Annotated in this window: 116 protein-coding genes and 1 riboswitch (2 of these 117 cut by a window edge); of the genes, 50 read left to right on the forward strand and 66 right to left on the reverse strand. The window is 59.3% G+C overall.

Features of this window, described 5'->3' with window-relative positions; all coding sequences use genetic code 11:
* The 5 genes from ahcY to G411_RS0107925 all read right to left on the reverse strand — a co-directional run.
* On the reverse strand, window positions 1–174 hold the start of the coding sequence (ahcY, locus tag G411_RS0107905) for an adenosylhomocysteinase (protein WP_022958647.1). The gene continues 1,221 nt to the left of window position 1, outside the view; the window shows 174 of its 1,395 coding nt (coding positions 1–174); its start codon is at window positions 172–174; the stop codon falls past the left edge of the window.
* 38 nt (window positions 175–212) lie between these two features.
* Window positions 213–1,421 carry a methionine adenosyltransferase gene (gene metK / locus G411_RS0107910; protein WP_022958648.1) on the reverse strand — a complete coding sequence of 403 codons (1,209 nt, stop codon included), beginning with the start codon at window positions 1,419–1,421 and terminating at the stop codon, window positions 213–215.
* 45 nt (window positions 1,422–1,466) lie between these two features.
* Window positions 1,467–2,495 (reverse strand): ArsR/SmtB family transcription factor, encoded by a 1,029-nt coding sequence (locus tag G411_RS0107915; protein WP_245542373.1) that lies wholly within the window; start codon window positions 2,493–2,495, stop codon window positions 1,467–1,469.
* A gap of 66 nt (window positions 2,496–2,561) precedes the next feature.
* Window positions 2,562–3,662 carry a fatty acid desaturase family protein gene (locus tag G411_RS0107920; RefSeq protein ID WP_022958651.1) on the reverse strand — a complete coding sequence of 367 codons (1,101 nt, stop codon included), beginning with the start codon at window positions 3,660–3,662 and terminating at the stop codon, window positions 2,562–2,564.
* Window positions 3,663–3,672: 10 nt separating this feature from the next.
* Entirely contained in the window at window positions 3,673–4,794 is a 1,122-nt protein-coding gene (locus tag G411_RS0107925; RefSeq protein WP_022958652.1) for a flavin reductase family protein, read from the reverse strand.
* 155 nt (window positions 4,795–4,949) lie between these two features.
* Here G411_RS0107925 and fabR point away from each other — a divergent pair, with 155 nt between their 5' ends.
* Window positions 4,950–5,612, forward strand: coding sequence for an HTH-type transcriptional repressor FabR (gene fabR / locus G411_RS0107930; RefSeq protein ID WP_022958653.1), 663 nt, complete (start codon window positions 4,950–4,952; stop codon window positions 5,610–5,612).
* Window positions 5,613–5,664: 52 nt separating this feature from the next.
* On the opposite strand, the gene G411_RS19775 is transcribed toward fabR, so the two are convergent.
* Entirely contained in the window at window positions 5,665–7,026 is a 1,362-nt protein-coding gene (locus G411_RS19775) for a cytochrome P450 (protein WP_022958654.1), read from the reverse strand.
* Window positions 7,027–7,181: 155 nt separating this feature from the next.
* Between G411_RS19775 and G411_RS21390 the strand changes: the two genes are divergently transcribed.
* Window positions 7,182–7,775: a TetR/AcrR family transcriptional regulator gene (locus tag G411_RS21390; RefSeq protein WP_022958655.1), complete on the forward strand. Its 594-nt coding sequence runs from the start codon at window positions 7,182–7,184 to the stop codon at window positions 7,773–7,775.
* Window positions 7,776–7,793: 18 nt separating this feature from the next.
* On the opposite strand, the gene G411_RS0107945 is transcribed toward G411_RS21390, so the two are convergent.
* Window positions 7,794–8,669, reverse strand: a complete 876-nt coding sequence (locus G411_RS0107945) for a TIGR03619 family F420-dependent LLM class oxidoreductase (protein WP_028968261.1) — start codon at window positions 8,667–8,669, stop codon at window positions 7,794–7,796.
* 245 nt (window positions 8,670–8,914) lie between these two features.
* Here G411_RS0107945 and G411_RS21395 point away from each other — a divergent pair, with 245 nt between their 5' ends.
* On the forward strand, window positions 8,915–9,619 hold the full coding sequence (locus tag G411_RS21395; protein ID WP_022958657.1) for a TetR/AcrR family transcriptional regulator: 705 nt from the start codon (window positions 8,915–8,917) through the stop codon (window positions 9,617–9,619).
* A gap of 2 nt (window positions 9,620–9,621) precedes the next feature.
* Window positions 9,622–10,605: a ribonuclease Z gene (locus G411_RS0107955; RefSeq protein ID WP_022958658.1), complete on the forward strand. Its 984-nt coding sequence runs from the start codon at window positions 9,622–9,624 to the stop codon at window positions 10,603–10,605.
* On the opposite strand, the gene G411_RS0107960 is transcribed toward G411_RS0107955, so the two are convergent.
* Window positions 10,602–11,393 carry an SDR family NAD(P)-dependent oxidoreductase gene (locus G411_RS0107960; protein WP_022958659.1) on the reverse strand — a complete coding sequence of 264 codons (792 nt, stop codon included), beginning with the start codon at window positions 11,391–11,393 and terminating at the stop codon, window positions 10,602–10,604. The genes G411_RS0107955 and G411_RS0107960 overlap by 4 nt on opposite strands.
* 110 nt (window positions 11,394–11,503) lie before the next feature.
* Here G411_RS0107960 and G411_RS0107965 point away from each other — a divergent pair, with 110 nt between their 5' ends.
* Window positions 11,504–11,896 carry a hypothetical protein gene (locus tag G411_RS0107965; protein ID WP_022958660.1) on the forward strand — a complete coding sequence of 131 codons (393 nt, stop codon included), beginning with the start codon at window positions 11,504–11,506 and terminating at the stop codon, window positions 11,894–11,896.
* Here the strand turns inward: G411_RS0107965 and G411_RS0107970 are convergent.
* Window positions 11,837–12,382, reverse strand: coding sequence for a hypothetical protein (locus G411_RS0107970; RefSeq protein ID WP_022958661.1), 546 nt, complete (start codon window positions 12,380–12,382; stop codon window positions 11,837–11,839). The two genes, G411_RS0107965 and G411_RS0107970, sit on opposite strands and share 60 nt — an antisense overlap.
* A 33-nt stretch (window positions 12,383–12,415) precedes the next feature.
* Window positions 12,416–12,955, reverse strand: coding sequence for a DUF924 family protein (locus G411_RS0107975; RefSeq protein WP_022958662.1), 540 nt, complete (start codon window positions 12,953–12,955; stop codon window positions 12,416–12,418).
* Window positions 12,956–13,087: 132 nt separating this feature from the next.
* On the opposite strand from G411_RS0107975, the gene G411_RS0107980 reads away from it, so the two are divergent.
* From G411_RS0107980 to dxs, 3 genes are all read left to right on the forward strand, one after another.
* Window positions 13,088–13,306, forward strand: coding sequence for an exodeoxyribonuclease VII small subunit (locus G411_RS0107980; protein WP_022958663.1), 219 nt, complete (start codon window positions 13,088–13,090; stop codon window positions 13,304–13,306).
* Window positions 13,303–14,220 carry a polyprenyl synthetase family protein gene (locus G411_RS0107985; RefSeq protein ID WP_022958664.1) on the forward strand — a complete coding sequence of 306 codons (918 nt, stop codon included), beginning with the start codon at window positions 13,303–13,305 and terminating at the stop codon, window positions 14,218–14,220. Before G411_RS0107980 ends, G411_RS0107985 begins: the two co-directional genes overlap by 4 nt.
* An 85-nt stretch (window positions 14,221–14,305) precedes the next feature.
* Window positions 14,306–16,219, forward strand: coding sequence for a 1-deoxy-D-xylulose-5-phosphate synthase (gene dxs, locus G411_RS0107990; RefSeq protein ID WP_022958665.1), 1,914 nt, complete (start codon window positions 14,306–14,308; stop codon window positions 16,217–16,219).
* Here the strand turns inward: dxs and G411_RS0107995 are convergent.
* The 4 genes from G411_RS0107995 to G411_RS0108010 form a co-directional block, all read right to left on the reverse strand.
* The gene (locus G411_RS0107995) at window positions 16,188–17,273 is read right to left on the reverse strand and encodes an ELM1/GtrOC1 family putative glycosyltransferase (RefSeq protein WP_022958666.1); all 1,086 of its coding nucleotides are present in this window, start codon (window positions 17,271–17,273) and stop codon (window positions 16,188–16,190) included. The two genes, dxs and G411_RS0107995, sit on opposite strands and share 32 nt — an antisense overlap.
* A gap of 110 nt (window positions 17,274–17,383) precedes the next feature.
* Entirely contained in the window at window positions 17,384–17,974 is a 591-nt protein-coding gene (gene ribA, locus G411_RS0108000) for a GTP cyclohydrolase II (protein ID WP_374963100.1), read from the reverse strand.
* Between the two features lie 75 nt (window positions 17,975–18,049).
* Complete coding sequence (locus G411_RS0108005; RefSeq protein WP_022958668.1) at window positions 18,050–18,685, reverse strand: retropepsin-like aspartic protease family protein; 636 nt, start codon at window positions 18,683–18,685, stop codon at window positions 18,050–18,052.
* A gap of 75 nt (window positions 18,686–18,760) precedes the next feature.
* A complete protein-coding gene (locus G411_RS0108010; protein ID WP_022958669.1) occupies window positions 18,761–19,675 on the reverse strand; it encodes a LysR substrate-binding domain-containing protein in 915 nt (304 codons plus the stop codon).
* Window positions 19,676–19,769: 94 nt separating this feature from the next.
* Between G411_RS0108010 and G411_RS0108015 the strand changes: the two genes are divergently transcribed.
* Entirely contained in the window at window positions 19,770–20,630 is an 861-nt protein-coding gene (locus G411_RS0108015; protein WP_022958670.1) for a sterol desaturase family protein, read from the forward strand.
* On the opposite strand, the gene thiD is transcribed toward G411_RS0108015, so the two are convergent.
* The 14 genes from thiD to nrdR form a co-directional block, all read right to left on the reverse strand.
* Window positions 20,631–22,103 carry a bifunctional hydroxymethylpyrimidine kinase/phosphomethylpyrimidine kinase gene (gene thiD, locus G411_RS0108020; protein WP_022958671.1) on the reverse strand — a complete coding sequence of 491 codons (1,473 nt, stop codon included), beginning with the start codon at window positions 22,101–22,103 and terminating at the stop codon, window positions 20,631–20,633.
* A 24-nt stretch (window positions 22,104–22,127) separates the two neighbouring features.
* Window positions 22,128–22,934, reverse strand: coding sequence for a thiazole synthase (locus G411_RS0108025; protein WP_414711774.1), 807 nt, complete (start codon window positions 22,932–22,934; stop codon window positions 22,128–22,130).
* Entirely contained in the window at window positions 22,931–23,134 is a 204-nt protein-coding gene (thiS, locus tag G411_RS0108030; RefSeq protein WP_022958673.1) for a sulfur carrier protein ThiS, read from the reverse strand. The genes G411_RS0108025 and thiS overlap by 4 nt, the downstream gene beginning before the upstream one ends.
* On the reverse strand, window positions 23,134–24,225 hold the full coding sequence (gene thiO / locus G411_RS0108035) for a glycine oxidase ThiO (protein ID WP_022958674.1): 1,092 nt from the start codon (window positions 24,223–24,225) through the stop codon (window positions 23,134–23,136). Before thiO ends, thiS begins: the two co-directional genes overlap by 1 nt.
* A 37-nt stretch (window positions 24,226–24,262) precedes the next feature.
* Complete coding sequence (thiC, locus tag G411_RS0108040; RefSeq protein WP_022958675.1) at window positions 24,263–26,149, reverse strand: phosphomethylpyrimidine synthase ThiC; 1,887 nt, start codon at window positions 26,147–26,149, stop codon at window positions 24,263–24,265.
* Window positions 26,150–26,230: 81 nt separating this feature from the next.
* Window positions 26,231–26,329: riboswitch (TPP riboswitch) on the reverse strand.
* Window positions 26,330–26,424: 95 nt separating this feature from the next.
* Window positions 26,425–27,606 carry a formate-dependent phosphoribosylglycinamide formyltransferase gene (purT, locus tag G411_RS0108045; RefSeq protein ID WP_022958676.1) on the reverse strand — a complete coding sequence of 394 codons (1,182 nt, stop codon included), beginning with the start codon at window positions 27,604–27,606 and terminating at the stop codon, window positions 26,425–26,427.
* Between the two features lie 55 nt (window positions 27,607–27,661).
* Window positions 27,662–28,135 (reverse strand): phosphatidylglycerophosphatase A family protein, encoded by a 474-nt coding sequence (locus G411_RS0108050; RefSeq protein ID WP_022958677.1) that lies wholly within the window; start codon window positions 28,133–28,135, stop codon window positions 27,662–27,664.
* Between the two features lie 6 nt (window positions 28,136–28,141).
* Entirely contained in the window at window positions 28,142–29,101 is a 960-nt protein-coding gene (thiL, locus tag G411_RS0108055; RefSeq protein ID WP_022958678.1) for a thiamine-phosphate kinase, read from the reverse strand.
* A gap of 6 nt (window positions 29,102–29,107) precedes the next feature.
* Window positions 29,108–29,596 (reverse strand): transcription antitermination factor NusB, encoded by a 489-nt coding sequence (gene nusB, locus G411_RS0108060; protein WP_022958679.1) that lies wholly within the window; start codon window positions 29,594–29,596, stop codon window positions 29,108–29,110.
* 68 nt (window positions 29,597–29,664) lie between these two features.
* A complete protein-coding gene (ribH, locus tag G411_RS0108065; RefSeq protein WP_022958680.1) occupies window positions 29,665–30,126 on the reverse strand; it encodes a 6,7-dimethyl-8-ribityllumazine synthase in 462 nt (153 codons plus the stop codon).
* Between the two features lie 68 nt (window positions 30,127–30,194).
* Entirely contained in the window at window positions 30,195–31,319 is a 1,125-nt protein-coding gene (gene ribBA, locus G411_RS0108070) for a bifunctional 3,4-dihydroxy-2-butanone-4-phosphate synthase/GTP cyclohydrolase II (protein ID WP_022958681.1), read from the reverse strand.
* Window position 31,320: 1 nt separating this feature from the next.
* Window positions 31,321–31,983 carry a riboflavin synthase gene (locus tag G411_RS0108075; RefSeq protein WP_022958682.1) on the reverse strand — a complete coding sequence of 221 codons (663 nt, stop codon included), beginning with the start codon at window positions 31,981–31,983 and terminating at the stop codon, window positions 31,321–31,323.
* An 8-nt stretch (window positions 31,984–31,991) separates the two neighbouring features.
* On the reverse strand, window positions 31,992–33,107 hold the full coding sequence (gene ribD / locus G411_RS0108080) for a bifunctional diaminohydroxyphosphoribosylaminopyrimidine deaminase/5-amino-6-(5-phosphoribosylamino)uracil reductase RibD (RefSeq protein ID WP_022958683.1): 1,116 nt from the start codon (window positions 33,105–33,107) through the stop codon (window positions 31,992–31,994).
* An 11-nt stretch (window positions 33,108–33,118) separates the two neighbouring features.
* On the reverse strand, window positions 33,119–33,601 hold the full coding sequence (gene nrdR, locus G411_RS0108085; protein WP_022958684.1) for a transcriptional regulator NrdR: 483 nt from the start codon (window positions 33,599–33,601) through the stop codon (window positions 33,119–33,121).
* A 185-nt stretch (window positions 33,602–33,786) separates the two neighbouring features.
* Between nrdR and G411_RS21400 the strand changes: the two genes are divergently transcribed.
* From G411_RS21400 to G411_RS0108120, 7 genes are read left to right on the forward strand one after another with little or no spacing between them, the layout of a single operon-like run.
* Window positions 33,787–35,073 carry a transglycosylase SLT domain-containing protein gene (locus tag G411_RS21400; protein ID WP_022958685.1) on the forward strand — a complete coding sequence of 429 codons (1,287 nt, stop codon included), beginning with the start codon at window positions 33,787–33,789 and terminating at the stop codon, window positions 35,071–35,073.
* 2 nt (window positions 35,074–35,075) lie between these two features.
* Entirely contained in the window at window positions 35,076–35,828 is a 753-nt protein-coding gene (locus tag G411_RS0108095) for an ETEC_3214 domain-containing protein (RefSeq protein WP_022958686.1), read from the forward strand.
* A 30-nt stretch (window positions 35,829–35,858) separates the two neighbouring features.
* Entirely contained in the window at window positions 35,859–37,376 is a 1,518-nt protein-coding gene (locus tag G411_RS0108100) for a COG3014 family protein (protein ID WP_022958687.1), read from the forward strand.
* A gap of 8 nt (window positions 37,377–37,384) precedes the next feature.
* Entirely contained in the window at window positions 37,385–37,981 is a 597-nt protein-coding gene (locus tag G411_RS0108105; protein ID WP_022958688.1) for a penicillin-binding protein activator LpoB, read from the forward strand.
* Window positions 37,978–38,976, forward strand: coding sequence for an LPP20 family lipoprotein (locus G411_RS0108110; RefSeq protein WP_022958689.1), 999 nt, complete (start codon window positions 37,978–37,980; stop codon window positions 38,974–38,976). The genes G411_RS0108105 and G411_RS0108110 overlap by 4 nt, the downstream gene beginning before the upstream one ends.
* Before the next feature lie 32 nt (window positions 38,977–39,008).
* Complete coding sequence (locus tag G411_RS0108115) at window positions 39,009–40,031, forward strand: hypothetical protein (RefSeq protein WP_022958690.1); 1,023 nt, start codon at window positions 39,009–39,011, stop codon at window positions 40,029–40,031.
* Between the two features lie 12 nt (window positions 40,032–40,043).
* Window positions 40,044–42,284, forward strand: a complete 2,241-nt coding sequence (locus G411_RS0108120; RefSeq protein WP_022958691.1) for a PKD domain-containing protein — start codon at window positions 40,044–40,046, stop codon at window positions 42,282–42,284.
* Between the two features lie 97 nt (window positions 42,285–42,381).
* On the opposite strand, the gene G411_RS0108125 is transcribed toward G411_RS0108120, so the two are convergent.
* The 3 genes from G411_RS0108125 to cyaY all read right to left on the reverse strand — a co-directional run bounded on the left by G411_RS0108125 (window position 42,382) and on the right by cyaY (window position 44,865).
* Window positions 42,382–42,954: an LPP20 family lipoprotein gene (locus tag G411_RS0108125; protein ID WP_022958692.1), complete on the reverse strand. Its 573-nt coding sequence runs from the start codon at window positions 42,952–42,954 to the stop codon at window positions 42,382–42,384.
* Window positions 42,955–43,179: 225 nt separating this feature from the next.
* Window positions 43,180–44,442: a serine hydroxymethyltransferase gene (gene glyA, locus G411_RS0108130; RefSeq protein ID WP_022958693.1), complete on the reverse strand. Its 1,263-nt coding sequence runs from the start codon at window positions 44,440–44,442 to the stop codon at window positions 43,180–43,182.
* A 105-nt stretch (window positions 44,443–44,547) separates the two neighbouring features.
* Window positions 44,548–44,865, reverse strand: coding sequence for an iron donor protein CyaY (gene cyaY, locus G411_RS0108135; protein WP_022958694.1), 318 nt, complete (start codon window positions 44,863–44,865; stop codon window positions 44,548–44,550).
* A 126-nt stretch (window positions 44,866–44,991) separates the two neighbouring features.
* Here cyaY and lptM point away from each other — a divergent pair, with 126 nt between their 5' ends.
* From lptM to G411_RS0108155, 4 genes are all read left to right on the forward strand, one after another.
* Window positions 44,992–45,150, forward strand: a complete 159-nt coding sequence (lptM, locus tag G411_RS22250) for an LPS translocon maturation chaperone LptM (protein WP_022958695.1) — start codon at window positions 44,992–44,994, stop codon at window positions 45,148–45,150.
* 9 nt (window positions 45,151–45,159) lie between these two features.
* Entirely contained in the window at window positions 45,160–46,410 is a 1,251-nt protein-coding gene (gene lysA, locus G411_RS0108145; RefSeq protein ID WP_022958696.1) for a diaminopimelate decarboxylase, read from the forward strand.
* Window positions 46,411–46,500: 90 nt separating this feature from the next.
* A complete protein-coding gene (gene dapF, locus G411_RS0108150; RefSeq protein ID WP_022958697.1) occupies window positions 46,501–47,331 on the forward strand; it encodes a diaminopimelate epimerase in 831 nt (276 codons plus the stop codon).
* A gap of 32 nt (window positions 47,332–47,363) precedes the next feature.
* Window positions 47,364–48,071 (forward strand): DUF484 family protein, encoded by a 708-nt coding sequence (locus G411_RS0108155; protein ID WP_022958698.1) that lies wholly within the window; start codon window positions 47,364–47,366, stop codon window positions 48,069–48,071.
* Window positions 48,072–48,086: 15 nt separating this feature from the next.
* Here G411_RS0108155 and ftsX read toward each other — a convergent pair whose 3' ends face one another.
* Genes ftsX through ftsY form a run of 3 tightly spaced genes read right to left on the reverse strand, consistent with a single transcriptional unit; the run spans window position 48,087 to window position 50,918 of the window.
* Complete coding sequence (ftsX, locus tag G411_RS0108160; RefSeq protein ID WP_022958699.1) at window positions 48,087–49,136, reverse strand: permease-like cell division protein FtsX; 1,050 nt, start codon at window positions 49,134–49,136, stop codon at window positions 48,087–48,089.
* Entirely contained in the window at window positions 49,123–49,803 is a 681-nt protein-coding gene (gene ftsE, locus G411_RS0108165; RefSeq protein WP_022958700.1) for a cell division ATP-binding protein FtsE, read from the reverse strand. Before ftsE ends, ftsX begins: the two co-directional genes overlap by 14 nt.
* Window positions 49,800–50,918: a signal recognition particle-docking protein FtsY gene (gene ftsY, locus G411_RS0108170; protein ID WP_022958701.1), complete on the reverse strand. Its 1,119-nt coding sequence runs from the start codon at window positions 50,916–50,918 to the stop codon at window positions 49,800–49,802. Before ftsY ends, ftsE begins: the two co-directional genes overlap by 4 nt.
* Window positions 50,919–51,020: 102 nt before the next feature.
* Between ftsY and rsmD the strand changes: the two genes are divergently transcribed.
* Window positions 51,021–51,623 (forward strand): 16S rRNA (guanine(966)-N(2))-methyltransferase RsmD, encoded by a 603-nt coding sequence (gene rsmD / locus G411_RS0108175; protein WP_022958702.1) that lies wholly within the window; start codon window positions 51,021–51,023, stop codon window positions 51,621–51,623.
* Here the strand turns inward: rsmD and G411_RS0108180 are convergent.
* The 6 genes from G411_RS0108180 to moaA all read right to left on the reverse strand — a co-directional run bounded on the left by G411_RS0108180 (window position 51,620) and on the right by moaA (window position 57,733).
* The gene (locus G411_RS0108180; RefSeq protein WP_022958703.1) at window positions 51,620–53,080 is read right to left on the reverse strand and encodes a TrkH family potassium uptake protein; all 1,461 of its coding nucleotides are present in this window, start codon (window positions 53,078–53,080) and stop codon (window positions 51,620–51,622) included. The two genes, rsmD and G411_RS0108180, sit on opposite strands and share 4 nt — an antisense overlap.
* A gap of 10 nt (window positions 53,081–53,090) precedes the next feature.
* A complete protein-coding gene (locus tag G411_RS19795) occupies window positions 53,091–53,756 on the reverse strand; it encodes a DUF502 domain-containing protein (protein ID WP_022958704.1) in 666 nt (221 codons plus the stop codon).
* A 116-nt stretch (window positions 53,757–53,872) separates the two neighbouring features.
* Window positions 53,873–55,237, reverse strand: a complete 1,365-nt coding sequence (locus G411_RS19800) for a VWA domain-containing protein (RefSeq protein WP_022958705.1) — start codon at window positions 55,235–55,237, stop codon at window positions 53,873–53,875.
* Between the two features lie 5 nt (window positions 55,238–55,242).
* Window positions 55,243–56,172: an AAA family ATPase gene (locus G411_RS0108195; protein ID WP_022958706.1), complete on the reverse strand. Its 930-nt coding sequence runs from the start codon at window positions 56,170–56,172 to the stop codon at window positions 55,243–55,245.
* A gap of 22 nt (window positions 56,173–56,194) precedes the next feature.
* Complete coding sequence (locus G411_RS0108200; RefSeq protein ID WP_022958707.1) at window positions 56,195–56,704, reverse strand: cupin domain-containing protein; 510 nt, start codon at window positions 56,702–56,704, stop codon at window positions 56,195–56,197.
* Window positions 56,705–57,733 carry a GTP 3',8-cyclase MoaA gene (moaA, locus tag G411_RS0108205; RefSeq protein WP_245542374.1) on the reverse strand — a complete coding sequence of 343 codons (1,029 nt, stop codon included), beginning with the start codon at window positions 57,731–57,733 and terminating at the stop codon, window positions 56,705–56,707. It abuts the gene before it with no gap.
* Window positions 57,734–57,798: 65 nt separating this feature from the next.
* On the opposite strand from moaA, the gene G411_RS0108210 reads away from it, so the two are divergent.
* From G411_RS0108210 to G411_RS0108220, 3 genes are all read left to right on the forward strand, one after another.
* Complete coding sequence (locus G411_RS0108210) at window positions 57,799–58,350, forward strand: hypothetical protein (protein WP_022958709.1); 552 nt, start codon at window positions 57,799–57,801, stop codon at window positions 58,348–58,350.
* A gap of 173 nt (window positions 58,351–58,523) precedes the next feature.
* Window positions 58,524–59,531: a Rieske 2Fe-2S domain-containing protein gene (locus G411_RS0108215; protein WP_028968269.1), complete on the forward strand. Its 1,008-nt coding sequence runs from the start codon at window positions 58,524–58,526 to the stop codon at window positions 59,529–59,531.
* Between the two features lie 118 nt (window positions 59,532–59,649).
* Window positions 59,650–59,988, forward strand: coding sequence for a hypothetical protein (locus G411_RS0108220; protein WP_022958711.1), 339 nt, complete (start codon window positions 59,650–59,652; stop codon window positions 59,986–59,988).
* Here G411_RS0108220 and murI read toward each other — a convergent pair.
* A complete protein-coding gene (murI, locus tag G411_RS19810) occupies window positions 59,975–60,781 on the reverse strand; it encodes a glutamate racemase (RefSeq protein WP_022958712.1) in 807 nt (268 codons plus the stop codon). The two genes, G411_RS0108220 and murI, sit on opposite strands and share 14 nt — an antisense overlap.
* 12 nt (window positions 60,782–60,793) lie before the next feature.
* Window positions 60,794–61,273: a peroxiredoxin gene (locus tag G411_RS0108230; RefSeq protein ID WP_022958713.1), complete on the reverse strand. Its 480-nt coding sequence runs from the start codon at window positions 61,271–61,273 to the stop codon at window positions 60,794–60,796.
* Between the two features lie 172 nt (window positions 61,274–61,445).
* On the opposite strand from G411_RS0108230, the gene G411_RS0108235 reads away from it, so the two are divergent.
* The 6 genes from G411_RS0108235 to G411_RS0108260 all read left to right on the forward strand — a co-directional run bounded on the left by G411_RS0108235 (window position 61,446) and on the right by G411_RS0108260 (window position 65,274).
* A complete protein-coding gene (locus G411_RS0108235) occupies window positions 61,446–61,850 on the forward strand; it encodes an Hsp20/alpha crystallin family protein (RefSeq protein WP_022958714.1) in 405 nt (134 codons plus the stop codon).
* Between the two features lie 89 nt (window positions 61,851–61,939).
* Complete coding sequence (locus G411_RS0108240; protein ID WP_028968270.1) at window positions 61,940–62,719, forward strand: adenosylcobinamide-GDP ribazoletransferase; 780 nt, start codon at window positions 61,940–61,942, stop codon at window positions 62,717–62,719.
* Window positions 62,720–62,847: 128 nt separating this feature from the next.
* On the forward strand, window positions 62,848–63,384 hold the full coding sequence (locus G411_RS0108245) for a glycine zipper 2TM domain-containing protein (RefSeq protein ID WP_022958716.1): 537 nt from the start codon (window positions 62,848–62,850) through the stop codon (window positions 63,382–63,384).
* A 53-nt stretch (window positions 63,385–63,437) separates the two neighbouring features.
* Window positions 63,438–63,830, forward strand: a complete 393-nt coding sequence (locus G411_RS0108250; protein WP_022958717.1) for a PA2779 family protein — start codon at window positions 63,438–63,440, stop codon at window positions 63,828–63,830.
* Between the two features lie 8 nt (window positions 63,831–63,838).
* Entirely contained in the window at window positions 63,839–64,819 is a 981-nt protein-coding gene (locus G411_RS19815) for a PA2778 family cysteine peptidase (protein ID WP_022958718.1), read from the forward strand.
* Window positions 64,820–64,869: 50 nt separating this feature from the next.
* On the forward strand, window positions 64,870–65,274 hold the full coding sequence (locus G411_RS0108260) for a GFA family protein (protein ID WP_022958719.1): 405 nt from the start codon (window positions 64,870–64,872) through the stop codon (window positions 65,272–65,274).
* Window positions 65,275–65,324: 50 nt separating this feature from the next.
* Here the strand turns inward: G411_RS0108260 and G411_RS0108265 are convergent, their stop codons facing one another.
* The 3 genes from G411_RS0108265 to argH form a co-directional block, all read right to left on the reverse strand.
* Window positions 65,325–68,429, reverse strand: a complete 3,105-nt coding sequence (locus G411_RS0108265; RefSeq protein ID WP_022958720.1) for an efflux RND transporter permease subunit — start codon at window positions 68,427–68,429, stop codon at window positions 65,325–65,327.
* A 3-nt stretch (window positions 68,430–68,432) separates the two neighbouring features.
* Entirely contained in the window at window positions 68,433–69,467 is a 1,035-nt protein-coding gene (locus tag G411_RS19820) for an efflux RND transporter periplasmic adaptor subunit (RefSeq protein ID WP_022958721.1), read from the reverse strand.
* A gap of 102 nt (window positions 69,468–69,569) precedes the next feature.
* Window positions 69,570–70,967 carry an argininosuccinate lyase gene (gene argH, locus G411_RS0108275; protein WP_028968271.1) on the reverse strand — a complete coding sequence of 466 codons (1,398 nt, stop codon included), beginning with the start codon at window positions 70,965–70,967 and terminating at the stop codon, window positions 69,570–69,572.
* Between the two features lie 167 nt (window positions 70,968–71,134).
* Between argH and G411_RS0108280 the strand changes: the two genes are divergently transcribed.
* From G411_RS0108280 to G411_RS0108305, 6 genes are all read left to right on the forward strand, one after another.
* Window positions 71,135–72,721 (forward strand): hypothetical protein, encoded by a 1,587-nt coding sequence (locus tag G411_RS0108280; protein ID WP_022958723.1) that lies wholly within the window; start codon window positions 71,135–71,137, stop codon window positions 72,719–72,721.
* 81 nt (window positions 72,722–72,802) lie between these two features.
* Window positions 72,803–73,747 carry a hydroxymethylbilane synthase gene (hemC, locus tag G411_RS0108285; protein ID WP_022958724.1) on the forward strand — a complete coding sequence of 315 codons (945 nt, stop codon included), beginning with the start codon at window positions 72,803–72,805 and terminating at the stop codon, window positions 73,745–73,747.
* The gene (locus G411_RS19825) at window positions 73,731–74,549 is read left to right on the forward strand and encodes a uroporphyrinogen-III synthase (RefSeq protein WP_022958725.1); all 819 of its coding nucleotides are present in this window, start codon (window positions 73,731–73,733) and stop codon (window positions 74,547–74,549) included. Before hemC ends, G411_RS19825 begins: the two co-directional genes overlap by 17 nt.
* A complete protein-coding gene (locus G411_RS0108295) occupies window positions 74,533–75,609 on the forward strand; it encodes a uroporphyrinogen-III C-methyltransferase (protein WP_022958726.1) in 1,077 nt (358 codons plus the stop codon). Before G411_RS19825 ends, G411_RS0108295 begins: the two co-directional genes overlap by 17 nt.
* Window positions 75,606–76,805 carry a heme biosynthesis HemY N-terminal domain-containing protein gene (locus G411_RS0108300; protein WP_022958727.1) on the forward strand — a complete coding sequence of 400 codons (1,200 nt, stop codon included), beginning with the start codon at window positions 75,606–75,608 and terminating at the stop codon, window positions 76,803–76,805. The genes G411_RS0108295 and G411_RS0108300 overlap by 4 nt, the downstream gene beginning before the upstream one ends.
* Before the next feature lie 14 nt (window positions 76,806–76,819).
* The gene (locus G411_RS0108305) at window positions 76,820–77,140 is read left to right on the forward strand and encodes a tetratricopeptide repeat protein (protein WP_022958728.1); all 321 of its coding nucleotides are present in this window, start codon (window positions 76,820–76,822) and stop codon (window positions 77,138–77,140) included.
* Between the two features lie 12 nt (window positions 77,141–77,152).
* On the opposite strand, the gene G411_RS0108310 is transcribed toward G411_RS0108305, so the two are convergent.
* Window positions 77,153–79,435 (reverse strand): penicillin acylase family protein, encoded by a 2,283-nt coding sequence (locus G411_RS0108310; protein WP_022958729.1) that lies wholly within the window; start codon window positions 79,433–79,435, stop codon window positions 77,153–77,155.
* Window positions 79,436–79,646: 211 nt separating this feature from the next.
* On the opposite strand from G411_RS0108310, the gene G411_RS21855 reads away from it, so the two are divergent.
* Together G411_RS21855 and G411_RS19835 are read left to right on the forward strand one after the other, a co-directional pair.
* A complete protein-coding gene (locus tag G411_RS21855; RefSeq protein ID WP_022958730.1) occupies window positions 79,647–79,805 on the forward strand; it encodes a YqaE/Pmp3 family membrane protein in 159 nt (52 codons plus the stop codon).
* Window positions 79,802–80,173: a DUF4112 domain-containing protein gene (locus G411_RS19835; protein ID WP_022958731.1), complete on the forward strand. Its 372-nt coding sequence runs from the start codon at window positions 79,802–79,804 to the stop codon at window positions 80,171–80,173. The genes G411_RS21855 and G411_RS19835 overlap by 4 nt, the downstream gene beginning before the upstream one ends.
* Window positions 80,174–80,243: 70 nt before the next feature.
* Here G411_RS19835 and ahpF read toward each other — a convergent pair whose 3' ends face one another.
* Entirely contained in the window at window positions 80,244–81,821 is a 1,578-nt protein-coding gene (gene ahpF / locus G411_RS0108325) for an alkyl hydroperoxide reductase subunit F (RefSeq protein WP_022958732.1), read from the reverse strand.
* An 87-nt stretch (window positions 81,822–81,908) separates the two neighbouring features.
* Window positions 81,909–82,478, reverse strand: coding sequence for an alkyl hydroperoxide reductase subunit C (ahpC, locus tag G411_RS0108330; protein ID WP_022958733.1), 570 nt, complete (start codon window positions 82,476–82,478; stop codon window positions 81,909–81,911).
* Window positions 82,479–82,629: 151 nt separating this feature from the next.
* On the opposite strand from ahpC, the gene oxyR reads away from it, so the two are divergent.
* Window positions 82,630–83,538, forward strand: coding sequence for a DNA-binding transcriptional regulator OxyR (gene oxyR, locus G411_RS0108335; RefSeq protein ID WP_022958734.1), 909 nt, complete (start codon window positions 82,630–82,632; stop codon window positions 83,536–83,538).
* 82 nt (window positions 83,539–83,620) lie between these two features.
* Here the strand turns inward: oxyR and G411_RS0108340 are convergent, their stop codons facing one another.
* Entirely contained in the window at window positions 83,621–84,526 is a 906-nt protein-coding gene (locus tag G411_RS0108340; protein ID WP_022958735.1) for a Dyp-type peroxidase, read from the reverse strand.
* 142 nt (window positions 84,527–84,668) lie between these two features.
* Between G411_RS0108340 and gshA the strand changes: the two genes are divergently transcribed.
* Genes gshA through G411_RS0108365 form a run of 5 tightly spaced genes read left to right on the forward strand, consistent with a single transcriptional unit; the run spans window position 84,669 to window position 88,441 of the window.
* Window positions 84,669–86,222 carry a glutamate--cysteine ligase gene (gshA, locus tag G411_RS0108345; RefSeq protein ID WP_028968272.1) on the forward strand — a complete coding sequence of 518 codons (1,554 nt, stop codon included), beginning with the start codon at window positions 84,669–84,671 and terminating at the stop codon, window positions 86,220–86,222.
* Window positions 86,219–86,839 carry an acyl carrier protein phosphodiesterase gene (locus tag G411_RS19840; protein ID WP_022958737.1) on the forward strand — a complete coding sequence of 207 codons (621 nt, stop codon included), beginning with the start codon at window positions 86,219–86,221 and terminating at the stop codon, window positions 86,837–86,839. The genes gshA and G411_RS19840 overlap by 4 nt, the downstream gene beginning before the upstream one ends.
* Window positions 86,840–86,889: 50 nt before the next feature.
* Complete coding sequence (locus G411_RS0108355) at window positions 86,890–87,384, forward strand: disulfide bond formation protein B (RefSeq protein WP_022958738.1); 495 nt, start codon at window positions 86,890–86,892, stop codon at window positions 87,382–87,384.
* Entirely contained in the window at window positions 87,384–87,737 is a 354-nt protein-coding gene (locus G411_RS0108360) for a CidA/LrgA family protein (protein WP_022958739.1), read from the forward strand. The genes G411_RS0108355 and G411_RS0108360 overlap by 1 nt, the downstream gene beginning before the upstream one ends.
* Before the next feature lie 2 nt (window positions 87,738–87,739).
* Window positions 87,740–88,441, forward strand: a complete 702-nt coding sequence (locus G411_RS0108365) for an LrgB family protein (protein ID WP_028968273.1) — start codon at window positions 87,740–87,742, stop codon at window positions 88,439–88,441.
* A 31-nt stretch (window positions 88,442–88,472) separates the two neighbouring features.
* Here G411_RS0108365 and G411_RS0108370 read toward each other — a convergent pair whose 3' ends face one another.
* The 4 genes from G411_RS0108370 to G411_RS0108385 all read right to left on the reverse strand — a co-directional run bounded on the left by G411_RS0108370 (window position 88,473) and on the right by G411_RS0108385 (window position 92,674).
* The gene (locus G411_RS0108370; protein ID WP_022958741.1) at window positions 88,473–90,794 is read right to left on the reverse strand and encodes a Tex family protein; all 2,322 of its coding nucleotides are present in this window, start codon (window positions 90,792–90,794) and stop codon (window positions 88,473–88,475) included.
* A 66-nt stretch (window positions 90,795–90,860) separates the two neighbouring features.
* Window positions 90,861–91,499: a TetR/AcrR family transcriptional regulator gene (locus G411_RS0108375; protein WP_022958742.1), complete on the reverse strand. Its 639-nt coding sequence runs from the start codon at window positions 91,497–91,499 to the stop codon at window positions 90,861–90,863.
* A gap of 89 nt (window positions 91,500–91,588) precedes the next feature.
* Window positions 91,589–92,071, reverse strand: a complete 483-nt coding sequence (locus tag G411_RS0108380; RefSeq protein ID WP_022958743.1) for a phasin family protein — start codon at window positions 92,069–92,071, stop codon at window positions 91,589–91,591.
* Between the two features lie 150 nt (window positions 92,072–92,221).
* Window positions 92,222–92,674, reverse strand: coding sequence for a hypothetical protein (locus G411_RS0108385; protein WP_022958744.1), 453 nt, complete (start codon window positions 92,672–92,674; stop codon window positions 92,222–92,224).
* Between the two features lie 258 nt (window positions 92,675–92,932).
* Here G411_RS0108385 and G411_RS0108390 point away from each other — a divergent pair, with 258 nt between their 5' ends.
* Window positions 92,933–93,724 carry an alpha/beta hydrolase gene (locus G411_RS0108390; RefSeq protein ID WP_022958745.1) on the forward strand — a complete coding sequence of 264 codons (792 nt, stop codon included), beginning with the start codon at window positions 92,933–92,935 and terminating at the stop codon, window positions 93,722–93,724.
* Window positions 93,725–93,801: 77 nt separating this feature from the next.
* On the opposite strand, the gene G411_RS0108395 is transcribed toward G411_RS0108390, so the two are convergent.
* The 9 genes from G411_RS0108395 to G411_RS0108435 all read right to left on the reverse strand — a co-directional run bounded on the left by G411_RS0108395 (window position 93,802) and on the right by G411_RS0108435 (window position 101,271).
* Window positions 93,802–95,352, reverse strand: coding sequence for a phosphoenolpyruvate carboxykinase (locus G411_RS0108395; RefSeq protein WP_022958746.1), 1,551 nt, complete (start codon window positions 95,350–95,352; stop codon window positions 93,802–93,804).
* A 172-nt stretch (window positions 95,353–95,524) separates the two neighbouring features.
* On the reverse strand, window positions 95,525–96,376 hold the full coding sequence (hslO, locus tag G411_RS0108400; RefSeq protein ID WP_022958747.1) for an Hsp33 family molecular chaperone HslO: 852 nt from the start codon (window positions 96,374–96,376) through the stop codon (window positions 95,525–95,527).
* Window positions 96,377–96,381: 5 nt separating this feature from the next.
* On the reverse strand, window positions 96,382–96,780 hold the full coding sequence (gene hslR / locus G411_RS0108405; RefSeq protein ID WP_022958748.1) for a ribosome-associated heat shock protein Hsp15: 399 nt from the start codon (window positions 96,778–96,780) through the stop codon (window positions 96,382–96,384).
* A gap of 2 nt (window positions 96,781–96,782) precedes the next feature.
* Window positions 96,783–97,448 (reverse strand): GMP/IMP nucleotidase, encoded by a 666-nt coding sequence (gene yrfG / locus G411_RS0108410; RefSeq protein WP_022958749.1) that lies wholly within the window; start codon window positions 97,446–97,448, stop codon window positions 96,783–96,785.
* Window positions 97,449–97,487: 39 nt separating this feature from the next.
* Complete coding sequence (locus G411_RS0108415; RefSeq protein WP_022958750.1) at window positions 97,488–97,667, reverse strand: hypothetical protein; 180 nt, start codon at window positions 97,665–97,667, stop codon at window positions 97,488–97,490.
* Between the two features lie 236 nt (window positions 97,668–97,903).
* Window positions 97,904–98,101: a hypothetical protein gene (locus G411_RS0108420; RefSeq protein ID WP_022958751.1), complete on the reverse strand. Its 198-nt coding sequence runs from the start codon at window positions 98,099–98,101 to the stop codon at window positions 97,904–97,906.
* A 101-nt stretch (window positions 98,102–98,202) separates the two neighbouring features.
* Window positions 98,203–99,426, reverse strand: a complete 1,224-nt coding sequence (locus tag G411_RS0108425) for an acyl-CoA dehydrogenase family protein (protein ID WP_022958752.1) — start codon at window positions 99,424–99,426, stop codon at window positions 98,203–98,205.
* A 12-nt stretch (window positions 99,427–99,438) separates the two neighbouring features.
* Complete coding sequence (locus G411_RS0108430; protein WP_022958753.1) at window positions 99,439–100,533, reverse strand: acyl-CoA dehydrogenase family protein; 1,095 nt, start codon at window positions 100,531–100,533, stop codon at window positions 99,439–99,441.
* Window positions 100,534–100,692: 159 nt separating this feature from the next.
* On the reverse strand, window positions 100,693–101,271 hold the full coding sequence (locus G411_RS0108435) for a TetR/AcrR family transcriptional regulator (RefSeq protein WP_022958754.1): 579 nt from the start codon (window positions 101,269–101,271) through the stop codon (window positions 100,693–100,695).
* 267 nt (window positions 101,272–101,538) lie between these two features.
* Here G411_RS0108435 and G411_RS0108440 point away from each other — a divergent pair, with 267 nt between their 5' ends.
* Window positions 101,539–102,636 (forward strand): ketoacyl-ACP synthase III, encoded by a 1,098-nt coding sequence (locus tag G411_RS0108440; RefSeq protein WP_022958755.1) that lies wholly within the window; start codon window positions 101,539–101,541, stop codon window positions 102,634–102,636.
* Window positions 102,637–102,646: 10 nt separating this feature from the next.
* Here G411_RS0108440 and G411_RS0108445 read toward each other — a convergent pair whose 3' ends face one another.
* From G411_RS0108445 to G411_RS0108460, 4 genes are read right to left on the reverse strand one after another with little or no spacing between them, the layout of a single operon-like run.
* Window positions 102,647–103,603, reverse strand: a complete 957-nt coding sequence (locus tag G411_RS0108445) for an NAD(P)/FAD-dependent oxidoreductase (protein WP_022958756.1) — start codon at window positions 103,601–103,603, stop codon at window positions 102,647–102,649.
* Entirely contained in the window at window positions 103,600–104,841 is a 1,242-nt protein-coding gene (locus G411_RS0108450) for an SAM-dependent methyltransferase (protein ID WP_022958757.1), read from the reverse strand. The genes G411_RS0108445 and G411_RS0108450 overlap by 4 nt, the downstream gene beginning before the upstream one ends.
* 31 nt (window positions 104,842–104,872) lie before the next feature.
* A complete protein-coding gene (locus G411_RS0108455; protein ID WP_022958758.1) occupies window positions 104,873–105,655 on the reverse strand; it encodes a DUF1365 domain-containing protein in 783 nt (260 codons plus the stop codon).
* Complete coding sequence (locus tag G411_RS0108460; protein WP_022958759.1) at window positions 105,652–106,989, reverse strand: NAD(P)/FAD-dependent oxidoreductase; 1,338 nt, start codon at window positions 106,987–106,989, stop codon at window positions 105,652–105,654. Before G411_RS0108460 ends, G411_RS0108455 begins: the two co-directional genes overlap by 4 nt.
* A gap of 101 nt (window positions 106,990–107,090) precedes the next feature.
* Here G411_RS0108460 and G411_RS0108465 point away from each other — a divergent pair, with 101 nt between their 5' ends.
* The 4 genes from G411_RS0108465 to G411_RS0108480 all read left to right on the forward strand — a co-directional run.
* Window positions 107,091–108,365: an MFS transporter gene (locus G411_RS0108465; RefSeq protein WP_169530642.1), complete on the forward strand. Its 1,275-nt coding sequence runs from the start codon at window positions 107,091–107,093 to the stop codon at window positions 108,363–108,365.
* Window positions 108,358–108,894, forward strand: a complete 537-nt coding sequence (locus tag G411_RS0108470; RefSeq protein ID WP_022958761.1) for a chalcone isomerase family protein — start codon at window positions 108,358–108,360, stop codon at window positions 108,892–108,894. The genes G411_RS0108465 and G411_RS0108470 overlap by 8 nt, the downstream gene beginning before the upstream one ends.
* Before the next feature lie 118 nt (window positions 108,895–109,012).
* Window positions 109,013–111,487: a TonB-dependent receptor gene (locus G411_RS0108475; RefSeq protein ID WP_022958762.1), complete on the forward strand. Its 2,475-nt coding sequence runs from the start codon at window positions 109,013–109,015 to the stop codon at window positions 111,485–111,487.
* A gap of 133 nt (window positions 111,488–111,620) precedes the next feature.
* Window positions 111,621–112,951, forward strand: partial view of an acyl-CoA dehydrogenase gene (locus tag G411_RS0108480; RefSeq protein WP_022958763.1) — the 5' portion only. 1,099 nt of this gene lie beyond the right edge of the window; 1,331 of the gene's 2,430 nt are visible here — the first part of the coding sequence; its start codon is at window positions 111,621–111,623; its stop codon lies beyond the right edge, outside the window.

Consider the following 112,951-nt stretch of genomic DNA (forward strand, 5'->3'; position numbering starts at 1 on the left):
CAGAATTTTCGCACCAGCCAGCGGCTTGCTGTCACCGTACTTTTCACGCAGCGACATCAGCGCAGGCATTTCGCCTTCAGCGATGCTCAGTTCTTTGCGGCCCCAAGCGGCCAGTGAGATATCAGCCACTTTATAGTCGCTGAAGTTTTCCACGGCAGTTACCGTTGCAGTCATGATCAATTCCTCATCGTTGTCGAATTGGGCGGGCGCTTCTACACCGCCGCTTTCAGCGCGTCGGCGCGATCGGTTTTTTCCCAGCTAAACGCCGTGCTGGTCTCGCTGCGCACTTCGCCGTTTTCTTTCCACTCGTAGGTGTGCTCGTAGGGCTCGCGACCAAAGTGACCGTAGGCCGCAGTCGGCTGATACATCGGGTGCGCCAGGTCGAGCATGTTGGTAATGCCGTAGGGGCGCAGGTCGAAGACTTCGCGCACGGCGGCAACCAGCTTCTCATCGCTGACTTTGCCGGTGCCGAAGGTATTGATGGAAATCGAGGTCGGCTCTGCCACACCGATGGCGTAGCTCACCTGAATTTCACAGCGGTCAGCCAGGCCGGCGGCGACGATATTCTTCGCCACATATCGACCGGCATAGGCTGCGCTGCGATCCACCTTTGAGGGGTCCTTGCCCGAGAACGCACCGCCACCGTGACGCGCCATGCCGCCGTAGGTATCCACGATAATCTTACGGCCGGTCAGGCCACAGTCGCCCACCGGCCCACCGATGACAAACTTGCCAGTCGGGTTGATGTGAAACTGGGTGCCCGCGTGCAGCAACTCGGCGGGCAGCACGTGCTTGATGATTTCCTCACGCACCGCTTCCTGCAGGTCGCTTTGACTGATGTCCGGGTTGTGCTGGGTAGATAGCACCACTGCATCGACCGCGACCGGCTTGCCGTTTTCGTAGCGCAAGGTCACCTGGCTTTTGGCATCCGGGCGCAACCACGGCAGCACACCGTTTTTACGCAGGTAGGCCTGACGCTCCACCAAGCGGTGAGAGTAGAACAGCGGCGCAGGCATCAGCGTATCGGTTTCGTTGGTCGCGTAGCCGAACATCAGGCCCTGGTCACCGGCGCCCTGATCTTCGGGACGCGCGCGATCAACGCCCTGATTGATGTCCACCGACTGCTTGCCGATGGCATTCAGTACCGCGCAGCTGGCGCCGTCAAAACCCACGTCCGAGCTGTTGTAGCCGATGCCGGTAATCACGTCTCGAATAATGTCTTCGAGGTCGACATAACAGGAGGTGGTCACTTCACCGGCAACAATCGCCATGCCGGTTTTCACCAGCGTTTCCACCGCCACGCGCGCGTGCTTGTCGCGGGCCAGAATCGCATCGAGAACCGCATCAGAAACCTGATCGGCCATTTTGTCCGGGTGGCCTTCCGAGACCGACTCGGAGGTAAACAGACTGTATTCCGACATGAAGTGTCTTCCTCATCATTGTGGCCGATAGGGCCTGTTTGCTTATTAGCCGTCCGACTTCAAAAACTGCCGAACCTGTACGCGAAAACCGTTCAACTGGGCCAGATACACCGACGGCCCTTCTTCCAAGCCACTGCCAGTGGCCCACTCATTCAATTCTTCCGGCGCGATACCCAGCCACAGATCACCGCAGGCTTCCCGCGCCCAGTTCTGGTCGTGGGGGCAAAGCTCCGCCACACAAAACACCCCGCCAGGACGCAGCAGGCGCTGCGCATCGCGGAAAATATCCGCGGGTGACGGCACGTGGTGCAGCACCATGTTCGCCACCACACAATCTGCTGTCGCGCTCGGCAACGCCGCGCTGCGGCTGTCGCCTAACAAGCAGCGCACATTATCCAGTGACTGCCCGGCAACATACGCCTGCGCTTTGGCCAGCATCGCCTCGCTGTTATCCAGCGCAATCACCTGGCGGTAGCGCGGCGCCAACTCAGCCAGAAACGCCCCTTCACCGGGACCGATCTCAATGGCCAGCTCACCGCCCTCAGGCTGAGCGGCGCGCAGCATTTCCGCTGCACTGGGGCCATACACCCCAAAGGCCACCATCTGCTCCTGCTGCTCACCAAACTCCCCGGCATGCTCGGCAAAAAACGCGCGGGAGCGCTCGGCGCGCTCAGCAACAACCTCGGCAAGCCGCTGCTGCTGCCCGGCATCCAGACGGAGCTGCTCGGCGGCATTGAGCACAGCAGTATGCAGCTCGCGCAGCGCGGCCGTTTCGGCCTGCCAGTTGCGGCGGTAAAACAGGCTGTTGCCCTCGCGGCGACGAACCACCAAACCAGCCGCTGCCAAAATTTTCAGGTGATGGCTCATACCGGACTGACGGACATCCAGGATCTGACACAGCTCCTGCACGCTATAGGCATCGCGACTTAATACCCGCAATACCTGCAGGCGCAGCATATCGCCACCCGCCTTGCACAACTGCAACACCATGGCGCTGATATCGCCCCCCGAAGGGGGACGCGAGGGAGATTCTGAGGAATCTGCGGGCGTCATCGAGCAAGAGCTGGCTTCCATGGCGCCGCAGTGTAACAGCCTTTCAGGCTATATCAAAATATTTTGATATAGATTACAGCCTTGTCATTAACGGGCAATCAACGCCGCTCTCGGCGCGGGTGCCGACGGCATCGAATGACGGAGAATACGCCACACCACCTGCCCAAACTGGCGGGGTAGCGAGCCGGTATTATAGTGCTGGCCATAACGTCGGCAGATCTCCTGCACGTCGAGGGAAAGCCCCTGGTAGCGGTGCGCAGGCACGGTGGGGAACAAGTGGTGCTCAATCTGATGACTCAGGTTACCGGACAGGATATGGAACCACTTGCCGCCGCGCAGATTGGAGGAACCCCGCAGTTGACGCAAATACCAGTGCCCGCGACTCTCACCATCCAGCACGGAGCGATGAAACACCTCGGCATCGGTGGTGAAATGGCCGCAGAAAATAATGGTGAAGGTCCAGAGGTTGCGAATCAGGTTCGCAACCAGGTTACCGCTCAGCACGGTAAGAAAGAACGGCCCTGCCAACAAAGGAAAAAACAGGTAATCCTTGAGCAGCAGGCGGCGGCTTTTCCGCCACACCGGACGAAACTCACGGCGAATTTGCGCCCAGCTTTTGCGGCCATTCAGCAGCTTGCCCAACTGCAACTCCTGAATGGCGACCCCCCACTGAAACAATAGCGCCAACAGGGCGGCGAAAAGTGGCTGAAGAATAAAAGCCGGATGCCAGCGCTGCTCTGGGAACAGGCGCAACAGGCCATAACCCACGTCATCGTCGACACCTTTGATATTGGTGTAGGTGTGGTGCTTGTAGTTGTGGCTTTCGCGCCAGTTATCGCTGGTGCCCACCGTATCCCACTCGTAACTGGCACCACTGAGCGCAGGATCATTCATGAAATCGTACTGGCCGTGCATAACATTGTGGCCGATTTCCATATTCTCCAGAATTTTGGAGATACCCAATAACAGGGTTCCCAGCAACCATGCCGGCGGAAAAATGCCCGCAAACAAGAGGCCGCGACCGGCAAACTCCAGATATTGCTGCACGCGAATAATCCGACGGATATAGCGCGCATCGCGCTCTCCCACAGCAGCAATGGCCTGTTGCTGAAGCGCATCCAGCTCGGCTCCAAAAGCCGCCAGCTCTTCGGGACTCAATGCCCGGCTTTTACTTTTACTCTGACTCATCTCACTGCCCTCACAGATCCAGCTCAAGGTCGCTGTTCGCCCGACTCACACATAAGCGGACGGCACCCTGGCCTCGCAACGCTGCACCGCTAAGTTCGTTCACACTTTCGCCGCCGCGCTGCTGGCAACTGCAGCTGTTACAAATTCCCATTCGACAACCGTGCTCTGGCGACAAACCGGCGTCCTCTATCTGCTCCAGCAGCGATTGACGACTCGATACCCGCAGGGTTTTGCCGCTGCGCCGCAGCACCAGCTCGTAGAATTGCTCGTCGGTCTCATCGTCGATGGTCGCAAACGATGGCGTAAAGGCTTCAGCACGGAATTCCTTGCCGACACCTCCCAGCAGCTCACGCGCCGCTGTGACAAAAGCGCCACCACCACAGGCAACGATCGACGCAGCGGGATACGCCCCTGCCAGCCGCGCCGCCAACGCCGCATCCAGCCGCCCGCGCTCCGCATCCTCGCGCCCTTCGGTGGCGTTACAAAAGCGGCTGACCCGAAGCCCGGCATGCTCCGCCTGCAGGCGGTTCAGCTCTTCGGTGAAGCAAAAGCGGTCGGGCTGTTTCTCCCAATACAGTAACTCTCCCTGCAAAGAGCGCCCCGACGCTGCCATCGAGGCAAGCAGGTTGTAGATCGCCGTGATACCACTGCCGGCCGCCAACATCAGCAGCGGGCGCGTCGCGTCGCTCACCAGCCCGGTCGCCAAGTCGCCGTAGGGCTGACTCAACTCCAGCACATCACCGACCTGCACGTGATCGTGGAGAAAATTACTCACCAAGCCTCCGGGCTCTCGCCGCACGGTCAAGCAAATATCACGGCCACTGGCCAGCCGGGACAGACTGTAGCTGCGACAGTGACGGCGGCCAGCGATATCCGCACTCACGGTGAGGTGCTGACCGGCAGACACCTGGCCCAGGTTGCGGTTGGGGCGCAGTGTTAAGGTCAGCGTATCGGCGGCCTCCCACTGCGCAGCCACCACTCTGGCAAAGACCCGGCGCCAGGCAGCAGTGCTCCCCAGCTCACGAGACCAGAAGTCGTACTGCCCCTCCGTCATAAGCGCGGCGACGAGCCCACCCAACACGGGTTTGCGCGCAATCAGGCCCTCTGCGGAGGATAAAAACGGCGATGTCATAGGCCACCTCAACTGGTGATTTTTCGATCAATATACACCTGTATTTATAAGTGTCAATACAAGTGTATATTCATGTGTATATTTACCTGTATATACGAACGTTTCCGAAGTCCCTAAACTAGGCTGACATTCACAGCCAGCAACACGTGGAAACGATGAGTATTCGGGCAAGACGAAGCACCAAGAAAGCGGACAGCGGCCGCCAGCGCCGGCAGGTGACAGAACAGGATTTAATGGATGCCGCCGTGCGGCTGCTGGGCGATCACCGCAGCGTATCCACCCTGAGTCTCAGGGAAATTGCCCGCGAGGCGGGGATCGCACCCAATAGCTTCTACCGTTATTTTCGCGACGTCGATGAGCTGACCGTCGCCCTGATCGATCAGGCCGGGCGAGCACTGCGAGGCATTATTCGAGAGGCCCGCCAGCGACTGTCCATGGAGCGCAGTGCTATTCGCACGTCGGTGGAAGCGTTTATGGAGCAGCTTGATGCCGACGAGAAATACCTTCAGGTATTACTGCGGGAAATGTCGACGGGATCAGATGCCTTCCGGGAGGCCGTGGAAAATGAACTCACTTATTTTGAGGATGAGTTGCGCGATGAACTGGAACGCATGGAGAAGCTGACCGGCCACGCGACCTACGAACCCGCGCTGACCGCCAAGGCCATTACCCGCCTGGTGGTGGCCATGGGTGCCAACGCAGCCAACCTTCCAAAAGAATCACGCGCCGCGCTTATCGACCAGACCGTCGTGATGATCCGCATGATTATGGAAGGCTCCCAGTCATTGGCCAAAAAGCACCGGCGATCAGCAAAGTAACGCCCATAAAAAAGGGGCCGAGAGGCCCCAAGAAATCAAAAGACTGTCGTCTTTAGATGCGCTTAAGAACAATGGGCAGGTCGTCCGCTGGCTTGGGCAGGGGAACGGTCTGCATGCTGTCGCTGTAACCGTCTGCCAGACGGAATTCGTAACGGCGCAGGAACTGGTGCAGGAAGTTCTTCACCTGCATCAGCGCAAAGTGCATACCGATACATTTGTGAGCACCGCCGCCGAAACCGACAAAACTGAAGGTATGACGCTTGTGCTCGTTGCGCGGCTCCAGCCAGCGATCAAGATCAAACTTCAGCGGATTATCCCAGTACTCTTCCATGCGGTGAGTATGCTGCGGGGTCATAAACAGAATCGTGTTTGCCGGAATGCGGTAGCCGCCCAGCTCACACTCATTGATAGTGCGGCGCTGCATCATCATTACCGACGGATGCAGACGCAGTGCTTCTTTCGCGGCAATTTCTGCCAGCGGCATTTTCTCCAGATCTTCGTACTCAAGAAACTCTTTATCGATCGCCATCGCTTCGTCACGCAGGCGCTGCTGAGCCTCTTGATCCTGACCCAGATAGTAGAGCAGGTGGCTGAGTGCACTGGTGGTCGTGTCGTGCGCCGCAAACAGCAGGAAGCTCATGTGGGCGGTAATATCTTCGTGGCTGAAGAACTCACCGTCTTCCGTTTTTTCCTTGGTGAAGTAACTGAAGGTATCGGTACCGTTACCCGCACGGCGCTCGTCAATCAGGCTATAGAAGAAGGACTTCAGCTGGCGCTCACCCTTTTTCGCTTTGTAGTGCAGCGTGCCGGGAATTTCCTTCTTGATGATCCCCATCATGCCATTGGCAACATCGGTAAAGGTCTGATTCATCGACTGGGCGCGCTCGTCGCCTTTATCCAGACCGACGAAGATCGTTGCCGCGACGTCCAGCAGGTTCTGCTTGATCGCCGGGAAGAATAGCATCTCCTCGTTCTTACCCCAGCTTTCAACAGCCTCGGCAATCATTGGCCCCATGGTGTCGATGTAGCCTTTCATCGCATCGTTTTTAAATGCGGTCTGCATCATCCGACGCTGGAAGCGGTGCTCGTCGTGATCACGCAGCAGCAAAGCGCCTTTGTAATAACGACCCAGCGAGCCCATGTAACCCATCTCTGCCGAGAAGTTTTTATCCTTGTCCAGATACACTTCTTTGTAGAGATCGGGGCCAACCAGCAATACGCCCTTGAATCCCGCCAGACCAAAGCGCGAGACATTACCAAACTCGCGGTACTGCTTATCAATAGTGCCGTACAGGTCTTTTACGAGCGCAAAAGTATGTCCAATGATCGGCATACCAAATGAGCCGGGGATGTGTTGCAGATCCGTGCAATCCGGAGCCTGTTTGTAATCGGTGTTTACAGCGGTGCTTGCCATGGCGTCATGCCCTCCGAAGGGGGTCGTTATCAATTTATTGGTGCCCATCATAGAAGGGCTTATGATACATATCAAGCGTTCGATATGAATTATATTTCATCTTAAGGTATAGTTGGCAGCGCAAATTTGTACGCACTGAAAGGAACTGGCAAACCGTGAGAAAAGTTGACCACGACAGCCGTCGTGAAGAAGTGGCTGGCGCCGCCGCCAGACTGATCGCGGAAAAAGGTCTGGAAGCCCTGACGACGCGGGCCCTCGCCAAATCCTTGGGGTGCTCGATTGGCGTCCTCTCTCACTACTTCAGCAGCAAAGAAGAGATCGTTATCGCCGCCTTCCGCTGGGCGGACCAGCGCATCGACCTGCGCATGCAGGAAGCCATTGCCACCGACAACCCCGGTCTGGACAGCTTTTTTCCGGTCATCAAAGCCGGCCTGCCACTGGACGAGGAATCCGACCTGGAGTGGCGCGTTCGCCTGAATTTGCACAGCTTTGCACTGACCCACGAAGACAGCTTCTTTGCTCAGCGGGAGAAGGATCAGCATTTCAGCGGCCTGATGCTGGAGATGATCGCCAGCATGCAGAAGCAGGGAAAACTGCGGGATGACCTGAGCGCGGAAGACATTACGCATATCGCCTTCGACCTTGTCATCGGCATGGCTAAAAACCTGCTGATGCTGCCGCTCGAAGAACGCGAAACGCGCGCCGCCTACTTATTCAGAATGATCGAACAGCTGCGCCCCCCCTGCTGAGCGGCGCAGCTTTCTCGTTTAGCGACTCTTATTGATCACTTCGTCGGCATACCACGTCATCATGCCGATTTTTTCTTCCACAGTTTTGGTATCGGGCTCCGAGGCGTACACGTCGCGGAATGCCACCAGCACCTCATCCACGCCAATATCCTCAAGCCGCTTGATTCCGTCGGCACTGTAGGCTTCTGCCGTCATGGCCTGGAATTCAAAGGGCAGGTGATCGCGGCCGTACTCCACGCGGAACTCGTTAATCTGGTCGATCATGGCCTTGATTGAGTCCAGATCGCCACCGGCGGCAATCCAGCCATCTCCCAGACGCGCGGCGCGGCGCAGAGCAGGCTTGGAATGACCACCGACCAGAATGGGCGGACGCACACTGGGTGGCGGGCAGATTTTCACTTCGGGCACATCGAAGATCTCGCCCTTGTAGCCAAAATACTCGCCGCTCATCAGCCCGTTGATGATTTCAATCATCTCGTCCATACGCTTGCCGCGGCGCTCCCAAGGTACATTTGTCACCTCGAAGTCCTCGGCCCAGGGACTGATACCGACACCGTAACCAAAACGGTTATTGGTCAGTACCGCCAGCGTTGACAGGGTTTTGGCGATCAAGACCGGCTCGTGTACGGCCAGTTTATGCACCGAGGTCGTAAAGCGGATTTTCTCGGTTTGTGCGGCCAGATGGGCCGTCAGCAGAAACGGCTCCATAAACGGAACACCGTCCAGAAACTCACGGCTGCCGTCGCTGTTGTAAGGGTATTTGGAACTGGCCTCTTTGGGGTAACAGATGCTGTCAGGCATAGTAACGGTGTCAAAACCCAGTTTTTCGGCTTCGACGCTCAGCGGCACATACTGCTCCACGGGGCACATACTGTGGTGGTAGGCAAACTTCATGCAGATTTCCTTCTTGGCATTATTTTCCAGGATTCGCGCCGCGGCACCGCACGGCCAGTCGAGCACTACTATAGATCGGCAGGTAACGGCTCGATAACCTCCGAACGGATGACTTTACGCAGTCCAGCCGTCTTTGGAGCAAGCGTCACTATCGGCCAAAGCTGCGCCAGCATCGGCGCCAAGCCCGCGAAATAAAAGGAATTTCTTGCTAAGCTTCAGACAAGTGACCACACCACAGAAAAAGGATGATGACCCTGAGCGCCGCCAAAGACACTCGCAGCCACCGCACCCGCGACAGCATTGTCCGCGCGGCGGAAACCCTGTTCGCCGAACAGGGTATCGACGGCGTGTCGCTGAACACCATCACCCGCGCCGCCGGTCAGGCCAATCGCAACGCGGTGCAATACCACTTCGGGAATAAAGATGGTCTGCTCCAGGCGATCTTCGACAAACACGGCCCGGCACTGGCGGAGCGTCGCGCCAAACTGATCGACGAGCTGCTCAAGCAGGGGATGCCAGCCGCGCGCCTGATTGCCACCGCCATTGTGGAGCCACTGCTGGAGAAACTGGACGATGCCGACGGCGGCGAAGCCTACCTGCATATCAGCGCCGAGCTGATTGCCAGCAATACCCTGGGCTACGCCCTGCCGGAAAAACATTCCCTGCAGCTTACCCGCGAGACCAAGCTGGCTAATCTCACAGCCCAGGAGCTTACCCAACTGCCGCCAGAGATCGCTCAGCACCGTATTCTGCTCATCAATGTGCTGGGGTTTCACGGCATTTCCGACCATGCCCGGGTCCGCCACAACGGCACTTACGACCCACTGATTCGCGACACTGATTTTATGGCCAGCAACCTGATCGACAGTATGGTTGCCATTCTCGAGGCACCGCCATCATCGAGAAGCCTGGATATTCTTGCCCGCCGCCGGGCACCGAGGGAGGGCTGATCGTGCGCGTGACCTTTCTGGGCACCAGTGCCGGCACCCCGACCCGACAGCGCAATGTCACGGGCCTGGCGATGGCGATCGATGACGCCCGCGACTGGTACCTGTTCGATTGCGGCGAAGCCACCCAGCACCAGTTACAGCGCACCCGCTACACCACCGCCAGACTGCGCGCCGTTTTCATCACCCACGTGCACGGCGACCATTGCTACGGTCTGCCGGGGCTGATTGCCAGTGCCAATATGAGTGGCCGCAAGACACCGCTCACGATCTGCGCCCCCGATGGCATCGAACAATTTATCCGGGCGACGTTTCTGCACACCGACATCCGCGAGCTGCGCTTTCCCCTGCATTTTGTCCGCAGCGACTTGCCAGATTTCAGCTACGATGACGGTCAGCTGCACGTCAGTGCGCACCCGCTGTCGCACCGGGTACCCTGCTTTGCCTACCGCGCGGAAGAGCAGCCGCCCCGACACCTGCTGGAGGCCGAACTGGATGAAGCGGGCTTGCCCAGAGGCCCGCAGTGGAATCGACTGCAACGGGGTGAAGATGTGGTATCGGAGTCTGGCGAGCTGTTCCGTAGCCATGATTTCAGCCGCCCGGCCTGGCCGCCGCGCAGCATTATTGTGGGCGGCGACAACGACCAACCCGAACTCCTGCACGATGCGATGTGCCGCAGCGATGTGATGATTCACGAAGCGACCTTCAGCGAAGAAGTACTGGCCAAAGTCGGCCCCAAATACATGCACAGTACCGCCGCGATGGTTGCCAAAGCCGCCAGCGAGGCCGGACTTCGCCAGCTCATTCTGACTCACTTCAGCCAGCGCTACCGCCTCAAGGGTGGCGACCATGTCGAGCACAGCATTGATGACTTGATCCGCGAAGCCCGCAGCTATTACGAGGGCAACTTATACATGGCGGAAGACCTGCACAGCTACCAACTGGACCGCGACCGCCAATTGTATCGGCTCGATGAGCCCGGGCATTAAAGCCCCGTTGACGACAGTGCATCCAGCGCCGCCAGTTGACGCTCCAGCTCATCACGCACCCATTGGCGATTGGATGCGCCGGGGATAAACAGCGCCGGCGGGCGCTCCAGTTCCAGCGCCGCCAGACTAGCCGCCGCCACTTCTTCCGAGGTCTGCCAGAATTCCTCCGGCACCGTGCTCTTATCAAATTCACCCAACGCTTCCCGGTAGTGGAAGTCGCTGTGGGTGTAGCCCGGACACAGGCACTGCACCACGATTCCGGCACTGCGCTCTTCCTTCGCAAGGCATTGGCTAAATGCAGAGAGGAATGCCTTGCTGCCGCCATACACTGCCGCGCCCTTCATCGGAATCAAGCCCGCCAGCGAGGCAACATTGACGATCCGCCCCCGCCCCAGCTCTGTCATATAAGGCAGTGCCGCCCGGCACAGGGCCACCGTGGCGGTGCAATGCAGGTCGACCATTTTCTGCTCCAGGTCGAGATCGCTGTGCTTCAAATTACTGTGTGTAGCAAAACCCGCATTGTTGATCAGGATGCTGACAGGACCCTTTTGACGAATGGCTTCCAGCACTTCAGCCACGGCCAGTGGCTGTGTCAGATCCAGAGCCAGAGTGTGGATATCGCAGCCCGATGGCCGCAGCTCGGCCGCGACCGTCGCCAGCTTGTCGGCATCGCGGCCGACCAGAATCATCGCCTTGCAGCGCGGCGCCAACTGCTCGGCAAACGCGCGACCGATGCCGGCGGAGGCGCCGGTGATCAATGCAATATCGGAATTTTTATTTGCTGCCATAGTCCATCTCGTATCCACTGTATTCGGGGGAACAAATTCTGCCCGTATGCAGCGCCAAGGGAAAGCCGAAGCGACGATTCCCAGGCCACGACGCGACAACGGAGACCATCATGCGATCATATTTACTGAGCTATGCGGCAGGGAATGTCGGCGGATTACTGAACAGCCTGGCGCTTTGGCTGGTAGGCAGCTACGGTCTGACCGCCGCACTCGGCGTGAGTATCGGCCCCTCACTCTCACCCGAATGGCTCTACCCAAGACTGGTCTGGGGCGGCTTGTGGGGCCTGCTGTTCGCAATGCCCCTGTTCGCCCAACACTGGCTGCGCAGAGCCCTGCTGTTGAGCCTGCTGCCCAGCGCTGTGCAACTGTTTATCGTCTTTCCCTATCACTCGCCTTACGGTCAGGCGGGACTGGCACTGGGCACACTCACCCCGCTGGTGGTGTTACTCGCTAACGCCGTCTGGGGCGTCGGCACTGCCCTCACCCTGCGACTGAGCCGCTAGCGCCTCGTAGGCGGCTTCCCCCCGCGCCGCCACAATGGCGTCGCGGTTCTGCAACATCAACAGTGACCAGGCCACAGACTCCAGCCGCTGGCGCTCGGCCTCAGGCACACCCGCCAGCACAAACAGCTGCCGCTGAGGGCTCTTGGCCTTTGCCAGCACAGTGATGCCGACAAACTGCTTTGCCACCCCGATATCGTCCAGATCTGGCACCCGCAGGCGAACATCGCTCAACTGCGGTTGCAGCTTCTCCACCGCGTCGGTAAACAGCGCGCGCAACACACCGCTGACCGCATCGCGCCCGGCCAGACGATTTTGCAGGGAAATCGACGGCATGCGGGTTTTGCTGCCCACCGCCGTGTGGAAGGCGCCTTCATACTGGTGCTCACCACATAGCCATTCCGGCGCCGACGCCCGTTCGCTGTCGGGAAAATCACAAGCCCAGGCCGCAGGAGCCAGCAGCAGGAGAGGAATCAACAGTCGCAACATAATCGGGCCTTATCGTTTGTAAAAGTATGCACTCTAAAATGAGGAGCCGGGCCGGCGCAAAAATTCTTGCTCTTCCGGCGTGGAGTGCCGCCCCAATACCGCGTTGCGGTGAGGGTATCGGCCAAAGCGTTCGATAATTTCCGCATGGCGGCGGGCAAAGTCCATATTCGTGGGCTTTCCCAAGCGCTCGAACAAACGCAGAGACTCGCGCTGAATCCGCGGTGACTCGCTGTGCATAAACGGCATGTACAGAAACACTTGCTGATCGCCGCTTAGCGAATCATCCACGCCACCCGCAATGGCTTCCTGCGCCAGCACCAGCGCCGCCGCATCGCAGGCAAAGGCGCGTGCATCATCGCGGTACAGGTTTCGGGAAAACTGATCAAGCACCAGAATCTCCGCCAGTCGCCCCTCAGGAGAACACCGCCAGCCGTATAGCTCTCCAGCCGCGCCAGCCCGATGGCACTCGGCAAATTGCCGACGAATCTGCGCATCGACATCGTCGCTGCGACCAAACCAGTCGCCCGGCTCCAAGGTATCAAACCAGAACGTCAGTACCTGTGCGGCATCCATGTTCCCTCTCCCGGCAGTAGCACGCTCCCAGCATAATCGATTGTTGCCCCCAGGCCCACGAAGCGTGGGCAGCGGCGCACAGACACTGGTAAAATACTCCGCTTTACGTACTCAGCCATCCTGGAGAACACCATGGCCAAGGCCAAAGCCCCGAATTTCGAGTCTGCACTCAGTGAGCTGGAGCAACTGGTTCACGTCATGGAATCGGGCGAGCTCAGTCTGGAAGACTCCCTCAAAGCCTTTGAGAAAGGCATGCAGCTCAGCCTCGATTGCCAGAAGGCACTGGCGGATGCCGAGCTGAAAGTGCAGGAGCTGACCGCGCAGGATACCCACCCGGACAGCGACGAATGAGCAACAGCTTCAGCGATTACCTGCAGCGCAGCCAGCAGCGTCTGCAAGCGGCACTGCCCGGCAGGTTGGGCCACAGTGGCAGTGAGTTCAGCGATGCGGAGGCCAGCGCGGTACTCCACCGCCTGTTTGAGGCCAGCGAATACAGCCTGATGAACGGCGGCAAGCGAGTCCGGGCGACGCTGGTCTACGCGACCGCCGCCGCGCTCAGCGAAAGCAGCAACGACGCGGTGCTGGATGACTGCGCCTGCGCACTGGAAATGATCCACGCCTATTCACTGGTGCACGACGACCTGCCCGCCATGGACGACGACGACCTGCGCCGAGGCAAGCCCACTTGCCATATCGCTTACGACGAAGCCACTGCCATTCTGGTGGGCGATGGCCTGCAAAGCCGTGCCTTTGAGTTGTTGGCAGACCTGGATCTGCCCGCCGAGCGCAATCTCGCCATGGTTAAACTACTGGCAGCCGCCAGCGGACCGCGCGGCATGGTTGGTGGCCAGGCCATTGATCTGGCCAACGTCAATCGCCAACTCGATCTGAGCACCCTGCAAACCATGCACCAACTGAAAACCGGCGCATTGATCCGCGCCGCCGTCGGCCTCGGTGCTTTAGCCGGTGGTGCCAGTGCGGCACAGCGCCAGCAGCTCGATGACTACGGACGCGCCATCGGCCTGGCTTTTCAGGTGCAGGACGACATTCTCGATATTGAGAGCAATACCGAGGTGCTGGGCAAAACGCAGGGGGCGGACCAATCGCTGAACAAGCCCACCTTCCCCGCCCTGCTGGGCATGGACGGTGCCAAGCGCCTGGCCCGCGAACTGCACGACGATGCCATCTCCGCACTGGGCGGCTTTGGTCCGACGGCAGAACCACTGCGACAACTGGCGGCGTATATCATTGAGCGCGAGCACTAATCGGCATTTCTACACACGCTGCGCCGTGTCGCTGCAGGGCAATTGGTTTACAATTGCGGCCTTTGCGCCGTCAGGTTAGAGATTCATGTTTCGGAAAATTCCCACGCAACGGCCGTCGACCCCACTGCTCGACGGCATCGCCGACCCCGACGATCTGCGCGGACTGGACGAGCATCAGCTACCCCAGCTGGCGACAGAGCTGCGTGAATTTCTGCTGTACTCGGTCGGCCAGACCGGCGGCCACTTCGGCGCAGGCCTCGGCGTTGTTGAGCTGACCGTCGCCCTGCACTACATCTACAACACCCCCGACGACCGGCTGGTGTGGGATGTGGGCCACCAGTGTTACCCCCACAAAATTCTCACCGGTCGTCGCGAGCGTATGCTGAGTATGCGCAAGGCTGGCGGGCTGGCAGGCTTCCCGAAACGCGAGGAAAGCCCTTACGACACCTTTGGCGTCGGCCATTCCAGCACCAGCATCAGCGCCGCGCTGGGGATGGCGATCGCCGCCCGCCAGCAGGGTATCGACCGCCGCACCGTCGCAGTCATCGGCGATGGTGCGATGACTGCGGGCATGGCTTTTGAAGCCATCACCCACGCCAGCCATACCGGCGCCAATATGCTGGTGGTACTCAACGACAATCAAATGTCGATCTCCAAAAACACCGGCGGACTGAACACCTACTTCTCCAAAATCTGGGCGTCAAAAACCTACAACCAGTTGCGCAGCGGCGGTAAGTCGGTACTGCAGAAATTTCCCGGCCCGGCCAAGGAAATCGCCTCGCGCCTGGAAGAATACATGAAGGGCATGGTCTCCCCCGCCACCCTGTTCGAGGAGCTGGGCTTTAACTATATCGGCCCCATCGACGGCCACGACCTCGATGTACTGGTCCCTACTCTGCGCAATCTGCGTGAGCTTGACGGCCCGCAAATGCTGCACATCATGACGCAGAAAGGAAAGGGCTTTGCCCCGGCTGAACAGGACCCGGTGGGCTTCCACGCGATTTCCAAAATCGAGCCCGACGATGCCGGCAACAAGCCTGCGCCGGTAAAGAAAGGCCCCAAGTATCAGGATATTTTCGGTCAGTGGCTGTGCGATGAAGCCAGCGGCTGCGACAAGCTGGTCGCCATTACCCCCGCCATGTGCGAAGGCTCAGGCATGGTGGAATACGCCCGGCGTTTTGAAGACCGTTTTTACGATGTCGCCATTGCCGAGCAGCACGCACTGACGCTGGCAGCCGGCATGGCCTGCGATGGCCTCAAGCCCGTGGTCGCGATTTACTCCACTTTTTTGCAGCGTGCCTACGATCAGCTTATTCACGACATTGCCCTGCAGAATCTGGACGTGACCTTCGGCATCGACCGGGCGGGACTGGTCGGCGAAGACGGGCCCACCCACGCCGGGGCCTTCGACCTCAGTTTCCTGCGCTGCATTCCCAATATGGTGATCATGGCTCCGGCCGACGAAGACGAGACCCGTCAGTTGCTGCACACCGCCTATCACTACCCCGGTCCGGCAGCCGTTCGCTACCCGCGCGGCACCGGCCCCGGCGTGGACATTCAAGCGAAAATGCACTGTCTTCCCATCGGCAAGGGCCGCCAACTGCGCAGCGGTCAATCGGTGGCGATCGTCAACTTTGGCACCCTGTTGAGCGCCGCCAGCGAAGCCGCGCAGGCACTGAATGCCACGCTGGCAGATATGCGTTTTGTAAAGCCGCTGGATACCGCATTGCTCGACGAGCTGGCCGCCAATCATGATCTGATTGTTACGCTGGAAGAGAATGTGATCGCAGGCGGTGCCGGTAGCGCAGTCACGGAATACCTGAACAGCCGCGACATTGACCTGCCCGTGCTGCAACTGGGGCTGCCCGATCGCTTTGTCGATCACGGCAAACACGGGGTACTGCTCAGCGAAGTGGGGCTGGACGCCAACGGTATTGAACACAGCATCCGCAACCGCATGACGGCGCTCAAGCTGTTACCAGATTCGGCGGCAAGCTGATCGACTCCCTCGTTGCTGGCGGCGCGCTGATCGCCGTCAGCGCACAAATCTGCTGATAAATCGCCTCGAGGTGCTGCCGATAGCTGCGCAGCGGCGGTATGTCTGTTGGCTGATAGTCCACCAGCTCACCGATAGACAGGCGCTCGATCAAGCGCTGATCGGCGAGGCAGCTCACTACCCTCAGGTGAGTACCGCTCACAACGGCCCGCGCCGGGCGCAAACTGACCACAGGCTTCCCCATCGCCACCGCTTCGGAAAGCATACTCAAGCTGTCTTCCGTGCAAAACAGTCGCTCACCGGCACCGAGGAAAGCATCGGCTGAGGGACTGTCCGGGCCCCGGTAATAAATACTGGCGAAGCAATTTTCCTCATTCAATCCATGGCGCAGAATCTCCGCCGCCCCCGCAGAGCGCCGGGAGGTACTCAGCAACCAGCGAATACCGTAGCGCCGGCTGAGCTGAGCCATCGCCACCACCAATGCACGCCAGTCGTCATCGCTGTAGCGGTAACCGCTGCCGGGACCGCCAACCAGCATTGTCCACAGCGGCGCCGGGGATTGCTCCCACAAGAGGTTGCCCAGTCGCTCACAGTGACTGCGCTCAGTTTTGCACAGCGCGACCTGACTGCCGATATTTCGACGCTGCCAGTCGGCGCTTCGTGCCCGGTCGACAAAGGCGGTGAGATTGACCGACACACTGTCGGCAGGCAGACCATAACAGTTACCCACCACCAGATTTGGGCAGTCCAGCAGACGGCTGAGGGCGACATTAAGCGCCAGCACATTGCCGCCGAAGGAGATAATCAGATCGGGCACCTCATCGGGCAATGCCTCGCGGCGATACGCCAGTGGCAGACAGCGCAACAGTGCCGCCCCGGCACGCGCCGCAAGGAAGCGAAGCGCGTGATTCGCCAGTTTGAGTTTGGGCTTCGCCTGAATAGCCCTCATCTCGCAGGGACGCTGGCTGCGTTGCTGGATCAGACGGGCAACGCCCAAAGCCTGGGAATAATGGCCGGGCTTGCCGTCGTGGAGGACCCACAGTCGTAAGACAGACATAGGCAGACATTCTTTTGTTGAAAACAGAATGTGCCCAGTGTGGAAGGAGGTAGTGACAGGCGGGTCACAGCGTCGTGACAATCCGATGACCCGCGTAACCGTCGAGCAACTTAAAAGAGGTGGCCCAGCTTGCCGGATTTGGTTGCCAGATACTTGGCATTGTGGGGGTTCTGACCGGTTTGCAGCGGTAGACGCTCTACCACATCGACCCCTTGGTCAGTGAGCGCATTCACTTTGCGCGGGTTGTTGGTCATCAGACGCACTTTGTGGATATTAAGCTGCTCACACATCGGCTTGAGCAGGCTGTAGTCCCGCATGTCCGCGCCAAAGCCCAGTTGCTCATTGGCCTCGACGGTATCGGCGCCTTCATCTTGCAATTTATACGCACGGATTTTGTTCATCAGGCCGATGCCCCGACCTTCCTGACGCAGATAGAAAATCGCACCACGCCCTTCTTCCGCCACTTTCTGAATCGCCGCCTGCAACTGTGCGCCGCAGTCGCAACGCATGCTGAACAGGGCATCACCGGTCAGACACTCGGAGTGAATACGCGCCAGCACCGGCTGACCGTCGCCAATATCCCCGAGGCTAAGTACCACGTGCTCTTTGCCGGTTTCTGCGTCCTCAAAACCGTGAATATCAAACACCCCCCAGGGTGTGGGGAGCTTGGAGGACTCTATATAGCGGACCGCCACTGGCATCTCCAGAAAATTTTCGGTGGCGCATTTTATCAGCGCGAAGCCGATCAGGCGAGCCGCAATGTGGGCAGGCCCCAATCAGTGGGCGGTCAGGGTGAGAATATTGCCTTTTTCCTGCATATCAACGTGTTCGAGAAAGCTCATGCCAAGCAGAATGACATGGGGATAATCCCCCTCGACCACCACCGCTGCCACGTGGTGGCGCTCGATGCTGCCTACCGCGAGCTTGGGCAGGGTCACCGCAAAACCCCGACTCATCCCCGAAGCCGTGGCAACACTAACCACCGGGGCATCATCGTAGCGGATACCCAGCTGACGGGCGTGCAAGGTACTCATCGCCACCGATGTGGCACCCGTATCGACAACCGCTTCCGCACTGCGGCCATTCACTTCAAGGCGGGTGCGGTATTCCCGCTTGCTGTTGCGCTGCAATACCACTTCCTGCGTTTCCGCCTCGGCGTAATGGGTGCCAATGCGCTTATTTAGCGTCAGGCGGCGCGTTTCGCCCTGGTAGCGAACCACTGCAGAGCGCGAATCGGCGGAAATCACTGTCGCCCCGCGGGGATGCGTCGCGCCCTCGCGCAGCAGCTTTTGCTCCCCATCGATATCCAGCAGCACTGCCCCCTTGAACAGCCCCCGCACAACCAGCGCTTCTGCGACGCTGAAACTGCTTGTCATCGCCAGCAACAGCAGCAGTGCCGTATGTTTGATCATTGCTCATCCTCGCCACTGGCAGCCCTGCGACCAGCCCATTGTTTCATGGCATCTAACCCCAGCTTCGCGCCCGCATCAAGTCAGCAGCCGGGCCTGCGTCCTTAGCAACTCAATAAACCAGCGGTGTCCGGCATCCCCTGCAAGACTGGCCGGCCACATCAACCAGGTGGGTACCGCAGGCATGGGCAGCGGAAAGGGAAACACCTGAATATCGTAGGCCCGCGCAAAGCGCTCTGCCAACACTCTGGGCAAGGTTGCCAGCGAATCGGTCTGTGCCACCACCGGCGGCATCGCCGCAAAATGCTGTACATGCACGTCAACCCGGCGTTGCAAGCGCTCTCCTCCCAGCGCCAGTTCCAGTTGTGTGCGGTAGCGACTGCGCTGACGCAACAGAATATGCCCTTCGGCAAAATACTGCTCGACGCTGAGTTGCCGCCTCAATCGCGGATGCCCGCGACGGGCAATGACCACCAGCTCCTGTTCGCCGATCGGCGCCACACAGACCTTGTCGGATTCCACCCGCACAAAATCAATCACCGCATCGTACTCCAGCCGCGCGAGCGCCGAGGCCACATCATGACGGTCGAGTACCGTGTTGCGTAAGCTCAACCCCAGCCCGGCGGTTTGCAAAGCCTGCATGATGCCGCCCAGCGCCGTCATTTCCAGGTAGCCGTCGGCCAACAAGCTGAACTGCCGCTCGGCACTGGCGGGCGCAAACTGTTGGTCGCTGCTCAGCGCTCCGGCCATCAGTGCCAGCGCCTCAGCCACCGGCGCCTGAGCAGCCAGTGCGCGGGGCGTCGGCTTCATGCCACTGCGCGTGCGCACAAACAACTCGTCTTTCATGGTCAGGCGCAGGCGGGACAGCGCCGCACTCACAGCGGGCTGGCTCATGCCCAATTCTTCGGCGGCGCGGGAGAGGTTCTGCACCCTGAGCAGTGCATCGAAAACGGTCAGTAGATTCAGGTCAACCGCACGTAAATTCAGCTTCATAAATAATAGGTATATAAATTATCGAATTCACAAATACCTAAAATTCCGTAGGCTGTCTACCGCAAGCCGCTAAAACCAATAAGAGGACATCGGCGTGGATCTTCAGCCTGCTCATTTTGTGACTGCCTTTATCATTGTGTTCGCCATCTGGGAGTGGTTCAATGGCCGCGCCCGGGGCGCACGTAAAAGCCGTGAAGACTGGCAGATGGCCGGCCTGAGCGCGGCCGGCATGGTATTGATTCAGCGGCCCTTGCTGCTGTTCGGCATTGCCTGGATCGCAGGCGCCATCATCCCCCAGTTTCACGACTCACTGGCGTGGCTGGAAAGTGAGTATTTCTGGGTAACGCTGATCAGCTATATCGCGCTGGAGGAACTGCTGCACGGTGCCGGACACTGGTTCGCCCACAGCCGTCGTCCGAAAAATACCTGGCTGCGCCGGGCCCAGAACCTCTACAAGATCGGCCACCGGCCCCACCACCTCTCGGGAGGCAACGACGGCAAAGGCGAGTTAAGCGTCACCCAAACCTTTGTCGAGCACTGGACCTGGTGGTTCATCATGCCCAATTACTGGTTCCAGTTTCTGGCGCTGTATCTAGGGCTGACCGAGGTGTTTGTGATCGGCACCGTCTTCAAGGGACTGTGGGCTGCACACAACCACGTGAACTGGAATTACGATCTCTATCTGCTCAACCACCGCTGGGCCTGGGTGCGCAACAGCATGTACGGCCTGTGCCATCTCTTCACATTCCCGACTCAGCACCACCATCATCACGCCCGCGGAAAAAATTCTGGCAGCAACCTCTGCAATCTGCTGTCCATCTACGACTGGTTACTGTTCAAAACATTGGTGATAGAGCGCGAGCGGCCCGCTATTTATGGCTGGCGACAGTCACCGGAGGAAGAGCACAGCGCGTTGCACCGCTACTTCCACACGGATCTGAGCAAACTGCGCTGACTACCGCGGTTGGTGCAGAGCCATCAGTGAAGCGACCACCGACTCCGGGTCATCCGCTTCGGTGATCGCCGTAATCATCGCGCAGCTTCCCACCCCGGTGGCCAGCACTTCGTCGGCGCGCTTGAGATTGATTCCGCCGATCGCCGTCAGCGTGTAGCCGGGAGACAACAGCTCAACCCAGTGGCGAAGCCGATTCACCCCCTGTGGACCAAAGCGCATTTCCTTGCTGGTGGTTGGGTAGACCGGCCCGATGGCAATATAGCTGGGACGCAAGGCATGGGCACGCGCCACCTCGTAGTGGCTGTGGGTACTCACCCCCAACCGCAGCCCGGCATCGGCAATCGCTTGGATATCTGCCACATCGAGATCTTCCTGTCCGAGGTGCACCCCGTAAGCACCGGCGGCAATTGCCTGCGGCCAGTAGTCATTGATAAACACCCGAGCCTGATACTCCCGGCCGAGTGCCACCGCGCGCTGAATCTCCTCGTCAAGGTTGGGCTGATGCGGGTCTTTGATCCGCAGCTGGATCGTTTTCACGCCGCTTTTCAGCAAGCGCTCGACCCATTCGCTGCTGTCCACCACCGGATACAGCCCCAGTTCACCGTCGCAGGCGGGAAAGGCGGGTTTTGCCTTGGGGAAACGACGGCTTAGCCCAGGGTAGTCGCAAAGCTGCTTTGGCCAGCCCATATGAGTCACCGGGCCGGGACCGCCACCAAGCTGCACTGACAAACGCAGCCCCTGACTGACATAGGCCTTGGCCAGCACCAGTGCATCCGCCATTTCATAGCCCCGCGCCAGCAACGCGGCAATCGCCGACGACAGCGTACAGCCGGTGCCGTGGGTATTCAGCGTATCGATGCACGGACCACTGAGCCAGAATCCCTGTTCACCATCGGTCCAATAGTCGTGGCAGAGACCATCACGCGTCACCAGATGCCCACCGGTCAGCAACACTGAACGGGCACCGAGCACCACGATATCCTGAGCGGCGCGCTCAACCTCTTCAGCGGTGGTGATTTTTCGATCCAGCAGGGTTTCCGCTTCACTGATATTCGGGGTTAGCAAATCCGCTCGTGGCAGCAGCTTTTCAACCAATACCTGGCTGACGCCATTTTCCATTAACAAGCCGCCACTGGTGGAAACCATGACCGGATCGCAGACCACCGGGCCGGGGTAGTCTTGCAGATACTTGGCAACTACCTCTACCACTTCCGCCGACCCCAGCATGCCGAGTTTGATAGCCCCGGCCGGCAGGTCGCTGTCCAGTGCGTTAATCTGCGCCGCCAGCGCCCGGTGGGAGGTCACCGCAACATGGCCCACGGCGAAACTGTTCTGGGCGGTAATCGCGGTAATGACCGTACAGCCGTGAACACCAAAATCGTGAAAGGTGGCCAGATCGGCCTGAATACCGGCGCCGCCACCGGAGTCAGAACCGGCGATCGACCAGGCGATGGGTTTGGAATGACTTGCCATAGGGCCTCGTTATTTTGTCTGCGTTTACTGCTGATGCCAGAAGGGCATGCCCAGCGTCGGTGTCGACGGCGACGCCGTCTGCCGCTCGGGCATGGCCCCCGCCAGCCAGGCCGAGCGCCCCGCTTTTAATGCATCGCGGAATGCCGTTGCCATAAGTATAGGCTGTGCGGCCTGCGCCACAGCGGTATTCAGAAGAATGCCGTCATAGCCCAGTTCCATGGCCTGCACCGCATGGGAAGGCTTGCCGATACCCGCATCGACAATCAGCGGCATACCGGGCAGGCGTTCGCGAATGGTCTGCAAATTGTAGGGATTCATCAGGCCGCGCCCCGTACCGATCGGCGACCCCCAAGGCATCAGCACTTCGCAGCCGACATCGCGCAGGCGCTGGCAGATCACCAGATCGTCGGTGCAGTAGGGAAACACTTTAAAACCGAGTTTGATGAGCTGCTCGGCCGCCTCGATAGTGGCAATGGGGTCGGGCTGGAGGTTGTAGTCGTCGCCGACCACTTCCAGTTTCAGCCAGTCGGTCTCGAACAGTTCACGGCTCATCTGCGCCAGCGTCACCGCTTCTTTTACGGTGTGACAGCCTGCCGTGTTGGGCAACAGGGTTTTGTTAAGGGATTTGATCTGCTCCCAGAAGCTGGCCCCGCCGCCCTGCTCTGGCGACTGCCGCCGCAGACCGACGGTAATAATCTCTGCCTCCGACGCCGTAATCGACTCGCACATCAGTTGTGGCGACGGGTAGAGCGCGCTGCCAATCAGCAGGCGACTCGAAAAAGACTGACCGTAAAGGGTCCAGGTATCCGCATTCTGCTGACTCACCATCAGCCCCCCTGCACCGGCGCCAGCACATCGAGCTGATCGCCATCACTAAGGCGGTATTCACCGTATTGCGAGCGCGGCACGAAATCGCCGTTAACCGCCACAGCGACTTTTTCACAGCTAAAACCCCAGACTTCCAACTGCTCGGCCAGCGGGCTCGCCGCTTCGCACTGTCGACGTTGGTTGTTCACACTGATTGTGATCATCAAGACTCCCAGCAATCGCGTTCAAATGCCTGCAACGCTGTTTCCACCACATGCGGACTCAGCAGGTAACCGTGGCGATACAGGCCGTTCACCGTCAGCAGGCCGTGTTGCCCCCTGACTATCGGTAGATTATTCGGCATGGCGGGTCGGCAGTGACTCCAGGCGTGCTCCACCGTCGCCTCGGCAAAGCCGCTGTGCAGGCTGTACAGCGCCGACAGCAACTCCAGATGACTGCGCACGGTAACTGGCGCCATCGACTCACTCTCAATCTCGGTGGCACCGATCACATAGCGATGATCCGGCCGCGGCGCCACATAGAGTTTGTAGCGCGGGTGCATCAGGCGCACCGGGCGTGACAGTGACACCTCAGGGGCGCGCAGCCACAACACTTCACCGCGCACACCGCGCAACTCTGGCAGGGCGTCCCGGGCCCCGACCCCGCGGGTATCAATGACGCAATCGAAGGTCTGCGCCTGACCATTCACGCGCAGCGAGTGGGGCGCAATGTCTGTCACTTCACTATGGGGCTGCCAGCACACACCCTGCTGCTCGATCGCATCGGCCAGTGCCGCCAGCAGCGCGCCGTTGTCGAGGTAACCCTCATCGGGCAGGAACAGGCCATCGCGAAAGCGCGGTGCCAGCTCCGGCTCCAGCTCAGTCAGACGTTCGGCATCAATGCGCTCGACCCGCTCAATATAGTCCGGCACGACCGCTCGAAGCTGTTGCTGAAAATGCTGCAGGGTAGATTTATCCAGCTCGTGAGCCACCACCACGCTGCCATTGAGACCGTAGCTGACGGCGCGCCCCGTCTGCGCTTCCAGGGCGGCAATCTGCTCCGGCCACCAGCGCAGCGCCATCAACCCCCAGTCGAACACCTGACGCTCCGCGCTGGCCACCTCGGTATAGGGCGCCAACATCGAGGCCGCCACGCGCGCAGCGGTCGTTTCGCCATCGCGGCTGCCCCTGTCGAACAGCGTGACGGCATAGCCCTGCGCCGACAGCTTCCAGGCCAGCAGGCGCCCGAGAATACCCGCCCCGACAACAGCCACTTGCCGCATCACTTCAGCCCCCGCAACGTACTGCGCCGACACCTGGCCGGACTCGTTACTTCCGTTCTCGCCATTGGGCTCACAGCTTTTTGTATATCTCGCTGCCCTGAGCCTTGAACTCATCGGATTTTTTGGCCATTTCGCGTTCCAGCTCTTCTTCCTCAAGCTTGGCCGCGTAGTCGCGTACATCCTGCGTGATCTTCATCGAACAGAACTTGGGGCCACACATTGAGCAGAAGTGGGCGACCTTGGCCGACTCCTTAGGCAGGGTTTCGTCGTGGAATTCCCGCGCCGTGTCCGGATCGAGACCGAGGTTAAACTGATCCTCCCAGCGGAACTCGAATCGCGCTTTGCTCAAGGCATTATCACGCAGTTGCGCGCCGGGGTGTCCCTTCGCCAGATCGGCTGCGTGGGCGGCAATCTTGTAGGTGATGATGCCGGTTTTTACGTCATCTTTATTGGGCAAGCCGAGATGCTCTTTCGGTGTCACATAGCAGAGCATGGCACAGCCGTACCAGCCGATCTGCGCGGCACCGATACCCGAGGTAATGTGGTCATAGCCGGGTGCAATATCAGTGGTCAGCGGCCCAAGAGTGTAGAACGGCGCCTCGTCACAGTGCTTGAGCTGCTCGTCCATATTCTCTTTGATCATCTGCATAGGCACGTGGCCCGGACCTTCGATCATCACCTGCACATCGTGCTTCCAGGCTTTCTTGGTCAACTCACCCAGCGTGCGCAGCTCGCCGAACTGCGCCTCATCATTGGCGTCAGCCACTGAGCCGGGACGCAGGCCATCACCCAGCGAGAAGGACACATCGTAGGCCTTCATGATTTCGCAGATATCGTCAAAATGGGTGTAGAGGAAGTTTTCCTTATGGTGGGCCAGACACCACTTTGCCATGATCGAGCCACCGCGGGACACAATGCCGGTCACCCGCTTGGCCGTCAGCGGCACATAGCGCAGCAACACCCCGGCATGAATGGTGAAGTAATCCACGCCCTGTTCAGCCTGCTCAATCAGCGTGTCGCGGAAGATTTCCCAGGTAAGGTCTTCAGCCACACCATCGACTTTCTCCAGCGCCTGATAAATCGGCACCGTGCCTACAGGCACTGGCGAATTGCGCACAATCCACTCGCGGGTTTCGTGAATGTTTTTGCCGGTCGACAAATCCATCATGGTGTCGGCACCCCAGCGAATGCCCCAGGTCAGCTTGGCCACTTCCTCTTCGATCGACGAACCCAGCGCCGAGTTGCCGATATTGCCGTTTACCTTCACCAGAAAATTGCGGCCGATAATCATCGGCTCCAGCTCGGGGTGATTGATATTGGCGGGAATAATTGCGCGGCCGCGGGCCACCTCGTCGCGGACAAATTCCGGGGTAATTTCCTTGGGAATACTGGCACCGAAGGACTGGCCGGGGTGCTGCACCGCCAGCTCGCCGGCTTCTCGCGCCTGTGCCAGCGCCATGTTTTCGCGGATGGCGATGTATTCCATTTCCGGCGTGATGATGCCCTTGCGCGCATAGTGCATCTGGCTGACATTTTGCCCGGCTTTGGCGCGGCGCGGACGGCGTTTCAGATCAAAGCGCAGCGCTTCGAGGCTCAGGTCAGCGGCGCGTTTACGGGTGTACTCTGAGCTGTCGGCGCTGAGCAGTTCGGTGTCGTCGCGGTCGAGAATCCACTGCTCACGAATCGGCGCCAGGCCCTTGCGAATATCAATGCTGGCCTTGGGGTCGGTGTAGGCACCCGAGGTGTCATACACCCGCACCGGCGGGTTTGGCTCCAGCTTGGTGCTGCCGTCGCTGGCCTGCACCGGCGTCGGGGTCAGTTTAATTTCGCGCATGGGCACCTGAATATCGTCGCGGCTGCCCTGTACATAGATTTTGCTCGACCCCGGCAGTGGCTCTACCGCCGCCGAATCGACCTGCGCGGTTTCGCGAAGCAATGGATATTCAGATGAACTCATGACTTTCCCCTCAGCACGACAGGCGTGGCTGTTCTCTAGTTTTAAGAGGCAGGGACGAGATCGTCACAGAAGACGGACTGATACTGAGGCGATCTTGTTCCCTACGCTGGCATTACCCAGATCAGGTACAACGGGACCCGCTACTGCGATCTCAGCCCAAGGGCGCCCCGACAAGAACCCGCAGTGTAGGACTGGCTACCGGCAATAACAAGAGGCCTGCGGTCCACCTCGCCAAAATCCGGCGCAGGGCGCGCGGATTCAGGCCATTCGCTATCTCAGAGACTGACATCGACCGCCTGCGCGGCGGCGATTGCCTTGGCCTTGGCATCGTCGATGTCCGCGCCACGAGCCAGCGCCACCCCCATGCGGCGCTTACCCGCGACTTCCGGCTTGCCAAACAGGCGCAACTGCGTGTCGGGCTGCGCGAGTGCCTGCTGCAGATTGCCAAAGCGGGTGTTGCGCGATTCGCCTTCGACCAGAATGACCGCCGACGCCGAGGGGCCGTGCTGATGAATATTGGGAATGGGCAGGCCGAGAATCGCGCGTGCGTGCAGGGCAAACTCCGACAAGTCCTGAGAAATCAGCGTCACCAGCCCGGTGTCATGGGGGCGCGGCGACACTTCGCTGAACCAGACGTCGTTGCCTTTGATAAACAGCTCAACGCCGAACAGACCCCAGCCACCCAGGGCTTCGGTAACGGCTTTGGCAATCGTTTTGGATGTTTCCAGCGCAGCGGCAGACATCGCTTGCGGCTGCCAGGACTCCTGATAGTCGCCATCTTCCTGGCGGTGACCGATGGGCTCGCAGAAGCTGCAGCCATCGCGATGCTGCACTGTCAGCAGGGTGATTTCGTAATCGAAATCGACAAAGCCCTCAACAATCACCCGTCCGGCACCCGCCCGGCCACCTTCCTGAGCGTATTGCCAGGACCGCTCAATGTCCGCTGAATCGCGCAGCAGACTTTGCCCCTTGCCGGATGAACTCATAATCGGTTTCACCACGCAGGGCAGGCCAATCTGTTCAACGGCCTGACAGAACGCCTCATAGCTGTCGGCAAACTGGTAGGGAGAGGTGGCGATCCCCAGTTCCTCCGCCGCCAGACGGCGAATGCCCTCGCGGTTCATGGTCAGCTGGGCGGCGCGGGCACTGGGCACCACGGTATAGCCCTCGTTCTCCAGCTCCACCAGTGTGTCGGTAGCAATAGCTTCGATTTCGGGCACGATGTAGTCGGGCTTTTCCTGCTCAATCACCCGCCTCAGTGCCTCGCCATCGAGCATGGAAAAACAATGACTGCGATCAGCCACCTGCATGGCTGGTGCATTGTCGTAGCGATCACAAGCGATGACTTCCACACCCAGTCGCTGCAATTCGATAACGACTTCCTTACCCAATTCTCCCGAGCCACAAAGCAGCACCTTGCAGGCCGACGTACTGAATGGCGTACCGATAGAAACCATGATGTCCTCTCTTTTTCCTCTGGACCTCACGCCCAGATCCATCATCAGCGAATGTTTAGAGCAGTACGAACAGCAACTGCACCACGAGAAACGCGTAAAACCCTGCTAACACATCGTCGATCATAATACCCAGACCGCCGTGCACCTTGGCATCAAGCACGCGAATCGGCCAGGGTTTCCAGATATCAAACAGGCGGAACAGCGCCACGCCCAGCACCAGCCAGAGCCAACCCGGCGGCAGCAGGAACAGGGCGATCCACAGGCCGACAAATTCGTCCCAGACAATCCCGCCGTGGTCGTGCACCCCCAGCGCTTTCGCCGTTTCCCCGCACAGATAAATCCCCAGCATAAACGCCGCGACAACGGCCGCAATGTAAGAGCTGGTAGGCAGCAGTTGCAGCAGAAACCAGAAGGGAATCGCCGCGAAGGTACCAAAGGTGCCGGGGGCTTTCGGTGCCAGGCCGCTGCCAAAACCCAACGACAGCATGTGGGTAGGGTTGCGGAGCATCTGGGGAGGGATCGCTTTCATAAAACCTCAGAAATGTTGGTAACCGGCGCCGACCGAGCAGGCTTGACCATTTTCATCAATACACGACAAGTCGTCACCGGGCACAATGCCGCCGACGCAGGTCAATGGTAAACCCAAGGAGACCGATAAGGCCGCGATTGACTCGCGCTGTTCCGCAGGCGCGGTAAAACACAGTTCGTAATCATCGCCACCCGAAAGAGCATAGTCGCGGGCAGCGGATAAATCCGTAATCGCCGGGTGGATAGGCAGCGCGCCCAGCATCAGCCGCCCTCCCGCGCCACTGGCATTGAGAATATGCCCCAGATCGGCGGCGAGACCGTCGGAAATATCCACCGCCGCCGAGGCAATACCGCGCAGGGCCACGCCGAGGGCCACCCTCGCCTGCGGGCGGTGATAGCGCTCAAGGCAGGCCTGCTGGCGCGCATCGGGCGAGTCACTGTCGATATAGTCCAGCGCCGCGCGAGCACCGCCGAGACTGCCTGACACATAGATATCATCACCGGGCTTGGCACCGCTGCGCAGCAGTGCGCCACCAACAGGCACCGTGCCCATCACTTGAAAGCTCAGGCACAGAGGACCGCGTGTAGTGTCCCCCCCCACCAGACTCATGCCATAGTGCGCCGCATCGTCAGCCAGAGCGTGGCTGAATGCCGCCAGCCAATCACTGCCATTCTCCGGCAGGGTCAGTGCGAGGGTAAATGCACGGGGCTCAGCACCCGCTGCAGCGAGGTCACTCACACAGGCGGCCAGCGCACGACGGGCGAGCATCGACGGCGGGTAGTCGTGGGGAAAATGCACACCCTCCACCAGAGTATCCACCGACAGCGCCAACTCTTCACCGGCGGCGGGCGACAGCACTGCGCAATCGTCACCGATACCGCAACGCACGAAGGCAGATGCCTTGGACAAGGGCTGAAAGAAGCGCTGGATCAGCGCGAACTCGGAGAGTCCCCCGGCGCCAGACACAGCGACTCAGCCTTCCCCTTCGCTGCGGCGGGACTTTTCTGCATTCACTTCAATCTGCCGTGCGGATGCCGCCACTTTATCCAGCACACCGTTGATGTAACGGTAGCCATCTGTCGCGCCAAATCGCTTGGCCAGATTTACCGTTTCATTGATGGCGACTTTGTATGGCACGTCGATACGGAACAGCAGTTCATAGCTGCCCATGCGCAACAGGCAAAGCTCGACGGGGTCGAGGTCGTCCAGCTCCCGGTCCAGATGCGGCACAAAGGCCTCCTGCAACTCGCCGAGCTTGGCGGGGATGTTGTGGAGCAACTCGCTGAAGAACACGAGGTCGACATTCTGCATGTCGTAATCGGTTTGAAATTGCGCGTCGATAACATTCAGTGGCTGCGAGGCCATCTGCCATTGATACAGCGCTTGCAGGGCGTAGTGACGCGCCTTGCGACGGGAAGCCGCCAACTGGTTTTTGGCGTGTTGTTCTGGGCGTTGGGCCACGGTGTTACTCCGAAATAAAAAGAACCGGCGCGGGCTGATGGCCGCGCCGTAATAATAGTCGCAGCGGCTTACATCTGCTTGAGCAGATTCACCATTTCGATCGCCGACATGGCCGCTTCTTCGCCTTTGTTGCCCGCTTTGGTGCCCGCGCGCTCAATGGCCTGCTCGATGCTGTCTACCGTCAGCACGCCGAAGGACACTGGTACGCTGTATTGCATGGAGACCTGGGCCAGACCTTTGGTGCACTCGCCAGCCACATATTCGAAATGAGGGGTGCCGCCGCGAATCACCGCGCCCAGCGCAATAATGGCGTCGTACTGACCACCCGCTGCGGCTTTCTGGCACACCAGCGGAATTTCAAAGGCGCCGGGGGCACGGATGATGGTGATATCGTCTTCGCTCACACCGTGGCGGCGCAGAGCATCCAGCGAGCCTTCCAGCAGGCTTTCTACAACAAAGCTGTTCCAGCGGCCAACCACAATGGCGAACTTGCCCGCCACGCCGGTAAAGGTACCTTCAATTGTTTTCATCACTGTTCCTTACATTTCTCAATCATTAGCGGCTGCCGGGCAACCTGCGTTTTTACCGTAAGCGCCGCTCAGCTGAAATCGCCGGGGCTGACAAACTCAACCACTTCCAGATCAAAGCCGGAAATCGCATTGTACTTCACGGGTGCCCCCATCAGGCGCAGCTTGCCAGCGCCCACGTCACGCAGAATCTGCGAGCCCAGACCGACATTGAAGTAGGTATTCTGGTACTGGGCGCTGTCACCCTGCAGCGGCGACTTGGTACCGCGCGCAATATCCAGCTCAGCGAGAATATCTTCCGCTTTCTCCTGGTTGGCGAGCAGCACCAGCACCCCGCCGTGTTCGGCCAGCACTGACAGCGAACGATGCATATTCCAGCCGGTGGTCGATCCCGGTGGCTGGCTCTGCAGCAGATCGCGTACGGTCGAGCCCAGATGCACTCGCGCCAGCGTCGGCTCGTCGGCATTGACCTCACCTTTCTGCAGGGCGAAGTGGAGTTGACCGGCCACCGAGTCCCGGTAGGCGTGCAGCAGGAATTCACCGAAGTCAGTATTGATCGGGCCACTGCTCAGCTTCTCAACGGTGCGCTCGTTGAGCACCTGGTAGTGAATCAGGTCGGCAATGGTACCCATTTTCACATCGTGTTCGGCAGCAAAGGCTTCCAAATCTTCGCGACGGGCCATGGTGCCGTCTTCATTCATGATCTCGCAGATCACGCCGGTGGGCTCAAAGCCCGCCAGACGGGCGAGATCACAGGCCGCTTCGGTATGACCCGCGCGATTGAGCACACCGCCGGGCTCGGCCATCAGCGGAAAAATGTGACCGGGCTGGACAATGTCTTCAGCACGGGCGTTGCGAGCCGCCGCCGTGCGCACCGTGTGAGCACGGTCGGCAGCAGAAATACCCGTCGTCACACCCTCGCGGGCTTCGATCGACAGCGTAAACTTGGTGCCAAAACCGGAGGCATTGCGATCGACCATCAGCGGCAGCGCGAGTTGTTCGCAGCGCTCACGGGTCATCGGCATGCAGATCAGACCGCGGCCATGAGTCGCCATAAAGTTGATGTCCTGAGGGCGTACACATTCGGCAGCCATGACCAGATCGCCCTCATTTTCGCGATCTTCGTCATCCATCAGAATGACCATTTTGCCCAGGCGAATGTCCTGAATCAGCTCTTCTACGGTGCTAAATGCCATATTACTTTGCCTTCATAAAACCGTTTTCGGCCAGTGTGGCCATTGTGATGCCGCCGCTGCGGCTGTCAAGCGAGCGGGCGTCCAGCAACCGCTCCAGATATCGGGCTACCACATCCACCTCCAGGTTCACCCGGCTGCCGACGCGGTAAGACGCTATCGTTGTCTCTGCCGCCGTGTGCGGCACAATATTCAGTTCAAAGCTTGCACCATCGACGCGATTTACTGTCAGGCTTACGCCATCGACACAGATGGACCCTTTTTGAGCGATGTAGCGCGCCAGATTCTCAGGTGCATCGATGCTCAAACGCAGCGAACGGGCATCGCGCTGCATGGCGACAATCGTACCAACGCCATCCACATGACCACTGACAATGTGTCCATCGAAACGACTGCTGGCGAGCATCGCCCGCTCCAGATTCACTGCCATGCCGGTTTTGGCCTCAGCGAAACTGCTTTGTGCGAGCGTTTCGCGTGACACGTCGGCCCAAAAGCCGTCGCCAGGCAAGTCCACCACCGTCAGACAGACGCCGTTGCTGGCAATACTGTCGCCCAATTTGACCTCGGCCAGCGGCAGGTCGCCGCTGCGGATATACAGCCGCAGATCACCGCTGCGCATTTGCAGAGCGGCCACTTCGCCAACGGCTTCAATAATTCCCGTAAACACGCCTGCTCCTAGTCCTTCGCTGCGCGCAATTGCCAGCGCCAGTCACGGCCTACAGCGCGAGCATCCACAATCTCCAGCGCCTGCTGCTCGGCCATCATCTCCATGGGCCAGCTCAACAGTGGCCGCCCGGCACTCCCCATCAGGCAGGGCGCCGTGTAAACAAACCAGTCGTCCACCAGACCGTCTTTCCAAAACGCCGCACTCAGGGTGGCCCCCGCCTCCAGCATGACCTCATTGCAGCCACGACGGGACAGCAGCTCCATCACCGCGCGCGGCTCAGGGCGGTCACCCGACAGCACTATAATCTCGGCGCCCCGCGCTTCCAGCACCTTGCGGCGCGCATCATCGCGCGAGGTGGTAAGCAGCAATATCCCACCGCCGCCCTCAAACAGCCGCGCGTCGTCCGGCGTTCGCAGTTGCGAATCAAGAATCACCCGCAGCGGCTGCCGCCAGCGATCTGCCATATATTCGTGCTGCGGCGATGTAAAACTCTCAGGCCGTACCGTCAGCGCCGCGTTATCGGCCAGCACCGTCTCAATGCCGCTGATAATCGCGCAGCTCTGCGCGCGCAAGCGCTGCACATCGGCCCGCGCTTGCGGCCCGGTAATCCACTGGCTTTCGCCCGACGCCATTGCAGTGCGACCATCCAGGCTCATTGCCGACTTCATGGTCAGCCATGGCAGACCGCCTTCCATGCGGCGGCTAAAACCACGGTTCAATGCCCGCGCATCGGCTTCCAGCAGTCCGCAATCCACGGCAATGCCCGCCTCGCGCAACATCGCCAGCCCGCGACCGGCGACCTGCGGATTCGGGTCCTGCATGGCGACCACCACCCGCGCTACCCCCGACTTGATCAGGGCTTCCGCACAGGGCGGCGTGCGCCCGTAATGACTGCAGGGCTCCAGCGTCACATAGGCGGTACAGCCCGCGGCACTGTCGAGCTGCCCCAGGGCATTCACTTCTGCATGCCCTTCGCCCGCCCACTGATGCCAGCCCTCGGCCAGCACCTGGTCATCACGGGCAATCACACAACCCACTCTGGGGTTGGGACTGGTGGAATAGCGACCACGGCGCGCCAGTTGCAGCGCGCGCGCCATAGCCTGCTGATCAAAGAGAGAGCTCATGCCAACGGAAGCTACTTGAGCTTGTCCAGCGACACCCCGCCGGGCTCGGCAGACAGGCGATCAATCTCGGCACGGAATTCATCGAGATCCTGAAAACTGCGGTACACGCTGGCGAAGCGCACATAGGCCACATGATCCAGCGCCTTGAGCGCCTCCATCACCTGCTCGCCGACATCGCGACTGTGCACCTCGCGCTCGCCGGTCGCCTGCAAGCGGCGCTTCAGTTCGGAGATCTCTGTCTCCACACGTTCAACACTGACCGGCCGTTTTTCCAGCGCTTTCAACACCCCGGAGCGCAACTTTTCTTCATCGAACGGTTCGCGAGAGCCATCGGTTTTAATCACCTTCGGCATCAGCAGCTCGGCACTTTCGTAGGTCGTGAAGCGCTCGCTGCAGGACAAACACTCACGCCGCCGCCGCACCTGACCGCCCTCGGCGACGAGTCGCGAGTCGATCACTTTGGTGTCGTCGAAGTTACAAAATGGGCAGCGCACGGTTCAAGCCCTCCGGAAAACGCGCGATTTTATCACCTCGGCCCACACAGGAACAGCACTGCCAAAGGCGGGGAGCGCGAACACAAATGTCGAAAAGGCGAAATAGTTGCGCTTGCGAAACCGCAACAGCCGGTTAGAATCTTTGAAATTAAAGTAGATATATAAATTGCATAAGGTACTGACGCGTGAGCTTTACAAAACCGGCAAGAGGCCTCAGTGCCGTCCTCGTTTGTTTTCTCGGCTTTCACTACTCCGCCACCGCACAGGATGCCTTTGGCGACGACGCCTTCAGTGACTTCGCGGGCTCGCTGAGCGCGGAGTTTGCCGAGTTCGAACAATCGCAGGCCGATGAATGGAACAGCTTCGTCAACGAGATCCGCGCCGAGCAGGATGCGTTCATCGCCGAACTGGAGAGCATGTGGGGCTCGGAGACCGAGAGCAGTGACCGCAGCAAATGGGTGGAGTATGCGCGAGACCGCCGGGTAAAGCGCACCGTCGACTTTGAGAATAACCAGATTCGCATCGCCGTCATGGGGCAGCCGTCTCCCGACGAGATGAATCGCATTATCAGCGAGCAATTGCAGGGCGCGCTGGAAACCACGACCGAGCAAGCCAATCAGGAATACCCGATTGTGGCCCGCATGCAGGAAACCGCGACCAGCAAGCCGCTGCCTCCGGTTCCCGTGGTCGCCGAGCTGCGCGAGCTTGTCGGTGAAAAAGACAACCGCAAAGCGGCTGCCGCACTGGCCAGCAAGGCAAAAATCAGCGAAGTTGAAATCAAACCCGCTCCGCAGAAAAAAGCAGCTAAGCCTGCGGCAAGCAAGCCGGTCGTTGCCAGTAACAGCAGCAAACCTGCCTCCACAGCAAAAGCAGCAAATACGACGCCCACAAAAGCCAAAGCCACTGTTGCTGTCATCGACCTGTCTGATAGCTGGCCGGTGCGCCGCGCCCGGAAATACAGCGGCTCTGTCACGCAATTTGCCGACAAGATGGATATTCCGCGCCCGCTGGCTTACGCCATCATGTACACCGAGAGCAGCTTCAATCCGGTAGCGGTATCACCGATCCCCGCTTACGGACTGATGCAGATCGTACCGGGCAGTGCAGGGCGCGATGTGACCAAAATGCACTTTGGCAAAGAACAACTGCTGTCACCGGAGTACCTGTTTACCGCCGACAAGAATATCGAGGTTGGCATCGGCTACCTGAACATTCTCGACAAGCGCTACCTACGCAAGATCAAGGACCCGCTGAGCCGGAAATACTGCACGATCGCGGCTTACAACACCGGCGCCGGCAATGTCGCCAAAGCCTTTACCGGCAAGCTCAATATTTCCCGCGCCGCCGTGGTTATCAACAATATGAGCCCACAGGACGTGTTTATTACACTGGAAACCAAGCTGCCCTATGATGAGACCCGCAAGTACATCAAGAAAGTGACTGCGGCAGAAAAACACTTCCTGAGCCTGTAATCGTGGATAAAGTTGAGCTTCACAATCAAAAAGTCAGCGCCATTGCCAATCGCCTGCCTACCTGGCTGGTGTCGCTGGTATTGCTGTTTGTCGGCCTGGGCAATTTCACCGACTCCATTGAGCTGATCAAAAACCTCTACGAATCCGTATCGAGCAAATTCAGCAATAACGTGGAGTATGAGCGCACCAGCCACGTGCGGGCCGGCCTCAATATTGCTTACATCCAAGACTATATTGGTGAGCCCCAGTTGCTAAAGGAACTGGGCGATGGTCTGCAGGTTCGCCACTATATCGACGACAAGTACCTCATCTCTCTGTATACCGAGGGCGAGCGGGTAAGCGCCTACCTGGTCTTTGCCAGACAGGACCACTTTCAGCCAGATATGCAAGGCATGAAGGAACGCACCCTGGGCGAGGATTCCTTGTTCCAGCTGCGCCAGAATACCGACCGGGTCGCCTTTGAGTACTCGCGCAATATCGCCTACTTCATTGAAAGTCAGCAGGTGAATTTTGGCGGCGGCTACCTCACGCAGAGCTATCTGGGCTGGGTAAATTACGCAGCACAATTTGGTCCTGCGCCCGACGCCAGCCTGGAGGCGTTGTATGACGCCGAAGTCATGGGTGAAAACAGCGCGGGCAAGCTGACCACCGCCCGGGAACGCATCCTGCCGAACGCCTTTGGCTACGGCGAACTGAGTATTGAAGACATTCAGCGCGGCCTGTTGACCAGTGCCGAACTGCAGTTTTTCGATTAAGACGTATCTGTACAGCAAGGATAACAATGGATGAGGCAAGTCCTAACGAGAATAACAAGCTGCTTTCTGCCCATCGCTATTACCGCCTGTGTCAGCAATAGTCCGAAGCCTGACACCAACCTCAGCCAACAGCTGAATGACCCCTCCGCAGCCTTGGCAAGCGCCGCGGCCTATGACGACCAGGACATGCTGTCGGTGCTCACCCATGCCAGCCTGCGACGCCTCGCGGGCGACTACCGCGGCAGCAACACCGCACTCGACCGCGCTTACAGCCTCAATGACGAGCTCTATACCCAGAGCCTGAGCGAACTGTCAGCCGCCAGCCTGCTTAACCCCGGCGCCGCCCCCTACCGTCCCAACCGATTGGAAGTGGGTTTTGTCAGCTATATGAAAGCGCTTAACCATTTGGACATGACCCAAGGTAACAACGCCCTGCAACAGCGCGAAGCCGCCGCTGTCGAAATGCGTCGCCTCGATATTCTTCAAGGGGAGTCGCGCTATCTCCGAGAGATGGGCGACAACAGTGACCGCTATGACGAGCTGGCCCAGTTCGTCGTCGCCCTGTTCAGTGAGCGCAGCAAGAACGCCCTGAGCGAAGGCCTGATCGACATTCAAGCGCCTTGGCTCTACGCCCTGTCGGCTATCATTTACGAAGCCAACAACGATCTGGACAGTGCCCAACTCGCCTATCGCCGTGCGCTGGCGATGTTACCTGAAGGCGAGACGACCGACGTCCAGCACAATCTCAGACAGCTTATCCTCGACAACGGCCACCGCTGCCTGAGCGCGCTCGGCTACGAGCAGCAAGCCATCGCCGAATCGCCGTTTGCCGCAGGCGGGGCCGACTCGATGACTGACGGCCGCTGGCTGATCGAGCACGACGGAGTGCTGCCCGCCAAGGCGCCGCTCGAAATGCTGCTGACCGCCGACAGTGTGGCTCAGCGATTGATCCTGCGCCCGATGATTCGCGGCAGTGAAGCGGAAAAAGCCGCGCAACGCCGACTGTTCGCCGAGCTGTCGCTACACTACGACAGCCCCTACAAAGACGCCATCGTAATAGAACTGGGCGACAACTGGAGCGCTGCCGACAGCCTGGGGCTCACCGCTACCATTGGCGGCGGCGTCCGTATCTTCATCGATTACCTTGCGGATGATGCCGCCGAGCAGCCCACAACACTGCAGACCGTCAGCGGCCAGCAGCTGCCGCTTACCACCATCGCCGATATCGCCGGGGATCTGCGCCGCTACGAGGCGCTCACTCTCCAGTACCGCTTTGAAGAAGCCCTGCTACGCGAACTGAGTAAATCGGCAGGTTATAAATCCATGACCGGCGGCATCAGTCTGCCGTTCTCATTGGGCGGCGCGCTGGCGACCTTTTCAGCGGCGGCGGACCTTCGGCAATGGCAATTGCTGCCCGCACGCATCCGCGTATCAAGGATTCCCGAGGCTGCACTCGGCGACGGCGAACTGGAGCTGATCAGTGGCACTGATCGGCAGCGCCTGACGGTCACAAGCGATCAGGCCGTACTGACCCACCATCAATACTGAGTACCGCTATGAAGACGTTTCTGAAAAGCCTGCTTGCCGCGATTGCCGTTTTGACCATGACTGCCTGCGCCAGTAACTCGGTACAGCGGGTCGACGGTGGCGAGCAGCCACAGTTGACCGACCGCTGGAACGCCAGCGATTCACAGAGTGTTGCCGAAGCGCTGATTCCCGACATGCTGAGCTTTCCCTGGGCCAAACCCGGCGCCGACGGGGAGCTGCCGGTGATTGCAATTCAGCACATCAGCAACCGCTCTCACGAGCAGATTCCCGTGGAGACCTTTATCAACTCCATCAAGCGCGAACTGCTGCGCAGTGGCAAAGCCGAGTTTGTGGTGACCGGCGCGGAGCGCGAGCGAATTCGCGACGAGAAGATGGACCAGGAAATGTTTGCGAGCATGGACAGCGCAGTGGAAATGGGCGAAGAGACCGCCGCCACTTTTGCGCTCAGTGGCGTGATTACCTCGCTGGTGGATCAGCTTGAGGGCAAGCGCACCACCACCTATCAGGTCGACCTGAAACTCATTGACCTGCGCAGCAACCGCGAAGTCTGGAACGGTCAAAAACAAATCCACAAGTACAGTGAGCGCGCGAGGTTCGGCCTGTGAAGCTGCCCCGCCTGCTGCGTAATACCGCTACGCTCCTGATACTGCTTCCCGTCCTGGCGGCCCAGGCGGCCACCCCGGACTGGGTACAAACCCCGCCGCAACGTCCCGGCTTCGTATTCGGGGTCGGCGCCGCCGATCTGTCACTGGGGTACGCCGAAGCCAGCGAAGCCGCCAAGCTGTCCGCCCGCAATGAAATTGCCAGCACCCTCAAACTGCAAGTGGGCTCCGAGCTGACACTGAACAATGTGTCAGACGAAACGGGCAGCCGCAGCACCTTCAACAACAATATCCGTATCCGCGTGCCCGATATTGCGCTGTCGGATATCCGCATTGTTGAAAGCCGGGAAGTGACCGAGCACAACACGCTTTACAGCCTGGCAGAGCTTGACCTCAACGCCGCCGCCAGCCGCGTGGCACAGGAAATTCGCACACTGCTGGCAGGCGCCCCACGTACCCGCGTCAGTGGCGACCTGTCCAGTCAGCTTCGACAGCATTACCAAAGCATGCTGAATGAGCTGCAGTACACATCGCTGTTGCAGCAGTACCGACTGCTGGGCGGCAAACAAACGTTCGACGACAGCGCAATCAAGCAGCGTGCCGAGCAGGGCGCACAGTTCTTCGAGCAACTACTGATCCAGCTCGACGCCCGTGACGAACTCAGCACCGGCATCGCCAGCAACATTGCCGCAGAACTCGCCCGTCGCGGCCTGCGCACCAGCGCCTCAGGCGACAAGGCCAGCCTGCGGTTGCAGCTGCAAAGCAGCTCCAGGCAGATGGCTCGCAACAACGCGTTTTACTGCAACATCAAAACCAATGCCACGCTCAGTACTCAAGGTCAGACACTGAGCGCCAGCAGCCGGTCCGCCAAGTCGGTATCGGGAGACAGCGACCTCGCCTGCCAGAAGGCCGGTGAGAAAGTCGCGGCACTTATCAGCAGGGAGCTAATGGAGAATTTCTGGAAAACACTAAACTCGCCGCAACCAAAACAAAATTAATGCGGCTAAAACTACACAGAGGGTAGATAGAGATGGACAAACGTGTCACGGCAGCAGCTCTGCTGACTGCCAGCCTCACCGCCGGGAATGCGCTTGCGCAAGATGGCGATCAACGAGCCAGTTTCGGTGACGAAACCGGCTACAACTATGTGGGCGGCTTCTCGGTGGGCTATAAATACCTGGAGCTCGAAGCCGATACTATTCGCGACGCCTACGTAAAAACCATCGGTCTGAACATTCTTCAGTTCGAGTGGTTCCCGGAGCAGGCCACCTGGATGCAAAACATCAGTTGGATGGCGGCGATCCGCCCCCGCCTGAGCTACGAACTGACGCCCGGCGACAGTGCCGAGCAGGATGAAATTGCGCAGGCTTCTGACTCAGAGAAAGAAGGCTGGACACGCTTTATCGCCGATCTGAGCATCGACCCCGTGCAGCTCTTCGGCGGTGAAAAGTCTGTCCACCGCATCGACATCAACTACGATGTGCAAACCTTCTTGATCACGGTGCAGGCGACCCGTGATTACTTCTACATTGAGGATAACGACGCCAAGCTGCTGACCGCTGGTGACAAAATCGACGTGAATACCACCTTCACTGAAGCCACTGTCGGTTATGCAATGGAAGAGCATGACGTAAGGTTCGGCGTTGGACTCTTCTCCGTCGACTACGAGAAGCCGGTGTCCAGCGACGTCTCCACACCGATTGAGTCGATCTACAAAGGCAGCTTTGAAGCGACCGGCCTCTATCTCGGTGGCTCAGTGCGCTTCTTCGATAGCCTGGACGTCAGCCTGCGCTACGACTTTACCTTTGATGCCGAAGCCACCGTCGACGGCGGCACCTCGCTGACCCGCGACGAGTTCGGTATTGAAGACAGCATCGAGTACGAATCCTACACCCTCGATGTGGTTTACGACCTGCGTAAAACCTCGATGAAGCTGCCACTGGAAGTCCGCTTCAATTACACCCAGCGCCAGTTCGACGCCTTTGTTGAAGGCTCAACGCTCAACGATGACCGCTTGTTCGGCATTTCGTTGATCGGCAGCTTCACGCTTTAAGAGGACCCAGTCATGAAGAACCTGAAACTACTGACCGCCGCGTCGCTGGCCCTCGGCCTCAGCCTGCAAGGCTGTGTTTTCGACGAATCCGGCACTGAATATAAAGAACCGAGTGCGAATACCGAGCCGGTTATCAACCTGAACTACGACTCGCAGCTCCCCCTGAACACCTACCTCAGCTTCGAGGACAACAGCGCGGACATCGCCGTCCAGTTCGGCAGCCAGACCTTCCGCTTTCCAGACCGCTCTGAAATGCGACTGCGCGGCTTTGGCGGTTTCGAGACCGACCGCGTCTGGAAGACCTCAGTCGTAGAAGATTCCCGCGGCATTAAAACGCTGCGCCTGGGCTACTACGTGGTATCGCCAGACAGCAATGATATTAGCGCGCCGATCTTCCACAACTTTGCCAAAGACAGCCGCGGCAATATCTACCTGACGGAAACCGCCGAGCAGCTCAAATCTGACCTCGGTGTGGCCCCCTTCCGGCAGCCCCAGCCTGCACTGCTGTTTCCCGCCAACGTTGAGGTCGGCGACAGCTGGGTAGCCGGCCCCACGATCGTACCGCTGTTCTATAACTTCAGCTCGGGCACCGGCTGGACCGCGACGCTGATCGACGACAATGCCACCGCTCCCATCAGCGGCGAGCAAAACTGTATTGTCATCAAGTACTACGGCGAGCGCTTTTCCTACTACCTGTACCTGAAAGATGGCCTTGGTGTCGTTGAGTGGGTGAATAGCTGGGAAGAAGACCCCAATGGCAAGGTGCTGCCCACCGATGGCTGGGCGCGCAGCGATAAAGGCAATGGCAGCACTGACATTGACTACACCGATTACGGCTGGTCTTTCGACGACAGTAATCCGGTTGGTGCCGTGCTCTATTCTATCGGTTTGAAAGTGGTCGAGAACGAAGAGGCCAATGCCGATGCGAGCGACAGCTCACCGATCAATGATTCCGGCTTCGATTTTACCCGGGTTATCGAGACTACTGCGCCCGCATCAAACACCTACCCGGCACTGCTGGATCTGCGGCTTCCGGATGAGCGTGGCGAAGAGTTCATCAACTTTGCCGACAGCAAATGGGACAGCACAACGGGTAAATACTACCGGCCGCTGATCCGCATCAGCTTCCAAGGCAACACCTATATTGCCGATGAGAGCAACGGCAACTTTGAAGTGGAGAAGCTCTATAACCAGCCCTTTGGCCCCGCTCGCCTGGCGTTTCTGGGTCGCGGTACGCTGGTGAATGAGGCTGACCCTGCGGACAGCATGAAGTTTGTTGGCCTGATGGAAGGCAATTACGTGAATGCTGGCCCCGACGGCCTGACGTCAGACTTTGCGATTTTCGGCCTCGGACCGGACCGTCGCCTGCCCGCCGCCAAACCGGGCAGCACCTATCGCATTTATATTTCCTACGCCAATCTTAACGAGCCGTTACGAGAGCTGCTGGAAATGGATCAGGCGAGTATTGATGAATTCGGTCTGGACGAGTCTGAACTCGGCTATACCAGCATCTGTTACGGCAACCGCACCAGCGAAAATGGCCCCTGTAACAGCATCAATGTCAGCTTCGAGATCCAGGTACCGGATGTTGAAGGCGAACTGGGCTTCCGCATCGGCGGCATCGACAGCAACGATGAGCTCAAGTCTGCCAGTCAGTTGTTCTATCTGCCGGTCAGCAAAGATGCCGGTGGCAAAGGAGCACTTACCGCGCGCTTGTACGACCAGTTCAGCGACGTGATTCGCGGCGCTCGGGATGCCAATGGCGAATTCAACACCGGTATTCTTAATGCCCTGTCTTCGGTGGCCCCCAACAGCAACATCGTCAAATACAGCTATGATTTTGGTGATGGCGAAAGCGTTGACGACGGTATCCCGCTGGGTGTCTACACCTACACCCAAGACGGTGAATACCAGCTCAAGCTGACTGTTACCGACGACCAGGGCAATACTGCCACCGCTTCTCGCAAAGTCATTATCAGCGACACCGGCAAGGTGATTATTCGCAACATTGCCAATGACTTCGGTAGCGGCGCCTTCACCATCGGCATCGACAATCTCGACGAGCCAGACGGCTACTACGACTACTACAAATTCGTCATTCTCGACAAAGGCGAGGATGAAGTCTTCGAAGTACCGGGTGGCGTGAACTACGAGATCGATATTATCGATAACGGCGAAGTCGTGTTCACCGAAGAGCGTTTTGTCGGTAATGCAGAAGAGGAAATCGTGGAAGTGGACCTGGACCAGGATTGAGGACAGGATAAACCCGCCACAAAAAAGCCCGCCAATTGGCGGGCTTTTTCTTTTTCTGGCCACCGGCATCGTGGCCAGTTGATCGCAAAAGGTCGGCTCAGCCGCCCAGCTCGCGATTCAGGTCTTTCTGCGCTTCAGCGCCTTTAAACTCCTGCAACAGCACCTCGCGCACATCTGGCTGCACGCTGCGCTGACTGGCATCGAGCATATTGTCGAACAGCGAAAGCGTTTTTTCGCGGCCCATGGTCAGCAGCACGCAGAGGTTTTTGTTGCCATCGATCTCGACAAAGTCCACACGCTCAGGACGCGTGCCGATCAGCGTCTGCTGAGTCAGCTGCTTGGACACAGAAGAGAACGTAGAACCGCTGGAGACGCCGCTGGACACATCCGTACGCTCACGAAACACTTTATCCAGTGCTGCTACTTTGGTTTCCAACTGCTGAGCCAGGTCGGTGCGGGCATTGGCAATCGCCAACTGACGATCGATCGACATATTGCCGGAATATGGCACGCATTGAGCGCTGGCAAAACCGTCTTCGATGTAGGGGTTAAGTACCCAGGCAGGCAGGCCCGATGCGCTCTGCTGCTCACTGGCCATTTGCTCACCGCCGCTGCTGGCACAGCCGGCCAACAGTACGGCACAACCCAGTCCAAATAATTTCTTTTTCATTCAGCACTCCAGGTATCACTTATTTACCGATGTCTCGATTTCGGCAGCCTCAGCCACCCTCTCTTTTTTATCTACACCTCTTGTTATACCTGCTCATTATGCATCGCAAAACGCCGGAGGGGGCGATTTGGGAAAAGTACCGATAGCAACACTCTAAATTTGAGTCATCAGGCATAAAAAAGCCGGGCAGTGCCCGGCTTTTTCTTCACACGGCCAACGGCCTGCTTAGCCGTAAACAGGGAATTTCTTGCACACGTCCAGCACCTTGGCTTTGACTTCCTCGATCTTGGCTGAGGCGTCACCCGCTTCCAGCGCTTCCAGTACGTCGCACATCCAGTTGGCCAGCTCGACACACTCGGCTTCCTTGAAGCCGCGGGTCGTCACTGCCGGCGTACCGACACGCAGACCGCTGGTAATGAAGGGCGAGCGGGGGTCGTTAGGCACCGCGTTCTTGTTCACAGTGATATTGGCCGCACCCAGCGCCGCATCAGCATCTTTACCCGTGTAGGGCTTGCCGATCAGGTCCACCAGCATCAGGTGGTTTTCAGTGCCGCCGGAAACGATGTTAATGCCGCGCTCGATAAAGGTCTTCGCCATAGCCTTGGCATTGGCAACGACCTGCTTCTGGTAGTCGACATAGCCGGGCTCCATCGCCTCTTTGAAGCTGACGGCCTTCGCTGCAATCACGTGCATCAACGGACCACCCTGACCGCCGGGGAATACCGCCGAGTTCAGTTTTTTCTCGATCTCTTCATTGGCCTTGGCAATGATCAGACCGCCGCGGGGGCCGCGCAGGGTTTTGTGTGTGGTGGTGGTGACCACATCGGCAACCGGCACCGGGTTGGGGTAAATGCCCGCAGCAACCAGACCGGCAACGTGGGCCATATCAACCATCAGATAAGCGCCGACTTTGTCAGCGATTTCGCGGAATTTGGCCCAATCAACAATGCCCGAGTAGGCCGAGAAGCCCGCTACGATCATTTTGGGTTTATGCTCCAGCGCCAGCGCCTCGACCTGGGCGTAATCGATCTCGCCCGTCTCGTTGTTCAGACCGTACTGCACCGCGTGGTAGGTTTTACCAGAGAAGTTGGGCTTGGCACCGTGAGTAAGGTGACCGCCCGCATCCAAGCTCATGCCCAGTACCGTTTCGCCCGGCTGTACCAGCGCCTGATAGACCGCGGCATTGGCCTGAGAACCAGAGTGGGGCTGCACGTTGGCGTAGTCGGCACCGAACAGCGCCTTCGCACGCTCAATGGCCAGAGACTCGGCCTTATCGACGTATTCACAGCCACCGTAGTAACGTTTGCCGGGGTAACCTTCGGCGTATTTGTTGGTCAGCGCGGTACCCTGCGCCTGCATAACCCGGGGGCTGGTGTAGTTTTCAGAAGCGATCAGCTCGATATGCTCTTCCTGACGCACTTCTTCTTCCTGGATTGCAGACCAGATTTCGTCGTCAAAACCGGCAATCGTCATCTCTTTGTTGAACATGGGAACCCCCGAAGGCAGATACAGGCTATGAAAAGCCGCGCATTGTACAATAAACACGCGCGGCGGGCATCGCTTTTACGTGCCCGAAAAGCGGCCGGATGGCCCTTACCAGCTCAGCGGCAATCGCTCGCCGATCTGTGACTCCGCCGCCGCATCCAGCAGCTGCTGCAGCGTCTGCTGCTCGCGATTACAGAACCATTGCGTCCCGTCCCAGCTGAAGTGATAGCCCCCGGAGCGCGCCGCCAGCCACAGTTCCTGCGTCGCGGCCTGGCGACTGAAAATCAGCGCGCTGCCGTCGGGACAGCGCAGCGTGAGGACGGTACCGGCGATTTCGCAATCGACATCCGCCTCCAGCTCGTCCACGGCATCTTCAATCGCGTCGTACAGCTCGTCGAGCTGATCGTGAAATTCCACTTCATTCATTACGGACAACCCCTGCGTGATGGCGGCGCAAGTATAGCAAGCCAACGGCGTGGAGAACGAGCGCAGCCTTAGCATCTGCGCGGCCACACCGCTATACTACGCGCTTCATTTTCCGGGGTGCTGACCATGGCTTATCGACACGCACGCAAGCTGCTTTCCATTCTGGCGGTGGCGATGTTACTGGTCGCCTGCGGGCAAACCGGGCCACTGGTGCTGCCCGACGATGCGGCCAACAATGCAGACGGCCCCGATACCGAACAAGCCCCGGCAAACGCCAACGAGTAAGTACACACTATGACTGTTTTCCACTATCAAAGCGGCGAGCTGTTCGCCGAATCCGTTTCGCTGCGCGCTATTGCCGAGCAGTACGGCACCCCCTGTTATGTGTATTCCCGCGCCTATCTGGAGCAGCGTTTCAGCGAGTACAGCGACGCACTGCAAGGCCAGGACCACCTGGTGTGTTACGCCGTGAAGGCCAACTCCAATATTGCCGTACTCAATGTGCTGGCCCGCCTCGGCGCCGGCTTTGACATCGTCTCGGTGGGCGAGCTGGAACGCGTACTGGCAGCCGGTGGCCCGGCAGAGCGGGTGGTGTTCTCCGGCGTGGGCAAAACGGCCGCTGAAATGCGCCGCGCACTGGAAGTGGGTATTTACTGTTTCAATGTCGAGTCAGAAGCCGAACTGGAACGGCTCAACGCCGTGGCGGCCGAGATGGGCGTGGTGGCGCCGGTGTCGATTCGCGTCAATCCCGATGTCGACGCCAAAACGCACCCCTATATTTCCACCGGCCTGCGCGACAATAAATTCGGCATTGATATCGCCCGCGCCCCGGAGGTGTACGCCCACGCCGCCAGCCTGTCGAACCTGGCCGTCAAGGGCGTGGACTGCCATATCGGCTCGCAACTCACCGACACCAGCCCCTTTCTCGATGCCCTGGACCGCGTACTGATGCTGGTCGACACCCTAGCCGAGCAGGGCATCGATATTGCCCATCTCGACCTTGGCGGCGGCCTGGGTGTGCGCTACCGCGACGAGCAGCCGCCGTCGACCGGTGACTATATCGCCGCCATCCGCGAGCGACTGGGTGAGCGCCAGGTCAAACTGATGTTCGAACCGGGTCGGTCGATCACCGCCAATGCCGGCGTATTACTGACGCAGGTGGAGTTCCTCAAACTCAATCCCCACAAGAACTTCGCCATCGTCGACGCGGCCATGAACGATATGCTGCGCCCGGCACTGTATCAGGCCTGGATGGACCTGCTGCCCGTAGTGCCTCGCAGCAACGGTGAAGCACGCCACTACGACGTGGTCGGCCCGGTCTGTGAAACCGGCGACTTTATCGCCAAAGATCGCGAGCTGCGCATCGAAAGTGGCGACCTGCTCGCACTGGCCTCCAGCGGCGCCTATGGATTTACCATGAGTTCCAATTACAATAGCCGAGGACGCGCCGCCGAGGTGATGGTCGACGGAGACCAGCATCACCTGATTCGGGCGCGCGAAACTGTCGCCGACCTGATGCGTGGCGAAGCCGTTCTGCCGGATTGATCCGGTAGCTGACTGGCGGCACCGCCGCCAGCAGACCAGGCCCCCGCATCGTTAACAGCGCCAACGGCGAGGCGCCGCACAGGACAGACGATGCAGCTACGCTTTACCAAAATGCATGGCCTGGGCAATGACTTCGTAGTGATCGATCTCATTACCCAGCGTTTCAAGCTCAAGCCCCACCATATTCGCAAAATTGCCGACCGCCATTTTGGCATTGGCTGCGACCAGGTATTGGCGGTGGAAATTCCCTCCCGCCCCGACGTCGATTTCCGCTACCGCATCTACAATGCCGAGGGCAGTGAAGTAGAGCAATGCGGCAACGGTGCCCGTTGCTTCGCCCGCTTCGTGCGCGACAAACGACTCACCGGCAAGCAGCGTATCCGCGTGGAAACCCTGGCGGGCGTCATCGAGCTGGCGATTACCGACAATCGCGACGTGCGCGTAGACATGGGCGAACCGATTCTCGAACCCGCCAGCATCCCCTTTGCCGCCGAGCAGCAGGCTAACAGCTACCCGCTCGATATTGACGGTGAGCAGTGGCAGGTCGGCGCCGTGTCGATGGGTAATCCCCACGTGGTCTTGCCGGTGGACAATGTCGATACAGCGCCCGTTGAGCGTGTCGGCCCGATTACCGAGTGCCATCCCCGCTTTCCCCAGAAGGTGAATGTCGGCTTTATGCAGATTGTCGACCGGCAGAATATTCGCCTTCGGGTGTTCGAGCGCGGGGTGGGCGAAACCCTGGCTTGCGGCACCGGCGCCTGTGCCGCTGTCGTTTCCGGGATTGTGCAGGGCAAGCTGGACAATACGGTCACCGTCACACTCCCCGGCGGCCAACTGAGCATTCACTGGCCCGGTTCCGGTCAGCCCGTTATCATGACCGGGCCAGCCACCACGGTGTTTGAAGGACAGATTCAGCTCTGAGCCCAACACCCAAGCAGCGACAAGGACATTACGTGGACACAGCAAAACCCGGTCAAGACAGCCAGCCCAGCGAAGAAGCCGTGGCCCGCTACCTGCGCAATCACCCCGGCTTTTTTCTGAATAATGAAGATCTGCTGGCCGACCTGAAATTGGCCCATAACAGCGGTCGCGCCGTCAGTCTGTTGGAGCGCCAGGTGGAAGTGCTGCGCGAGCGCAACATGGATATGCGTGCTCGTCTCAGTAATCTGCTGGACAATGCGCAACACAACGACACCATTTTTGAACGCAGTAAATCGCTGATTCTCGGCATGCTGGAAGCCCGACGCCCGGAGGAACTGAGCAACACCCTCTGCCGGCGCTTGGTCAGTGACTTCGAGCGCGTGGACTACGCCAGCCTGACGCTGTTCGGCGACCCCTCAAAAATGGGCAGCAGCCAGTTGCGGGTGGTCAGCCCGGAACACGCCCATCAAGAAATCGGCCACTTGCTGCGCGGCGGCAAAGGCGTATGCGGGGTGTTGCGTGGCGAAGAATTGAAGTTCCTGTTCGGCCAGCACGCCGACCATATTGGTTCAGCGGCGCTAATGCCGATTCGTCCGGGCAATGTCGATGGCGTGCTCGCGATTGCCAGCAAAGATCCCCAACACTTCAAATCCAGCATGGGCACCCTGTTCCTCGACTATATTGCCGAGGTCATCAACCGGGTACTGCCGCGCCTGATGCGCGGGCCGTTTGGCAATTAAAGAAACGTAGGCGCGCTATTTCGGCTCGATGGCGCGCAGCTCTCGCCCCACCACCAACATCGCGCCCAGCAAACCCAGTGCGGCGGCACTGAACCACATCAGCAAGGTGTCACCAATACCCAGCCCCAGCAGGGTGTAATCACTGCCGTAAAGCCCCGCCAGCTGCCGCACCGGACCGCCCAACCACAGCAGGCAGCCGACCAACATCACCCAGGCCAGCAGGCCGCCAAACAGCCCGTACCAGAAGCCCATATAGAGGAAGGGGCGGCGGACAAAGGCATTGGTGCCGCCCACCAGCTTTACGACCAGAATTTCATCCCGGCGGTTTTCGATCGCCAGCTTGATGGTGTTGCCAACAATCAGCAGCACCCCCGCCGCCAGCATGATCGCCAGCGCCAGCGTGACCCGGCGACTGATTTCCGTAATCTGTCCCAGGCGCTGTAACCACTCCATATCCAGCTTAACCAAGTCAGCTTCAGGCAACTCCGCCAGGGCATCGCGCAGGGCATTGACCTGTTCTGGCTGGCTGTTCGCCGGGCTCGGACTGAGCACAATCAGACCCGGCAAGGGATTACTGTCTAGCTGATCCAGCACCTCACCAAAGCCGGAGCGATCGCGGAATTCCTCCAGCGCTGCGGCGGGAGAAATGTATTCCGCCGAGGCAATATCGTCGCGGTTCGCCAACCGGGCACGCAGCTCTTCCGCTGCCCGGTCATCGACGCTGAACTTGAGAAACAGCGACAGGCGGGCGGCACCATCCCAACCCTGACTCACCGACTCCACATTGTTTAAGCCCACATACAGCCCTGCGGGCAACACCATGGCTATCGCGATCACCAGCGTGGTCATCAGCGTTGCCAGGGGGCGACGCAACAGGCGACGCAGGCTGTCCAGCGCCACCTGCTGGTGATGACTGCGGTAGCTTTGCCACTGGTCACTGACCTTGGCACGGTGCTTTTTGGCCCCCGCACGCTCGCGGCGCACTGGCTTGTCGGGGTTTTGTAATTTCTCCAATCGCCGCTTGGCAGGACGTCGGCTGGCGCCGCTGGGCTTAGAGGGACTCATCGTCGCTCCCTCCTGCGTTTAGCAGGCGGCCATTGCGCAGGCTGAGCAATTTGTAGGGCATGCGGGCGATCAGCGACAGATCGTGGGTGGCGATCAACACGGTCACGCCAACCTGATTGAACTGTTCGAACAGATGCATGATTTCCGCCGACAACTGCGGATCGAGGTTACCGGTCGGTTCGTCGGCCAGCAGTAGCTTGGGCTTATTTACCACCGCGCGCGCGATACCAACGCGCTGCTGTTCACCGCCCGACAGAGTAATCGGATTCTGCCGCTCCTTGTCCAGCAGGCCGACCTTATCCAGCGCGGCGCGCACCCGGCGCCCCACATCGCGGTGACCATAACCGGCGATAATCAGTGGCAATGCGACGTTGTCGAACACGCTGCGATCAAACAGCAACTGGTGATTCTGAAAGACCACGCCGACCTTGCGACGCAGTTCGGGGATTTTACGGGCGGGCAGGGTGGAGACATTGCGACCATCGATCAGTACCTGACCACTGCTGGCCCGCTCCATCACCATAATCAGTTTGAGCAGGGTACTCTTCCCGGCGCCACTGTGGCCAGTCAGAAAACGCATATCGCCGTGGGGCATGTGGAAGCTGAGCTGATTCAGCGCCTCATGACCGCCGGGATAGCGTTTGCAGACCTGCTCAAATTGAATCATTGCTTGCGTTGCCACCCGAACAAGGCACCGACAAATTCATCGGCGCGGAAAGGACGCAGATCGAGAATGCCTTCACCCACACCGATAAAGCGGATAGGCAGTCCCAACTGCTTGGAGATAGCAAATACAATACCGCCTTTCGCGGTGCCATCAAGCTTGGTGAGCGTTAAGCCGGTCACACCCACAGCTTCCTTGAAGTGTTTCGCCTGAGACAGGGCGTTCTGCCCGGTGCCCGCATCCAGCACCAGCATCACCTCGTGGGGCGCATCGGGGTCGAGCTTTTTGAGCACGCGCACCACTTTTTTCAGCTCTTCCATCAGATTGTCTTTGTTGTGCAGACGTCCGGCGGTGTCGGCAATCAGCACGTCCACATTGCGGGACTTGGCCGCCTGCAGGGCATCGTAGAGCACCGAGGCGCTGTCGGCACCGGTGTGCTGAGCAATCACCGGCACGTCATTGCGCTCACCCCAGACCTGCAACTGCTCTACCGCTGCCGCGCGGAAGGTATCGCCTGCAGCCAGCATCACCGAGCGGCCGCCGGCCTGAAACTGCTTCGCCAGCTTGCCGATGGTGGTGGTTTTACCCACACCGTTTACACCCACCATCAAAATCACGTAGGGGGTTTGCTGCTCGGGGATCACCAGTTCCTGTTCCGCAGGCTCCAGCAGCACGCGCAGTTCTTCCTGCAAAGCCACATACAGCGCTTCGGGGTTATCCAGTTCCTTGCGAGACATACGCCGGGTAAGGTTGCCGATAATTTCACTGGTGGCGTCCACGCCCACATCAGCCATCAGCAGATGGGTTTCAATCTCTTCCAGCAGCTCATCGTCGATTTCCTTGCGGCCCAGAAACAGATTGGCCATACCTTCGCCAAGCTGGGCGCCGGTTTTGCTGAGCCCTTCTTTAAACTTGACCAGCAGCGAGGCCTGCTCCTCGGGTGACAGCTCGATGTGCTGCCAGGGGGCAATTTCTTCGTCGGCAATAAAACCTTCCGCCGCGGCAAGGTCTTCCTCCGAGCCCATGAAGGACTCTTTGAAGCGGGTAAAAAAGCTCTTTTTCTTGGGTGCGGAGGCATTTTCGGCGTCGTCGACACCTGGCTTGTCGTTCTCGGTCATGGGGCTCTGGTTTACAGCGAAAAGAAAAGCCGTATCCTACCACTTCTCAGCGCCAACTGAGTAATCAGCCCGGCGACCGCCGCGAACGATTCAAGGAATACCATGCCCCGTCGACGCCCCAAGGCCACGCCACACTCCCCGGATCGCCGCGACGGCGAGGTGCGCATCATTGGCGGCCAGTGGCGCAGCCGAAAACTGCCGTTTCAAAGCGCCGACGGGCTGCGGCCCAGCAGTGACCGACTGCGGGAAACCTTGTTCAACTGGTTGAGCCCCTATCTTGGCGGCGCGCGCTGTCTGGATCTGTTCGCGGGCAGCGGCGCACTGGGACTGGAAGCGCTGAGCCGGGGCGCGGCGCACTGCGATTTCGTGGAGAAAAACCCCGGCAGTGCCGAACAGATTCGCCGCCACCTGCACACGCTGCAATGCGAGGATGGCAGCGTGCACGGCCGCAGCGCCGAGAGTTATCTGAAAGTGGCCGATGGCGGCTGGCACATTGTGTTTCTCGACCCACCTTTCAAGCAGTCGCTGCTGCCCATTGCTGTGGAAGCACTGAAAGGGAAACTGGCGGAAGACGCACTGATTTATGTGGAAACGGCCAAAGGGGAAGCCTTTGTTCCCCCGAACGACTGGCAGGAGCACCGTCACAAAAGTGCCGGTCAAGTGGAGTATCGCCTCTACCGCCTGAGTCCTGACGAGACTGACTAGCCGCGCCAGAAGGCAGGGGTCAGCAGCACCAACAGGGTGATGAATTCCAGTCGTCCCAGCAACATCCCCACACTGAGAATCCACTTGCTGGCATCGCTGAGACTGGCAAAGTTGCCCGCCGGGCCAATCAACTCACCCAGCCCCGGCCCCACATTCATCAATGCGGTACTGGCACCGGTCAGCGCCGTATCGAAGTCGACGCCACTCAAGCTGAGCAGCAAAGTAATCACCAGCAGGCTGATCAGCATCACAAACAGATAGGCCACCGACGACAGCAGAATGGCATCATCCACTTTGCGTCCGTTATAACGCCGCTGGACGATGGCGCGGGGATGCAGTGCCCGTTGAAAACTCTCTTTCATGCTGATGGCCAGCAACTGAAAACGGAACATCTTCACGCCGCCACTGGTAGAACCGGAACAGCCGCCGAGGAAGGTTGCAAAGAAAAACAGCGCCGCCGCGAAGGGCCCCCAATGGCTGTAGTCACCACTGGCAAAGCCGGTAGTGCTGATCACCGACACCAGATTGAAGGTCGACAGGGTCAATGCCTCGAGCGGCGGCTGATGATTCAGGGCAATCTGATACACACTGAGCACCAGACTGGCAGCCACCACCAGCATGACAAAACCCCGTAGCTGCTGGTCCTTCCAGAACAGCCAGCGGCGATGCGCCAGCGATTGCACATACAGACTGAAAGGCAGGGCGCCAAGCAGCATGAACACCACTGCCACCCAATGCGTTGACAGCCGATCGAACTGAGCAAAGGAACTGTCGGAGGTGGAGAAGCCGCCGGTTGAGACTGTCGTCATCGCGTGATTGATGGCGTGAAAGCCGTCCATGCCGGTATACAGGAAGGCCAGGGTACACAGACCCGTCATCGCGATATACAGATAGATAATCCGGCTGATCATACTCTTGGCACGGGGCAGCGCTTTATCGGACCAGTCCGACGACTCCGTCTGGAACAGACGCATACCGCCGACCCGCAGAAAAGGCAGGATTGCCACAGCCATCGCAATCACCCCAAGACCGCCGATCCATTGCAGCAGCGATCGCCACAGCAGCACATCAGCGGCCATGCCATCCAGCCCGGTCAGCACGGTGGACCCCGTCGTGGTAAGGCCGGAAACCGACTCAAACACCGCATCGCTGACACTCAGAGTAGTTTCCGTTAACAGCAGCGGCAGCGCACCGAGACCCGACATTGCCAGCCAGCTCAGGCTGGTGATCAAAAACATGTGACGGGGCGTGAGCGCGGTAATCTGAAAATTCCAGCTCGCCATGGTGCCGCTCAGCGCCAGGCTCTCACAGATCAGCAGCACGGCCGCATAGGCGCTGCCATTTTCACTGCCGTCGAGAATCGCCATGGCCAGCGGCACCAGCAGTGCCAGGCCGAATACCGCTACCGTGAAGCTGCAGACCTTGATGACCGGCATCCACAGCTGGCGGCTTCCCATCACCAATGGTCTATGCTCCCTGCTCGCGATCGGCGCTCAAGCGCGGGCTTCCTGTATCGAGCGGCTCACGACAAATACCCAGTTCAGCGGAGCCCGCACCACAGGCAATAATCGACTTAAATGCGACATCCAGCTTGATATCGGGTCGCGGCACCACGCACTCCGGCGGCAGATGGTAGATAAAGCCCGAAGTCGGGTTGGGGCCGGTGGGCACAAACACGCTGAACCAGCCGTTGTCGTGCCGACTGGTAATAATGGCCGTTACCCGCGCCGGATTATCCACACCGTAGAGTTGCACCACGGCCACTTCCCCTTTGGTAAAGGGGGAATTTTTATCGCCGCCAAAGACCTGCTGAATAATGTCGCGAATCAACCGATAGCCCGGCGCAAAACGCGACAGGTGGCTGTCGATGAAATTCTGGGCAAAGCGCCCTGCACTGGTCGCTACCACCGTACCCACCAGAAAGCAGGCAAACAGGATCACGATGATGACCAGCAGATCCACCAGCAGCGGCGGCGCACCACTGAGTTTAACCAGCGGCCCGGTGAGCGGGGCGATAAGACTCTGTACGGCATTAACCGCCCATCGCATTGCCAGCAGCAGAATAATAATCGGCGCGATAACCAAAATACCGCCGAGAAACGACTGGCCGATAAACTGTTTGAACTTGTTCATAACAATGGCTGTGTCCGCAGGACAAAGAGGCTGGCTTCTACGCCGCCAATAGTAGCGGGTTTAGACGCCAGGAGCACCGCCCGGAGCAACACAATTGGCAATATTCTCCAAACCGCTCAGGGCAATCGGGTCAGCAGCTCGTCGAGCAGGTACTCCAACTGCCTCAGCGAGCCGCATTCCGCAACGTGGTGGCAGGCGCTTTGGTAGCGGCGTATTTCCGAATCGCCGGTATACCAGCGGCTGACGGGCTCGGGATTGAGCCACAGCAACAAACGGGAATGCTGATAGAGATAACGCAGGGCATCAATGCCGCTGTCGCCACCATTACCGCGCCCATCTCCGAGAATCATTACCGTACTGCGGCGGCTAAGCGTGCCCTCAACGCTCGCCCGAAAGCTGCGCAGCGCACGGCCATAGTCGCTGCTGCCCAGACCGTGGCGCTGCTGGATTAACGCAACAGCGTCATCCGCCGGATGCTCCCGCAGAATATCGCTGACCTCGATACTCTCTCCACAAAAGACAAAGCAGCGACTGCGGGGCAGCACTTCTGCCAGCGCCTGCACAAACAACAGCAGCACCTGTGACCATCGTCCGACCGAGCCGCTGAGGTCACAGAGCAGGTAAATATCCGATTTTTCCCGGCGACGATGCCGCCAGTAACGTTTAAAAGGCACGCCGTCGTAGGCCACACTGCGATGCAGGGTTCGGCGAATATCCGGCTGACCGCGCTTTGCGCTGCGCAGACGCGGACGATGTTTGGCGGCCAGTTTTTTTGCCAGCTTGCGAATCAGTGGCGGCAGGCGGCCCCGGTAATAATGGTCCAGTGCCGACAGCGGCGAGTTGCGCATCAGGCTTTCCTGCAAGCTGCGGCTGGACGACTGATTGCTGAGCAGCAACTGGCGATCCAGTAGCTCGGCAATCATCACTAATTGCTGCTCACGCTGGGCGGTGAGCCAGCGACTCCGCGCGCGCTCCTCTGGGCTACCTTCGGCCAGGCGGGCGATGCTGTCACGGCGCTCGCCGTCGTTCAGTGCATCCAGCAGGCGGCGGCGGTAAATACCGCGCTGGGTGGGATATTGCAGGCTGGCGAGCTGTGCCGCATCGGCGGCGCGCATCACATCGGCGCGCAAACCCTCGCTGCCTTGCCCACCGCCGCCAGCACCGCCTTGCCCTTCGCCCTCGCCATCGCCTGCCGCCAGTCCTTCATCACCTTGCGACTCATCACCTACAGGGTCTGCTGCCGAGGCGGTGTCATCCTGCGTGTCGTCGCTAAAATCGAAAAACTGCGCAAAACACTGACGAAAACGCCGCTGCTCGTCCTCACTTTTTGCCAGCGCACTGGCCAGACCGTCGCGCAATAGCCGCCGATCTCCGTAGCCAAGACACGCCACCACCTGCATGGCATCCAAGGTTTCCGCCGTCGATACGCGAAGCTCGTGGTCCCGCAGGTGGCGGATGAATTGCAGCAGGGTGCTGTCCACGGTTATCAGCGCCGCTGGGCGTCCCGCAGCAGTTCGTGCATGGTGCTGCGAGCCATGGCCAGGTCTTCCTCGTGCTTGAGCAGGACGTTGAGGCTGTCATCCACCAGTTCCCGCGACAGGCTGGCCGCGTGCAACAGCAACAGGCTTCGAGCCCAGTCGATCGTCTCACTGATCGCCGGCGGCTTTTTCAGGTCCAACTCGCGCAGGCTGTGTACAAACGCGACCAGTTGCCCGCGAAGCTGCTCCGGTAAATCCGGCACCCGGCTGTGTACGATACGACTCTCCAGCGCGGCTTCGGGAAACGGAATATGCAGATGCAGGCAGCGGCGGCGCAAAGCATCGCTGAGATTGCGGGTGTTATTGCTGGTAAGCAGAACCAGGGGTTTCTGCTTCGCGCGCAAGGTACCAATCTCCGGCAGGCTGACCGCGAAGTCGGCGAGAATCTCCAACAGCAGCGACTCGAACTCCTCGTCAGCCTTGTCGATTTCGTCGATCAGCAAAACGGCACCGCCGTCATTCTGCAGCGCACGTAACAGCGGACGGGGCTCCAGAAAACGCTCGGAATAAAAAATATCGTCGAGGTTATGCAGACGCTCGACCGCTTCAGACAGGCCGTTGGCTCCGTCGAGAATATCCTGCAACTGGGTTTTTAGCACCTGCACGTAGAGCAGTTGCTTGCTGTATTTCCAGTCGTACAGCGCCTTGCTCTCGTCCAGCCCCTCATAACATTGCAGACGAAACAGCGGCTGATCGAGCATCGCCGCGCAGGCATTGGCCAACTCGGTTTTACCCACCCCCGGTGGACCTTCGATCAAAATCGGGCGCTCCAACTGGCGAGCCAGATACAGGGTTGTCGCAATCGGGACACTGGCGATGTAGCCCTGCTGGGCAAGCTGGTCAATCAGGGCGTCGACAGCGGGACGGGCGGAACTCATGGGCTGATCTCATCGGTAGTTCTCAGGAACGCAGCATCGACTGCAGCAAGGGCCAGTGTTGCGGGAAAAGCTGAGGATAGTCACGGCGTATCTGCTCGGCGTCGGCAAAGCGGTGATCGCCATAGTCAAAGCCGGGGCAGACCGCCTCGGAAATTAAGCCGTAACGACCACTGAGCAAGCGCGACGCTTTCCACCAGCCCCCTGGCACCACCAACTGCAATTGCTGGCCTGTCGCCAGATCTGGCCCCAGCACCGTCTGCTGCAGGGCGCCATCTGCGGTCAGCAGGGTGTACTGCAAGGCGCCGCCGCCCTGCCAGAAGTGCACGATGTCGGAACGATTGCTGTGCAGGCAGCCGATAGGGCTGTGTTCGGTAAGCAAGTAATAAATACAGCTCATCATTGCTCGGGGCTCATCCCCGACGACCGCGTGTCGGGATGAGGTGAAATGGCGGCGAAAGAAACCGCCCTCAGGATGCGCCTCAAGGTCCAGCGCCGCAATCAGAGCCTCGGGAGAATCGGGCAGGGTGCTCACTCAGCCTCCCGTGGTGTTCATAAAGCGCACGATCTGCGGCTCGTCGTCCAGTGAGAAGTGATGACGCTCGGGCTTGAGGTCCATGGCCTCGATAATCGCGGCGCGCAGGCGCTCAGTGTCGCCGGGGTATTGATCGACGATCGGCTTCAGATTCAGCGAGTGCTCATTGCCCAGGCACAGCAGCAAGCGCCCCTCCACCGTCAGGCGAACGCGGTTACAGAGGTGGCAGAAATTGTGGCTGTGAGGCGAAATAAAACCGATACGGCTGTCGCTGTCGGCCATTCGGTAATATCGCGAGGGACCACCACTGGTTTCCGTACTCGCGGTCAGCGGGTAACGCTGATGAATACGCTCGCGAATACTGTCGCTGCTGCAGAAGGTCAGAGCGCGATCATGCTCGCTGATCTGCCCCAGCGGCATCTCCTCAATAAAGCTGATATCCAGGCGCTGGTCGCGGACAAAATCGACCAGATCGAGAATCTCATCGTCGTTGCGGCCATTCATGATCACCGCATTGAGTTTAATCCGTTCAAAGCCCGCCTGCTGAACGGCGTCGATGCCGCGCAATACCTTCGCCAGATCGCCGGTGCGGGTCAGGGCGCGAAAGCGCTCTGGGCGCAGGCTGTCCAGACTGATATTGATGCCACTCAACCCCGCCTTGCGAAGCGGCGCGGCATACTTGTCCAGTTGCGCACCGTTGCTGGTCATTACCAGCTTCTCCAGTCCGTCGAGCTGCCCCAGCTTCTCAACCAGCCACAGCACATTGTTGCGCACCAGCGGCTCACCACCGGTCAGGCGAATTTTTTTCACCCCCAATTGCACAAAAGCGGCCGAGATGTCGTAGAGTTGCTCAAGATCGAGAATCTCCCGTTTAGGCAGAAAGCGCATATCCTCCGCCATGCAGTAAACACAGCGGAAGTCACAGCGATCAGTGACCGACAGCCGCAGGTAATTTACCTGTCGTCCAAAGCGGTCTTGTAATGGGAGAAGCGGCGTACTCATGGCGCTGATGGTAGCACAGCTTCCCATCGCGCCCACCCGCCGTGACATACGTAAAATAAGGCCCAAGGCGGCCACCACTCCGGAGACCCACAATGAGAACACTCACCCTGATGGTAATGGCTACACTGCTGAGCCTGCCGGCGCTCGCCGACGACGGACGCGTTTACAATCGCCACGACGAGTCCATTACCGCCCGGCAACTCGCCGATGCGGTCGCCGCCGAGAAAGCGGTAGAGAAAGCCGGTGTTGCGCCGGAATCTCAGGCGGCTGCGGCTATTCGTATCAATATGGGTCAGTCACCAGACAAGGCCGACGCCCCCAACGATAATGCCTTTACCTCCGAAGGCGAACTGCTCACCCACAAACAGGCCGCCAAACGTTTTGCGGCCATTGAAATGATGGCGCGCGCGGGCATCGACCCGGACTCTGAGCGCGCGGCACAGATTCGCGCGGCCGCTCAGGGCAAAGCGGAAACGGCTGACGGCGAGCCCGTGAACGAGCAAACCGTGGAAGAAATGGCCAAAGAAGCCGCCGTTCAGGAAGCCATGATCTACACAGGCACCGAAGCCGGCTCACCCAATGAGACCCTGATTCGCATGGGCGCTGACAGCATGATGGACAAAATCAAAAGCTGGTGGGACTAGCGATTAAATTTGTGTAATTGGCGTTTTTTGCCAGTGAGATGTCTTATTTTGCCATTGTCTGCAATCTGACAAGCGGTACCCTAGCTGCACAAAATAAACGCCCTTTTTATAGGGTTATTACAAATGGATAATTGGGCGGCGAGCGTTCCCGCAACTTTGCTGAGGACAAAATCATGACAGACACAGCCACAATCAGACGCTACCCCATGCCGATGCCTTTCGGCTGGTTCGCGGTTTCCTATTCAGACGAACTGGCCGTTGGTGAGTCCCGTGCCGTGCATTATTTCGGTCAGGAGCTCGTACTCTTCCGCACCGAAAGTGGCCGCGCCGTGCTGATGGAGGCGTACTGCCCCCACCTGGGCGCTCACTTGGGCCACGGCATTCACGGCCAGGCAGGTAAAGGCGGGCGAATCGAAGGCAACAATATCGTCTGCCCATTCCACTCCTGGAAGTTCAACCCGGAAGGTGAGTGCGAAGAGGTGCCTTACGCCACCAATATGCCGCCGAAGATCAAAGGCAAGAAATGCCTGAAGTCCTTCCCCGTTCGCGAGACAAATCAGGTGATCTGGGCCTGGTATCACCCCGAGGGTGAGTCGCCGAAGTGGGACGTGGTTGAACACGATGAAGCCAACGGCGACGATTGGTCACCGCTGGAGCGCTACGAGTGGATTCTGAATACTCACTCGCAGGAAATGGCTGAGAACGCCGCGGACCCCGCGCACTTTAAATACGTGCACGGCACGGCCTCGTTCCCCGAGTGGGAAACCACTTACGATGGCCCGATGGTACGCGGTCTGCAGAAAGCCAATATGCCGACCCCGCGCGGTGAAGTGAAGGGTGCGATCCGCACTGGCAGCGCTGGCCCCGGCCAGGGCTTTACCAAGTTTGAAGGCATCGCCGACACCTTCCTGATGGGCTTGACCACGCCGATCGACAACGAAACTGTGCACGTGCGCTTCGCCTTCACCCAGCCTAAAGTTGACGGCGAAGTGAAAAAAGGCGGCGTTAACGCGGCGATCATTGCCAACATCGTCGGCCAGCTGGAAGAAGACAAGCCGATCTGGGAACACAAGATTTATCGCCCGCTGCCGATTCTCTGTGACGGCGACGGCCCGATTGCCAAGTTCCGCAAGTGGTACTCGCAGTTTTACGCCGGCGGTTTTGACCCCCGCGGACTGTAAGCAGCCACAACATATCAAGGGCGGCCCTGAGCCGCCCTTTTTTATGCCCGACCAGCGCCCCACCGTATCTTGGCTTTGCGCTATACTTCTGCGCAACTTACCGCCGACCGGAGCCACAATGAACCGCCTGCTATTGCCTGTGCTGATTGCGTCCAGCCTGCTTTCTTCGCTGGCCAACGCGGCCTGCACACTACCTGCAGCACCGACACCGGCATCACCCACAAACCTTGAGCGCAGCGAATTACAGGATTGGCGACAGCGCTTGGAGGCCTACCTAGATGAGCAGGGTCGCTATTTGAAATGTATGGATGCCATGGAGAAGACTGCGAGGGGCACGGGCCATGACACCGAGCAACGGCGTCTGGATCGCATCGGTCGCTACAGCAAGGCCATGGCGGAAATGACGGACGCCGTAGACGCCTACAATACTCAGGCCGAGGCGTTTAATGCCCGCTGAGCACAATTCCCCGCTCACCCAACCGTTGACTCAGTACCTCACTGGGCTCTCTGGCCCCCAATAAGCGCAAAAACTGTCGTCCCGGCACTGGGGTAGGCTGCCAGCCCTGACCGAGCAATAACTGCTGAACCCTGCGGGCAATTGCCTGACCGGAGTCAATCCAGGCCAGCTTCGGCAACTGTCGCGCCAACTGATCTTTCACCAACGGAAAATGTGTGCAGGCCAGTACGACGGTATCCATTTCTGCCGCACGGGGGTGACAATGAAACTGCTCTGCAATGCCCCGCCATACCTGCGGCGCATCGTCGCCGTGCCAAAACAGTGCTTCAACCGCCGGCGCCAGCTCCGCCGAACCGACCGGGATCACACAGCAATCCGGCGCGAAATCCGCAATCAACTTGGCAGTATAGGGGCGGGCAACGGTCCCCGGCGTGGCCAGTAAACCAATGACGCGGCTGCGGCTTTGCGCCGCGGCAGGCTTGATCGCAGGCACCACGCCCACCACGGGAATTGATAACTGCTCGCGCAACGCTGGCAGCACTGCCGTACTGGCCGAGTTGCAGGCCATCACCAGCATATCGGCCGACTGCGCTCGCAGTACCTCGTGAACTTTCTGACAGATGTGCTCGACCAGCGCCTGCTCCTGCCAGAGGCCATAGGGAAAGCCGCCGCGATCCATAACGTACAGTAAGTCCAGACTCGGCAGCAGGGCATGAATTTCCGCCCCGATGCTGAGCGAACCGACGCCGGAATCAAAAATGACGATACGCGGCGTGCGATCGCGGACAGTCAAAACGGCAGTCCGTCAGAGCAGTTCGAGGATCTTTTCGGCAGCGCTGACATCCACTCCGCCCGCCGGTTCAACAGCCAACTGAGTCACCACGCCGTCATCGGCAATCAGTGCAAAACGCTGGCTGCGCTTGCCCATACCAAAGCCACTGGCGTCCAGTTCCAGGCCCAGCGCCGATGTCAGGGTCGCATTGCCATCGGCCAGCATCAGAATTTCATCGGCGTTTTGAGACTTGCCCCAGGCACTCATCACAAAGGCATCGTTCACCGCCATGCAGGCAATGGTGTCTACACCCTTGGCCTTGATCTTGTCGGCATTTACAACATAACCGGGCAGGTGGGTGAGCGTACAGCCCGGCGTAAACGCGCCCGGCACGGCAAACAGAACCACTTTTTTACCCTTAAAAATATCGTCAGTACTGATGTCCTGGGGGCCTTTCTCGCCCATCACTTTCAACGTAACGGCGGGAATGGAATCACCAACTTGGATGCTCATAATTTTATCCTTTTCGAGTGAGGCAGGCTGCTGTTAGGAAATGCGCGCTCAGTGTAGCAGAGCCGCGCGGCCACCGATAAGCACTTGAAATCACATCGTTCACCACCATATAGAAAACACAGCATGCTGGCGCAATTTCGTGAAAACACCGTTTTTTCAGGAGGTATGCACCATGAACAGTTATCTGCCGTTTGCCCTGTTTAATGACCTGAGCCGCGGCATAGACCACCGCAACGAACCGCGTGAACCAGTGAATCGCGCCTGGGCACCCGCTGTCGATATCAGCGAAACCGACGACGCCTACCTGTTGAGCATGGATGTGCCCGGCATCGATCGCGACGCCATAGAGGTCAGCATCGACAACAATGTGCTGACCGTCAAAGGCGAGCGCAATATCGACCACGGCAATGGCAAGCTGGCTGTCAGTGAGCGCTGGCAAGGCCATTTCCTTCGCCGCTTCAGCCTGCCCGACAGCATTGACCAGGAACAGATTGCCGCCAAAGTCGACAACGGCGTGCTGGCACTGCACCTGCCCAAACTGGCTGCCGCAGAACCTCGGCGAATCACCGTGCAATAAGCCATTCCATGCATCAAGGGCCAGCCCCGGCGCTTGCAGGGTCTGGCTGGCTGTGCTGGAATCAGCTCCTTTGCGGCCAGGCCAGTATTGTGAGTACAACACCCCGTTCCCAGCGACTGCGTAGAGAGTGGCAGATATTTCTGCTGGCACTGGGCTTTCTCAGCCGCCTGCCGGTGCCACCCGACCCCGATTTCTCTCAGGACAAACTCGACGGTGCCGCCCGCTATTTTCCCGCTGTCGGACTGCTGTTAGGTGCCATCAGCGCCGTTGCTTTGCTGACCTTCGATGCCCTGTTCAACAATCTTCCACTGGCGGTGCTGCTCAGCATGGGGGTCGGGCTTATGGTCAGCGGCGCCTTCCATGAAGACGGACTAGCCGACAGCGCTGACGGCTTTGGCGGCGGCTGGCAGCGCGACGATGTGCTGCGCATTATGAAAGACTCCCGTATCGGCAGTTACGCAACCGTCGCGCTGGTGATGGTGCTGGGAATCAAAGCCCTCGCGCTCAGCAGTCTGCCCAGCGCCAGCAGTGCCGCACTCGCCCTGCTGCTGGCCCAGCCCCTCAGCCGCTGGCTGGCCGTGTCGTATTTGGTAGACCTGCAATACGTCAGCGGCGAGGGGAAATCCAAGCCATTGGCCACCGCGCTGCCACTCAGCCAATGGTGGCTGGCCGGGCTAGCCGTGCTGCTGCCGGCACTGTTTATCGACGTCGGCCACTGGCTGCTGATGACGTTCAGCCTGCTGATTTTTCGCATTGTCTTTGCCCGCTACCTCCGGCGCCGGCTGGGAGGGTACAGCGGCGACACACTGGGCGCCGCGCAGCAACTCAGTGAGCTGCTGATCTATCTGTCACTGCTGGTCGCGCTTTAAACACTATCGCCGAAGCGGCTTTGTTTATGAATCAGTACTGAATCACAACTGTGAATTGTTGCCCCAGCTTTTCCGGCACTTCTTCCTGAAAATGGCGTCTCAAGGCCTGTATGAGGGAGGAATACACCATGGCAAATCCGCTTTTGATCGCCGCAGGCATCGGTACGGTTGCGGTTGCAACCGCTGCGGGCATCGGCGTTTATGAACAACAGAGTCAGCCTCAGTTTGCGCAGGTACTGGACGTAAAACCCATTACCGAGACGTACTTTGTATCGCGGGAAGAATGCCGCGACGAAGTGATCCAGGAAACTGCACCCAGCCGTGACAGCAATCAGGTCACCGGCACCGTGGTCGGCGCGGTACTGGGTGCCGTTATCGGCAATCAGGTCGGTGGCGGAACTGGCAAAAAACTGGCGACTGTGGCGGGCGCTGCGGCAGGCGGCTACGCGGGCAAGCGTGTTCAGGAAGACATGCAGAGCAAGAATATGCAGACCCGCACAGAGCGACGCTGCCAAACACTGGAAGACCCGAAACAGCGGGTCACCGGCTATCAGGTTAGCTATAGTTTGAACAATGAAACCGGAACCGTAGTGATGAGTGAGCCACCCGGTGAGCAGATTCCTGTGGTAAACGGATCCCTGCAACTTGCCGTAGAAAACCAGTAAACGGCACGTAAACGCGGAATTCGCGTCCTGACAACAACAGCAAGGAGAGACCTATGCGAAACAAACAGCGCAGTGCGGCAATTATTCTGAGTCTGCTGATGGCCTGGATGGGCCTGGCCGCCAGCGGTGCCTCGGCGGCGATGGTCGACACCGCCAGCGTCATTCACGATGCCAGTGTCAGTGAGCAGAAAGCCGCACTAAAAGACGCCCTGCAGCGCGATGATGTCCGTGACCGACTGATGGACCTGGGTGTCTCACCCGCCGATGTTGATGCCCGTATCAACGCGCTGACCGCCGATGAACTCGCCAGCCTGCAGGCGCATATGGATGACATGCCCGCCGGTGCCGGTGCTGTCGGCCTGCTGGCACTGTTGGTATTGATTTTCTTCATCACCGACATCCTCGGCGTGACCGACATCTTCCCCTTCGTTAACCCGGCCAATTAATCGGCGGTATGCGCCGACTCGGCCTTGCGCTGCTGCTCAGCCTGCTATTGGCGGCGTGCAGCAGCGCGCCTCATATCCCTACCGATACCCGTCAGCAACTCAGCGAACACCGACAACTCTCGGTGCCGTTTATTGCGCAGCAGGACTACTACTGTGGCCCGGCCGCGATTGCCAGCATTGCCCGCTATCGACAGCTTGAAGCCGATCAGCAGACCATTGCAGCAATGAGTTTTCTGCCCGGCCGACGCGGCAGCCTGACGCCCGAAATGCAGGCCGCCAGTCGACGACTTGGGCTGATGCCTTATCCACTGGGGAGCAGCTTCAGCGACCTGCTTCGGGAGGTCGACGCCGGGAATCCGGTACTCGTATTACAGAATCAAGGCCTAAGCTGGTTTCCCCAATGGCACTATGCCGTCGTACTTGGCTACGACCTGGCCAGCGAGACCTTGTATCTGCACTCCGGCGAACACCCCAATTACGCGCTGAGTTTCGCCACCTTTAACGCCACCTGGGCACGGGCCGACTTCTGGGCAAGAGTCTTGGTGGACAGCGGTAACGTCCCGGCAAGTGCGCGACCACTGCCGTATCTGCGCAGCGCGAACGCCTTTGAGGAAACCGGGCAGCGCGCTCTGGCAAAAGCCTTTTATCGGCAGGCCAGCCAACACTGGCCCCGGCAGCCGGAAGGCTGGCTGGCACGCGCCAACCTTGCCTATGCCGATGGCGACATGGCGGCAGCCAGTGCTCACTATCGCCGGGCACTGCAGCAAGCCCCGGACAACGCCAGCCTCTGGAACAACTACGCTTACTCTTTGGACGCAAGGTCCTGCGCTGATGCAGCACGGGCCGCCATTGCCAAGGCAGCGGCACTGGCCCCGGATGACAGCAATATTGTCGCCTCTCAACAGGAGCTAGAAGGCAGCAGTGCAAACGACCAACGCTGCCCCGCCGACACCGCCTTTATCGAAGATCACCGCGCCGACTTGCCCTGATCGGGCAGGCCGCTTATCTTTCTCTGCCACCCGGCGAGAAGGAAAATACCATGAGCCAATATCAGGGAAGCTGTCTGTGTGGCGACGTGCGCTATGTTATCGATGGCGAGTTTGAAAGCTTTTATCTCTGCCACTGCAGCCGCTGTCGCAAAGGCACGGGATCGGCCCACGCCTCAAACCTGTTTTCCACCTCTGCGAGCCTCGCCTGGCAGAGCGGCGAGCAGCATGTGGCATCGTTTACCCTGCCCGGCAGTCACCACAGCAGAAGCTTCTGCAAGCAGTGTGGTAGCGCACTGCCCGGCCTGCACATGGGAGGAAAACTGCTGATGGTGCCCGCGGGCAGTCTGGACAGCGCCGTCAGCCTGCGCCCCAACGCTCATCTTTGCGTCAGTAGCCGGGCCGACTGGGATCACGAACTGGAGCACGTTGATCAGCTCGACGGACTGCCGGGCTGAAGCGGGGATGCAGCGACACCCAACGGTGGGTGGTCGCTGCACTCGGCAGCCTAAAGTGCCTTGTCCTGCTCTTGTAGTTCCTTCTCCAGACGGTGGCTGACATCGTGGGGAGAGCCGGTTCGGCGAGCCAACAGACGGTAGGCCATAGGAATAACAAACAGGGTAAACAGTGTTGCGGCACTCACCCCGAATACCACCACCACGCCGATGACGTAGCGACTTTCGCTGCCTGCACCAAAGGCCAGCAACAGCGGGATCGCTCCCATAATCGTCGTGATGGCCGTCATGACGATCGGCCGCAAACGCAACTCGGCAGCGCGACTGACCGCCTCATCGAACGGCACGCCCTCATCGCGCAACTGATTGGTGAACTCCACCAGCAAAATGCCATTTTTGGCCGCCAGTCCCACCAGCATTATCAACGCCACCTGGCTGTAGATATTCAGGCTCTGGCCGGTGAGGTACAAGCCCAGCAGCGCCCCCGCCACAGCCAGCGGCACCGTCAGCAGGATCACCAGCGGGTGGAGGAAGCTCTCAAACTGGGCCGCCAGCACCAGATAGACGACCAGCAGGGCCAGTACAAAGGTGAAATACACTGCACCGCCGGTATCCTTGTAGTCCAGCGATTCCCCTTTGTAATCAATGATGGCCTCGGGCGCGACGCGTTGCGCCACCTCCTCAAGATAGGCCAAGGCCTCGCCAAGCGAATAGCCGTCGGCCAGACCGGCATCGATGGTAATCGCGCGCACCCGGTTGTAGCGGTGTAATACCGCCGCATCACCGCGCTCTTCCATACGCACCAGATTCGACAGCGGAATCAGCTGGCCACTGGTATTGGAACGCACATAGATATTGCCGAGATCATCCGGGGTGTTCTGAGCGCTGGGTTCCCCCTCGAGCACCACGTTGTACTCTTCGCCACCCATCATAAAAGTGGTCACGATGCGCGAGCCCAGCAGCGTTTCCAGACTGCGATTGATTTCCTGTGTACTCACCCCGAGGTCTGCCGCGCGATTGCGCAACACGGTAACGTCCAGCAGCGGTTTGGTTTCACGGTGATCGGTATCCAGCGCCACCAGACCGGGATTGGTCCGCGCCTCATCCATAATGGCATCGCGCCAGGCCACCAGATGCTCGTAGTCACTGCCACCGAGCACAAACTCCACCGGCTTGTTAAAACCGCCACCCAGCGCCTGAGGCAGCAATGGGAATACCGTCAGCGCCGTGAAGTCACTCAAGCGGCGGCGGATATCCGCCACAATTTCGGTGCTGGGACGCCGCTCATCCCAGGGCGACAACACCAGAATGGCGAAGGCTTCACTGTAGCTCTCAGCCCCACCTCGACCGGCGGGCGCACGCACCAGAAAACGCTTCACCTCACCGCTTTCCGCCAGGGGCATCAGGCGTTGTTCCAACTCTTCCAGATGCTTGCTGACGTAGTTAAAAGAGGAGCCCTCCGGACCGCGAATCATCAGGAACATCACCCCGCGATCTTCCTTGGGAGCAAATTCGGCGGGCACTTCCTGCAACAGCAACACGCAACCCAGTACCGCCGCACCCAGCGCCGACAGCGAGATCACTGGCCGCCGCAAACTGGCGTCGAGTACACGTCGATAGCGCGCCTCCATCCGATGCAGCAAGCCTTCGACGAATTCGGCCAAACGCCCGTGCATGGCCTCGCGGCGCAGCAGTTTTGAACAAATCACCGGGGACAGCGTTAACGCTACAATGCTGGAGAAAAATACCGCCACCGCCATGGCTACCGCAAACTCGCCAAACAGACGACCCACGTCCCCCTCGAGCATGGTGATCGGAACAAATACGGCGATCAGCACCGCCGTGGTCGCCACCACCGCAAAGCCTACCTGCCGACTGCCGAGAAACGCGGCCACCAGCGGCGTCTCACCTTGCTGCAGGCGGCGGTGAATATTTTCCAGCACCACGATACTGTCATCCACCACCAGCCCAATGGCCAATACCAGTGCCAGCAGAGTCAGTAGATTGATGGTGTAGCCCAGCGCATAGAGCACGGTGAAGGTCGCAATCAGCGACACCGGCACAGTGATCGCAGGCACCAGCATGGCGCGGAAGTCGCCGAGGAACAGAAAGATCACCAAGACCACCAGCGCAGCCGCAATAAACAAGGTGCTGTACACTTCATCGATGGCGCTGTCGATAAAGACGGAGCTGTCAAAACTGTCGTGCAGGCTGGCCCCGGCAGGCAAAATATCGCGCAGCTTCTCCGCCTCGGCGTGAACCGCTTTGGCCACTTCAAGCGTGTTGGCGACGCTCTGTTTGATAATGCCGATACCCACCTGCGGAATACCGTTGCCCCGGAACAGATTCCGGTACTCCTCGGCGTCCAGCTCAATGCGCGCCACTTCACCGAGCCGCAGCAGATTCCCGCTGCTGTCACGACGCACCACCAGCGTCTCGAAGTCTTCCGGCTCGAGATACTGGCGCTCAATCTTGATCACAAAATCCCGGTCGACCGATTTCAGCGTACCGGCGGGCAACTCCACGTTCTCGCGCCGCAGGGCATCCTCAATATCACCAACCGTCAGATTGCGCGCCGCCAATGCTTCGTGATCCAGCCAGATGCGCATCGCATATTCCGGGCCGCCACTCACACGAATCCGCGCCACACCGCTGATCACCGACAGACGGTCCACCAGGTATCGCTGGGCGTAATCGGCCAACTCCAGGGTATTCATGCGCGTGGAGGTCAGGTTCAACCACATAATGACCTGCTGGTCAGAATCGGTTTTCTGCACCTCGGGGGCGTCGGCCTCTTCCGGCAGATTGTTGCGCACCCCGGCGACCCGGTCGCGCACGTCATTGGCCGCCGAATCCACATCGCGATTCAGATCAAATTCGATATTGATGGAGGAAAAGCCATCCTGGCTGATCGACGAAACCGTTTTAATACCCTCGATCCCGGCGATGCGCTCTTCGATGACCTGCGTGATTTTTGACTCGACCACCTCAGCCGAGGCGCCGGTGTAATTGGTGGAAATCGACACGATCGGCGGATCGACATCCGGGTATTCGCGCAGCGGCAGTCGCTCGAAAGACAACAGACCAAAGGCCACCAGCAGCAGGCTGATAACCGTGGCGAATACCGGGCGCTTAACGGCGGTATCGGATAGCAGCATGACTCAGGACTCCCGCGCCACAACCGGGCTGCCGGGACGCAGCATCAGGTAACCCTCGGTAATCAACTGATCGCCCGCCGCCAGCCCGGCAAGCACTTCCACCCAACCGGGCGTACGTATGCCCAGCTCGACCTCCCGGCGCTCGGCCAGGCCATCGCCGCCCATCAACCAGACATAGTGCCGACGCTCGATGCTCTGCAGCGCCGACTCGGGAACCATGATGCCCTCGCGCTGATCCTTGAGCAGCGACAGGCGCATCAACATGCCGGGCTTGAGCACGCCGTCGGGGTTATCCAGCACGGCACGCACCATCACACTGCGCGACACCGGATCAATGCGCGGGTTAATCGCCACAATGGTGCCGACGAAAGACTGATCCAGTGCATCACTGTGTGCATTGACGCTCATGCCGACTCGCAGCGAGCCCAGCAACAAACTGGGAATATTCAGATCCAGACGCATCACGCTCAGGTCGTCGAGACTGGTGATGGCACTGCCCGCCGAGAGGTAGGCACCAGGGCTGACTTCCCGCAAGCCAGTTACACCACTGAACGGCGCCCGCAGGGTTCGCTCGTCAATTTTTGCCTGCACTTCGGCAATTTTCGCGTCGGCCCGCTCCTTGGCACTGATGCGGGCATCGTACTCGTTGCGGGCCGCCGACTGCGTCGCCAACAGGTTTTCCAGGCGTTTGATTTCACGGTTCTGCTCGCCCAGATCCGCTTTGGCTGAGGCAAGCTGGGCCTGCTCCTCCGCCTGCTCCAACACCGCCAACAAGGCGCCTTTTTCGACATATTGCCCCTCGTCGAAGTGAAGGCTGCGAACTTTCTCGTTCACCGTGCTGGTGATCTGCACAGACTCTCGGGCGAGCAGCGTACCCAGCGCCGGCAGGCGCTCCTCAATCACTTGCGGAGCCAGCGTCTGGGTTGTTACCGACGCGGCAGGCCGGGCAGCACCAGCCGGTGCCTCAACCGACGGTTCACAGGCAGCCAACGCCAACAGGGGCAGGCAGAGGAAAAACGCGCGGCTATAGCGAGGCATGACAAACTCCTGTTTATTATCGGTCACCGCAGCACCTGCGGAGGGCCTGATACAGACCGTTAGAACCGCCTGCAGTTTCACAGGCGGCGGCCTCGCGGCAACTCAGCGCTGGGCGAGGCGGGCGTCAGCCCGGTCAACGGCGGCGCGCACCTGAGCCGGTGCGGTACCACCAGTGTGATTGCGAGCGTTGACGGAACCTTCCAGCGTCAACACCTCAAACACATCGCTGTCGATATCCTTGCTGAACTGGCGCAACTCGTCCAGCGACATTTCCGACAGGTCTTTGCCCTCGGCAATACCGTAGGCAACAGATTTACCCACCACCTCGTGGGCGTCGCGGAACGGTAGTCCTTTACGCACCAGATAGTCGGCCAGATCGGTCGCCGTTGAGAAACCGCGCATGGCGGCTTCGCGGGTGACGTCGGCGTTCACCGTAATCGCCGGTACCATATCGGCGTAGGCCTTGATGCTGTCTTTGAGGGTATCCACCACATCAAACAGCGGCTCTTTGTCTTCCTGATTGTCCTTGTTGTAGGCCAGCGGCTGCGACTTCATCAGCGTCAGCAGACTGATCAGGTGACCATTGACCCGACCGACCTTGCCGCGAATCAGCTCCGGCACATCGGGATTTTTCTTCTGAGGCATGATTGATGAACCGGTGCAGAAGCGATCCGGCAAATCGATGAAATTGAATTGCGCGGAGGTCCACAGTACCAGCTCTTCACTGAAGCGCGACAGGTGGGTCATCAGCAAGCTGCCTGCAGCAGCAAACTCGATGGCAAAGTCGCGGTCGCTGACAGAGTCCAGCGAGTTTTCAGTAGGGCGGTCAAAACCCAGCAGCGAGGCGCTGTACTCACGATCGATAGGATACGTGGTACCCGCCAGTGCCGCCGCGCCCAGCGGGCTCTGGTTCATGCGCGCCGCGCAGTCCTGCAAGCGGCTGAAGTCACGCTCCAGCATTTCGTTCCAGGCCAACATGTGATGACCAAAGCTCACGGGCTGCGCCGTTTGCAGGTGTGTAAAACCGGGCATGATGGTATCGGCTTCGCGACGAGCCAGCGCCACCAGCCCCTGCTGCAGTCGGGTCAGCTCGCTGCAGATAGCGCCGATTTCATCGCGCAGGTAAAGGCGAATGTCGGTGGCAACCTGATCGTTGCGCGAACGACCGGTGTGCAGCTTCTTGCCGGTAATGCCGATCTTGTCCGTCAGCCGCGCCTCGATATTCATGTGCACGTCTTCCAGGCTCACCGACCACTCAAAGCGACCGCCCTCGATCTCGCTGCGGATCTCTTCCAGGCCCGTCTGAATCTGCTTCAGCTCGTCTTCGCTCAACACACCCACTTTGGCCAGCATCGCCGCGTGCGCCAGCGAACCATTGATATCGTGGTGGTAAAGGCGCTGATCGAAACTGACGGAGGCAGTAAAGCGCTCAACAAACTGATCGGTGGCTTCAGCGAAGCGTCCACCCCAGGGTTTGATGGTCGGCTCTTGGTCACTCATTGCAAGGCGGGTCCTGTGTCGGTCGGGCGCGTGGCGAGCACGCTCTGAAAAGCCGCTGAGTATAGCAGAGTTCACCCCGCCGCCGAGACCTGCGAGCTTAACCTGCATGTCATATAGCAGCGCCATAATTCCCCGCGCACTCTTGCCCCTGTCAGAAAGGATCGCCGATGAACTCTGTGGATACTCCCCGCGCCAAATTGGTCGAACTGCTGTGGCAGCTTAAAACCGCCATGGAGCAGGGCAGCAACCGCCGTATTCACTTCAATAGCCTGCTGCGCGACTCCGCCTATCGCCGCGAGCTGATCGATGAGGCCGCCACCAGCCAGCAAGCGGACTTGCGCGAGCTGGGTCTTAGCTTGCGAGTACTGAACAGCGACGGCGAACTGACCCAACGCGACGCTGGGGTCAACCCGGATATCACCGAAACCGTCAGTGCGAGCAGCCGCCCAACAACACCTTCCGGCGGTCAACAGCGCAGCGCCTTGTGGGCCGTCGCGGCCTTGATACTGCTTGCGATTGCCGCCGGCATCGTGCTGCTGGATAACGGCCCGCGCCAGCAAACCGTGCAGGGCTCGCTGCGCGGCACTCAGCACTGGGATGCCGACACCCTCTGGCGGCTGAAAGGCATTGTCTATCTGGAGGGCAATGCGCAATTGAGCATCGAAGCCGGCACCGTAATCCAGGGTGAGCCGGGCAGCGCCTTGATCGTTACCCGCGACGCCACCCTTACCGCTCGCGGCACCGCCGACGCCCCCATTGTCTTCACCAGCGCCCAGGCCGCGGGTCAGCGTCAGGCGGGGGACTGGGGAGGGCTGGTATTGCTGGGCAACGCCCCGGTGAACAGCGGTGAAGCGCAGATAGAAGGGCTGCCGATGGATGATCGCCGCGGCCGCTTCGGCGGTGGCGATACCGGCAGTCATTGCGGCGTACTCGACTATGTGCGCATTGAATTTGCCGGCTATGAGGTCTATGCCAATAACGAACTGAACGGTCTTACACTCGGCGGCTGTGGCAACAACACCATCGTGCGGCACGTGCAGGTTCACCGCGCCGCGGATGACGGCATCGAAGTGTTCGGCGGCACCGTCGACTTGCAGCGCGTTGTGATCAGCGGCGCCGATGACGACTCGCTGGACTGGGATATGGGCTGGACCGGTCGCGTACAATTCATGCAAGTACTGCAGTATCCGCAGATGGGCGACAACGCCATCGAGGCCGACAACAGCGCCAGCGATCACGCCGCAACGCCGGTCTCCGCGCCCACGCTTTACAATGTCAGCCTGCTCAGTCTGTCCAGCAGTGAAAAATTTCAGCGCGGCATTACTCTGCGACGCGGCAGCGGCGGTCACTTTCACAATATGTTGATCAGCGGCTTCTCCGGCGAAGCCATCGACATTCGCGACATCAAAACCGTGTCCCGCTTCGATAGCGAGGAGCTGAGCTTCAGCGCGATGGCGATCGTGAATAACGGCCCGTATCCCGATGAGCAAGGCAAACACAACGACGACGGCGGCTTCGACGAAGCTCGCTTCTTTGCCGAGTTCGCCTTGACCGCCAACCCCGGCCTTGCCGGACTATCGGCCGACGACCCACAACCCGATTTCCGCATTGCCGCCGGCTCGCCGCTCGGCCAAGGCGCCAGCGCACTGCCTCAAGGCGAATTCTGGGACGAGGCCGCCGAGTATATCGGCGCTCTGCGACCCGGCAGCACAAAGACATGGCTGGACGGCTGGACCCAGTTCCCCAGCCGCTGACGCAAGCATCACAGTGGTTTAGTCTGCCCAGCGGCTGGCGTATGATAAGGCGCTTTAGCTTTATCCACGGACCCCAGCCCTATGTCTGAACGCACCCTGCGCATCGCCACCCGCGAAAGCCTGCTCGCCCTGTGGCAAGCCGAATACATCAAGGCTCGCCTCGAAGCCTGTCACCCCGGCCTCAAGGTCGAACTGCTGGGCATGACCACCCGCGGCGACCAGCTGCTGGACTCGCCGCTGTCAAAAATTGGCGGCAAGGCGCTGTTTGTCAAAGAGCTGGAACAGGCACTGATGGACGGCCGCGCCGATATCGCCGTGCACTCAATGAAAGACGTGCCGATGGAGTTTCCGGAAGGCCTAGGGCTGGCCATTATCTGTGAGCGCGAGGACCCTCGCGACGCTTTTGTCAGTAATCACTACGCCAATGTCGACGCCCTGCCTGAGGGCGCACACGTTGGCACCAGCAGCCTGCGCCGCGAGTGCCAGTTGCGCGCCCGCCGCCCCGACCTGAAAGTGTCCAGCCTGCGCGGCAATGTGCAAACCCGCCTGCGCAAACTCGACGACGGCGAATTCGACGCGATTGTACTCGCCTCGGCGGGCCTGATCCGCCTTGAGCTTCAAGAGCGCATCGCCGACTACATGGCCGTGGAAGACAGCCTGCCCGCCTGTGGTCAGGGCGCCGTCGGCGTGGAAACCCGACTCGATGACGAGTGGGCACGCCAACTGCTGGCACCGCTGCACGACCCCGATACCGCGGCCAAAGTCAGCGCCGAGCGCGCCATGAACCGTCACCTGCAAGGCGGTTGTCAGGTACCCATCGCCGGTTATGCCATCGATGGCGACAGTGATGGACAGCTCTGGCTGCGCGCACTGGTCGGCGAACCAAACGGTCAACGCGTGCTGCGCGCCGAGCAGCAGGGCAGCGCCGAACACCCGGAAACACTGGGCATTGCCGTTGCGGAACAACTGCTGAAACAGGGAGCGGGCGATATTCTGGCGGCGGTCTACGGTGACAGCGCACAGTAATCTCAATGGCCTGCGGGTGCTGATTACCCGCCCCGAAGGCCGCAACGAGGAACTGGCTGACGCGCTGCGCGATGCCGGTGCCAACGTGATTATCGAACCCCTGCTGCGCATCATCCCGCTTGGCGACGATGACCCCGAGTACCCGCGCGCAAGGCGTTTGCTGCTGGACCTTGATCACTACCGGCATCTTATCTTTGTCAGCACCAACGCCGTGGACTGCGGCATGGCCCTGATCGACGAGCTGTGGCCGCAGTACCCCGTGGATGTGCAATGCCACGCCGTGGGCGCCGCGACCGCCGCCGCTTTGCGTCAATGGCCCTGGCCCACCGCTGCGCTCAGCTCTCTGGACGAGGCCGGGCACGGCAGTATGAACAGCGAGTCGCTGCTGGCAATGCCTGCGCTTCAGGACGTTGCCCATAAAAAAGTGCTCATTGTTCGCGGCTGTGGCGGTCGCGAACATATCGCCCAAACCCTGCGCGACCGCGGCGCCACCGTGGACTACGCCGAATGTTACCGACGCGCCGACACCGCAGTGAGCGCCATCGAGTTACAGGCACGACTCGACGCACAGCAACCGAATGTGGTCTGCTTGAACAGTGGCGAAACCCTTCAGGCATTTTGTGCGCGTATCCCCGCTTCGCAGCGCGGCAACTACAGCGTGCTGCTGCCCAGTGTTAGGGTAGCGGATATGGCCCGGAAGGCCGGATTCAGCGAGATTATCCTCGCCGAGAATGCGGGCACGACAGCGACGCTGGCGGCCCTTTCCCAATGGCAGAGAGACCACCATGTCAGACAACGATAACAAGGATGCGCTTCCCGCCGAGGTAGACAAAAGCCCAGCCGCGCCACGCCGTCGCGGCGCCGGGCTGCTCGCCAGCCTCGCACTGATCGTCGCGCTTGCCGCCGCTGGCGGAGCCGGCTGGCTTTACTATCAACTTATTTATCTCAGCGACCAGCAGAACGCCGCCGTTGTCGCCGAGATGCAAGCTGCCCTGAACACCGCCACGAGCCGCAACGACGCCACCGACGCCGCGCTGAATCGCCAGCGCGAGAGACTGGCTGAACTCGACAGCCTGATCGACCAGCAGCAGACCATCAGCCAGCGCCAGCTTCAGCAACTCAGTGCACAGGTTCAGGAATTGAGCGCCGTCGACCGCAATGACTGGCTGCTGGCCGAAGCCGAATACCTGCTGCGCCTCGCCAACCAGCGCCTGCAACTCAGTGGCGACAGCCGCGCCGCCGCGCGACTGCTGAGCAGCGCCGATGCCATTCTGCGCGAACTGGATGACCCAGCGCTGCACCCGGTACGCAGCGAGCTGGCCAAAGAGCTGTCGGCCCTGCAAAGTCTCAGCGACATTGATATCGAAGGCCTCTATCTGCAACTGGAAGGACTGGCTGGCGAAGTCGACAAACTGGAAGCCTACGGGGCCCCGGAGTATAGCCCCGCCCCCGTCGCTGACGCCGACAGTACCTGGCAAAGCGGTCTCGCCACCGGCTTTCAACGCGCCTGGGAAAAGCTGCGCAGCTACATCCGCATCCGCCAGCATGACGATAAATTCCGCGCGGAGCTGGCTCCAGAGCAGGCCGACGCCCTGCGTGCCAGCCTGCGCATGATGCTTGAACAGGCGCAATTGGCACTGCTCGCCGAGCGGCCGACGGTTTACCAGCGCGCGCTCGATAAAGCGGCCAATTGGCTGCAACGCTATTTCCCGCTGAATGACCGCCGCGAGGCATTGGCGACTCAACTCGAAAAGCTGGGGCAAGCCGATATTCGCGGCGAACGCCCGGATATTTCCGGCTCACTGCGTGCGCTCAAGGAATACAGTAAGGCGCAGCGCTGGCAGCGCGAGGTCGGTCAATGAAACTGTTCTTCGTTGCCCTGCTTGCCCTGCTGCTGGCAGCCGGAGCCGCTGTTGCCATCCAGTATGACAGTGGTTATGTGCTGATCGCCTACGGCCACACCACGGTCGAAATGACATTGTGGATAGCCGTCGCAGTACTGCTGATCCTGCTGGGACTGGCCTGGCTGCTGTTCAGTCTGCTGCGGCGCGGTGCCAAACTGTCTGATCGCTTCGGCAACTTTCGCGGTGGCCAGCAACAGCGCCGCAGCGAGCGCGGCGTCATCGCCTATAGCCGCGGCCAGTGGCTGCAGGCTCGCCGCCTGCTGCTCTCTCCCGCCAACCGTCCAAAGCCACTGATTAACTATCTGCTGGCGGCCCGCGCCAGTCATCAGCTCAATGACTCCCGCGGCATCGACGAGGCACTTGACGCCGCAGCCCAGCGCAATCGCGCCAGCGAAAAAGCGGCCGAATTACTGCGTGCAGAACTGCAACTGGATCGCGGCCAATATGCCGAGGCGTTGAATACTCTCGACGGACTGCGCCGCAAAGACCGCGATCCGGCAGTGACCCTGCTGCTGGTACGCGCCTATCGCGGCGTGAACGACGCCTCTTCACTGCGCGCTCTGCTGCCTGAACTGCGAAAGCGCAAGCTGATGAGCGAGAACGCCATCAATACGCTGGAACTGGACGCCCTGCGCGGCGAGCTGCAGGCACTGCGGACAGCCGGCGATGCCGGCGCCCTGCTGCAATGGTGGAAGGAACTGGACCGCAACCGCGCGCCCCGCAGCGCGCTGCTGCCGGAGATCATCCCCGCACTGCTTGCGCTGGGCAACAGCGAAGATGCGCTCAAACTGCTGCGCGTGGCGATTAAGCAAGAATGGCAGGAAAGCTTGGTCATGCTGTATGCCAGCGTTCCGGCAGACAAACCCGCCGAGCAGCTCCGTCACGCCGAAGCCTGGCTGAAGAGCCACGCCGACAGCGCAAGCTTGCAACTGGCGCTGGGCCGGATCTGCCTGCGTAACGAACTGTGGGGCAAGGCGCGGGAGTATTTTGAAGATGCCCACCGACTGGCCCCCAATGCCACCATTTGCTTTGAACTGGCGCGGCTACTGGATGGCCTGGGCGAACACCCTCAGGCGGCAAATTATCTTCGCGAAGGGCTGCAACGACAGGGTCAACAGCTTCCCGAATTGCCACTGCCGAAAGCGCGCCACTAGCACTGGAGGAATCTGTGAATATTGAAGCGCTGCGAAAACTGCTCGCCAAAGGTCAGGACAATGCCATGCTGCGCTTTGGTCTTGGCAAGGCACTGCTCGACAGCGGCGAGGCTGTTGAAGCCAGCGAGCATCTGCGTGCCTGCGTCGGTCACGATCCCGATTACTCGGCCGCCTGGAAGCTGCTCGGCAAGGCTGAACAGCAACGCGGCAACACTGATGCCGCCCGCGATGCCTGGCGCGCCGCTCTGGATGCTGCCGCGCGCAAGGGCGACAAACAGACCGAGCGGGAAGTGCAGGTCTTCCTGAAAAAACTCGACAAGACCAACACCCATTAAGCCCGCAACAACTCAATGGCTCTCTGGTGGATGCAGTGTCCAACTGAAGGAGAAATGCGCCTTGACCCGCTCGTCACTCAAGGGCAGTTGAATCGGCGTGTTGCTGTGCCAAGCGGCTTGCTGGTCGAAAAAGGCCGCCGAACCCGGGTGGCCATCCTGTCCGCCCAGCATGACAAACCAACTGCTGTCTTCATCACCCAGATCGAAGAGGTAGCGCGCCGTAGAACTCATGCCCACATAGTGCTTGCCCACCGCGAACCCGTGGGCTGACTTCATCAGTGTTTCATTGGCGCCAGCGACCGGCATCTCGGCAAAGCGCCAGCGCCGCCCCAATACGGGCAAAGCCGCCAGCGGATGATTGGCCCGCAATCGGTGGACGCTCCCCCAGCGACGATAGCTATCCAGCATCCGCCTGGCAGGCGGCAAGGCCTTTCTCATGGCCTTGCGCAAGGCCTCGTCAGGCAAGCTCATCACATCGGCCACAATCAGCGAGCGAGGGTCCCAGTTGGCCGTATAAACCTCGATGTTATCGCCACCACGCAGGGCGAGCGCAAAGTGGTAAAGCAGGCTCTCAAACAGCAATGCCCCCTCGCTGTCCACACTGTAGTCACCATCCCAGTCTGCCAGGCAACGATAGCCGCGGCTGCGGGCATCGGGGATCAGTGGCAGCAGCTTGTCGCGCAGGGCGAGCGCCGTATCGCTGTGAATATCGCATTGCAGCGCCTTTAGTAGCGCGTGGTCTACCGGCCCCTCCTCCGCGAGCCGCTTGCGCAGTCGCTCGACGCGGTCGTCCGGCGAGAAGAAGCCACTGATATACACTTCTGCCTCCTGCCTGGGGCGGTTGTTCGCCGAGGCCACAAACCCTTCCGGCGGATTCACCTCACAGGGCAAGCCCAGCGTATTCACCGATTGCTGCCAGTAGCTGAGGTCCGTGGCTGGCAGCACGACATCGGCCGGGCGGCGGGCAGGGCGCCTCGGCAACTTCGCGGCAATCAACTGCCCGATATTACCGTCAACATCGGCATACACCATGTTTTGCCCGGCGACACCGAAGTCACTCAATGCCTGCTGAAAGTCGCTAAAGTTTCGGGTACGCGCCGCCGCCAGCAACGCACTGATTTCGTCGCTGGCTTGGTGGCCCATCCATTTCATGGCGAACCGGGGACGCGATTCAGTGCCGGCTTTGCCGCCGCCAAACAGCGGCGCATCACTGAGAATCGGCCCCCACTCGCTGTCGCGCACCGTGACACTGACCGGCTTTCCCCAGCGGGTTTTGAGAGTTTCTCGGCGAACGGTCAACGATGACTCGGGCACAGCACTGACATCAAACAGATCGCTCGACGCTGCATGCAGGGACGTGCCGCCCCAGGCAATATGCGGACTGCGCCCGACCATTACGGCAGGGACACCGGGCAGCATGTACCCCACGGCATTGAAGCCGGGACAGCGCAACCCCGCCAGTAACCAGAAGCCGGGCAAAACCATTGGCAAGTGAGGGTCGCCACTGAGTTTGGCAGTGCCCCCTGCGCCGCGACGGGCATCCACTGCCACCGCGTTGGAACCGCCGGGCTTACCGAACAAGCCCGACAGCCAGGCCAGACTGTCGCCACCCGGCTCACTCACTAGGCCATCAATCGGCACCGGCGGTCCGCCGCTGTAGCGCATCAACTGACGCCACAGCGCTTTCCAGTCACTGCGCTCGCGCATCGGCAGCAGCTTTGGCCACAGTCCCCAGGTAAAATCGGCAGAGTTAAGACGGCAGAGCGTCAGCAGGTCACTGACCGAGAAATGGCTGGGTGATACCCCCAGAATTTGCATTTCCTCCGGCCACTGGCGGCGCTGCCCCTGAACGCCGTCGACGACGTGATTGATCCCCGCCGCAAACCCGTCCATCCACTGACGAGCGCTGTCAGGCAATGCCGCAAGATTGTCGTCAGTACACGCACCGAGGTTGAGCACCCGGAGGGTGTGGTCCGCCCCCCGGGCGAGCGGCCCCAGCCACTCGCTAAGACGCCCCTGACTCGCCACCCGCATAAATTCCATCTGCGCCAGCCGCAGATGGGCGTGAACGATGCCCAGCCCAACGGCCAGGTCGGCCTCCGACTCCGCCTCGATAAACGGGATCATATGTTCATCCCAGCGAATGGTGATGGGCGCCCGCAAGGGCGCACCGGTCAGCGGCACCTCACTGAGCCGCTGCTGCACCGTCAAGCGACACCTCGGCGTGCTTATGTGCCCCCACAACAGTCGCCCCAAGAGGGCACCCACACCCGGCAAATCCCCAATTTTGAGCATATCCTGCGCCTGTCCCTGTCCGTTATTGCCTTGAATGGCATACGAGCAAGTAGCGCACCAACCGGGTTCGACAGAAGGTGATTCTGGGATGGCTGTCCCATATCGAGGCGCGTCTGAACAGCACAATTACCATAGTATTGTCAGATACCGGCTGTGCTATGGTGAGACCTCGCCGGGGCGATCCCTAGACTAATAAGAGGATGTTTCTACTATGGACCTGATTCGCATTCTGTTCGCTATTCTGCTGCCACCGCTGGGCGTGTTTCTGCAAGTCGGCATCGGCAAGCATTTCTGGCTCAACATCATCCTCACCCTGTTTGGTTACCTGCCCGGCATCATCCACGCCGTGTACATCATCGCCAAGAAATGACCCCGGAGGACCGGCTCCGGCGCGCCAGCCGCACAGCCGACCTGCTGGACGGCGTCTGGGGCATCCCTTTCACTCGTTGGCGCTTTGGCCTGGACGCACTGCTCGGTCTGCTGCCGGTTGCCGGGGATTTACTGAGCGCTCTGCTGGGCCTGAGTCTGGTGTGGCACGCTCACCACCTCGGCGCTCCCACACACCTCAAGTTGCGGATGCTCGGCAATATCGCTCTGGATTTTGTTATCGGCAGCCTGCCGGTGTTGGGCGACATCGCCGATATCGCCATGCGCAAGAACCAGCGCAATGCCAGGCTGCTGGAACGATGGGCGCAGCAGCAGGCAGATATACAGAGCCAAACAGGCACACATCTCTAATCATGCAGAAACAAAAAAGCCCCTTGGGGAAGGGGCAAGCTAGGGTGTAACACCACAGGGGTAGGGAAGATCAGGCCGCTTCGCTGGTTTCATCCTCCACCGAGCTGCGAATCAAATAATCGAACGCACCGAGTGCCGCGTTGGCGCCACCGCCCATCGCAATAACAATCTGCTTATAGGGGCTATTGGTCGCATCACCCGCCGCAAACACGCCCGGCAACGAGGTTTCGCCGCGGCTGCCCACGACAATTTCGCCGCGCGCAGTGAGTTCAAGGCTGCCCTTGAGGAACTCGGTGTTGGGCACCAGACCGATCTGCACAAAGATGCCCGCCAGCGACAACTCTCTGCTCTCCTGACTGACACGATCGGTGTAGCGCAGTCCAGTCACTTTCTCACCGTTACCCAGTACCTCGGTCGTTTGCGCATTGACGACAATATCGATGTTGCCCATCGAGCGCGCCTTGCGCTGCAATACCTCGTCGGCGCGCAGCCGGCTGTCGAACTCCAGTACGGTGACGTGCTGCACGATACCGGCGAGGTCAATCGCCGCCTCAATACCCGAGTTGCCACCACCAATCACCGCCACCGACTTACCCGTGAACAGCGGGCCATCACAGTGGGGGCAGTAGGCCACACCGCGGCCACGGTATTCCTGTTCGCCCGGCACGTTCATCTCGCGCCAGCGTGCGCCGGTCGCCAGCATTACGCTGCGGCTGCGCACAACGGCGTCGCCCACCGCAATCTCAATCACGCTGTCCTCACCAACACGGAGCCCGGTGGCGCGGTGACCGTCCATAATGTCGACATCGTAGTCCTGCACGTGGGCTTCGAGGTTCGCGGCCAGACGCGGCCCCTCGGTTGCCGTCACCGAGATAAAGTTCTCGATGCCCACGGTGTCCATCAGTTGTCCGCCAAAACGGTCAGCCAGGACGCCTGTACGAATCCCTTTGCGCGCGGCATAAACCGCCGCCGCGGCACCGGCCGGCCCACCCCCGACAACCAGCATGTCGAAGCGGTCTTTGTCGTTCAGCGCCGCCTGATGACGCTCGGCGGCCTTGCTATCGACCTTGCTCAAAATCTCTTTCAGGCTGATGCGCCCTTGGGAAAACGGCTGCCCGTTCAGAAATACCGAGGGCACCGCCATCACTTTCTTTTCGTCGACCTCGTCCTGGAACAGCGCGCCATCAACCATCTCGTGGCGAATATTGGGGCTGATCGCCGCCATCATGTTCAGCGCCTGAACCACGTCCGGGCAGTTCTGGCAGCTCAGTGAAATAAAAGTCTCGAAGACCAACTCACCCTCTAGCTGGCGCACTTGCTCGATGAGCGCCTCGTCAATTTTCATCGGATGACCGCCGCTGTGCAGAATCGCCAGCACCAGCGAGGTGAATTCGTGGCCCATGGGCAGGCCCGCAAAGCGCAACTCAGTGTCTTGCACGGTTGAACGCACGCCCATGGCCGGGCGCCGAACCTCTGCGCTGTCGTCACGACGCACACGGATATTGTCCGAAAGGGCGTCAATATCTTGAATCAGGCTCTCCATCTGCCGGGATTTTTCACCGTCGCCGAGATAGGCGACCAGTTCCACCGGCGTTTTCAGATTGGCCAAGTAGCTCGCAAGCTGCTTTTTCATGGTGTTGTCTAACATGCTAACTCCCGGTGTTCCGATGGTCGTGGCCGCCATCTGGCGACCACTTTGATGTTCGATGGGGCTCTGTCGAACCCCGGTGTTCGTTTAGATTTTGCCGACCAGATCCAGTGACGGAGACAGTGTCTCTTCGCCCGGCTGCCAGGCGGCGGGGCAGACTTCGCCATCGTGCTCGGCCACGTACTGGGCGGCTTGGATTTTGCGCAGCAGCTCTTTGGCGGAGCGGCCGATGCCGAGGTCGTGGATTTCGGCAACCTTGATCACCCCCTCGGGATTGATCACAAAGGTGCCGCGCAGAGCAGTACCGTCTTCCTCAATCATCACGCCGAAGTTGCGTGAGATTTTGCCGGTAGGGTCACCGATCATCGGAAACTGGATTTTGTTGATCGTGTCTGAGCTGTCGTGCCAGGCCTTGTGGGTAAAGTGGGTATCGGTAGAGACCGAGTACACTTCCACCCCCATCTCTTGAAGCTGCGCGTAATGGTCAGCCATATCACCCAGCTCGGTCGGACACACAAAGGTGAAGTCGGCGGGGTAGAACATCACCACAGCCCACTTGCCCTTCAGGTCAGCATCGCTCACCGGGATGAAGTCGCCGTTGTGGTAGGCGGTAGCGCTAAAGGGTTGAACCTCGGTGTTGATAATCGCTTTGTACATAAGATGCTCTCCTATCGGGTAAACACTGTTCGTTGAAGACAGGAACCATAGTAGGGAAGCGGGAAATCACTATCTAATCGATCGTAATGATTATTTGGATAGATTATTTCTATGATAAGCTGGAAGCACTTCCATTTATCGCGAGGCAAGCATGGTAAAAATCCGTGATCTGCAGTACCTGGACGCCGTGGCCCGCCATCAACATTTTGGGCGTGCCGCCGAAGCCTGTTTTGTCAGCCAGCCCACTCTCAGTGGGCAAATCATGAAGCTGGAGGAGCGCCTCGGCCTGATGCTGATTGAACGTCACCGGAAGCGGGTGATGCTCACCCCCGCAGGGGAGGCGTTGATCAGCCGTGCTCGTGCCGTATTGCGAGCGGCAGAGGATTTTGAAGATGCCGCAAAAGCCCTGTCTGAACCCCTTTCAGGGGATTTCCATCTGGGTTTGATCCCCACCATTTCCCCCTATCTGCTGCCGCATATCATGGGTCCACTGGGTGCAGAACTGCCCAAAGTGAACTTCTATCTGCATGAAAACCAGACCCATGTCCTGCTGCAGGAGTTGGATGAAGGCAAGCTGGATGTGGTGATTCTGTCCTGGCTGGACAGCATTGAGAATGTCGAGCGCTACAATCTGTACAGCGAACCTCTGGTACTGGCCGCGCCGCGCGATCAGCCGCTGGCAAAGCTCAGCGAAGCATCGCTGAAGGACCTCGACGGGCAGCTGGTGCTGACACTGGAAGACGGCCACTGTCTGCGCGACGAGACCCTCGACTACTGCTTTACCGCCGGTGCGCGTGAAGACCAGCGCTTTCAGGCCACCAGTCTGGAAACCCTTCGCTACATGGTCGCCAGCGGTCTCGGCATCACCCTGATGCCGCAGCTTGCGGTGCGCCCGGCCGATGAAGAGCAGGGGCTGCACTACGTACCCTTTGGCAGTCCGCCTCCCAGTCGCGAGATCTGCCTGCTGGTTCGCCCCAACTACTCACGCATGGAAGCGGTGCGCGCGATGGTGGCCTGTATTCGCCAAGCGATGTCGCCACTGCCACAGCCTCAGGCCTGAGCGCTGTCGGCAAATCGCACAGACAAAAAAAGGGCGCTGCAAGCAGCGCCCAAAATTACCTAGAGTAGGAGACTTCGCTTATTTAGTGCGTCATCCACTCTGAAAGTTCCGTCGCCGATGGCGCAAACCAGAAACTTCCGCTGACCGGCGTTGAAAAATCCGTTAAACGGTCAACAATGCCGTCCTCAGCCTTGCCAAACATACTGGCAAGAATATGTTCATATCGCGACAGTTCGGCGCTAAATGACAGGAAATACAGGCCGTGTTCACGCACACCGCCAAACGGCACGCTGCGTCGAAATAATTTCTGCGACTGGCCATTTATTTTTACATCGCTACGACTGACGTGGGAATTTTCCGGCATCACATCGTCGTCCAGCTCCACACTGTCGGGTTTGGTCCGCCCGATCACACCCTCCTGTTCGGACTGGCTCAGTGTTCGGAAGGATTCGAGACGGTGAATCCACTTCTGCGACAGCACAAAGCTGCCGCCCGCACCGATTTCCCCCTCTGGAATCAGAGCGACCTGTTTCCGCGCCTCACCATCCGGGTTTTCAGTGCCATCAATAAAGCCGCTGAGATCGCGGGCGTCGTGATACATGAAGCCGCGAATTTCCAGTGCGACCTCGGCGATCTCCTTCAGCAGGGTATCGACCGTGATGGCCGCATCAAACAGGGCACCTTCGTCATCGCCATGCAGCCACAGCAGCAGGCCGTGCTGCGTAGCCGGTGCCATGACAGCGCCGCTCCCCACAGGCGAAAATGCCTTGAAGCCCGCCGGACTGCGGCCCCCGAGCCGCTCCCAGCTCTCTTTGCCAAAGGCCCACACCACATTGAGCTGGCGGCCATCCAGCGCCTGCAACGCCCCCATCGCACGACCCAGCGCAGCTCTTGCGAGCGCACTATCGGCATCGGCATTAAACTGGTATTCCATGAACATATGGCGGCGACTGCCTTCGACAAAGATGCCGGGCTGAGGAAGACTCATTACTAGGGCTCCAAGATAGGTGAGGGCACTTTTTTAGCAGGCTGCGGCAACGCTGACAATCCCGCGCTTACCGGAGCTTGTCGATATCCAGTCGCGGAATTACACTGTTTGGCCTTTTTCCATGTCCGCTGAGGATACCGATTTGCTAAGTACGCTAGAGCAACGACGGGCACTGCTGGCAGCACCCGGTCAGCAGGAGTTGCTGAGAGATATCCGACGCGGCATAGAGAAAGAAAGCCTGCGCATGGATGCCGGCGGCCTGTTAGCCCGCACCCCACACCCCGCCGCCTTCGGCTCAGCGCTGTGCCATCCGTCGATTACCACTGATTTTTCGGAAGCACTGCTGGAATTCATCACACCGGTCAGCGAGAGTATTACCGATACGCTGGAGGAGCTGGAACGCATTCACCGCTTTGCCGCGCGCAGTATCGGTGATGAGCTGTTGTGGAACGCGAGCATGCCCTGCCATCTGCCCGCAGCCGACGACATTCCTGTCGCGCAGTACGGCAGCAGCCACTCGGCCACCATGAAAACCCGCTACCGCCTGGGCTTGGGGCACCGCTACGGCCGCAAAATGCAGACCATTGCCGGCATTCACTACAACTTCTCGCTGCCGCCCGCACTGTGGGCCGTATTGAATGACGGCAACACCGACAAGGATACGATAACCGATGGCTACTTCGGGCTGATCCGCAATTTCCGTCGCTACTCCTGGCTACTGATTTACCTGTTTGGTGCGGCACCGGCCGTCTCAAGCTGCTTTGTTAACGGCCAGTCGCACGCGCTGACGAAAACCGGTGAACACACGCTTTACGGCCCCTACGCGACCTCACTGCGCATGGGTGACCTCGGCTACCAGAGCAATGCGCAGAAGAACCTGAACATCTGCTACAACCACCTGGACTACTACATTGATACGCTGCGCGGCGCGATCACCACCTCGCACAGTGACTACGAGCGCTTCCCCGGCGACGAACAGCTGAGCAGTGGTCTGTTACAGATCGAAAACGAATTCTATAGCCCGATCCGCCCGAAACGCGTGACCGCCAGCGGCGAAATTCCGCTGGGCGCGTTGCGTCGCGGCGGCGTGGAATACATTGAAGTGCGCTGTCTTGACGTGAACCCGCTGCTGCCACTAGGTATCGACGCCCAGCAGATCCGCTTCCTGGACGCCTTTCTGCTGTTCTGTCTCTGCGCAGACAGCCCGCTGTGTGACGACGACGCCAACAGCAGCATCGCCGACAACCTGAGCAAAGTGGTAAACCGCGGTCGCGAACCCGGTCTGATGCTCTGCGAAACGGAGGGGCAAGCCCGCAGCCTGAGCGACTGGGGCGACGCGTTGCTGGACGACATCGCCCAGTTCGCCGAGATTCTCGACACCGCGCATGGCGAAAGCCGCTACCTAGAGAGCTGCGCCACCCAGCGTGCCAAGCTTCGCAATCCGGCGCTGACACCCTCGGCGCAGATCGTCGACGCCATCTTGAATCGCGACGGCGGTTATCATCCCTTCGCCCTGCGCTTGTCGCAGCAGCACAGCAAAACCTTGCGAGACGCACCACTGCTGCCTTCCGAGATCCATCGTTTTGCCGATCTTCGGGAAGACTCCATGGAGCAGCAGGCCGAGATGGAAGCCAGCAATCAAGGCAGCTTTGACGATTACCTGACGCGCTTTTACGAGCAGTATCAGACGCTGTGAACTACCTCGCCCACTTTCACCTCGCCGCACGGCTTGCCAGCGAGCGCGGGGAAGAGGGCGACGGCCTGCTGATTGGTGCCTTGCTGGGCGATCATGTAAAAGGCCCATTGCGCGGCGAGTATCCCGATGACTGGGAAGAGGGCATTCGCCTGCACCGGCGCATCGACGCGCTGACTGACAGTCACCCAGCCACCCGCGACTGCCTGCGCGCCTTTCCCGATGAATTCCGTCGCTATGCAGGCATCGCACTGGATGTCTGCTTTGATCACGTGCTGAGCCAGCATTGGCGGGATAACTGGGGAGGGGAGCGACATACACCGACGCTGGAAACCTTCAGTCAACACTGCTACCAGACCCTGCTGAGCGCCGACACTTCGCTGCCTGACAGCGCGCGACGGCAGAGCCGTTTTCTTGCCGACTACAATGTTCTTTGCTCGCTGCAAGACTGGCATAATACCCACCGCACCCTGTCGCTCATCGCCAGGCGCCTTCGTCGCCCCAATCCGCTGCAGGACTGCGCTGCCGTACTCGCACCACGACGGGCAGAGATCGAGCGCTGTTTCTTCGACCTCTATCCGGCACTGATCGACCAGCTCAGCGAGGAGTTCAAGCGCTGACCTCGCGAGCCACGTTTGTCGCCCAGCGACCCTTGTACTAGAGAGATGCCATGTCCATCAGCTCCCGCAAAATCTATCTGTTCATTCTCGCCTGCTGTGTCGGCCTGCTCGCCTATGCCCTTTACGCGCAATATGTCGATGGCCTGCACCCCTGCCCACTGTGCATCACCCAGCGCGCCTTTTTTACGCTCACCGGCCTGTTCGCTCTGTTGGGGTTGATCTTCCATCCCCAACAAACCGGTCGCTACATCACTGGCGGCTTGATGCTGGCGAGCTGCGGCGGCGGCGCGGCCGTGGCCTATCGTCAAGTCTGGCTGCAGAGCCTGCCGCCGGATCAAGTGCCCGCCTGCGGCCCCAGCCTGGAATATATGTTCGACAACCTGCCGTTCAGCGAAGCGTTCAGCACACTGATGATGGGCGACGGCAACTGCGCGGAAGTGGTGTGGACACTGTTCGGCCTGAGCATGCCGAACTGGGCGCTGATCGCCTTTGTCGGCCTTGGGCTGGCGGCCATCGCCAGCGCACTGCCCCAGGTCCGCCGCTGATGCTGGCAGGCTTTTTGACCCTGTTCGCCTGCCAGTTGGCGGGGGAGTTTTTGCAGCGGGTCCTCGGCCTGCCGCTGCCCGGGCAGGTAATCGGCATGTTTTTACTGTTTGGCCTGTTATGCCTTCGCGGCGTCGTCAGCGACCAGCCGGTGCCGGAGGGTCTGAGTGCGGGCAGCCAACGCCTGATTGAGCTGCTGCCCATGCTGCTGATGGCCCCGGCGGCCGGCGTGTTTTTTCTCGGCGCCGGCTTTGCCGACCAGTGGCCGGGCTTTATCGCCGCGGTCACGCTGGGCACTGTCTTTACCCTGATTTTCAGCGGCCTGCTGCTCAAACGCCTGGCGCGGAGCCGATGAGCGTGAGCGCGCTGCTGCACAGCCCCCTGTTTGGGCTCACCCTGACACTCGCCGCCTATCAGTGTGCGCTATGGGCCTACCGCCGCAGCGGCCAGCTCGCCGTACTGCACCCCACGATCAGCGGCGCAATCGTGATTGCCGCCGCACTGAAGGTGCTGGGCCTGGATTACTTTGCCTACTACGCAGATATCAACTGGCTCAACTTCCTGCTGGGACCGGCCACCGTGGCACTGGCTGTCCCCCTCTACCGGCAGCTGCCGCTGCTGCGGGAACTGGCTGGACCGCTGCTAATCACCCTGCTACTCGGCGCACTCTTCGCCTGTGGTTCGGCACTGCTGCTGGCGTGGTGGCTGGGCGCTACCAGCGACACGCTGATGTCACTGACCACCAAATCAATCACCACGCCGATTGCCATATCGGTCACCGAGGAAATAGGCGGCATCACCTCGGTAGCCGTGGGCTCAGTGATTCTGACCGGGGTCGCGGGGATTACCACCATCAACTGGCTGTTTGAGCGGCTCAAAATCCAGGACGACCGCCTGTGGGGCTTCTGCCTGGGACTGGCCGCTCACGCCATAGGCACCTCGCGGGCCTTTGAACGCAGCCCCGTCGCCGGTGCCTTCGCCAGCCTGGCGCTGTGCCTGACCGGTGCCTTTACGGCGCTGTTCGTCCCGCTGGCGGTGAGTTGGTTCGGGCCGCTGTAAGCCAGCGACCCGATTTTTCACATCGTTGAGATCAGAGACGACTGCCTTTCTTCTGTTTCGCCTCGGCAAACAGCGCGGCCATGGTGCCACCGCTGCCCGCACTTTGCTGGGACTTCTGCTGCGCTTTGACCGCGCGGTTGGGCCGCTCACGGCGCTGACCGCCGCGCCCTTCCGCCTGATGCTCTGAGGCACTGTCATCCAGACGCATGGACAGCGCGATGCGTTTGCGCGCCGCATCCACATCCATCACTTTCACTTTGACGATGTCCCCGGCCTTTACCACGCTATGAGGGTCTTTCACGAAGGTACTCGACAGTGCAGAGATATGCACCAAGCCATCCTGATGGACACCGATGTCGACAAATGCACCGAAGTTAGTGACATTAGTCACCACGCCTTCGAGGATCATGTCCGGCTCCAGATCCGAAATTTTTTCGATGCCGTCTTTAAACTCGGCGGTTTTAAACTCGGGGCGAGGATCGCGGCCAGGCTTGTCCAGCTCGCTGATGATATCGCTGACCGTGGGGATACCGAAGTCCGCATCGGCGTAATCTGCAGCGTTCAAGCTTTTCAGGAAGCGGCTGTCACCAATCAGGTTTCCGACTTCACGGCCGCAGCGCTGGACAATTTTTTCCACCACAGAATAGGACTCGGGGTGAACTGCCGAGCGATCCAGAGGATTCTGGCCATCCATAATGCGCAGGAAGCCCGCCGCCTGCTCGAAGGTCTTGGCACCAAAGCGGCTGACCTTCAATAGTTCCGAACGGTCACGAAATGCGCCATTCTGATCGCGATATTCAACAATATTCGCCGAAATTGACAGATTCAGACCTGACACCCGCGACAGCAGCGCCGGTGATGCGGTATTCACATCTACGCCAACGGCGTTTACGCAGTCTTCCACCACCGCATCGAGGCTGCGTGACAAGGCGGTTTGTGAAACATCGTGCTGATATTGGCCAACACCGATGGATTTGGGATCGATCTTCACCAGTTCCGCCAGCGGGTCCTGCAAACGGCGAGCAATGGAAATCGCGCCGCGAATCGTCACATCCAGATTGGGGAATTCACGGGCCGCATACTCGGAGGCCGAGTAAATCGACGCGCCGGACTCATTCACCATAATACTGGTGCAGTTCAGCTCCGGGTGAGCGGACAGCAGGGATTTCACGAAACGCTCGGTTTCGCGGCTGGCGGTGCCGTTGCCGATGGCGATCAGTTCAATATTGTGCGCCTTGATCATGGCCAACAATGCAGAAGCTGCCTCTGCCTGCTTGTTTTGCGGAGGGTTAGGGAAGATCGCCCCATGATCCAGCACTTTACCGGTAGCATCCACAGCCGCCACTTTCACACCGGTTCGCAGACCGGGGTCCAGACCGATGGTGGCACGCGGCCCGGCCGGAGCCGCCAGCAGCAGGTCTTTCAAGTTACGAGCAAACACGTCGATGGCCGCGTTGTCGGCCTGCTCGCGCAAGCGTCCAAGCAGGTCGGTTTCCAGATGCGTGTAAAGCTTGATCCGCCAGGTCCAGCGCAGCACTTCCCGCAGCCAGGCATCCGCCGCACGCCCCTCATCGTGAATAGCCAGGTGATCCGCCAGCATCAGTTCACAGGGGTGAACCTTGGCATCAGGCTCGCCCACCGTAATGCTGAGCCCTAAAATACCTTCGTTGCGGCCACGGAACATGGCCAGCGCGCGGTGGGAGGGCACCGCTTTCAGCGGCTCACTGTGCTCGAAATAGTCGCGGAATTTAGCGCCTTCCTCTTCCTTGCCCGCCATTACCGCGCTGCTGAGCTGGCCATTTTCCCAGAGATAATCGCGAAGTTTGGCAATCAGATTGGCATCTTCGCTGAAACGCTCCATCAGTATGTATTTGGCGCCATCGAGCACCGCTTTGATATCGGCAAAACCGCTTTCCGCATCGAGGTAGGGCTCAGCCTGCGCGGCGGGGTCCAGCGTGGGATCCGCCAGTAGCGCATCGGCCAGGGGGCCTATGCCTGCTTCCAGGGCGATCTGCCCCTTGGTACGACGCTTGGGCTTATAGGGCAGGTAAAGGTCTTCGAGTCGGTTTTTGCTGTCGGCCGACAGAATATCGGCCTCGAGTTCGGGCGTCAGTTTGCCCTGTTCGCGAATGCTGTTAAGGATGCTGTCGCGACGATCTTCCATCTCACGGAGATAGCCGAGCCGACTCTCCAGCTCGCGCATCTGACTGTCGTCCAGACCGCCGGTGACTTCCTTTCGATAGCGAGAGATAAACGGAACCGTCGCCCCGTCATCCAGCAGTGCCACGGCGGCACTGACCTGTGATTCCTTGACACCCAGTTCCTGGGCAATTCGGCTGGCAATAGCGTGCATAATGATAGGCCTGATACAGCGTAAAAACGCCACATTATGCAGAAACTTGGCGACGCCCGCGAGACTTTAGTCGGCGCTGCTGAGCACATCGAACAGCGCGCTGCACTCATCGTAGAAATAGCGGAAATCATCGGTGAGATAGGGCGCCACCAGCGACATCAGCTGAAAGACACCACGGTGAATGCTCAATGCATTGGGTGCATGATCCTTGCGCAGGCCGGTGTAGTTGAGCCAGTAAGTGAGCGTCAGCACCACACTGTCGCAGAGATGGGCTAACTGGCGCTCCGAGGCCGTCATCACCCCGGCACTGACCAGCTCTTCAGCGACGGCGCTCGCCGCGCGGCGCTTTAGATCCAGCAGCCGGCCGAAACGCCGGTCGATATCCGGGTAGCGCTGCAGAATGTCATTGAGATTGTGGTACAGATAGCGGTGTTTGAAGATTTGCTCAAACACAATATAGAGATAGAACCAGGCGTCCTGGGCATCCAGGCTCTGCTCAAGTGGCGCCTCAAGAATATCGACCATCTCCAGCTCAAAGCCCGCGTAAAGCTCGAGAATAATCTGTTCTTTGCCGTGGAAATGGTAATAGAGGTTGCCGGGACTGATATCCAGCTCGTTGGCAATATCGACGGTGGTCACATTGCCTTCGCCCTCATCATTGAACAGGGTCAGGCTGGCAAGCAGAATTTTATCGCGGGTTTTCATCCCTGTGGTCAATACCCCTCGACGGACAGGGCCTTACGGTGACACGCAGCTCCGAGCTTGTCCAGCCCGGCGCTGCGTGGCTGCGAGGATTATTCAGCCGCTTTTTTTGCTGCGGCTTTCTTCGCAGGTGCTGCCTTTTTTGCTACCGCTTTTTTGGCTACCGCCTTCTTCGCCGGCGCTTTGGCAGGGGCTTTGCCCGCTTTGGTCAGGGCATCGACTTTCTTGCTCAGCGTGTCGAGTTTCTTTTCGAGACGCTTCAGATCATCGGCGCTGGCAGTGTGTCCAAAACCCAAGCTGGCACGCATTTTACTGATGCGCTCTTCGATAGAGACGGTTTTACCGATACTGCTGGCCTCACCCAGTTTTTCGCGGGCCTGAGACTCCAGTTTGTTGCCTTTGTCGACCAGCTCTTTGAACAGGCGCGGAGTATCTTTACTCGCCTTCTCATAAACGTCGTGGGCCTCGTCATAGGCTCGACCGTAGGCACCTAGGCCTGCCAGCCAGATGCTCTTGGCCACTTCGCTGGCCTGTGAAGACACCTCTTTCAGGCTTTTTTTGCTGTCGTTGCTCATGGGATTCTCCAGTTAGCAGAATAAGATTCTAACGGGCGCAAAATGGCGCCTCAGTTACAAAAAAAAGCACGATGCGCATAGGGCACACCGTGCAAAGCATCGTTGCTATAAGACCTGGGTGGGGTGGTCAAAAGGACCACCGATGCTTGCTTACGATGCGACAGATTCTGCAGCTGGCGCCTCAGCAGCGTCACCTTTGCGCTGAACCAGACCCTTCACTTTTTCCAGGCTGGACTCGAGGCTGCTACGCAGTTCCTTGATGCGGGCATCAACCGCTTCACTTTTCACAGACTCAAACTTGGCAACTGCGTCGCTTTTCGTCTGGTTAAGCTTGCTGACAACCTGCTCTTTACTCTCTTCAAACTTGGCAACGGCATCGCTCTGTACTTTTTCGCCACGGCTCACCAAACCGTCAAAGATCTCGCTGCGCTTGGCGTACAGGTCTTTGTACTTGGCTTCGGTTTCTTTGATCTTGCCTTCAGTGACTTTGACCAGTTCCTGGCTCTGCTCAAACGCCTTGCCAGCCAAACCAAGTTGGGCATGAAATACATCTTTGGCTACGGTGTTGGCCTTTTCCACAAAGCTGATTTTTGCGTCGCTCATACTGATTCCTCGCTTGGGTCTTTTCCCATGTGATTGAAACATTGGCGGCGGCTCTTACGGCTGGCCACCTGTTTACCTTGCTGAGCAGACTACGGCGAAAAATTAGAAAGGGCATACTAAATCCCAAAACAATGAAAAGCGTGTCAATACAACCTCGGGTTTCCCCTAGCAAAGAAGCGCAAGAATGCGTTGCGGAAAGGTGGGCTTATTGTTTAGATTCAATAGAACGCGATAAGCAATAATAAAAAGAGAAATCCGATGACCGAACACATTCCCGCCCCGCGAGAGAAGGCCCGACCCACCGCACGCGAAATCCGCTCTCTGGCCGAAGTCGCTTCCGCAGTGTCCATGCGCAACTTCCACCGCCACCTGCACAGCGGTGATGGACATCCTGTCGTGATTGCTCCCTCATTTATGACCAGTGATATCGGCAGTGCGGTCATGCGCCAGGCACTGCGGCGCGCCGGTTATGCGGCCTATGGCTGGGAGCAGGGACTCAACACCGGTCTTCGAGAAAAGGTGTATCGCAACTACGAGCGCCATGTATTGGACCTGGTCAGTCGTCATGGCCGCAAAGCCAGTCTGGTCGGCTGGAGCCTCGGCGGCATTTACGCCCGCAGCCTTGCCCACCGGCGCCCTGAATATGTGCGGCAGGTCATCACACTGGGCTCTCCCGTCAACATCCCCGAAATGCGCGGTGTTTCCGGCCCGGTTGCCAAGCTCTATGAGATGTTGAACCCCGGCGCACTCAGCGACCCGATGTTGAGCTGGCGCGATGAGTGGAAGCGCACGCCAAACGTACCGTCAACGGCCATGTACAGTGCCAGCGACGGCATTGTGGACTGGCAGTACTGTGTACATGAGCAGCCCGGCCCACAAGCCGAAAACCTGCGAGTGCCTGCCAGCCATATGGGCATGACCCACAACCTTGCCGTGCTCTACGCCCTGTCAGACCGGCTTGCGCAGGCCGAGGGCAAGTGGCAGCCCTTTTCACTGAGCGGTATTCGCCAGCACCTGTACGCGGTCAGTCATACCCTGCAAACCGCCTGAGCCCTTTTCCAGGACATAAAAAAAGGGCAGCCTGCGCTGCCCTTTCTCATTACCACCTTTCAGTGGCACCCAGACGATCAGCCTTTGGGGCCCGCCTCAACAATGGCGTCAGAGACATCAAACTTCTTGATGTTTTCCTGGAACAGCTTGGCCAGTTTCGCCGCCTCGGCGTCGTAAGCCGCTTCGTCACCCCAGGCTTTACGCGGATTGACATACTTGTCGTCAACACCGGGAATCGACGCGGGAATGGTCAAGTTGAGAATATCCAGCTTCTCAGTCGCTGCACCTACCAGTGCACCGCTTTGCGCTGCGGCAACCACAGCACGAGTGACCGGAATCGGGAAGCGTGAACCCGTGCCACCGGCTGCACCAGAGCCACCGGTCCAGCCGGTGTTGATCAGGTAAACCTGTGAGTCGAAGTCTTCGATACGCTTCATCAGCAGTTCGGCGTAGTCACCGGCAGGACGCGGCATAAACGGCGCGCCAAAGCAGGTTGAGAACGTCGGGTGAATACCGGCTTCCGCACCCAGCTCGGTGGAGCCAACGCGTGCAGTGTAACCACTCAGGAAGTGGAAGGCCGCTGCTTCTTTAGACAGAATGGAGATCGGCGGCAGTACGCCAGACACATCGCAGGTCAGGAAGATAACGGTTTTCGGCTCGCCCGCCGCATTTTCAATCACACGCTTCTCAACGTGCTCCAGCGGGTAACAGCAGCGGCCGTTTTCGGTCAGGCTGGTGTCGTCGTAGTCTGCAGTGCGGCTGTTCTGATCGATCACCACGTTCTCAACAATCGCGCCAAAACGAATCGCGTCCCAGATAATGGGCTCGTTCTTCTGGCTCAGGTTGATGGTCTTGGCGTAGCAGCCGCCTTCGACGTTAAAGACTGAACCTTTCGACCAGCCGTGTTCGTCGTCGCCGATCAGGTAGCAGCTGGGATCCGCAGACAGGGTGGTTTTGCCGGTGCCGGACAGACCGAAGAACAGGGTGGTATTGCCTTGCTCGTCAACGTTGGCGGAGCAGTGCATCGGCATCACGTCTTTCTCGGGCAGCAGGAAGTTCTGCACGGAGAACATCGCCTTCTTCATTTCACCGGCATAGCGCATGCCGGCCAGCAGCACTTTGCGCTGGGCGAAATTGATGATGACAACCCCATCCGAGTTAGTGCCATCACGCTCGGGATCACAAACAAAGCCCGCGCAATTCAGAATGGTCCACTCTTCCTTGGCCTTGGGGTTGTATTTTTCGGGGCGTACAAACATGTTGCGGCCGAACAGTCCCTGCCAAGCCGTTTGAGTATTCACCACCACGGGGATGTAATGATCTTCGTGTGCACCCACGTGCAACTGAGACTGGAAAGAATCGTGATCTGCCAGATAGTCTTCAACCCGCGTCCACAGCGCGTCGAATTTCGCAGCATCAAAAGGACGGTTTACGCTGCCCCAATCAATGGCATCCGCCGTTGAGGGCTCTTGAACGATAAAGCGGTCGCCGGGAGAGCGGCCGGTGCGCTTGCCAGTCGTTACAACCAGTGCGCCGGTGTCGGCGAGTTGACCTTCGCCACGAGCCAGTGCCTGCTCGATAAGCTGGGCGGGGGTTAAATCTTTATACACGGTGGTTTCAGCAGTCATTATCTAAGTTCCTGTCACATAGTCTGGGGAGACAGTTCGGAGGTCACTGTGATCGGGGTAAACCCCCCGCGCGGGTGGCCAAATTTTGAAGGCCGGTATTATTGCAAAAATCCCCCGGCAGCGCTAACCCTCAGCGCGGCCGAAAAGTGTCGATTTTGGGTTTTTTTGCACTCTAGTGACGTGTACTTCCGGCAGCGTCGCCAAACAGCCCGGCCACTTGCACCGGCGTGAAGTGGAATTGACGGTGGCAGAATTCGCAGTGACTTTCGATTTGCCCCTGCTCGGCGAGGATTGAATCCAGCTCGTCCCGGCCCAGTGACACCAGCGCGGCCTCCATGCGTTCCTGACTGCAACTGCAGCGAAAGCGCAGACTTTTGGGTTCAAACAGGCGCAACGGCTCCTCGTGATAGAGCCGGTAAAGCAAGTTCGCCGCATCGAGCGTCAGTAACTCATCCTCACTCACGGTATCGGCCAGCGTCGTCAGGTGCTGCCAGGTCTCTGGATTGCTGTGCTGAGTAGGCAGCTCCTGCAACAGCAGCCCCCCTGCCGTATCGCCGTTAGCTCCCAGCCAGATTCGTGTCGCGAGCTGCTCACTCTGACGGAAATAGGCCTCGATACAGGCCGCCAGGTTATCGCCATCAAGACTGACGATACCCTGATAGCGACGCCCCTCAATCGGGTCGATAGTGATGGCGAGCTGACCATTGCCGAGCAGCTCGTGGAAGCTTTCACTCATTGCCTGCCCCGCATCCCGCGCAATACCGCGGATATCACCATCGGAGTTGGCCTCAGCCATAATCAGCGGCACCTGTCCGTCCCCGCGCACCTGCAGTATCAGGCTGCCACGAAATTTAATGGTGACACTAAGCAGAGCCGCCGCGACCAGAAACTCGCCAAGCAGGCGGGCGACAGCGGGAGGGTAGTGGTGGTTGTCGAGCATTTCCCGATAGCTGCCGGAGAGCTGCAAGTGCTCACCGCGCACGTCACTCCCGTCGAAAATAAAACGGTGCAATTGGTCACTCATGGCGCTTAATCCTGTTGTTCGCGGAAGCGATGAATCTGGCGGCGCTGCTTTTTGGTCGGCCGCTCGTTGCTGATAATGCCAGCGGCCGGACCCAGCGCTTTGCGCTCGGCTGCCCGGCGCTCGCGCTGGCTGATGCTGTCGTCGGTTTCCCGGTAGAGCAGGGCAGCCTCCGGGGCTCCACGGCGCTGATCCGACAGCGCCAGCACTTCTACCTCGCGCTCATCCCAGCCGGTGCGCAAAGTGAGTAAGGCACCCAACTCCACCTCTTTGCTGACTTTGCAGCGGGCGCCATTGTAGTGCACTTTGCCGCCCTCTATCGCCTGTTTGGCGATACTGCGGGTTTTGTAGAAACGTGCCGCCCACAACCACTTGTCTAGGCGCACGCGCTTGCTGCTGTCGTTCAATCTCAGTCTCTTGGGGGTATGGGCAGAATTTCGTCGAAATGATCAATGGCCGGATAGCTTACCGCCTCTCGCCGCGGGGCGCGACTGTCCGGACGACGCATGGTTATCAAGTGAGAAATGCCGTGGCGTGCCGCGGAATCGAGCACCGTTGCGGTATCGTCGATCAGTAGACTGCGCGATGGCTCATAGTGCCAGTGATCAGCCAGACGCTGCCAGAAGGCGTCGTCTTCCTTGGGCAGGGCGAGTTCATGGGACGTGATAATGCGCTGTACCCACTGGCCGAGCCCGGTTTTCTCCAGTTTGATATCCAACCCGCCTTGATGCGCATTGGTCACCAGCCACACCTCGCGACCGCTCTCTTGCAGCGATTCCAGAAACCGCTGCGTGCTCGGATGCATACAGATCAGGTGGCTGATTTCACGTTTAAGGGCGGTAATGTCCAGGCGAAGTTCCTCGGACCAGTAATCCAGACAGTACCAGTTGAGCGAGCCGCGCTGGGCCATGATTTTATCAATGAGGATCTTGCTGACAGACTCCAGCTCGCCGCCATGAATGTCGACATAGCGCCTGGGCAAATGCTGGGTCCAGAAGAAGTTGTCGTAATGCAGGTCGAGCAGTGTACCGTCCATATCCAGCAGGACGGTGTCGATCTCGTGCCAGTTAATCATAGTGCGTGCCGCGCTCCCGGTGGCGGCACGCAGGAGACGTTAGCGCGCCGCGGTTGTCCGCAGTGACTGAAGGCTGAGCGCCTCCTTCATATCGATGGTTTCAACATAGTTGACGTTCAGCCACCACTCGTCGCGGTTACTGCGAAATTGATCGATAGGACGTCCGCCATAGCGGGCCTCGCTGAATACCGACGACGCTGTCACATTATTTGCAGCCATGGAAAACCCTCTCTAGTACTCGCCCCACAGGGCAGCCGCTGAGTGTTCACCATAGCCAGCGTGATTGAAGCGCAGTATAGGGAAAAGCCCGTAATCCGTGAAGAACGAGAGCAAAATGCGCACTGTGCACGCTTTTAGGATACCGCCGTGAAGGAGGCTCTCTGGACGACACCCACAACGAAAAACCCCGCGACTGGCGCGGGGTTCGGAAATAAGGCATACACCTGAAAAACAGATCAACTGGCAGCGCGCAATTTCGCCAGACACGCCGCACCGCTGGCAATATCAATATGCTCGGCATAGTCCACATTCAACCACCAGTCGCTATTGCGAAAGCTGGCACGCAAAGGGCGGGCAATGGCGGCCTTCTGAACAAAAATACCCTCCGGCGCCTTGGCTTGCGGAGCTTGTGATGATTGCGCAACGGATGCCATGTCGAGTCCCCCTGATAATTCGCTATCTCTATGGAGAGTGACTTTAGCAATCTCCCGCATCGCCCTGAATAAGGAGTATCCGTTAGCGGGAATTACTTAGATCATCCAGCGTTGCCCGAGGGAATATCACAGAACGCCAACCCCTTGTCAGCACGGGGCTCTTGGGGCATCCCCAACACCTGTTCGGCGATGATATTGCGCATCACTTCGTCCGTTCCCCCGGCTAGACGAATACCCGGGGCGAACAGCAAGGCCCGCTGGAAGTGGGCCTGCTGCTCGGCGATATCCGGCTCCATAATACTGCCGCCTTCGCCCATGAGCTGAAGCGCATAGTGCGCAATATCCTGGTTCATTGCGGCCCCCACCAACTTACCCAACGCGGCCTCTGCGCCAGGCATTCCGCCTTTCGCTACGGCCGTCAGCATACGGTTGGTTGAGGCGATAATACCGGCATGCTGGCAGTACCAGTCCGCCAGACGCTCGCGCACCGCCGGGTGCTCACGCGCTGGCTGCTCGCCGAGATCAAGCTGTTTCACCAATGCGAGAAACTCGGGAAAACCGTCCGGCTGAACGCCGGAAATGGCCAATCGCTCGTTCATCAACACCAACAGTGCCGCGCCCCAGCCTTCGCCAACCTCGCCAAGCCGCTGGGCATCCGGAATTTTGGCATCGTTGAAAAAGACTTCGTTAAAGTGGGCATCGCCATCCATCTGTTTGATTGGACGGACCTCCACCCCCGGCTGATGCATATCGATGTAGAACATCGTCAGGCCCCGGTATTTCGACACCGTCGGGTCGGTCCGGCACAAGACGATGCCGTAATCTGAATGCTGGGCCCCGGACGTCCATATCTTTTGGCCGTTGACCGTCCAGGTGTCGCCCTCTCTTACCGCACTGGTACGCAAGCCGGCAACGTCCGACCCGGCACTCGGCTCCGAAAACATCTGGCACCAGACGTCTTCCGCACTGGCCATCCGCGGCAGAAGCGCCTGACGCTGCTCCTCCGGCGCAAAATGCATGATGGCAGGCCCACAATTACCAATGCCAATCACGAAATAACCATCGGGCTCCGCGTAGTGCGCAACCTCCTGCGACCAGATCACTTTATGGATCTGACTCAGACCCGCGCCACCGTATTCTTCAGGCCAATCCAGACAGGCGTAACCTGCATCGGCAAGCTTTTTGTACCAGACCTTTGCTTCGTCAAAGAGCGCGGCTTGTGACTTGCGGCTCTCGCCCTCCCGTTTAGGCCGGGCATTGGCATTCAGCCACTGGCGGACAGCCTCACGGAATGCCGCTTGCTCTGGAGTATCGTTAAAATCCATCAGTCAGTCCTCTCACGCAGCCAGAATTTGTTCAGCCAGTCGATGCTTCCAGACACGCATCCCCCCAAGCAGGGTGGACAGCAGTTGCGCCCGGCGATAATAAAGATGGCAATCAAACTCCCAGGTAAAGCCCATTCCGCCGTGCGCCTGGATGTTTTCCTTGCTGCACAGGTAGTAAGCATTGGCAGCGCTGACGTACGCGGTGGCCGACGCCAGCGGCAATTCATTCACGCCGTCGGTCATCGCCCATGCGCCATAAAAGGCGTTGGACTTCGCCAACTCTTTCGCCACGAACATATCCGCAAGCTTGTGCTTTATCGCTTGAAAGGAGGCCACTTGCCGACCGAAGGCGTAGCGACCCTCGGTATAGGCCTTCGCCATGTCGATCGCCGCCTCGCAGCCGCCGACTTGCTCGAAACTCAGCAGCACAGCGGCCTTATTGACCACCGACGCCAAAACGTCTTCCAGAGCCCGCTCTCCTGCCAAGGGCTCAGCCGGTGTTGCATCAAGAGTGATTTCGGCAAGTGGCAAACTGGGATCGACAGAAGCCAGCTTGCGACGCTTCACGGAAGAGTGCCCCAGATCCACATAGAAGAAGGCCGCACCCGACGCCCCCTCTGCGGCAACAACGGCAAAGGTCGCGGAGTCTCCATGCAGAACACCCCGAGCAACACCGCTCAGCGCGTTGTCGCCAGATACCCGCAAGGGGGCAACGCCGGTTCGGCTGTCAGGCAGGACAGCACATCCTATCGCCTCGCCACAGGCCAGCACCGGCAACCATTCAGCCTGCTGCTCAGCAGACGCGGCGGCTTTTATGAGCTCAGTGGCAAAATAGACCGATGCCATGAAGGGCGTGGGCGCCAATGAACGCCCCAACTCCATGGCCGTGACGCAGAGTTCCAGATACCCCAGGCCCAGTCCGCCATTGGCCTCATCGATCGCCATCGCGGGCCAACCTAGGGACACCATCTGTTGCCACAAGGCATCAACCTCAGGAGGCGAAGACTCCAGACTGTCGCGCACCAGCGATGGCGGGCACTCTCTGCCCAACATCAGCTTGGCCTGCTCCTGAATCGTCTTCTGGTCGTCTGAAAAATCGAAGTTCATATTCCCGCATCCAACCGTTTAAAGGGAGGTATACGCCGATAGATGGCAATCGGAGCGTCAAGGCATTACGGGCGTGGCCACACTCATGAAATCAGGGAGGGAGAAACAAAAAAGGCCAGCAAATGCTGACCTTTTATGGAAAGGGGTGTTGAACAGCGATCAGAATCGCAGTGCGCGAAGGCTGGCGTGGAAATCTTCCTTGCTCACCGGGTGCTGACGGTAAATCAGTGCCAAACGACCGGCCAGCGGCACCAGATCATCCAGACTGACCGACTTGCCGGTGCTGCGGTTGTACTCGCTAACCGGCTCGCGCAGCAATTCACGCCACAGGCGATCCGATTCCGCATTGTCCAGATGGGGCATGATTTCTGTGGCGTTGCGGCCGCTGGTAAACTCCAGACGGCTGTCTTCTTCGGGCATGTAGTTAGCCGCGAACCAGATGCACTCTTCCAGCATCTGCGGAAAATCGTCGCGGTACTGCTCTACGACACTTTCCAGACGCTCGAACATACGGCTGCGCTCAATATCAACCAGCGCCTCGATAATATCGGCTTTGCCAGTGAAGTAGCGGTAAACCGTGCGCCGGGTAACGTTGGCGACATTCGCGATATCTTCAATCGTTGTCGACTTCACGCCCTTGGCGGTAAAACAGCTAACCGCTGCTTCCAACAACAGTTTTTTACCGGTCTTCAGGTCATCAACACGGGCGCCACTGCCCCAACGCTTGTTTGTTTTCATATATAGACGCTCTGCACTTTAGTACAACACAATTTCTAACGGCTCTTTTGAGTGTCACTATGCTAGCACGCTGTATCCTTGCCGATGAGTGGAAAATGTCCAAAACACCTAAGGGATTATACGTACACAATGTGACATAGCCCGCAAGCCGTGACGCATGTCATAGGTATAGATACTAAAAAGCGCCAATTTCTCCCATCAATCGCGGCGTGACAGTACGCAGTGGCCTCGGCATAATGCCGCACTACACCGAAGAGGATCCCGCGCATGCCATACGCCAAGATTACAGGATGGGGCAAATGTGTTCCCCCAGCCGTACTCAGCAACGAAGACCTTACGACCTTCCTCGACACCTCAGACGAATGGATTTCCAGCCGCACCGGCATTAAAGAGCGACGCATATCCCACGTCTCTACCGCCACGCTGGCGAGTCTCGCCGCCAAGCGCGCGCTGGCAGCCGCCGATCTCGACCCCAGTGAACTGGACCTCATTATTATGGGCACCGCCTGCCCGGACACGCTGATTCCCAACTCGGGCTCAATGGTTCAGGACAGCATCGGCGCCACCAATGCGGCGGTATTTGACTTGAATGCCGCCTGTACCGGCTTTGTTTACGGGCTGAGTGTCGGCACCGCCATGATCCGCTCCGGTGCCATGAAAAAAGTGCTGGTTATCGGCGCTGACCGGATTCCCTACTTCCTCGACTACACCATGCGCGATGTTGCGGTACTGTTTGGCGATGGCGCCGGTGCGGTCATTCTTGAAGCCGATGACGAAGAAAGCGGCATGATTGCCGAACGCCTCGGCTGCGATGGCGACGCCCGCGGTATCTTGACCGCCCGTGACGCTGGAACCGTGCGCGAGCGCTTCTCCGGCATAGACGGCTACTACGACATCAACTTTGAAGGGCCGGAAATCTTCAAACGCGCGGTGCGCGGTATGGGCGAAGCAGTTAACGATGTACTGAGCAAAAGCGGCGTAGCGGCTGAAGACATCGACCTGCTGGTGCCACATCAGGCCAATGTCCGCATTATCGAAACGCTGATGAAACGCCTCAAAGCCCCCGAAGAAAAGGTGGTGGTCAACATTCAGAAATACGGCAATACCTCAGCCGCCACGGTGCCCATTGCCCTGTGCGAAGCGCTGGAAGAAGGCCGTGTTAAACCCGGTGATCACATCCTGACGGCGGCGTTTGGTGCGGGCCTGACCTGGGGCGCGGCGCTGATTAAGTGGGGCGATCGGGTGACCCCCCTGCGCGAGTGTGAGGACGACCTTCCCCCCAGCAATCAGACCGCACTGGAGCTGCTCAAGCCCTGGATCGACGGTTGCCGGGAAGCCGTTGCCCAGAAGGCCAAAGCAGAGTAAGTCCATTCAGTCAGTGGCAGGCCGACTGCCACTGACTGAGCTGCGCCACCGCAAGCCCTGCACTGTGCCAGGCACCCTCAACACCTCCCCCGGAACACCAATCTCCCGCCAAGACAATTCGCTGTTTTTCGTCGATACGCGCGGCGTCAGGCATCTGCATGCGCTGACCGGAAACCAGCTGCCAGCGCTGCCGGTCGCAATGCAACAACACCGGCAAATGCACCAGTTGCCCCAGCGCTTCCAAACACGGCAACAGGGTCGCCTCCAAAACCTTGCCTTGAAGTGCCTCGCAGGCGGCGGGCAGCAGTTGCAGTGAGTAACAGGCGCGGTGGTCTCGCCCCGGTAACGACGACAGGTGCACAAGTCGCTGGAAAAGCGGGTGCCCGACAAACTCGACAATGTCGGGTAAGTCCAGCGGTGCATCGAACTGCAACAACAGGGTCCAACCGGGCTGCCAGTGACAATCGATGTTCAATGAGCTGGCGGCAGGCAGCAAGGCCTGACTCTGGGGCGCAGGCGCCGCAAGTACGACTCCCGCAAAATCACCGAGGAACTGCTGATGCTCATCGATCAGCTTACCGCCCTCAACGCTGGCGACTCGGCAGGCCCGGCGGATATCAAGACCTTCCGCCAGATAGTGACAAAGTCCGTTATTACTCGGCGCCACAAGGTAATGCTGCTGATCCGGCAAGGTCTGCACCGTCCCATCCTGCCATCGGCAAGCACTGAAGCGCCGTGCCACCAGCAAGCCCTGCTCCTCGAGCTGCCCCCATTCGGGTGGCGGGGTCTGAACCGTCAGGAAGGGCGCGCCGATGTCTAATTCTCCCCACACGTGCTGGCGTCGAGCCAAGCGCCCCCCCAGGCCGCGGGATTTTTCGAAGACCGTGCAGGCAATGCCGAGACGGTTCAGGTCTCGGGCGCAGAGCAGGCCTGCAACACCGGCGCCAATAATGGCGACCTGGCTCATTTCAGCGGCTTTTGCAGCACGAATTGATAGACGTCGATAGAGCCCGCCCGAAATCCGCCCTCACAGTAGCCGAGGTAGTATTTCCACATTTTTCTGAAGCGCTCGTCAAAGCCCAATGGAGCAATCTGCGACCAGTTCGCACTGAACGTGCGATCCCACTCGGCTAAGGTATCTGCGTAGGAAATACCAAACGGCAGCTCGCTGTGCGTAGCGAACCCGGCCTTGGCGGCATAGTCACGGAACAGCTCCGGACTCGGCAGCATGCCGCCCGGGAAGATATAGCGCTGAATGAAATCGGGATTATCTCGATAACCCTCGAAGCGCTGGTGATCTATGGTGATGACCTGAATCGCCGCTCGGCCACCGGGCTTCAGGCGCTTGAAAAGGGTAGCGAAGTACGTGGGCCAGTATTGCTCGCCCACCGCTTCCAGCATTTCAATCGACACAATGTGGTCGTATTCGCCCTTGGTGTCCCGGTAGTCAGTCAAGCTGAACGACGCCCGGTCCTGCAGCCCGGCATCCTGAATACGCTGCTTCGCATAGGCGAGCTGCTCTTCAGACAGAGTGATACCATCTAGGTGTACATCGTGCTGGCGACACAGTTGCTCAGCAAAGCCTCCCCAGCCACAGCCCACTTCCAAAATTCGCTGGCCGTCTTTTACCCCCAGCTCATCAATCAGCCGCTGGTATTTCCGCTGTTGTGCGGCGCCGAGATCCGTGACGCCCGACTCATACAGGGCGGACGAATAGGTCATGCTGTCATCGAGCCAGGTTTTGTAGAAGTCGTTGCCCAAGTCGTAGTGGTAGGCAATATTGCGACGACTGCCGCGCTTGCTGTTGGCGTTGCGCCGATGTTGCCAACGCTGCAGCCAACGTTTCAGGCGACCGCCCTCCAGCATATTGCCGAAGTCGCTTTCATTGACCACCACCCACTCGATGAGCGCTGCCAGATTGGGGCTGTCCCAGTCGCCATCCATAAAGGCTTCGCTCCAGCCCACCGAGCCACCGCTGAGCGCCTTGCGCAGACTTTTCCAGTTGTGCAGGTGCACATGCGGAGCGAGACGGGCATCACTGTGCTCGCCAAATTGAAGCGTGTTTCCGTTGGGCAGGGTGAGTGTCAAGATGCCGCGCCGGGCATTGGCCAGTGGCGCAAGCACCCTGGCCAGCAGTTTTCCCTGAGAACTAACCCACCAGCCTGAGCTGAGCTCTGGGTTTGACCGCACGAGCGCTGATTTCATGGAGATTCCTATCGAGTATCGGAAGTTTGGTTTATTTACCGATACGCGTAACCGGCTGATCTGGTTCAGCAGGACGCGGCAGAATTCTCATTCCTTTTATATAGAGTTTAAGCGCTTGCCAGTGAATCGCCAGCATCACCTTCACCGTCATAAACGGCAGTCGACAAAAACTGGCCAGCAAGGCCCGATCACTCAGCGCTCGTCGCTCACCCCGAAACATCGCATGCAGCAGAGCGCCGTCCTGATCCGTTTCACGGATCGCCACCGCCAAGCGCTCGTCAGGGCGGCGCAGCCGGAAGTGATATCGCGCCTGCATGGGGATGAATGGCGAGACATAAAAGCCCTTGTCACACTGCTGGCGAAGGACTGAGGAACGCGAACTGCGCTCCTTGTCTGCAGGAATCAGGTAGCTATGGCGCTGACCGAAGGTATTGCTGACCTCGTAGAGCACTGCGTAGAGTTCGTCGCTGGCGTCGTAACAGTAGTAAACACTCAAGGGATTGAAGGTATAGCCCAGAATACGCGGATAGCAGAGCAGCTCCGCCCGGGCGGCCGCGGCCACCCCGTGTTCAGCCAGCAGTGCCTGAAGGTAGTCCTTGGGAGACTGGCCCGAGCCCAGGCCGAAGTCGCGAAAGTAAAAACTGAATAGATTGAAGCGATTCAGTGAAAACAGGCGGCAGCGCGATGCAACTGCCGACAATTCGTCGAGATCAAACAGAAAGCTGTCGACGCGATAGACAAAACGGTGGTGCACCGGACGAAAACGGCGGTGCAGTACTTCGCCACGGTACAAGGCACTGCGCAGCAAGCTCATGCTGCAGAACTGATTCCCGCGGTCAATGGCGGGAGATTGACCCGATCCGACGCGGCGTCGACCTGCCAGGGGCGCGACATATTGCCAACGCGCTCGGCCACCGCCAACCCCGACTGAATGCCATCTTCATGGAAACCGTAGCCAAAATAGCTGCCACAGAACCAGCTGCGCTGCTCGCCTTGCAGCGACCAGAGTTCCGGTTGCGCCCTGAGTGCCGCATCGTCAAAAACGGGGTGGTGATAGTTGAACTGCCGGTACACTTTACTGGCGCGCGGCTCGACCAGCGGATTCAGTGACACCACCACAGGCTCCGCACAAGGCAGGTGCTGCAGTGCGTTCATCCAATAGCTCACCGACACTTTCTGGCTGTCACCCGTGGTGTCAGCCATGTAATTCCAGCTTGACCACACCTCGGGCAGCCTCGGCATCAGGCGCTCGTCACAATGCAACACCGCGCGGTTTTCCTCGTAGCGGAACGCGCCCAGCAGACGGCGCTCCTCAAAACTGGCATCGGCCAGCATGGCCAGAGCCTGATCGGCATGGCAGGCGAAAACAACCTGATCAAAACGCTGCTGATGGCCCTGAGTATCGTGAACCACCACATGGTCCGCAAAACGCTCCACACGCGTCACACCGCATTGCAATTTCACGCGGTCGCCCAGCTCGCTACCAATACGATTAACGTATTCTCGTGAGCCGCCAATGACCGTGCGCCATTGTGGCCGATCGCGCACTTGTAGCAGGCCATGATTATCGCAAAAGCGCAGAAAGGTTTTGGCGGGATATGCCAGCATTTGATCGACGGGCGTCGACCAAATCGCCGCCCCCATGGGCAACAGGTGGTCGTCGCAGAAGCCGGGGCCGAATTTTTCCTTGCGTAACAGCTCGCCCAACGACAGCTCGTCGGGCAGGCTGCTGAGCCAGCCTTCGCTCTCGCGATAGAAACGCAGCAGGTCAAAAATCATTTTCCAAAAGCGCGGGCGCAGCAGGTTGCGTTTCTGCGCGAAGAGCGTCGAGATCGAGTCTGATCCCGAGTACTCCAATCGCCCGTTGTCCAGGGACACACCGAAGGACATATCCGTGGCCAAAGACTTAACCCCCAGTGCATCGAACAAGGCGATCAGATTGGGGTAGCATTTTTCGTTGAACACAATGAACCCGGTATCCACCGCGATCGTGCCGGCGGTGGTCATAATGTCCACGGTATTGCTGTGTCCCCCCAGTCTTTCGTCTTCTTCATAGAGAGTGACCTCATGCTCCTTATTCAGGAGCCAGGCACAACTCAAGCCGGAGATACCGGAACCAATAACGGCGATTCGCTGCGAATTATTCATAAAGCCAACTACAACTGTGATCTCGACAAGTGAGTTATACGTAAGCCGTTACCGAAGTGATGATAGCGACGAAGGGATTATTACACTCTCATGGACATTGTATGTCATTACTCTACTCCTCTGCATCGGGATCTCAGACCGTGAAAAAGACCACGGTTAAGGACTTGCTTAAATACGCACTTCCCGGACTACCCCTGGCCAGTCTTGGGCTTCCCTTCTATATATACGCGCCGGTGTGGCTGGCGGAACAGGGCGGCTATGGCTACGCCACGGTCGGTGCGCTGTTCTTTCTCGCCCGTATTACCGATGTGTTTACCGATCTGCCGACGGGCGCGGCTGTTGACCGATTCGGCAGCCGGCGATCACTCTGGCTGCTTGGATGGCTGTTGATGGCACTGAGCGCAGCCGCCTTGATGGGCGTCAGCCACCCCTGGCCCAGCGGCCTGATGCTGCTCAGTCTCGTCACGCTGATGCTCGGCTGGACGATGATCAACGTGCCCTGGCTGGCACTTCCGGTGCTACTCAGCAGGAATGACAACGAACGGCTGGCCTTCAACAGCGCCCGCGAGGCGATGCTGCTCTTCGGTACGCTGATTGCGATGCTGGCCCCAGCCATCCTCGACGCCCGCAGCCTTCCTGTTGCCGCTGCGGGCATGCTGCTGTTTTTGCTGGTGGCCATCACAGCACAAGGCAGCCACCGCCCAACTGGCGCTCAACAGCGCCGATTCGGAGAGCTGCTCGGCGACCGCCGAGTTCGCGCACTGGCGCTGCCCTGGTTCGTCAATATGCTGGCCAATGCCATCCCCGGCACCGTACTCGTATTATTTATGCGTGAAGTCCTGGAAGCCGAAGCGATGATCCCCGCGGCACTGCTCAGTTATTTTCTCGCCGGGCTGCTCGCCGTTCCCGCGTGGTATGCGCTGGCCCGCCGCTGGGGAAGCCTGAACTGCTGGCGTCTGGGCCTGATTCTCTCCGCCATACTGTTCGCGCTCGCCGTCGGCCTATCTGCGGGCGATGCCTATGCATTTATCGCGATCAGTATTGGCACCGGCCTGATGCTGGGCGCCGATCAGGCGTTGCCGTCAGCCATGCAAACCGGACTGGCACGCCAGTTGATGAACGAATCCGATGCCACCATCGCCGCCCGGCTCTTCGCACTCTGGAGCATGCTGGGTAAAGCCGCGATGGGCCTGGCCGTGGGTATTGGCTACCTGTGGCTGGGCAGTCAGCTGCAACCCGCCCAATCAACCGTGCCGCCGGACTGGGCGATTACCGCCGCGTACGTCGCGGCACCGGTCGCACTCAAAATTCTGGTGTTTTTCATGCTGGGCAGACCCCAGCTGCGCTATCTGAATGAGGAGGTGCACAATGCCTAAGCAATTCGTCGCCGTCATACTGACCCTGCTGAGCACTACGCTGCATGCCACACCGTGGGAAACCGTAGCCGCAGACCGTTTCAAGCTGCTGTGGAAAGAACTGACCTATACCCAATTGCAGGTCGATCCTCGTCAGGATGCACCGGCCAACAATGACATTCTGTCGCCCGGCTACAGCAAACAAATTATTATCGAGTACGCCCTGTCAGTCTCTGCCGAGCGCTTCCGCGACCTAACGCAGGAGCAGCTAGAGGACACCTACGACGATGCACAATTGGCCCCGCATCGAGACGATATCGCCCGCTTCAACAGCTGGTATCTGGGCGTAGAGAAAGGAGACCGCTACCAGTTGCGCTGGCAGACAGATGTCGGCCTGCAACTGCAACATAACGATACCGTGCTGGGCACATTGCAAGACCCCGAAGCAGCCAAGCTCATATTGAGTGTCTGGCTGGGGCCTGCGGCCGTGAGTGAATCACAGCGCGACCGGTTTCTCGACGCTTGGCAGCAGAAACTCGCCGCCCGATAAGTTATAACCATATAACGCATCAGTATAGAAAAACCCGCCAGCGCTACAGCACAGTTTGCTAGCATCTGCGCATTTTTCGCTGCTCGTCAGTGTCTTACACGCCCAAGGTAGACTCGCTGTGACCCGTTTTATCTCTCGCGCCTGCGCTGCAGGCCTCGCTGCGGCTATTGCGCCCGGCCTCACTCACGCCGCTGATCGCGGCCTGAGCATTGAAGAAATTGTTGTCACCGCTCAGAAAAAGGAAGAGGGGGCCAACAGTATTCCTCTGGCCATCGCGACCTATACAGGCGAGGATCTCAGCGCATTGGGCATCACCGACACCCGCGACCTCGGGCGACTGCTGCCCGGCTTCTCCTACGCCGATGGCGGGTTCAACGTCCCCATTTACACCCTGCGCGGCGTCGGCTTCAACGAGAATAGCCAGACAGCCAGTGCCACCGTGGGCGTCTACGTCGACGAATTTAACCTGCCGTTTCCGGCAATGAGTAAGGGCAGTAACCTCGATCTGGCTCGGGTAGAAGTGCTCAAAGGGCCACAGGGCACGCTGTATGGCCGCAACACGACCGGCGGCGCCATTAACTACATCGCCAACAAGCCCGGCGAAGAATTGGAGTACGGCGCCGATATCAGCTACAGCCGCTTTGACACCACCTCGGTTGAGGGCTTTGTCTCCGGCTCGCTCACCGATACCCTGTTTGCCCGTCTGGCCTACACCACAACGCAATCCGGCGAAGGCTGGCAGCGCAGCCGCACCCGTTATGCGGGCAGCGATGCCTACAATGGCAAAACCGGTCGCGACCCCGGCAATGAGTACGAGCGCTTCGGCTACAGCCGTCTCGGCGAAGTCGACCGCGATGCCGCACGGCTGTTATTGCGCTGGGAAGGCGGCGAAGACTGGACGCTGAACCTGCATCTCAACGGCTGGCGCGACCGCTCCGAGCCTCAAGCCCTGCAGGTCATTGCCATCGAATCGCAGAATGCCATTCTCGGCGAATTCGCCCTGCACCCGGATGTGGCCAACTACCCGGTCAACGATCCCGACACGACCGACGCCCAAGCGGCCGACTGGCCCAATAATGGCCTTAATTTTCGGCTTAATGACCGCTTCGTCTCCGGAGGCATGCGCCTGGACTACCGGCTGGGTGAACGCAGTGACATGGTCCTGCTGCTATCAGCAGGTCAGTTTGAGTCCGATGGCAGCTTCATCCCACAGTCGGGCCTGGATACCGTTAATACCGAGCGCAATGTGTTTGCCACCACCGACTTCTATAATGCCGAACTGCGCTTTTCCGGCGATCTTGGCGACAGCGTTTTCTGGCAGCTCGGCCTGAACTACAGCGAGGATGAAGTCGAGGAATTTCAGCGCCTGCATCACGAGAATGTGAGCATCGTCTTTCCCGTTGGTCCGCTGGGCGGTCTGCTGGGCGATGGCTTTGCCCTGCTGGATAACCGCTCCGGTTTCGGGGGCACGCAAACGGCAGAGGTCGCTGCCATTTTCGCTCACACCGAATGGCGCTTCGCGGAAGCGTGGAAATTAACGCTGGGCGCTCGCTACACCGACGAGCTGCGCGACTTCAATGGCTGCTCAAGGGATGTGGATGTAGGCGACGATCCCGGCGCAGACCAGGAAGCACCCGGTGCTCAGGACCGCGGTATCGGCCTGGCCAATGCCATCAGCCTGATCAGCCTGTTGCAGGCACCCATGGCTGGCTACGCCCCCGGCACCGCCGAGCGCGGCGGCTGCTTTACGCTGGACAGCGAAACCCGCCGTCCCGGCCGCTTCTTCGGTGAATTGCACGAAGACAATATCTCCGGTCGCATCGCACTGGACTGGGAATTTGCCGCCGACAAGCTGTTGTTTGTGGGCCTGAGCCGGGGTTACAAATCTGGCAGTTTCCCGCTGATTAATATTTCCGACTCCGCCCAATACGCGCCCGCCACTCAGGAGCGTCTGGATGCCATCGAAGTCGGCGCCAAGCTCCGCCTGCTGGAACGTATCCAGTTCAACGCCTCGGTGTTTGATTACCGCTACCGAGACAAACAGCTTGTCACTAATTTCCGCGATCCGATTTTTGGTGCACTGCCGGTACTGCGCAATGCGCCCAAATCCTCAGTACGCGGCGCTGAACTCGACCTGAAGATGAACCCAGTCACCGGTCTGTTTGTGGCGCTGCAAGCCTCCTACCTGGACACCGAGGTGGAAGAGTTTATCAGCGGCGACCGCAATGGCGACGAGTTCGACTTCAGCGGCAAACCCTTTAACTACAGCCCCCAGTGGGAATACTCGCTGATTGTCGATTACAGCCTGCCGCTGACTGATCGCTATCAGCTCAGTCTGGGCGGCGACCTCAGCTATCGCGGCGAAACCAATGCCTCGCTGCAAAAAGACCCGCGTTTCTTCATGGACGACTACACCATTATCAATGCCCGCATCGGCGTCTCGCCACTCGCCGGACCGTGGTCACTGCAGCTCTGGGGACGCAACATCACCGACGAGTATTACTACAACAACGTCACCAACCAGCTCGATACGATTGGCCGCTATACCGGCATGCCCGTGGTGTGGGGCGCGACATTCAGCTGGCGTTCCTGAGCACAGGCATTACCTCCACCGCACACTTCTTGTGATCTGACCCTGTGCAAAGCAGGGTCAGAAAGCATAGGCTGGTAGGCGCAACTGATCTTTGCCCCTACCAATGCCGTAGAGCCCCAAAAAGGAGTGCGTCATGGACACGATTATTGCCGTTCTATGTATAGCGGTTTCCCTGCTGGCTGTTTTCAGCCTGCGTTTACCCCGGCGCCGCGGTGCCATCATTTTTGCCCTGAGCTGGCTGCTGGCAGGCAGCATCGAGGATGCGCTGCTGTATCCCGTCTGGTTGATCCTGCTGTTTGCCGCCCTCGCCGTTGTCCTGCACGATGGTTTGCGGCTGCGACTGGTCAGCGAACCGGTGCGGCGCACCCTCGCGAAAATGATGCCCGAAATGAGCGACACCGAGCGCGAGGCGCTGGAGGCCGGCACCACCTGGTGGGAGAAAGAGCTGTTTTCCGGTCGTCCGGACTGGCAGCAATTTGAGGATATTGAGCTGTCTACGCTCAGCCAGCGTGAACAGGCCTTTATCGACAATGAAACCGAGCAGCTCTGCGCCATGCTTGATGAGTGGCAGATTCAGCACGAATTGAGAGACCTGCCGGAAGAGGTCTGGCAGTTCATTAAAGAAAAACGCTTCTTCAGTCTTATCATCCCCGAGGAATTCGGCGGTCTGCACTTCAGTCCCTACGCCCAGAGCCGGGTTGTCAGCAAAATTGCCAGCCGCTCCAGTGTGGCGGCTGTAACCGTGATGGTGCCCAACTCACTGGGGCCCGGCGAATTGCTGGCGAAGTACGGCACCCCGGAACAGCAGCAGTACTGGCTGCCGCGCCTGGCCAGCGGCGAGGAAATCCCCTGCTTCGGCCTGACCGGTCCCGACGCCGGTTCTGATGCCGGGGCGATTCCCGATTACGGCGAAGTCTGTAAGGGCAAGTATCGCGGAGAAGAGACCCTGGGTATCAAACTCAGCTTTTCCAAACGCTGGATCACCCTCGCCCCCATTGCCACGGTGATTGGCCTGGCGTTTCGCCTGCACGACCCCGACGGTCTGCTGGAAGGCGACAGCGACCTGGGTATCTGCTGCGCGCTGGTGCCGGCAGATTTACCGGGCATCGATATCGGCCGCCGCCACAACCCTGGCGCCGCCTTTATGAACGGCCCGCTTACCGGCCGCGATGTATTCATTCCTTTTGAGCTGCTGATCGGTGGCAAAGACTACATCGGCAAAGGCTGGCAAATGCTGGTGGAATGCCTGGGTGCCGGGCGGGGCATTTCCTTACCCGCGCTGTCGACTGCGGCTGGCGAAATGGCCTATCTCAGTGTCGGCGCGTATGTGCGCCTGCGCCGCCAGTTCGGCATCCCGGTGGGTAAATTCGAGGGCGTCCAGGAAGCCACTGCCGAAATCGCGGCCTCGGCGTACACCCTCGAAGCCTTCCGCGCCTTTGTCACCCGAGCATTGGCCGACGGCGC

The organism is Spongiibacter tropicus DSM 19543, from assembly GCF_000420325.1.
Taxonomy (GTDB): Bacteria; Pseudomonadota; Gammaproteobacteria; order Pseudomonadales; family Spongiibacteraceae; genus Spongiibacter; species Spongiibacter tropicus.

Excerpts from the sequence above, each read along its gene's own strand:
- hslO (WP_022958747.1), bottom strand. The coding sequence starts at position 96,376 with ATGAGTGACCAATTGCACCGTTTTATTTTCGACGGGAGTGACGTGCGC.
- G411_RS0108125 (WP_022958692.1), bottom strand. The coding sequence starts at position 42,954 with ATGAAAAAGAAATTATTTGGACTGGGTTGTGCCGTACTGTTGGCCGGC.
- moaA (WP_245542374.1), bottom strand. The coding sequence starts at position 57,733 with ATGGGAAGCTGTGCTACCATCAGCGCCATGAGTACGCCGCTTCTCCCA.
- thiC (WP_022958675.1), bottom strand. The coding sequence starts at position 26,149 with ATGAGTTCATCTGAATATCCATTGCTTCGCGAAACCGCGCAGGTCGAT.
- G411_RS0108420 (WP_022958751.1), bottom strand. The coding sequence starts at position 98,101 with ATGGCATCCGTTGCGCAATCATCACAAGCTCCGCAAGCCAAGGCGCCG.
- yrfG (WP_022958749.1), bottom strand. The coding sequence starts at position 97,448 with ATGATTAACTGGCACGAGATCGACACCGTCCTGCTGGATATGGACGGT.
- G411_RS0108340 (WP_022958735.1), bottom strand. The coding sequence starts at position 84,526 with ATGAGTCTTCCTCAGCCCGGCATCTTTGTCGAAGGCAGTCGCCGCCAT.
- ahpF (WP_022958732.1), bottom strand. The coding sequence starts at position 81,821 with ATGTTAGACAACACCATGAAAAAGCAGCTTGCGAGCTACTTGGCCAAT.
- G411_RS0108440 (WP_022958755.1), top strand. The coding sequence starts at position 101,539 with ATGCCATACGCCAAGATTACAGGATGGGGCAAATGTGTTCCCCCAGCC.
- metK (WP_022958648.1), bottom strand. The coding sequence starts at position 1,421 with ATGTCGGAATACAGTCTGTTTACCTCCGAGTCGGTCTCGGAAGGCCAC.
- G411_RS0107995 (WP_022958666.1), bottom strand. The coding sequence starts at position 17,273 with ATGTCTGTCTTACGACTGTGGGTCCTCCACGACGGCAAGCCCGGCCAT.
- cyaY (WP_022958694.1), bottom strand. The coding sequence starts at position 44,865 with ATGAATGAAGTGGAATTTCACGATCAGCTCGACGAGCTGTACGACGCG.
- ribBA (WP_022958681.1), bottom strand. The coding sequence starts at position 31,319 with ATGGCATTTAGCACCGTAGAAGAGCTGATTCAGGACATTCGCCTGGGC.
- G411_RS0108295 (WP_022958726.1), top strand. The coding sequence starts at position 74,533 with ATGTCAGACAACGATAACAAGGATGCGCTTCCCGCCGAGGTAGACAAA.
- hemC (WP_022958724.1), top strand. The coding sequence starts at position 72,803 with ATGTCTGAACGCACCCTGCGCATCGCCACCCGCGAAAGCCTGCTCGCC.
- G411_RS0108370 (WP_022958741.1), bottom strand. The coding sequence starts at position 90,794 with ATGCACGCTATTGCCAGCCGAATTGCCCAGGAACTGGGTGTCAAGGAA.
- G411_RS0107925 (WP_022958652.1), bottom strand. The coding sequence starts at position 4,794 with ATGACATCGCCGTTTTTATCCTCCGCAGAGGGCCTGATTGCGCGCAAA.
- G411_RS0107975 (WP_022958662.1), bottom strand. The coding sequence starts at position 12,955 with ATGGATGCCGCACAGGTACTGACGTTCTGGTTTGATACCTTGGAGCCG.
- ribH (WP_022958680.1), bottom strand. The coding sequence starts at position 30,126 with ATGAAAACAATTGAAGGTACCTTTACCGGCGTGGCGGGCAAGTTCGCC.
- G411_RS0108280 (WP_022958723.1), top strand. The coding sequence starts at position 71,135 with ATGAACTCTGTGGATACTCCCCGCGCCAAATTGGTCGAACTGCTGTGG.
- G411_RS0108460 (WP_022958759.1), bottom strand. The coding sequence starts at position 106,989 with ATGAATAATTCGCAGCGAATCGCCGTTATTGGTTCCGGTATCTCCGGC.
- oxyR (WP_022958734.1), top strand. The coding sequence starts at position 82,630 with ATGGTAAAAATCCGTGATCTGCAGTACCTGGACGCCGTGGCCCGCCAT.
- dapF (WP_022958697.1), top strand. The coding sequence starts at position 46,501 with ATGCAGCTACGCTTTACCAAAATGCATGGCCTGGGCAATGACTTCGTA.
- lysA (WP_022958696.1), top strand. The coding sequence starts at position 45,160 with ATGACTGTTTTCCACTATCAAAGCGGCGAGCTGTTCGCCGAATCCGTT.
- G411_RS0107970 (WP_022958661.1), bottom strand. The coding sequence starts at position 12,382 with ATGTTGCGACTGTTGATTCCTCTCCTGCTGCTGGCTCCTGCGGCCTGG.
- ftsE (WP_022958700.1), bottom strand. The coding sequence starts at position 49,803 with ATGATTCAATTTGAGCAGGTCTGCAAACGCTATCCCGGCGGTCATGAG.
- G411_RS19795 (WP_022958704.1), bottom strand. The coding sequence starts at position 53,756 with ATGAACAAGTTCAAACAGTTTATCGGCCAGTCGTTTCTCGGCGGTATT.
- G411_RS0107945 (WP_028968261.1), bottom strand. The coding sequence starts at position 8,669 with ATGAAGTTTGCCTACCACCACAGTATGTGCCCCGTGGAGCAGTATGTG.
- G411_RS0107965 (WP_022958660.1), top strand. The coding sequence starts at position 11,504 with ATGCGATCATATTTACTGAGCTATGCGGCAGGGAATGTCGGCGGATTA.
- ribA (WP_374963100.1), bottom strand. The coding sequence starts at position 17,974 with ATGCCAGTGGCGGTCCGCTATATAGAGTCCTCCAAGCTCCCCACACCC.
- G411_RS0108310 (WP_022958729.1), bottom strand. The coding sequence starts at position 79,435 with ATGCTCAAAATTGGGGATTTGCCGGGTGTGGGTGCCCTCTTGGGGCGA.
- G411_RS0108360 (WP_022958739.1), top strand. The coding sequence starts at position 87,384 with ATGCTGGCAGGCTTTTTGACCCTGTTCGCCTGCCAGTTGGCGGGGGAG.
- fabR (WP_022958653.1), top strand. The coding sequence starts at position 4,950 with ATGAGTATTCGGGCAAGACGAAGCACCAAGAAAGCGGACAGCGGCCGC.
- rsmD (WP_022958702.1), top strand. The coding sequence starts at position 51,021 with ATGCCCCGTCGACGCCCCAAGGCCACGCCACACTCCCCGGATCGCCGC.
- G411_RS0108385 (WP_022958744.1), bottom strand. The coding sequence starts at position 92,674 with ATGAGCGACGCAAAAATCAGCTTTGTGGAAAAGGCCAACACCGTAGCC.
- G411_RS0108465 (WP_169530642.1), top strand. The coding sequence starts at position 107,091 with ATGTCATTACTCTACTCCTCTGCATCGGGATCTCAGACCGTGAAAAAG.
- G411_RS19775 (WP_022958654.1), bottom strand. The coding sequence starts at position 7,026 with ATGGCAAGCACCGCTGTAAACACCGATTACAAACAGGCTCCGGATTGC.
- purT (WP_022958676.1), bottom strand. The coding sequence starts at position 27,606 with ATGGTTTCTATCGGTACGCCATTCAGTACGTCGGCCTGCAAGGTGCTG.
- G411_RS0108105 (WP_022958688.1), top strand. The coding sequence starts at position 37,385 with ATGAAGACGTTTCTGAAAAGCCTGCTTGCCGCGATTGCCGTTTTGACC.
- G411_RS0108415 (WP_022958750.1), bottom strand. The coding sequence starts at position 97,667 with ATGGCTGCAAATAATGTGACAGCGTCGTCGGTATTCAGCGAGGCCCGC.
- G411_RS0108215 (WP_028968269.1), top strand. The coding sequence starts at position 58,524 with ATGACAGACACAGCCACAATCAGACGCTACCCCATGCCGATGCCTTTC.
- G411_RS0107920 (WP_022958651.1), bottom strand. The coding sequence starts at position 3,662 with ATGAGTCAGAGTAAAAGTAAAAGCCGGGCATTGAGTCCCGAAGAGCTG.
- G411_RS0108390 (WP_022958745.1), top strand. The coding sequence starts at position 92,933 with ATGACCGAACACATTCCCGCCCCGCGAGAGAAGGCCCGACCCACCGCA.
- G411_RS19835 (WP_022958731.1), top strand. The coding sequence starts at position 79,802 with ATGACCCCGGAGGACCGGCTCCGGCGCGCCAGCCGCACAGCCGACCTG.
- G411_RS0108300 (WP_022958727.1), top strand. The coding sequence starts at position 75,606 with ATGAAACTGTTCTTCGTTGCCCTGCTTGCCCTGCTGCTGGCAGCCGGA.
- G411_RS21395 (WP_022958657.1), top strand. The coding sequence starts at position 8,915 with ATGATGACCCTGAGCGCCGCCAAAGACACTCGCAGCCACCGCACCCGC.
- G411_RS0108450 (WP_022958757.1), bottom strand. The coding sequence starts at position 104,841 with ATGAAATCAGCGCTCGTGCGGTCAAACCCAGAGCTCAGCTCAGGCTGG.
- G411_RS0108010 (WP_022958669.1), bottom strand. The coding sequence starts at position 19,675 with ATGAAGCTGAATTTACGTGCGGTTGACCTGAATCTACTGACCGTTTTC.
- glyA (WP_022958693.1), bottom strand. The coding sequence starts at position 44,442 with ATGTTCAACAAAGAGATGACGATTGCCGGTTTTGACGACGAAATCTGG.
- G411_RS0108425 (WP_022958752.1), bottom strand. The coding sequence starts at position 99,426 with ATGGATTTTAACGATACTCCAGAGCAAGCGGCATTCCGTGAGGCTGTC.
- G411_RS19820 (WP_022958721.1), bottom strand. The coding sequence starts at position 69,467 with ATGCCTCGCTATAGCCGCGCGTTTTTCCTCTGCCTGCCCCTGTTGGCG.
- G411_RS0108100 (WP_022958687.1), top strand. The coding sequence starts at position 35,859 with ATGAGGCAAGTCCTAACGAGAATAACAAGCTGCTTTCTGCCCATCGCT.
- G411_RS0108435 (WP_022958754.1), bottom strand. The coding sequence starts at position 101,271 with ATGAAAACAAACAAGCGTTGGGGCAGTGGCGCCCGTGTTGATGACCTG.
- G411_RS0107980 (WP_022958663.1), top strand. The coding sequence starts at position 13,088 with ATGGCCAAGGCCAAAGCCCCGAATTTCGAGTCTGCACTCAGTGAGCTG.
- G411_RS0108180 (WP_022958703.1), bottom strand. The coding sequence starts at position 53,080 with ATGGGAAGCCGCCAGCTGTGGATGCCGGTCATCAAGGTCTGCAGCTTC.
- argH (WP_028968271.1), bottom strand. The coding sequence starts at position 70,967 with ATGAGTGACCAAGAGCCGACCATCAAACCCTGGGGTGGACGCTTCGCT.
- G411_RS0108265 (WP_022958720.1), bottom strand. The coding sequence starts at position 68,429 with ATGCTGCTATCCGATACCGCCGTTAAGCGCCCGGTATTCGCCACGGTT.
- G411_RS0108005 (WP_022958668.1), bottom strand. The coding sequence starts at position 18,685 with ATGATCAAACATACGGCACTGCTGCTGTTGCTGGCGATGACAAGCAGT.
- G411_RS0108230 (WP_022958713.1), bottom strand. The coding sequence starts at position 61,273 with ATGAGCATCCAAGTTGGTGATTCCATTCCCGCCGTTACGTTGAAAGTG.
- G411_RS0108235 (WP_022958714.1), top strand. The coding sequence starts at position 61,446 with ATGAACAGTTATCTGCCGTTTGCCCTGTTTAATGACCTGAGCCGCGGC.
- G411_RS0107985 (WP_022958664.1), top strand. The coding sequence starts at position 13,303 with ATGAGCAACAGCTTCAGCGATTACCTGCAGCGCAGCCAGCAGCGTCTG.
- G411_RS19815 (WP_022958718.1), top strand. The coding sequence starts at position 63,839 with ATGCGCCGACTCGGCCTTGCGCTGCTGCTCAGCCTGCTATTGGCGGCG.
- G411_RS0108455 (WP_022958758.1), bottom strand. The coding sequence starts at position 105,655 with ATGAGCTTGCTGCGCAGTGCCTTGTACCGTGGCGAAGTACTGCACCGC.
- G411_RS0108120 (WP_022958691.1), top strand. The coding sequence starts at position 40,044 with ATGAAGAACCTGAAACTACTGACCGCCGCGTCGCTGGCCCTCGGCCTC.
- ftsY (WP_022958701.1), bottom strand. The coding sequence starts at position 50,918 with ATGACCGAGAACGACAAGCCAGGTGTCGACGACGCCGAAAATGCCTCC.
- G411_RS0108220 (WP_022958711.1), top strand. The coding sequence starts at position 59,650 with ATGAACCGCCTGCTATTGCCTGTGCTGATTGCGTCCAGCCTGCTTTCT.
- G411_RS0108355 (WP_022958738.1), top strand. The coding sequence starts at position 86,890 with ATGTCCATCAGCTCCCGCAAAATCTATCTGTTCATTCTCGCCTGCTGT.
- G411_RS0108260 (WP_022958719.1), top strand. The coding sequence starts at position 64,870 with ATGAGCCAATATCAGGGAAGCTGTCTGTGTGGCGACGTGCGCTATGTT.
- G411_RS0108470 (WP_022958761.1), top strand. The coding sequence starts at position 108,358 with ATGCCTAAGCAATTCGTCGCCGTCATACTGACCCTGCTGAGCACTACG.
- ahpC (WP_022958733.1), bottom strand. The coding sequence starts at position 82,478 with ATGTACAAAGCGATTATCAACACCGAGGTTCAACCCTTTAGCGCTACC.
- G411_RS0107960 (WP_022958659.1), bottom strand. The coding sequence starts at position 11,393 with ATGGCAGCAAATAAAAATTCCGATATTGCATTGATCACCGGCGCCTCC.
- G411_RS21855 (WP_022958730.1), top strand. The coding sequence starts at position 79,647 with ATGGACCTGATTCGCATTCTGTTCGCTATTCTGCTGCCACCGCTGGGC.
- G411_RS0108445 (WP_022958756.1), bottom strand. The coding sequence starts at position 103,603 with ATGAGCCAGGTCGCCATTATTGGCGCCGGTGTTGCAGGCCTGCTCTGC.
- G411_RS0108245 (WP_022958716.1), top strand. The coding sequence starts at position 62,848 with ATGGCAAATCCGCTTTTGATCGCCGCAGGCATCGGTACGGTTGCGGTT.
- G411_RS0108195 (WP_022958706.1), bottom strand. The coding sequence starts at position 56,172 with ATGAGTTCCGCCCGTCCCGCTGTCGACGCCCTGATTGACCAGCTTGCC.
- G411_RS0108250 (WP_022958717.1), top strand. The coding sequence starts at position 63,438 with ATGCGAAACAAACAGCGCAGTGCGGCAATTATTCTGAGTCTGCTGATG.
- dxs (WP_022958665.1), top strand. The coding sequence starts at position 14,306 with ATGTTTCGGAAAATTCCCACGCAACGGCCGTCGACCCCACTGCTCGAC.
- G411_RS0108395 (WP_022958746.1), bottom strand. The coding sequence starts at position 95,352 with ATGACTGCTGAAACCACCGTGTATAAAGATTTAACCCCCGCCCAGCTT.
- thiS (WP_022958673.1), bottom strand. The coding sequence starts at position 23,134 with ATGATCACAATCAGTGTGAACAACCAACGTCGACAGTGCGAAGCGGCG.
- thiD (WP_022958671.1), bottom strand. The coding sequence starts at position 22,103 with ATGGCAAGTCATTCCAAACCCATCGCCTGGTCGATCGCCGGTTCTGAC.
- ftsX (WP_022958699.1), bottom strand. The coding sequence starts at position 49,136 with ATGAGTCCCTCTAAGCCCAGCGGCGCCAGCCGACGTCCTGCCAAGCGG.
- G411_RS0108050 (WP_022958677.1), bottom strand. The coding sequence starts at position 28,135 with ATGAAAGCGATCCCTCCCCAGATGCTCCGCAACCCTACCCACATGCTG.
- G411_RS0108430 (WP_022958753.1), bottom strand. The coding sequence starts at position 100,533 with ATGAACTTCGATTTTTCAGACGACCAGAAGACGATTCAGGAGCAGGCC.
- G411_RS0108115 (WP_022958690.1), top strand. The coding sequence starts at position 39,009 with ATGGACAAACGTGTCACGGCAGCAGCTCTGCTGACTGCCAGCCTCACC.
- lptM (WP_022958695.1), top strand. The coding sequence starts at position 44,992 with ATGGCTTATCGACACGCACGCAAGCTGCTTTCCATTCTGGCGGTGGCG.
- G411_RS0108380 (WP_022958743.1), bottom strand. The coding sequence starts at position 92,071 with ATGAGCAACGACAGCAAAAAAAGCCTGAAAGAGGTGTCTTCACAGGCC.
- G411_RS0108210 (WP_022958709.1), top strand. The coding sequence starts at position 57,799 with ATGAGAACACTCACCCTGATGGTAATGGCTACACTGCTGAGCCTGCCG.
- G411_RS0108375 (WP_022958742.1), bottom strand. The coding sequence starts at position 91,499 with ATGAAAACCCGCGATAAAATTCTGCTTGCCAGCCTGACCCTGTTCAAT.
- G411_RS0107915 (WP_245542373.1), bottom strand. The coding sequence starts at position 2,495 with ATGGAAGCCAGCTCTTGCTCGATGACGCCCGCAGATTCCTCAGAATCT.
- ribD (WP_022958683.1), bottom strand. The coding sequence starts at position 33,107 with ATGAGCTCTCTCTTTGATCAGCAGGCTATGGCGCGCGCGCTGCAACTG.